The following is a 107,329-nucleotide window of genomic DNA, read 5'->3' as shown; positions in this document are numbered from 1 at the left end:
CGCGGCTTCGACCTGAACGACCTGCGCGACCAGCTGGGCCAGATGCAGAAGATGGGCGGCATGAGTTCCATGCTCGAGAAGCTCCCCGGCGGCGGCAAGCTGCCGGATGCGGTGAAGAATCAGGCCAACGACAAGGAGATCGGTCGCATGATGGCGGTGATCTCGTCGATGACCGAGCGCGAGCGCCGTCACCCGGAGGTGATCAAGGGCTCGCGCAAGCGCCGTATTGCCGCCGGTTCCGGCACCCAGATTCAGGATGTGAATCGTCTGCTCAAGCAACACACCCAAATGAGCAAGGCGATGAAGAAATTCTCCAAGGGCGGCGCATCGAAGATGATGCGGGCCCTGGGGAGCAAAATGGGCGGCATGGGGGGTATGGGTGGCCCCGGCGGCGGGATGCCGTTTCGCTAGCAGAAACTACCTAAAGCACGCGCGAGCGGCGGCCTGGCGCACAAGGGAGACCTGAGCTCTCCCTTGTGTTGTCGGTCGAATTCGTTATAATCGCGCGTTTTCTCGAGAAAACGGACTCACGGGGTTCAACACTACATGGTTACGATTCGCCTGCTACGCCGCGGCGCCAAGAAGCGCCCGTTTTATTCGATCGTGGTTACCGATTCCCGCGCTCGTCGCGATAGCGGCTACAAGGAGCAGATCGGTTTCTTCAACCCGGTGGCCCGCGGTCAGGAAGAACCGCTGCGCATCGATCTGGAGCGCGTGGACCACTGGCTGGGTCACGGCGCCGGCATGTCCGAGCGTGTGAATCACCTGGTCAAGGGTTACCGCAAGCAGCAGCAGTCCGCGGCGGCCTGAGGGCGCCCGGCCGTTGTACTGACGCTTGGCTGCGGTCATGAATGAGGCGGATGAGCGTATCCGCGTCGGGCGTGTGTCCGGGGTCTATGGCGTCAAGGGTTGGGTGCGGGTCTTTTCCGAGACCGCGCCGCGCGCCGCGATCACCGAATTCCCGCAGCTGTGGATGCAGCACGGGAGTGATTGGCGCCTGGTTGACGTCGAGGGCGGCCGCGGCCATGGCCAGGGCGTCGTGATGAAGTTTCGCGAAGCCGCGGATCGCGATGGGGCGCACCGGTTGATTGGTGCCGAACTCGCGATCGAGCGGGCCTGGTTGCCACCGGCCGAGGATGGCGCCTACTACTGGGCCGATCTTCTGGGCATGGCGGTCGAGAACAACGACGGCGCGGTGTTGGGAACCATCTCGGGTTTTATCGAGACCGGTGCCAACGACGTGCTGGTAGTCCAGGGGGATCGGGAACGCCTGATCCCCTGGGTTCGCGACCAGTACGTGCTGGACGTGGATCTGGAGGCCCGCCGCGTGCGGGTCGACTGGGACCCGGAATTCTGAAGCGGCGCGGATGCGTTTCGACGTCATCTCGCTGTTTCCGGAGCTGGTCGCAGCGGTTGGCGAATCCGGAGTGACCGGGCGGGCCGTGGAGCGCGGTCAGCTGGAACTGAGATACTGGAATCCGCGTGCCTGGGGCGCCGGTGTTCACCAGGCAGTGGACGACCGGCCATATGGCGGGGGGCCGGGCATGGTGATGCAGTACGCGCCGCTGGCGTCCGCGCTGAATGCGGCGCGGGCGGATGCCGAAGCCACGCCGCACGTGATCGCACTGACCCCGCAGGGGCAACCGATCCGGCAGGCGATGCTGCGTGAACTGGCCGGGCGGCCGCGGGTCGCCCTGGTCTGCGGGCGCTACGAGGGTATCGACGAGCGCTTTATCGAGGCGCAGGTCGACGCGGAGTGGTCTCTAGGCGACTTCGTGCTCTCGGGCGGCGAACTTGCGGCGATGGCGGTGATCGATGGCTGTGCCCGCCTGCTACCGGGGGTTCTGGGGCATGCGGACTCGGCCGAGCAGGACTCGTTCAGTGCGGGGCTTCTGGATTGCCCGCACTACACGCGCCCGGAGACGGTCGCCGGGCGTACCGTGCCGCCGGTCCTGAAGGGGGGCGATCATGGCGCGATCCGGCGCTGGCGCCGCCGCGAGGCACTGGGCAGGACCTGGACCCGGCGGCCGGACCTGCTGGCCCGGCTGGAACTCGGGGCCGAAGATGCGGCCCTGTTGGACGAATACCGTGCGAGTGGCCATACCGGCGGCTCGCGCACCGAAAGCGATGATTGAGGTCGAGCAATGAATAACGTCATTCAGGAACTGGAAGCCGAGCAGATGAAGTCGGATGTGCCCGCCTTCGGGCCCGGCGATACCTTGGTGGTGCAGGTCAAGGTTCGCGAAGGCGACCGCGAGCGTCTGCAGGCCTTCGAGGGCGCGGTGATCGCCGTGCGCAACCGCGGCCTCAACTCCGCCTTCACCCTGCGCAAGGTCTCCTACGGCAACGGCGTGGAGCGTACCTTCCAGACCCACAGCCCGCAGATCGCCGAGATCAAGGTGAAGCGCCGCGGCAAGGTGCGTCGTTCCAAGCTGTACTACCTGCGCGACCGGACCGGCAAGGCCGCCCGCATCAAGGAAGACGTCAAGGCCGCGAAGTAACGCGACCGGACGGGGTTCGGCGTATGGCCGAATCCCTGCCACCCCTGGCGTTTAACCATTCGATGTCGGCAGGTCCGATGACCCGCAGCCAGCGCTGCCTCCTCCCCGGAGTCGCGCTGGCTTTTGTGTGGCTGGAATCCGCCGATGGCGAAGTCCTGGCCTGCGACTGGCAGGATCCGGGCGATCCCGAGGACCTGGTGCCGTTGGTGGATATCCCGAGCGCGGATCTCCAGGCGCCGCGCTTTGACCCGGAACGCTACGGTCGTGACGCCACGGCCTGGCGCCCGACGTCGGCTGTACCCCCCGGCAGCGCCCATGCGCGCCGGGTGTGGGCCGCCTTGTCGGAGATCCCGGTGGGCGAGGTGCGCACGTACTCCGAGATCGCGACCCGCGTGGGTTCTGCGCCCCGTGCGGTGGGGCAGGCCTGTCGTGCCAACCCCTGGCCCTTGTTCATCCCCTGCCACCGCGTGGTGTCCTCGCGTTTTCGTACCTCCAGCGATGTCGGCGGTTACGCCGGCGATCAGGTTGGCGAGCTGGCCCAGGTGAAACGCCTGCTGCTGGTCCATGAGGGTGTTTTGGGTCGCGATTGACCCCGCGGCCGCTAGTTCGCAGCTCGCCGATCCCTCCCCATACTCGTACCTGCGTCGGGTGCTTTTCTCATTCTGGCCCGCTATTCCGTGGAGGCCGCGTTAGCCCGCCGTTCTCGGGCTGGTGATGGCCCCCGGGTATTCGCCCGCGGCATCAGGTGTTTGTCGCTCGGGGCGCGCCTGAACGGCGCCTGAAAAAAACTCTGGAAAGGCGGGAATAATAAAGGGGTAATCATCGTCTGCCCCTTGGTGTTGATCCCCAAGAATCGTTGCAAAACAGACTTTTAGGAAACGCTAATATAGTCTTTTGTGTTGACAGCGCGGACTCGGGTTCAGCACTCTGCTACACAGGTCCGGGCCAGATCAGTCCCGGGCTCAATCGAAAAAAACCCGTGTGATGGAGGTTTCCATGTTCAAGAAAGCATTGCTTGCGTTGCCCGTAGCAATGGCTGTTGGGGCTGCGGCTCAGGCCGGCGAATGGCAAGACCCCAATGATGTCCTGCAGAACCTGCTGCAGAACAACCCCGATTCCGCCTACCTGCATCAGAGTGAAATGAACATCATGATGATGCCGGACAACCCGGCCCTGTGGCTGGTCGAGGAAGGCGAGGACCTGTTTTACGCCCAGCGCGGCCCGAACAATGTCTCCCTGGAAGGCTGCGACTTCGGCAAGGGGCCGGGCGAGCTGGACGGCGCCTATGTCGAGCTGCCGCGCTACTTCGAAGACACCGGCAAGGTGATGGACTTCGAAATGCGCCTGGTGCACTGCATGAAGGAACTGCAGGGCTTCACCAGCGATGACGCCGCCGTCGGCCAGCGTCACGGCAACGGCTCCGACATCATGAAGCTGACCACCTACATTGCCCACCAGTCCTCCGGTATGGCGTGGAATCCGCCGCTGGATCACCCGGAAGAGCAGGCCATGCGCGATGCGGGCGAGAAGCTGTTCTTCCGCCGCGGTGGCGCGATGGACTTCAACTGCGCCAGCTGCCATGGCGATTCCGGCAAGCAGATCCGTGCCTCCGTGCTGCCCGAGATGCGCAATGGGCAGGAATGGACCAAGGCTGTTTCCTGGCCCGCTCACCGCGCCGGCCACGACAACGTGCGTAGCCAGAACCACCGTATCCGTGGTTGCGTGTGGCAGATGCGTCACGCAGGTATCAAGCACGATACCCCGGTCAACACCGCCCTGATCTCGTTCTGGAACGACGCGGCCCGTGGCGAACCGGCCATCCTGCCTGACCTGAAGCGGTAATCTACGGACGCAATAGGAGACACCAAGTATGTTTAAAAAGAATGCTGTTGCGGCCGGCATGGCCGCGTTCGCATCCGTCGCCCTCGCCGCTGGTTGCGCCGTTGCCGATGGAAGCAAGGGTTCGGATGTCGACATCACCGCGATGAGCGCTGACGAGCTGGCCGAGCATCTCATCTTCGAAACGGACAGCTTCCGTGACCAGGAGATGCAGGAAGGCGGTTCCTGGCGTGATCGCATGACCCAGGACGAGCTGCAGAAGGCCTGCTCCATGGAAGGCGATCCGGATGGCGAAACCGCCGGCCGCGTCGTGGCCATGGCGCGTGCCGGCTACGAACGTCCGGAAGGCGGCGTGGAGCTGGGTGACTGGCGCAAGGGTGCCGAACTGGCGAACTCCGGTTATGGCTACCGCCAGGGTCACAACACGGACAACCACGGTCAGCGCGAGGCGGGTGGCAACTGCTACAACTGCCACGTGTTCGACCCGCGGGTTTCCGAGCAGGGGACCATCGGCCCGAGCCTGCAGAACTACGGTGCCAACCGTGGTACCAGCGAAGCGGTGCTGAATTACGTGCACGAGGTGATTTCCAATCCTCACCAGTACTTCCCGTGCACCCAGATGCCGCGGTTCAACTCCGACCGTCACCAGCTCCTGAGCGACGAGCAGATCAGCCATATCATGGCTTACCTGCTGGATCCGGAGTCGCCGGTCAACAACCAGTAAGCCACACGCTGGTTCTAGGCAGCCTTCCGGGGCTGCCCTTTTTTGGAACCACCGCGGGAGGGCTCGCGGTGGTTTTTCCTGACGGACCCGCGCATGGGTCTATCTACTTTGCGGCCATGGGCCGTTGATCCGGGACCTGTTCTCCATCGGGCCTGGAGGCAGCCGGGCCTACGCCTGGAAGACGCCGGCACGATGATCGGCAAGAAGCGGCAATAGCCGACGCAAGAGGAGACATCAGGGATGCTTAGGAACAAGACAGTTGGGGCGGGCTTGGCCGTTCTGGCGTCCACGGTGCTGATCGCGGGTTGCGATGGCTGGATGGGCGAGACCAGTGGCGAGGTCGACATTACGGCGATGAGCGCCGACGAATTGGCAGATTACCTCGTGCTGGAAACGGACAGTTATCGTTTCGAGCAGGAGGCACAGGAAGGTGGGTCGGCCCGTGATCGCATGGTGCAGGATGGCATTCAGGCCGCCTGTTCGATCGAGGGCGATCCGGATTCCGGGACCGCAGGCGAGGTGATCGCCATGGCCCGCGAAAGCTACGAGGAGCCGCCGGGTGGTCCGCGCCTGGGCAACTGGCGCCGTGGCGCCGAGTTGGCGCGCTCCGGGTATGGCTACCGTATCGGTCATCGAAACGATGACCATGGTACCCGCGAGGCAGGCGGTAACTGTTACGCCTGCCATCAGATGGATCCGGCCGAGGAGCTTTACGGCACCCTGGGTCCGAGCCTGGCCGGTTACGGGGCCACCCGTGGTAATGACAGTTCGGTGGTGAATTACGTGCACCAGGTGGTGTCCAACCCCCACCAGTACTTCCCGTGCACCAAGATGCCGCGGTTCGGACGCAACAACTTCCTCAGCGAGGAACAGATTGCGCACGTCATGGCGTATCTTCTGGATCCGGACTCGCCGGTCAACCAGTAAGCCGTTCACACGGTCGAGGGTGGTCCTTCCGGGCTGCCCTTCTTGAGCCACCGCGGGTACCCTCGCGGTGGCTTTTTGTTTGAGGGACGCATGCTCAGCTACCAACATGACTACCACGCCGGCAATTTTGCCGACGTCCACAAGCATCTGGTCCTGTGGCAGGTGCTGGAAGCGCTGCGTGGGCGCGAGAAACCCTTCGTGGCCGTGGACCTGCACGCTGGCGCCGGGGGCTACGACCTGACCAGCGCGCGGGCACGCAAGACCGACGAGGCCACCTCCGGTATCGCACGCCTGTGGTCTGCGGATCCGGTCTGGCCATCCGCGGGCCGCACGTTCCTGCAGACGCTGCGGGGGATGCAGCCGAAGCCCCCGCGCCTTACCGAATATCCGGGGTCCCCGTTGCTGATTCAGGCGCGGTTGCGAGAACGCGATCGCCTGATCGCGTGCGAACTCCATCCGGAGGCCTATGATCGGCTGCAGACGCGCCTCGCCGGCGATTCACGCTGCCATGTGCACAAGCGTGACGCGCGCGAGGCCGCGCGAGCGCTGTTTCCGCCGGAGCCACGCCGCGGTCTGGTCCTGCTGGACCCGTCCTACGAGCGCAAGTCGGAGTATCGCGAGCTGGCGGAGATGGTGGCGACCATCCGTCGGCGCTGGAACACCGGGATCATCCTGGTCTGGTACCCCATTCTCGCAGGCCGGCCGGATCACCCGATGCGCGAACAGTTACGCGCCGAGCTGGACGATCCCTGGCTGGTCAGCGAGTTGCGTATCGCCGCCGACCCGGAGCGCCACCTCGGGCTGGCGGGCTCCGGGATGCTGGTGCTGCGTCCGCCGTGGCAGCTGGAGGAGCAGCTTCCGGAGCTGCTCGCGCCGGTCTGGGCACTGCTGGATCCGGAAGGAGCGGGCGGACTTTACCAGGCCGCGGTCCTTGAAAACGGGACAGGCGACCCTACCTTACGACGTGTCGAGAACAATCAAGGGACACGCACGCCATGACCGAAACCCAGACCGAACCCAGCACCGAAACTCGCCGCTTCGAGACCGAGGTCAGCCAGCTTCTGCAGCTGATGATCCACTCGCTTTATTCCAATCGCGAGATCTTCCTGCGTGAGTTGATCTCCAACGGCGCCGATGCCTGTGACAAGCTGCGTTTCGAGGCCCTGGCCCAGCCGGACGCGATCCCGCAGCCGGCGGAGCTGGTGATTGACGTCGAGGTGGACGCGGAGGCGCGGACCGTTACGGTGCGCGACAACGGCATCGGCATGTCACGTGACGAGGTGGTCGAACATATCGGCACCATCGCACGCTCGGGTACCAAGGCGTTTCTCGAGAAGCTGACTGGCGACCAGAAAAAGGATTCCCAGCTGATTGGTCAGTTCGGGGTGGGTTTCTACTCGTCGTTCATCGTCGCCGACCACGTGCGCCTGGAGACGCGCCGCGCCGGCAGCGAACAGGATGCGGGTACCCGCTGGGAGTCGCGTGGCGACGGTGAATACACCATTACCCCATGCGAGCGCACCGAGGCCGGGACCGAGATCACCCTGACGCTGAAGGAAGACGCCGGCGAGTTTCTCGAGCCCGTGCGTCTGCGCCACATCATCGGGCGCTACTCGGACCATGTGGCGTTCCCGATCCGCATGCGCAAGCAGGACGAGGAGGACAACCCTGCCGACGACTGGGAGACCGTGAACCGTGCCAGCGCGCTGTGGACTCGCTCGAAGAGCGAGATCAGCGACGAGGAATACCGGGAGTTCTACAAGCACGTCGCGCACGACTTCGAGGATCCGGCCGCCTGGACCCACAACCACGTGGAGGGCCGGCAGGAATACACCACGCTGTTCTACATACCGAAGCGCGCGCCGTTCGACCTTTGGGATCGCGATGCCCGCCACGGGGTGAAGCTCTACGTGAAGCGGGTGTTCATCATGGACGACGCGGACAAGCTGCTGCCCAACTACCTGCGCTTCGTGCGCGGGGTGGTGGACTCGGCGGACCTGCCGCTGAACGTCTCGCGCGAGATCCTGCAGGACAACCGCCTGGTGGACTCGATCCGCTCCGGTTCGGTGAAGAAGATCCTGGGGCTGCTGGAAAGCATCGCCAAGAACGAGCCCGAGACGTACGCCGAGATCTGGCAGAACTTCGGGCGGGTGCTGAAGGAGGGCCCGGGCGAGGATTTCGCCAACCAGGAAGCCATTGCGAAGCTGCTGCGCTTTGCCAGCACCCATAACAGCGACGACACCCAGAATGTCGCGCTGGCGGATTACCTCGAGCGCATGAAGGAGGGCCAGGAGGCGATCTACCTGATCACTGCCGACAATGCCTCCGCCGCGCGCAACAGCCCGCACCTGGAGATCTTCCGCAAGCACGGGATCGAGGTCCTGTTGCTGTCGGACCGGGTCGACGAGTGGCTGCTGTCCCACCTGCGCGAGTTCGACGGCAAGCCCATCAAGAATGTCGCCAAGGGTGACCTGGACCTCGACAAGATCATCGGCGAGGACGTCGAGCAGAAGGACGAGACCGGCGAACAAGCCGCGGAGGGCGACCTGGGCGATCTGCCGGAACGTCTGCAGCAGGCCCTGGGCGACCGCGTGGAGAGCGTGCGGCCCTCGCGGCGGTTGGTGGAGTCCCCGGCCTGTATCGTGCTTGGCGAGCACGAGATGGCGCTCTATCTGCAGGAACTGCTGAAACAGGCGGGCCAGGAGACCTTCTCCGGCAAGCCGGTGCTGGAGGTCAACCCGGGCCATCCGCTGGTCGCACGCCTCAAGGCCGCGGAAGGCGACGACTTCAACGACCTGGCCTCCTTGCTGTTCGAGCAGTCCCTGCTGGCCGAGGGCGGGCAGCTGGAGGACCCGAGCGGCTTCGTCGCCCGGTTGAACCGACTGCTATTGCAGAAGGCCGCCTGACCTGGCGGACACCCACCCGCCGGAAACCGCGTGTCCGGCGGGTGGACCTGACGTGGAGCGATATTCCGCGTTACCCTTAAAAGTTCATGTATTAAGAGGGCAAAGCCCATGCAAGTCGCGCAGAACGCCGTGGTGGCCATCCACTACACCCTGACCAACGATGCTGGCGAGAAGATCGACAGCTCCGAAGGCCGCGAGCCGCTGGCCTACCTGCACGGACAAGGCCAGATTGTCCCGGGCCTGGAAAAGGAGCTGGAAGGCAAGGCCGCCGGTGACAAGGTCCAGGCGAAGGTCTCCCCGGAAGAAGGCTATGGCGAGAAGATCGACGCCATGGTTCAGGAGATCCCGATGGAGGCCTTCCAGGGCGTCGAATCCGTCGAGCCGGGGATGCAGTTCCAGGCGCAGACCGAAAACGGCCCGCTGACGGTCACCGTGACCAAGGTCGAGGGCGACACCGCCACGGTCGATGGCAACCATCCGCTGGCCGGCGAGACCCTGAACTTCGACGTCGAGATCGTCGAAGTCCGCGAGGCCTCGGCCGAAGAGCTGGAGCACGGCCACGCCCACGGCGAGGGCGGTCACCAGCACTGATCGCGCCTGGCCGGCGATACCGCCGGCCTAGCCGCCTTTTTCGACCCGCCCCGGTGCCGCCGGGGCGGGTTTTATCGTTTTGGACCCGAAGAAAGTTGACCCGGGCTGCCGCGTATCGATCCGGAGCGAATGGCGCCATATGCGACTGGTATTGCAAACCATTCGCATTAAGGGTAGGGTGCGCTCTGTTCGTGGGCAGTGACTTGGCAATCCGCCGGCCAGCCGCGATAGTCGGATTCTGGGAGATGCGTGACCCATACGCGCCGATGTGCGAGCGGGTTAGCTTCTCTTCGGTCAAGGCGTCTATACATTCGTGTCCTGCGGCGAGCTAGCTCATCCATGACCCACCGTTTTTCCATATCCCCTTCCGGCAGTCGTCGTGCGTTGGCGCTGGGCGTGGCCGTGAGCTTCGCGCTGCACGGCGGGATACTGGGCTCGCTATGGGTGATGCGTGATGCCGCACCGGAGTTGGCTGGCACCCGGGGCGGGGGCATGGAGGCACACTGGGTCGAACTGGATGCGGTGTTGCCTGACCCGACCGGGCAAGAAACGGCGGTCGTTGAACCCGACGCCGTGACCGAGACACTTGATGAACCGGAACCGGAACCGGAACCGGAACCGGAACCGGAACCGGAACCGGAACCGGAACCGGAACCGGAACCAGAACCAGAACCAGAACCAGAACCAGAACCAGAACCAGAACCAGAACCAGAACCAGAACCAGAGCCGGAACCAGAGCCGGAACCAGAGCCGGAACCAGAGCCGGAACCAGAGCCAGAGCCAGAGCCAGAGCCAGAACCGGAGCCAGAACCGGAGCCAGAACCGGAGCCAGAACCGGAGCCAGAACCGAGTCGTTTGGGCGCGTCCGGGCCGGCCGAAGACCAGGAGCCGGCGACGGAGGCGGCCCCCGGTGGTCCGGTGGGCCAAGAGGACGAGCCCTTCGAGGAGCCGGGGTTCGGGGCGGAGTACCTGAATAACCCGCCGCCGGACTATCCGCGAATCTCGTTGCGCCGAGGGGAGGAGGGTACCGTCCTGCTGCGAGTCCGGGTCTCCGCGCAGGGGCAGCCGCTGGACTGGTCGGTGGAGGAGAGCAGCGGCCACCGGCGCCTGGACGATGCCGCCGAAGCGGCGATCGAGCATTGGGAGTTCGAGCCTGCCCGCCGTGGGGGACGTGCGGTGGAGGGCGTGGTGCTCGTACCGATGGACTTTTCGATTCGATGACAAGGCCGGCGCATGAAGCGCTGCGCAGCCGGGGATGATTGCATGAACGAGTTCGATGTCTTCTACGTGTTTCGCCATGGTGACCCGGTGCTGGTCGCGGTCTTCGCGATCCTGCTGCTGATGTCCGTCGCGACCTGGGCGATTGCCGCGAGCAAGCTGCTGACGCTGATTGGCGTGCGTCGCGACAACCGCGCCGCGTTGGCGGCCTTCGATGCCAGCCAGACGGCGCCGGCCTTCCACGATGCGATCCACGACCAGCGCGGCCCGCTGGCGGTGATCGGTCAGGAGGCGTTTGCCGCGTTCGACGACTACCGCGGGGTGCGTGATGGGTCGGACAAGGCCGAGCAGCGCCTGGATGACCACGTGGTGCGCCGGATTCGCCAGGCGATGGACCGCCAGCTGCTGCGCATGCAGGCCGGCAATATCGTGTTCGCCTCGGTCGGGGCGCTGGCGCCCTTTGTCGGACTCCTCGGTACCGTCTGGGGTATCCATGGCGCCCTGATCGACATCTCACAGGAGTCGTCGGTGTCCATGGATCTGGTGGCGGGTCCGCTCGGCGAGGCCCTGGTGGCGACGGCCGCCGGCCTGGCCGCGGCGATCCCGGCGGTGGCCTTCTTCAACATCTTCAATCGCTCCCAGCGCCTGTTGCATCAGGACTTCGAGGCCTTTGCACACGATGTGCATGCGCTGCTGATGCACTCTGACCTGAAGCCCGGCAATGCTCGCGAGGCGCGTGACCGCCGCACCGATCCGCATGCACTGCCGGACGACGGCCTGCACCAGGAGGGCTAAGCCATGGCCTTCGGACGCATGGGCGACACCAGCGAACCAATGTCGGACATGAACGTGATCCCGCTGGTGGATGTGATGCTGGTGCTGCTGGTGATCTTCATCATCACTGCACCGGTGATTACCCACTCGGTGGACCTGGATCTTCCTCAGGCCACCAGCGAGCCGGTGGACGAGCTGCCGGACAGCGTGACGCTGTCCCTGGACGGAAGCGGCGACCTGTACTGGAACAACGAGTCGGTCTCGCTGGGGCGTCTCCCGGCGCGCCTGCGCGAGGCGCTGGAGACACAACCGGACATCGTGATCTATCTGCGCGCGGATCGTGACACGCGTTACGAACGCCTGGCCCGGGTGATGGCCGAGGTGCGCCAGTCCGGGGTGAGCCGCATGGCCTTCGTCTCCGAACCGGAGGGGGAACAATGAATTCCGGAACGCATCCATCCGGCAAGCCGGCTGTCCGCGAGGATCCGGGCCCGCGCGAGATCGCCAGCGAGCAGCTGCTGGGCCCCGCGCGGCAGATCCGCATCTGCCACCGCGGCGAGTGGTACACCCTGCGCCGGACCGCCAACGACAAGCTGATCCTGACCAAGTAAACCCCGTGAAACACCAGCCGCGGTCCACACCGCGGCTCCTGCCAGCCAGGGGAGTCTCTCCCTCAGCCAGCCTCCAATCCGTCACCGATCCGCGGCGCCCCGGCGTCCGTGGCGGTGTTGATGCTGGCCAACTCAAGGGAGACAACCATGGCTCGAAACCATCTGGCAAGCCGCCGAATCGCACGACCCGCCGACCACTCGCGCAACTCCGGGGTATGGAGGCGACGTGCCGTCGTACTCGCAATTGCCGGGGCCGTGGGGATTCCCGCGCTGCATGCCGACGAGGCCGCCCCGACAGCCGAATCCGGAACCGAGGCCCGGCTGGCGCCGGTGCAAATCCTCGGAGACGTGACCGCGACGCAGCGGCTGCCCGGCTCGGCGGCCGTGGTGGGTCGCGAACAGCTGGAAACCGAAGGGACCACGGACATCCACCAGGCGCTCAAGACCGTGCCTGGCGTGTATGTGCAGGAGGAAGACGGGGCGGGTCTGCGTCCCAATATCGGGATCCGTGCAGCGCCTCCGGGCCGCAGCAGCAAGGTGACCCTGATGGAGGACAACGTGCTGATCGCCCCGGCACCGTATTCCAACCCGGCGGCCTACTATTTCCCGACCATGATGCGGATCAACGAGATCGAAGTGCTCAAGGGGGCCCCGCTGTTGCGCCACGGGCCGCAGACCACCGGGGGTGTGATCAATCTGGTGTCCACGCCCATCCCCCGGGAACGCGGAGGTTCCATCGAAACGGTGGTGAACGATCGGGGCGGCACCGACGTGCACGCGATGTTCGGGGATCGTTCCGGTGACTGGAGCTACATGGTCGAGACCGTCCAGCGCAGAGGGGCCGGCTTCAAGGATATCGATCGCAGCAACCGCGATACCGGCTACGACATTCAGGACTATGTCGGCAAGCTGCGCTGGGACGGCGAGCGCCAGAGCATCGAGGCCAAGGTCCAGTACTCGGAGGAAACGTCCAACGAGACCTATCTTGGCCTGACCGATGCGGATTTCGCGCGTGATCCCAATCGGCGCTATGGCCTGTCCGGGATCGATCAGATGGAGAACGACCACCTCGGTCTGAGCGTCACGCACGACATCGACTGGTCCGAGCGCGTGCGCATGGCCACCACGTTGTACCGCAACGAATTCGCCCGAAACTGGTTCAAGCTAGGCGGGGGTGGCGCGTTCATTGACGACGCCAATCGGGGCGATGCGACCGCGCACCGAATCCTCCGGGGCGAAGACGATGTGGCGGGGCTGACCTACCGCAACAACAACCGCGAATATGTCTCCGAGGGTATCCAGACCGAACTGGGCATGGACTTCGGGGACCACTGGCTGCGTGCGGGTGTCCGTTATCACCAGGACGAGATGGACCGCTTCCAGCCGGACGACATCTACGATCAGGTGAACGGTTCCCTCGTCTACCAGGAGACCATCCAGCCGACGGGCAGCAACAACCGGTTCGAGGATGCGCAGGCCTGGAGCTTCTGGCTCGCCGACGAGTGGTACGTCAATGACCGGCTGACCGCGAACCTGCTGCTGCGCTACGAGGATGTCGAGACCTCGCGGACCCAGTATGCCGATACGCAGCGAAACGTCGTGGATTCGCGGCGCTCCAATTCGAGCAGCGTCTGGCTGCCGGGGGCCTCGCTGACCTACGATTTCACGGATCGCTGGCAACTGCTGGCGGGGGTTCACCGTGGGTTTGCTCCCCTGGGGGGCGGTGCGACCGAAGACCAGGCCCCGGAAACCAGCACGAACTGGGAACTGGGCGCCCGGTATCAGGGCGACAATGCGTTTGTCGAGGCGATTGGTTTCTACAGCGATTTCTCCGACTTCGTGCAGAACTGCTCGGTGGCGACGCCCTGCTCGGACGGTTCCACCTCCGGGACCTTCACGACCGGGGAGGCGGTCATCTCCGGACTGGAGTTGCGGGCCTCCACGGGGGTGGACCTGGGATCCTTCCACGCGCCCCTGGAGGCCAGCTACACCTACACCAGCGCCAAGGCCAGCGCGGACAACCCGGCCTCGGGGCAGCAAGAGGGCGATCGCTTGCAGGGGATCCCGCGCCACCAGTTCAGCCTTCGAGGGGGCCTCGAGCACGCGAGTGGCTGGAACCACTACGCGGTCGTGAAGTACATCGACGCGACCTGCAATAGCGATGGCTGTAACCGGAGCGCGGGCGCATTCGACCGCACCGAGTCGCTGACGACGATCGACCTGGTGAGCCAGTATCCCCTGGGCAGGAACACCGACCTCTATGCCCGGGTGAGCAATGTGCTGGATGAGCAACAAATCATCGCCCGCTCCCCGGACGGTGCCCGGCCCAACGAACCGCGTACGTTCTCGGTCGGGTTGACGCACCGGTTCTGAGTCGGTGTCTCTTGCACCGCAGACCGCACCTTCCTCGGGTGCGGTCTTCTTGTATGGGAAACCGGAATCGGCAGCCCGTCACATTCTGGACGGCGGGTTTCCGGCAAGACGGATCGTATGTTGGGCTTCCGGGTCCAACGCCCCGAGTGTCCCCGGTTCGACGGGTAACTGTCGGATACTGGGGGCGAAGCGAGAAAGGACCCTTACGGTAAAGGAGAACACCATGTGGAAATCGCGACTGACGATCCTGATGCTTGCCCTGATGATGGCGCTGGGCAGTGCCACCCTCGCGGGGTGTGACAATCAGGGCCCGGCGGAAGAGGCCGGCGAGAACATCGATGACGCCATGGACGATGCGGGCGATTCGATGGAGGATGCCGGCGACGAGATGGAAGACACCTTCAGCAACTGATTTCCTGCCCTGCAGTACGTGAAAGCCCCGGCACGCGCAGCGTGTCGGGGCTTTTTTGTGGCGGACCAGCGCCAGCTGGTCGCCTGGGTGATGGATCCGGGGCAGGATCAGAGGCGGTCGTCACCCTCGGGTTCCAGGGAGCCGCCCTGCTCGTCCATGCCGTCATCCGTCGGGGGCTGCTGCATCTCGCCTTCCGGCGGCTGCTGTTGCTGCATGCCGTCTTGGGGTGGTGGGGCGCTCTGCATGCCGCCTTCACCGGTCTCGGGCTGTTCCTGCATCTGTTGCTCTTCGAACTCGTCCATGCCCATGTCGCCGTCGGAGCAGCCCATCAGGAAGACGAGGGGCGCGATGGCCATGGCGGCCAGGATCTTGGTGGAATGTTTCATGGAAACTCCTGTGTATCCGGGGTGAATGTGAACGGAAAAATGACGTTCAATCCAGTTGACCGGAATACCCCCTCATATGTTGCGAGAAGTTCATCACACTCCACCGTTTCGGTGAGGCGATCGTGGCGCTCATCACGTATCCCCGTGCGGTTTGTCGACGCATCACGAACCCACCGCTACAGTGATGCCCAAGCAATTCACGGACCGTAGTGATGGCGCAATTCTCCCAACCCGACCCCCTCCTCGATCAGGCTCGCTCGGCCTGGGCCCGGGGCGAACATGACGCTGCGATGACCCTTTGGCGCCAGGGTGCCGAGGCGGGTGATCCGCAGTGCGCGTTTAATCTTGGCGTGCTGCTGGACGAGGGGCAGTACCTGCCCCGGGATCCGCTCGAGGCCGCGCAGTGGTACCAGCGCTCAGCCGAAGCCGGCTTTCCGGATGCGGCCTTCAACCTGGCGGTGCTGTTCGAGCAGGGTGATGGGCCGGAGGCGAATCCCAACGAGGCCGCGCGCTGGTTCCATATTGCCGCCGAACGCGGGAACGCCCAGGCCATGTTCAATCTGGGGCTCAAGTTCGACGAGGGTCGGGGCCTGCCGCAGGACCCGGAACAGGCGGCACAGTGGTACCTGCTGGCGGCCGAGGCCGGTGAAGGGCGTGGTGCGGCCAATCTCGCGCGTCTGTTCGCGATGGGCGAGGGCGTGGAGCGTTCCGACGTGTCGGCGTTCAAGTGGTATGCGATCGCGGCGGAGATGGGGGTTGCGAGCGCCGCGCGGCACCGCGAGCGGGTCGCTCGCGAGCTGAGCCCGGAGCAGCGCCTGCATGCCGGTGAGCGTGCGCAGGAGTGGTTGCAGGGCCATTCCTCGCCCCGTCTGCAATAGCGGGTCGGTCGGGCGCTCGCGCTGGGGTGTCCCTGAGACTGAGAAAGGGGCAAGGCGTTGCGGTTGGCGTTGGGCTAGATCACTACGTTCAGTTCGCGGCGCGGCTCTTCGGCCGGGCCGGCCAGGCTGACCGCGAGTTCCACGCGACGGCGCAGGGCCTCGACACCACCACCGCTCAGCGGGCCGCCGTCCGCCGGCATGGCCTCGGCGGAATCATTGCCGCTGCGGAACGCCTCGATCTGGGCCGCCACGCGGGCGCGGGAGGCCATCTCCTGGTCCGATCGCGGGAAGGCCAGTCCCTGATCCTGTTCGGTATCACCGCGCCGGTTGTCGTCCTGTTCCGGGCGGTCTTCGAGCGGCCGGCGGGCCGCGCCGGCCTCCGGATCGTTCAGCGGGCGTTCGAAATCCGCCGGGGTGGAGAGTTGGCCCAGGCCCAGCCGGTCGCTTCCGGTCGGGCGTGTGCCGATCGGTATTGCAGCTGAGGGGTTGGAGACTGGGACTTCCATCGTGTGACTCGTCGAGCCCCCTGATCGTTACGTGGTCTTGTCGCCTGGATTCAGGCGCGCACATCCAGCAGTGAGCCGATCATTCGATCTTCGGCCTGCAGGGTCTTCACCGAGGCCTCGATCTGATTCTGGCTGGCGATCATGCCGACCTGGGCGCCCATGCCCTCGCGACTGCCCGCATTCTCGGTGGCCACCGTATGTGCCTGCTGGCGCATGCTGGTCATGCCCTTCTGAATGCCCGCGAGGGAGGTGCTGCCGTCGATCATCGTTTCGAACTCGTTATGTTATTGGTTGCAACCCTACGACCGAATTATAGATCAATTAGTTGCACTTCACCGGAAGCCTATCCGGGAAGGCGTCAGGAGGTGCCGAGCAAGCCTTGCAGGCGGGCTTGAACAGCCTCGCGGGCGCCGGCCTGCCGTGCCTGCCATGCAGCCAGACGCTCGCGGCGAGCCTGCCGATCAATCCCTTCCGCCAGGCGGGCAAGCACCTCTTCGGCCACCTGTTCGGGGTCCTCGCCGCGGGCGACCAGGCCGGTGTGTTCGGCCGCGATGCGCAGCCGGGTGGCGGCGTCCGGATGGCGCTCGTGCTGCGCGGGGCCGCAGATCACCGCGCTGCCACAGGCCAGTGGCAGCCCCAGGTCCGGAGGGGTCTCGCTGGCGGCCAGGGTGCCACCCGGCAGGGTCACGTCGGCGCAGGTGTAGGCGGCGTGCAGGGTCTCCGGGTCCTCGATGTAGTAGACCCGGTTCTTGCGCGGCACGAAGGACGTCATGAAGCGGTTGTGGCGGATGATCGGCAGGGAGTACTTGATCGCGTCGCGATAGACCGGCTCGTGGCGTGCCGGGTCGGCCGGGGCCAGCAGCAGGATGGCGGCGCTCTTGCGCAGGATCGCGAACAACACGGCGAAGGCGAAGGCCTCCTCGCCCGGGCCAGTATTGGGTGCCAGCAGGATCGGGTGACCCTTCTCGTGGTACTCGCGAAAACGCTCGCAGAACCCGGCATCTCCGGATGGCGCGGGCGGCAGTTCCACCGCCCCGGCGATCGGATCGCCGATCACCTCGACCGGGCCGGAGGGGGTAGCGGCCTCGCGTGCAGCGAAGACCGCATTCCATTCGACGCCTGCCGCGCCGTCACCCTCGGCATTGATCCAGATGCGTGGCACGTGGACCGCGCCGAGGGCGGGTCCCAGGTCCAGATCGCCAGCGTGCAGGGGGCCGATGACCAGGATGGCGCGCGGTTGCAGGCGCGCCAGACGTGTGGCGGCCAGTTCGGGGCGCATCGCCAGGGCCGGGAGGCCGTCGATCAGGTCCTCGGCCTCGCGGTCCTGGCCACAGTCGGTGACGCCGAGGGCGATGGGGCCGACGGACCCGGCCAGCTTCTGCAGCCAGTCGGCGGCGGTCTCCAGAGTGGCCCGCGGGGCCAGGACCAGGATGCGCCCGCTGCTTTCGCCGGGGACGGAGCGGGCGGTGATCCAGGCAGACAAACGTGCGAACATGGTGGGCTGTTATCCGGTCGTCGGGCGAGCGCCGCATTATACGAGGCGCCGCACAGCGCCCGCCACGGGCGGGCTACACGTTGTCTCGAGGGGAATCGCGGAATGGGCATACGCTGGATCATCGGGCTGGTGGTGATGGGGGGCATCCTGGCCCTGGCCATGTGGGTCTATTCCAACCCCGGCGGGATGCGCAGCCAGCAGTTCTCCGATCTGCCCTGGCAGATCGAGGTGGGGGACCGCCAGCGCACCCGGGTGCTGGGGGTCGTGCTGGGCGAGACCACCATGGCGGATCTGATGCACCGCCTGCCGGTGCCGGATATCCGACTGTTCGTGGACGCGGACGGCTCGCGTTCGCTTGAGGCCTATTACGTGAACGCGCGCATCCCGCCGTTCGAGGCCAACCTGATCCTGCGCCCGGATCTGGACGAGGCCGCGCTGGACCGGATTCAGTCCGAAGTCACCTCCGAGCGCCCGATGCCCAGTGGCGCCCGGCGCTACGGGCTGAGCGACAATGCCCTGACCTCGCTGGGCAATGTGCCGATCGTCGAGATGAGCTATATCCCCCGCGCGCAATGGACCGAGGACCTGATCACCAAGCGCTTCGGCGAGCCGCGCGAGCGGCTGCGTATCGACTCCGATCACAGTTACTGGCTCTACCCCGAGGAGGGGTTGGCCATCCTGGTCCCGCGGCGCGGCCGCGTGCTGATGCATTACGTTACCCAGGACCGCTGGGGGCAGACGGTGGAGCGCCTGCGCGACGAGGGGCGGCGCCGTCTGGGCGAGGATCACGGGGATCATGAGTGAGTCGAACCCGACGGATGACCGCCCGTTCTGGGAGCGCCCGCTCGAGAGCCTGACCCATGCCGAGTGGGAGGCCCTGTGCGATGGCTGCGGGCGCTGCTGTCTGCACAAGCTGGAAGACGAGGACTCGGGCGAGCTGGCCTTCACCTGGCTGGCCTGCGATCTGCTCGACTGCGAGACCGGCTACTGCTCCGACTACGCGAACCGCCGCGACTTCGTGCCGGACTGCATCCAGCTGACCCGGAAGGACCTGCCGCACTATCACTGGCTGCCACCGACCTGCGCCTACCGGCTGCGCTTCGAGGGTCACCCTCTGCCAGCCTGGCATCCGCTGCTGAGCGGCGATCCGGAGACGGTCCGCCGCGCCCGCGTGTCAGTGGCCGGGCGCGTGATCCGCGAGCAGGACGCCCCGGACCTGCCACTGATCGACTACGTCGTGGACTGGCCCGGCGAGGTGCCCGAGTCCGCGCGCCTGTGGCGCCCGGTGGTCCGTCTGCCGCGGGAGTAGCCATGCCGGCGGTGGTGGACCTGTTCGTCTACGGGACGCTCAAGCGGGGTTTTGCCAACCACCGTGCATGCTGCGAGCGCGCGATCAAGATACGCACCGCATCGATCGCCGGAGCGATCTTTGATCTGCCCGTGGGCTATCCGGCGGTGCAGATCCCAGGCGCAAGCATCCTTCTGGAGGCGGGTGCCGACCCCGTGCGCGATGCGGGCCGCCAGAGGCTCGTCCGCACGCCCGCGTCAGCTAGACCGGCCGGGGCCGTCCGCGAACAAGTCCATGGGGAATGGATCCGCCTCCCGGACCCCGCGCGGACCCTGCCGCTGATCGATGCCCTCGAAGGTGTGCGCGCGGACGGCCGCGGAGAGTATCGCCGCGCGCTGGTTCCCGCCCGAACGCAGGAGGGTCCACGGGCCCTGTGGGTGTACTGGATGCCGCAATTGCCGCCCGATGCGCGCTACCTGCCGGATGGGGCCTGGCCGGCGCGGTCCTGATCCGGGCGGCGCGTTCATTGTGGTCCCGGGACGCCGGCGGCCCGGTCCGAAAGCGGTAGGATGCCGATGAGCGCAGCGAATCGCATCAGGTGGCCCATGGGGTGAGTGCCACGTCTTGAACGATGCGATTCGCTGCGCTCATTTCATCCTACGGTTTCCCTGGTATTCGTGGTTCCGGGGAGGCGCTAGCCGGCGGAGGCGAGGAGTTCGCGGGCGTGGGTGCGGGTGGTCTCGGTGAGCTGGGTGCCGCCGATCAGGCGGGCCAGGGCCTCCACGCGGCGTTCGTCGTCCAGCGGCTGGATCGCGGTGCGGGTGCCGTCCTTGGCGTGGCTCTTTTGTACCTCCAGCTGGTGGTGCGCCTGGGCGGCGACCTGGGCCAGGTGGGTCACGCACAGGACCTGATGGCGTTCGCCCAGGCTGCGCAGCTTGCGCCCGACCACCTCGGCGACGGCGCCACTGATGCCGCTGTCGACCTCGTCGAAGATCAGCGTGGGCACCGTCTGCTGCTCGCTGGCCAGTACCTGTAGCGCCAGCCCGATGCGCGAGAGCTCGCCGCCGGAGGCGACCTTGGCCATCGGCTGCGGCGCAGCACCGGGGTTCGCGGCCACGCGGAATTCAATGTGGTCCACGCCGTGGGCCTGCGGCTTGTCGGCGGGCTCGACCCCGATCTCGAAGTGGCCGCCAGCCATGCCCAGTTCCTGCATGGTCTCGGTGACCGACTGTCCGATGCGGCTGGCGGCCTTCCGGCGGGCCTGAGTGAGTTTCGTGGCAGCGGTATCGAAGGCCGCGCGGGTCTGCTGTTCGCGGGCCTCCAGGGCCTCAACGGTCTGATCGCCGTTTTCCAGGGCATCCAGTTCCGTTTGCAGTTCATCGAACAGGCCTGGCAGGGCCTCGGGGTCGATCCGGTGCTTGCGCGCCAGGCGCAGGTATTCGCTGACGCGAGTATCCAGCTCGGCGAGGCGTTCCGGGTCCAGCTCGATGCCGTCGGCCAGGCGGCGCAGGTGGTCGCCGGCCTCATCGATCTGGATGCGGGCGGATTCCAGCAGCTCGACCGCCGGACTGACCCGTTCGTCGTGTTGCGCGGCGTCCTGCAGGGCGTGCAGGACCTGGCCCAGCTGCGTGTCCAGCCCGCTGTCCTCCTCGATCTGCTGGCTGGCGGTCTGGAGGGCGGTGAGTACCTCGGTGCCGTGGGCGAGCTGGTTTTGTTCGGTCAGCAGTCGGGGGTATTCGTCCTGTGCCGGGGCCAGCTCGGCTAGTTCTCCGCTCTGGAAGCGCAGCAGGTCGAGGCGGTCGGAGGTGTCGGCCTGGGCCTCGCGTGCCTGGTCCAGGGCGCTCGCCGCAGCGCGCCAGGCGCGGTAGGCCTCGCGGACATCGCGCGTCGGGTTGCCGTCGAGGAAGCCGTCCAGCCAGTGGCGCTGGGTATCGCGCTGCAAGAGCTGCTGATGCGCGTGCTGGCCGTGGATGTCCACCAGCCATTCGCCCAGGGTGCGCAGCTGACCCACCGCGACCGGGCGCCCGTTGATCCAGGCGCGGCTCTTCCCCTGGCGGGTCAGCACGCGGCGCAGCAGGACGTTTTCGTCGTCCGCCGCGGCCAGGTCCTGTTCGACCAGCCAGGCGCTGGCCGGGCCCTTGGCGGGCAGGGCGAACTCGGCCGACAGATCGGCCTGTTCGGCACCCTCGCGCACCATGCCGGCGTCCGCGCGGTCGCCCAGTAGCTGGCCGATCACGTCGATCAGGATGGACTTGCCGGCCCCGGTCTCGCCGGTCAGGGCGCTCAGGCCGGTGTCCAGCTCCAGTTCCAGCCGGTCGATGATCGCGAAGTCGCGGATGCTGATCAGATGCAACATGGGATCAGGGCTGCTCGCCCCAGCGCAGCTTGGTGCGGAGCACGCGCAGGAAGTGGTGTTCGCGGGGGTGGATCAGGGTCAGGGCCTGTTCGCGGCGATGGATGCGCAGCAGGTCGCCGGGGGCGAAGTCCACGTTCTCCTGGCCATCCAGTGCGACCTGGGCTGGCGAGCGGCTGCCGCTGGACAGGCGGATCTCGATGGTGGAGCGGCCGCTGACGACCAGCGGGCGGTGATTCAGGCTGTGCGGGCAGACCGGCACCAGCACCATCGCGTCCAGCTGCGGGGTCAGGATCGGCCCGCCGGCGGACAGCGCGTAGGCGGTGGACCCGGTGGGGGTCGCGATCACCAGGCCGTCGGCCCGCAGGCGTCCGACATCCATGCCGTCGATTGCGGTGTCGAATTCGATAATGCGCACCACGCTCAGCACGTGGAGGACGACGTCATTCAGGGCGATCCCGCGGTGGATGGTGACGCCGTCGCGGATCAGCTCGGCCTCGAGCATGGCCCGGGGTTCGCGCTCGAAGGCGCCATCCAGGACCTCGCCCAGTTCCTCCGGGGCGGTGTCGGGGGAGACATCCACCAGGAAGCCGAGGCGGCCGAGGTTGATCCCCAGCAGCGGGGTGTCGGCATCCGCGGTGACACGGGCCGTGGCCAGCAGTGTCCCGTCGCCGCCGATCACGATGAGAAGGTCTACCGCGTGGGCCAGCTCGTCCAGTGGCAGTAGCCCGACGCTGTCCGGCCGCTCGAAGCCGTCGATCTCCTGTTCCATGAAGACCTGGCGGCCGCGCTCCTGCAGCAGACCCACCAGGGTCGCGACCAGGGGCGCGGTACGCGAGTCGCTGGACTTGCCGACCAGTCCGACCTTGTTGAAGTCTGGCATCATGCCGGCATTATCCGGAAAAGGGACCGCGACTGCACCCGGGGTTTCTTGACCTGATTCCTGCACGATCCAAGACTGAACCCTTTAAGCACTCGACCGAGTGGAGCGCTGACGATCCATGGAAAACGCAACGATCAATCTGGACGCCAGGGCCCGCACCCTGTTGCGGACCCTGATCGAGAGCTATATCCGGGATGGCCAGCCCGTCGGTTCGCGCACCCTGGCCCGGACCTCTGGCCTCAGTGTGAGCGCCGCCACCGTGCGCAACGTGATGGCGGATCTCGAGGATATGGGGCTGATCCATTCGCCGCATACCTCGGCCGGGCGCATACCGACCCCGGCCGGCTACCGGCTGTTCGTCGACAGCCTGCTGGAGGTGCGCAATCCCTCGCCGGAGGATATCCGTGCGATCCAGTCGGGGTTCGATCCGAGTGCGAGCACCCAGGACCTGATGGACGCCACCAGCAACCTGCTGTCGCGGGTCACGCGCATGGCCGGGATGGTGCGCCTGCCGCGGCATCGCAACGTGGCGCTCAGTCAGATCGAGTTCCTGCGCCTGGGCGAGGGCCGCATCCTTGCGATCCTGGTGATCGACGGCAAGGAGGTGCAGAACCGGGTGCTGGAACTGGATCGTGACTTCAGCCAGGACGAACTGCAGCGCATGGCGAACTACCTGAATGCCCATCTGGCCGGCAAGAGCCTGCATGCGGTGCGCGCCGAGCTGTTACGCGAGATGCGTGACGTGCGCGACGACCTGGACGCAATGATGCTGGCGGCGATCGACCTGGGCGAGAAGGCGGTGGGCGACGAGGACCCGGACGACGTGGTCGTGGCTGGCCAGACCCACCTGCTCGGCTACGAGGAGCTGGCGGACATGGCCCGCCTGCGCCAGTTGCTGGAGGCCTTCAACGAGAAGCAGGAGATCCTCGGCATCCTCGACCAGTGCATCCGCGGCGACCGGGTGCAGATCTTCATCGGCCGCGAATCGGGGCTCGACTGGTTCGAGAACTGTTCGGTGGTGACTGCGCCCTACAGTGTCGACGGCGAGGTGGTGGGCGTGCTCGGGGTCATTGGTCCCACGCGGATGTCCTACGACCGGGTAATCCCGATTGTGGACGTGACGGCCCGCCTGCTGGGCTCGGCGCTGGGCGATCACCCGGTGGATGATTCGAAGTAGCGGCCCCTTGAAACCGGGGGGAATGCCCCCAGCATCCAGATAGACAACCCAATCCACCCTGTCCGCCGGTGATCGGCGCGGCGGGCGATTTTGTTTTTCATTGATTTGCGAGGCCAGCATGTCCGAACAGCGGGAATCCCAGGAACAGCCGGAAGAACTCGAGACCCGGAACGACGAGACCCCCGAGGCCGAGGGTGGCACGGATGATCGGCTGCAGGAGCTCGAGGCCCTGGCCGAAGAGCGCCGCGACCAGGCCCTGCGGGCCCAGGCCGAGCTGGAGAACCAGCGCCGCCGCTTCGAGCGCGAGCTGGAGAACGCGCACAAGTACGCAATGGAGAAGTTCGCTGCCGAAATGCTGGAGGTGGGCGATTCGCTGGAACTGGGGCTGCAGGCGGCGCGCGAGTCCAAGGATGTCGAGCGCATCATCGAGGGCGCCGAGCTGACCCTGAAGAACCTGACCCGGGTGTTCGAGAAGTTCGGCATCCAGTCCGAGGACCCGACCGGTCAGCGCTTCGATCCGGAGCGTCACCAGGCGATGTCCATGCAGGAAGACCCGGAGAACCCGCCGAACACCGTGGTGGCCACCATGCAGAAGGGGTACCGGTTGCAGGACCGCGTGCTGCGCCCGGCGATGGTGGTGGTCTCCAAGGCGCCGACCTCGCCGAACATCGACGAAAGCGCCTGACGCCGTCTTTTCGGGCCGGTTTTCGGGGTATCGGACACGCTGCCCCTTGAAAACCCGGCCCGGGGCCCCAGATTCCCGTACAAGTTGGCAGAGAAACACGCTCTGCAGCGCCAAATTTTTCGCATCAGGAGATTTCAGTCATGGGCAAGATCATTGGTATTGACCTCGGGACCACCAACTCCTGCGTCGCCGTAATGGAAGGCGACCAGGCCAAGGTCATCGAGAACGCGGAAGGCACCCGCACCACCCCGTCCATCGTCGCGTTCAGTGACGACGGCGAGGTGCTGGTTGGCCAGTCCGCGAAGCGCCAGGCGGTCACCAACCCCCAGAACACCGTGTTCGCTTCCAAGCGCCTGATCGGTCGCAAGTTCCAGGAAGACGAGGTCCAGAAGGACATCAAGCTCGTCTCCTACAACATCGTGAAGGCCGACAACGGTGACGCCTGGATCGAGGTGCAGGGCAAGAAGATGGCCCCGCCGGAGATCTCCGCCCGCGTGCTGCAGAAGATGAAGAAGACCGCCGAGGACTATCTCGGCGAAGAGGTTACCGAGGCAGTCATCACCGTCCCGGCGTACTTCAACGACTCCCAGCGTCAGGCGACCAAGGACGCCGGCAAGATCGCCGGGCTCGAGGTCAAGCGCATCATCAACGAGCCGACCGCGGCCGCGCTCGCCTATGGCATGGACAAGCAGCGCGGGGATCGCAAGATCGCCGTGTACGACCTGGGTGGCGGTACCTTCGACGTCTCGATCATCGAGATCGCCGAGGTGGATGGCGAGCACCAGTTCGAGGTGCTGGCGACCAACGGGGACACCTTCCTCGGTGGCGAGGACTTTGACAATCGCCTGATCGACTACCTGGTCGACGAGTTCAAGAAGGACCAGGGCATCGACATCAAGGGCGATCCGCTGGCGATGCAGCGCGTGAAGGAGGCCGCCGAGAAGGCCAAGATCGAGCTGTCCTCCAGCCAGCAGACCGAGGTGAACCTGCCGTACATCACCGCCGACAACACCGGGCCCAAGCACCTGGCGCTGAAGATCACCCGCGCCAAGCTGGAAAGCCTGGTCGATGACCTGGTCAAGCGCTCCATCGAGCCGTGCAAGGTCGCGCTGAAGGATGCCGGTCTGTCCGCCTCCGAGGTGGACGACGTGATCCTGGTCGGTGGCCAGACCCGCATGCCCAAGGTGCAGGAAGCGGTGCAGGCGTTCTTCGGCAAGGAGCCGCGCAAGGACGTGAACCCGGACGAGGCCGTTGCGGTCGGTGCCGCGGTGCAGGCCGGCGTGCTGGGTGGCGACGTCAAGGACGTGCTGCTGCTGGACGTGACCCCGCTGTCGCTCGGGATCGAGACGATGGGCGGCGTGATGACCAAGCTGATCGAGAAGAACACCACCATCCCGACCCGGGCCAATCAGGTGTTCTCCACCGCCGAGGACAATCAGACCGCGGTGACCGTGCACGTGCTGCAGGGCGAGCGCGACATGGCTAGCGCCAACAAGTCGCTGGGTCGCTTCGACCTGCAGGACATCCCGGCCGCGCCGCGTGGTGTGCCGCAGATCGAGGTCACCTTCGACATCGACTCCAACGGCATCCTGAACGTCTCGGCCAAGGACAAGGCGACCGGCAAGGAGAACAAGATCGTCATCAAGGCCTCCTCCGGCCTGTCCGACGAGGAAGTCGAACAGATGGTCAAGGACGCCGAGGCCCACGCCGAGGACGACAAGAAGTTCCAGCAGCTGGTCCAGGCGCGCAACCAGGCCGATGGCCTGGTGCATTCGGCCGAGAAGTCCCTGAAGGATCTGGCAGATCAGGTCTCCGACGACGAGCGCACCGCGATCGAGTCGGCGGTGGCCGAGACCAAGACCGCGATGGAAGGCGACGACCCCGAGGTGATCGAGCAGGCCGCGCAGAAGCTGGCCGAGGTCTCCGGCAAGCTGGCCGAGAAGGCCTATGCCCAGGGCGCGGACGCCGCGGGCGAGGCCGGGGCCGAGCAGGCCGAGGGTGGCCCGCAGGGCGACGATGTCGTGGACGCCGAGTTCGAGGAAGTCGACGACGACCAGAAAAAGCAGGGCTGATGCCGCAGCCGGCGGGACGCTATGGCGTCCCGCCGGAACTGTTTGAACGCCGCGCCCGGGGTACTCGTGACTCCGGGCGTTTGCGTGAAGGCATTCCGCGTTCGCGCGCACGAATCAGCAGGGAATGACCATGTCACAACGCGACTATTACGAGGTGCTGGGCGTCTCCAAGGACGCCTCGGCCGCCGATATCAAGAAGGCCTTTCGCCGCCTGGCGATGAAGCACCACCCCGACCGCAACCCCGGGGATGCGGAGGCTGAGGCCAAGTTCAAGGAGGCGCGCGCCGCCTATGACGTCCTCAGCGACGACCAGAAGCGCGCCGCCTACGACCGTTACGGCCATGCCGGCGTGGACGGCTCGGCCGGGGGTTTTGGCGGGGGCGCCGGGGCCTCCAACTTCAGTGACATCTTCGAGGACATCTTTGGCGATATCTTCGGAGGTGGCGGGGGCGGCCGCGGGCAGCGGGCCTATCGTGGCTCCGACCTGCAGTACAACCTGGACCTGACCCTGGAAGAGGCCGTGTTCGGCACCGAGGTGAAGGTCCGTATCCCGACCACCGTCAGCTGCGAGGCCTGTGATGGCTCGGGCGCCGAGCCGGGGACCTCGCCGGAGACCTGCCCGACCTGTAATGGGGTCGGCCAGGTGCGCATCCAGCAGGGTTTCTTCTCGGTGCAGCAGACCTGCCCGCGTTGCGAGGGTGCGGGCAAGGTCGTCTCGAGCCCCTGCAAGTCCTGCCACGGCAAGGGTCGAGTGCAGGAGCAGAACACCCTGGACGTGAAGATCCCGGCCGGGGTGGACAGCGGTGACCGCATCCGCCTGGGAGGCCAGGGCGAGGCCGGCATGAACGGCGGCCCGCCGGGTGATCTCTACGTGCAGGTGCGGGTCAAGCCGCACAAGTTGTTCCGGCGCGAGGGCTCGGATCTGCACTGCGAGGTGCCGGTGTCGTTCGCCACGGCCGCTCTGGGCGGCGATTTGGAAGTGCCGTCGCTGGATGGCCGGGTCAAGCTGAAGGTCCCCGCGGAGACCCAGACCGGCAAGCAGTTCCGGGTCGGTGGCAAGGGCGTGAAGTCCGTGCATGGCGGCGGGGTCGGTGACCTGATCTGCCGCGTGGTGGTAGAGACGCCGATCAACCTGACCAAGGAGCAGAAGCAGCTCCTGCGCCAGTTCGAGGAGTCCACCCAGGCTGGCGGTACCAAGCACAGCCCGCAGGCTCACTCCTGGCTGGACGGCGTTAAGGGGTTTTTCGAGGACCTTAACTTCTGGTCCAGGTAGTCCCGCAGGGCAAGGACCATGGTTCGCACAGGCCCCGGTATTCACCGGGGCCTGTTGCGTTGGGGGCGTGCTCAGCCCTCCATAAAGTCCCTCGCTCTGCGGACTCGACTTTCGTGCCAGCCAACACGGAGTTCACGGAGGAAAACGCTGTGCAGGAAGACGGGATGGGCGGCCGCATACTCGCCGCCGCAGCCGGGCTTCCCTGCGCGGTCGCGAGCCCGGTTCCTCACACCCCAGGGTCTAGCTGTGAATCGCCCTTGACCTGCCCGGCGCCGTGTTCTCTGCGCGTTCTGTGGGAGAAGCCGGAGTCCGCGAGGTGGGGGGCTCAGGTCGAGGCGAAATCGAAGGTGGGGGCGGGCATCGGTGCCTGCAGGAAGTAGCCCTGAACGAGGTTCACGTTCAGGCTGTAGAGCACGGCGAGCACGCTGGCGTCCTCGACATAGGGCACGATGACCTGCTTGCCCTTGGCATGCGCGGCATCGGTATGTTCGCGGATCAACTGCTGGTTCTCCTCGCTCTCGGCCAGGTTCTTCACGTAGGACGGGTCCAGCTTGATGTGATCCGCCTCCAGGTGCTGCAGGAGCTGGAACGGGTTCAGCCCGCTGCCGAAGTCGTCGATGCACAGATGGCCGTGCATTTCCTGCAGCCCGCGGGCGACGTGGATCGCCGGCTTCAGGTGGGTAACCACGGTGGGTTCCTTCAGTTCGACGACCACGTTGTCGGCGGGGATGCGCATGCCGTGCAGGTCGTTGTGCAGCCAGCTGACCACGGAGGGGTCGCCTAGTGAGCCGTTGGTCAGTTTGAGGAAGAACTGGGTGGTCGGGTCTTTCTTTAGCTGTTCCGTCAGCATCTGCAGCGCAGTCTTCAGGACCCAGCGGTCGATGGGTGCCGCCATCTCGGTGCGCTCGGCACTGGGCAGGAAGGCATCGGGCTCGTGGATATGCCCCTCGGCGTCACGCAGGCGCACGAAGACCGAGTAGCGCGGGCGATCGGCACCGTGCAGGTTCACGATCGGCTGATACAGCAGTTCCAGGCGATCGTGTTCCAGGGCGTCCTGAATGCGCAGCTTCCACTGCTGGTCGTTCTGCGCCTGGGTCATCTCGCCCTCTGCGGGGCGGAAGAAGCGGTGGTTTCCGCCCCCAGCCTCCACGGCCTCTTGCAGGGCGCGGTCGGCGTGGGTCAGCAGTTCTTCGGTATCCACCGCCGTCTCGTCGGCGATCACGATGCCGGCCGACAGGCTACAGTTGGTCGAGGCGTTGCCGAGCTCGAAGACACGTCCGGTGACCGCTTCCATCAGACCGTGGATGCGGGCCTCCACCTCGTTGCGCCGGGTGTCGGGGACCACGATCCCGAAGTGCTCGGCCTCCAGGCGTGCGGCGATGGCCGGGTCGGGAAAGTGATCCTCGATCAGCTTGCCGATATCGGCAAGCAGCAGATCGCTGGCGGACATGCCGACGTTGGCCCGGATCTCGGGGAAACGGTCGACCGCAAGGGTGACCAGGGCGAAGGGCTTTTCCGACTGCGCGGCCTGGCTCTGCGCGGTCTCGATCATCCCGGAGAAGTGCTGGCGGTTGTAGAGCCCGGTGACCAGGTCACGCTGCGAGAGGTAGTCGATCTTCTCGGCCAGCTCCGGATCCTCCTGGGCCGAGTCCAGCAGCACCTGGGTGCAGGCCTCCCCCTCGACGCTGGCGGTGGACAGACGCAGGTTGGCCTCGAACGGCGTGCCGTCAAACGCCTGCAGCTGGAAGGCCTGATGGGTCTGGTCACCTTCCTCGCCACTCTGGAAGCGGCGCAGCAGGCCCTTCAGTTCGTCGCGGCTCTCCGGGGCGATCAGGTCCATCAGCGGCAGGCCTTCCACTTCCTCCGGATCGGCAATCCCGAAGCGTTCACGCCAGGACGCGTTGGCATAGATGTGCATGCCCTCGTGGACGTAGGCGATGGCGTCGCGCGAGTTGTCCAGCAACAGTTGGCAGCGGCGTTCGGACTCCTGCAGCGATGCGTCCATGCGCCCCATCCGCTGGCGCAGCTGGAACTGCTCGGCAGCGCGCACCGCAAGGATGCCGGCCAGTTCGTGCAGTTCGTGATCGACGACGGCATAGGCGCCGGCCTCGTAGTCGTCTATGCGTGCGGGTTCGGGGCGCTCGGTCATGATGACCAGCGGGGTACGTCGACCGGATGCGTGCAGCGCCGCGTCGACGTGTTCCCGGGTCAGGGCCAGGCCGGGTTCGATCAGGACGATCACGTCGAAGCGCCGGCCCTCCAGCGCCTCGGCCAGGGCGTCGCTGCCGGATACCTGCTCCGGCCGGATCGCGCTGCCGCGGGTCCGGATACTGCTGATGACCTCTTCAGCCCGGTTCGGGTTGCTGGTCACGAAGAGCGTGCGAATCGTTTCGTTCATGGGGCTAGTCGTCGCGGTTGCGGGTAGTGAATGGCGGTCCGTCGTCATCCGCGATGGCCGGTCCGTCGGCGATGTCGGGCGTCTCGCCGGCCGGTTGGTGGACCTCCAGGCCGGTCATGCGGCACCCGACCTCGGTAAACAGAGTAGTGCCCGTGCGCTCGCTGTCCAGTTCCAGAACACGGGCGCGCCTGTTCAGCCAGCAGACGACGCGTTGTTCATGATCGAATACCTGCGCCGGCAGGAACAGTACTGCCCCGTCGGCATCGGTGCGCTGCGGGGCGAACAGTCCTGATTGCGGGACGCCCGCCGCCATGCCATTGCGGAAATCCTGAATCTGCATGGGCAGGCAGCGATCGGCGAGAAATTCCACGCCGATGCTGATCAGACTGCCGGCCTGGTCGTCGAAGCGAATCCAGCGCAGAACCCCGATGGTCCAGCGATGGCCATCCACGGCACGCAAGCCGACGAGGTCCCCGATCAGCAAGGGCTGCTGGGGGTTGTCCAGGCGCAGACGCACGCCGCCGGCGCCGATGTCGTCCACCTGCCAGTGTTCCGGGGGGTGACGCTTGGTGATCGGTCCCGTGGATTCATCGCGGGCGGCGATCTCGAGTCCGCGCCCGACATCCTCCCAGGCGGTCGCGGCGGTATTCGGCGTGTCGTCCGCCAGTGGTTGCAGGTCGCGCTCGCGGTCGGAACGGTGCGGGCTGTCTACCAGGGCGAGATCCGAGCCGCGCAGCGCGGCCTTCGACATTTCGAACACGCTGACGCCGCGGTCGTGTTCTTGCAGGGATTTCAGGCTGGTCTCCGGCGCTTCCGCTGCCCCGGTGGTCTCGGTCTCGGGCGCGCGCCGGCTGTCCATTTCCATCAGCAGGAAATCATGGATACGTTCCAGGCCCATCACGCAGATCCGCTGCAGGTCGCTGGCGCTCTCGCGACTGTGACGGCGGGTCGGCAGGTTCGACCACAGGCGCAACAAGTGTTCGGCCAGCGGCTGTCCCTCGCCGCGGCGGCGCGGTTCCAGGTCGTCGGGGCGTTCACGAAGGGCGTCCAGCGCCGGCGTCAGCTCAATGAAGCAGGCGGGTTCGGTGGCCGGTGTCCCGCGCAGGACCAGGCCCGGGGCGTGGTCGCGGTCGAGATTGCAGCGCAGTACGGGAAGATCGGGGTGTTGTTCCGGGTCGGGGGCGGCGGTGCAGGCGAGGGGCAACGTGTTGGCCCAGCGAGCCAGCAAGTCCATTTCGCCCATCTTCAGCGCATTGGGATCGGTGCTGCCCAGTATCATCAGCCGTGCGCTCATGGCTTCGATGCGGTCCACCTCCAGCGGGCCGAAGCGCTTGTCGGTGGCGGGCCGCTCGTCGGCGATTCCCTGCTCACGCGCCAGGCGCAGCACATCGAACAGCCGCTGCCAGTGGCCAGGCGGCACGGACTGGTACAGCCGCCAGTGGTGCATGCTCAAGGCCCCCAGCAGGGCGACTGCGGCCTGCAGGGGTGCTGTCAGGCGTTTCGCGTGGCGGTTGTCGTGCGCGTCCGCGCGTTCGCGGACCACCAGCAGCTCCGCGGTGAGGAGGGCGCGCACGGCGGCGCTGTAAACATCGGCGCGCTTGCGGCTGCGGTTGCCCAGCGGCAGGGGCCGCTGGCGCAGCAGTCGCTCCATGGCCGGGAGTAGCGGCAGGAGATGATCTTCCAGTATTGCGACCAGCGTGGCTCGGGTTCCGGGGCGAAGTACGATCGCGTTCAGCCCGTCGAGGGCCTCGCGGATGCGCTGGATGCCGAGCTCCGGCTCGCTGCCGGGCAGCTCCGCACACCAGGCGTCCAGTGTTTGCGGGGTCTGGTGGGGGAAGCTGTCGGGACCGGCCGGTTGGGTGGGCAGCTCGGGCAGGGCTTGCAGCATGGGCGTGTCCAGTGGTTGCTGGGCCGGTTGCAGGATTCTGGCGCTACTTTAGCAGCAAACCGCGCAATCGGTGTGGGTGCCGGTGCGGCTCATTCATGCGCGGGAAACGGTGTCTGCAGGGTCTTGCCGGGTTCTCCGGCGATCTCGCGCGCCAGTCGCGGGACCAGGTAGCCCGGCAGGCGGGCGTGCAGGGCGCGGTAGAGTTCGCGCGCGCGGGCGTCCGGTACCTCGAAGTGGGCTGTGCCGCGGGTGCGGTCGAGCTGGTGCAGGTAGTAGGGCAGCACGCCCAGGCGGAAGCCGGCCTCCTGGAGTTCAATCAGGGTCTCGGTGTCGTCGTTGATGCCGGCCAGCAGTACCGCCTGGTTGAGGAGCGTGACCCCGGCGGCGCGCAGGCGATCGATCGCTGCATCGGCCGGTGCGGCGAACTCGCGCGGGTGATTCGCGTGCAGCACCAGGATGTGCTGCAGACGGCCCTTGCCGAGCCAGGCCAGCAGGCGGTCGTCGACCCGTTCCGGCAGCACCACCGGCAGGCGTGTATGGATGCGCAGGCGCTCGAGGTGCGGGATGTTTCCGAGCCGGTCCGTCAGCCGTTCCAGGCGGGTATCCGACAGGCTCAGCGGGTCGCCGCCGCTGAGGACGACCTCGCGGATGTCCGGATGCGCCGCAATGTAGTTCAGCGCGGGTTCCCAGTCGTCCCGGGCCGGATTGTGGTCGGCATAGTCGAATTCGCGGCGAAAGCAGTAACGGCAGTGGATGGCGCAGGCCCCGGTGGTCAGCAGCAGGGCACGGCCGTGGTACTTGTGCACCACGCCGGGGGCGGCCAGCGCGTCGTGGTCGCCGACCGGGTCACTGACGAACCCCGGGGACTCGATGGCCTCGCGCGCGTCCGGCAGGGCCTGCAACAGCAGGGGATCCCGTGGGTCGCCGGGGCGGATGCGGGCCAGGTAGCTCTCCGGGATGCGGGTGCGAAACAGCCGGTGCCCGGCCTGCATGCCCGGCAGGGACTCGGGCGGCAGTCCCAGGCGTGCGGCCAGGGTCTCGGGATCGGCGATCGCGCGCGCCAGCGCCTGCTGCCAGGCCGGTGTGGATGCCGGTTCGGCTGGCTGGGTTCCGCGCGCCTCGCGCGTTATCATGACGGGCTTTGTGGGCATGAATCGTTTCCGGACGGGGCGGCATGTCCGCGCCACGCATCATCGAGGGACAGCGCGCAATGGCAACCTACAGTACCAACGAATTCAAGGCCGGTCTCAAGCTCCTGCTGGATGGTGACCCGCAGGCCATCGTGGAGAACGAGTTCGTCAAGCCGGGCAAGGGCCAGGCCTTCAGCCGGGTCAAGCTGCGCAATCTGCGTACCGGCCGGGTGCTGGAGAAGACCTTCAAGTCCGGCGAGTCGGTGGAGGCCGCCGACGTGATGGATACCGAGATGCAGTATCTCTACAACGATGGCGAGTTCTGGCACTTCATGGTGCCGGACACCTTCGAGCAGTATGCCGTCGGCGAGGCCGCACTGGGTGATTCCGGGCAGTGGCTGAAGGAGCAGGATATTTGCACCGTGACCCTGTGGAACGGCGAGCCGCTGTCGGTGGTGCCGCCGTCCTTCACCGAGCTGAAGATCACCCAGTGCGATCCGGGCCTGCGCGGTGACACCGCGCAGGGCGGCACCAAGCCGGCCACGCTGGAGAGCGGCGCGGTGGTCAAGGTCCCGTTGTTCGTCGAAGAGGGCGAGACGGTGAAGGTGGATACCCGCAACGGCGAGTACGTCTCGCGCGTGTGAGCCGGACCCCGGCAGGCCCTGCGACATGACCGACTGGCGTCCGGGTGCGGCGCCGGCCCGCGCGGCGCGCGCCCGCCTCCTGGCCGGGTTGCGGGCGTTCTTCGCGGCCCGCGGGGTGCTCGAGGTCGAGACCCCGATCCTGAGCCGGGGCGCGCCGCAAGATCCAATGCTGGAGAGCTGGGAGGCGCAGGCGCCCGGCGGCGAGCGCGGCTACCTGCAGACCTCGCCGGAATACCCGATGAAGCGCCTGCTGGCGGACGGCGCCCCGGATATCTACCAGATCGCACGGGTGTTCCGCGGCGGTGAATCCGGCCCGCGGCACAACCCCGAATTCACTCTGCTGGAGTGGTATCGCCTGGGCCTGGACCACCACGCACTGGCGCGCGAGGTGGTGGCCCTGATCGCGGATCAGGCCGCGCAGTCTCCCGACTGGCACGCGCCCCGGGGGTGCGAGGCGATCGCCTATGCCGATCTGTTTCGCTCGACTTTGGGGGTAGACCCGGCGGAGACGAATGCCGCGGAGCTGGAACGGGTCGCGGGGGACCACGGGCTGGTCATCCGCGGCGGGCTGGATCGGGATGGCTGGCTGGATGCCCTGATCAGCCTGGTGATCGCGCCGGGCTTCCCGCCGGACCGGCTGACAATCCTGTTCGACTACCCCGAGAGCCAGGCCGTCCTCGCGCGCCCCTGCGCGGACCGGCCGGGCTATGCCGCCCGTTTCGAGCTCTACTGGGGCGACCTGGAGCTGGCCAACGGCTATCACGAGCTGACCGATCCGGTGGTGTTCCGCAGCCGTCGCAAAAGGGATATCGCGATCCGCCGTGCGCGTGGTCAGCCACTCCCGCCCGCGGATCGGCACCTGGAGGCGGCACTGGAGGCCGGGCTGCCGGACTGCGCGGGCGTGGCCCTGGGCGTGGACCGGCTGCTGATGCGTCTGTTGGGGGTGTCGCGTATCGATCAGGTGATCGATTTCCCCTGGGCGTGACGAAGCCCACCCGGAGGGCTTGTCGCGGCCGAGATGGCGGCACACTATAGGGGCCGTTGCCGAAGGCTCTCATGCAGGATGGCTGGTCTCAATGTCCCCTTGTCGTTTTTCGCGTCGCCCCGGGCCCCGGTCCGGACCTTCCTGGTGTTTCGTATCCGTCGCTTTGATCCTCTTGTTGTGGCTGGCACCGCTGGCCGCACAGGCCCAGTTCGAGCATCTCCCGGGACCGCTGCAGCGGGCGATCGAGAGCCAGCGTCTGCCGCCGGCAAATGTGGGCTTGTGGGTACAGCGGATGTCCGATGGCGCGGTCCTCGCGCGCCTGAATGCCGATCAGCCGTACAACCCTGCCTCCACCATCAAGTTGGCTACCTCGCTGGCGGCGTTGCACGAGTTGGGGCCGGAATACACCTGGACCACCGAGGTGTGGGCTACGCGACCGGTGCGCGACGGTGTATTGCGCGGCGATCTGGTGATCCGTGGGACCGGCGACCCCGGCATGGTCAGCGAGGAGCACTGGCGCATGCTGGGGCAGTTGCGTCAGACCGGGCTGCGGCGCATCGAGGGCAACGTCATCCTCGACGCCTCGCATTTCGAACTGCCTCCGGGCCATCCGGCCGCATTCAATGACCAGCCGCTGCGGGCCTACAACCAGCTGCCCTATGCCCTGCACGTAAACGCCAACGCCCAGCGCTTTCGCGTGCGGCCGGAGCGGCATGGGAACGGGATCGACGTGACCGTGGATCCGCCGCTGCCGGGGCTGACGATCGAGAATCGCCTGCAGCCGTCGCGTGGTAGCTGCGGGGCCTGGCAGCGGGGAATTCGCTTTGACGCCGACCCCGAGGCACAACGCGTGACCCTGGCCGGCGAGTACCCGGTTAACTGCGGGGACTACGAACTGCTGCGTACGGTCCTGACGCCGGAGGCCAATCACGCCGAGATGTTCCGTCTGCACTGGTCGCAGTGGGGTGGTGAGCTGACCGGCGACATTCGCCCCGGCGTGCTGCCGGTGCTGTACGACGAACCGATCCTGCGTCATACCTCGCGGCCGCTGGCGGATCTGATCCGGGTCTCCAACAAGTGGAGCTCCAACGTGATGACCCGCCACCTGCTGCTGACCCTGGGGGCGCGTCACTTCACCCCGCCGGCCACGCTGGAGAAGGGGCAGCAGGCCCTGCTGGAGTCGCTGCGCGGGTTGGGGGTCGAGGTGGGTGGCATGGTGGTCGACAACGGGTCGGGGCTCAGCCGCGACACCCGCATGACCGCGCGCCAGCTGGGCCAGATCCTCGAGGGCGGATGGCAGCACTCTCACCGTCCGGAATTCCAGTCCTCCCTGGCCCTGGCCGGGCTGGACGGGACCCTGCGCAATCGCTTCCGCAACGGCAGCCAGCGCGACCTGCGCGGGCAGATGCACCTGAAGACGGGGCACCTCAACGAGGTCTCTGCGGTCGCCGGCTACGTGCGCACGCAAGGTGGGGACGACCTGGCCGTGGTGGTGCTGGTCAACGACCCCCGCGCGCATCAGGGCCTCGGCCGGAACCTGCAGGATGCCGTCCTGGAGTGGGCCCACCGCCTTTGACGCCCGGCGTTTATCCACCACGAAGCGCGCACGAAGGGTTAGGTTCGCGCGCTTCGTGGTCAGAGGGCCTTGATTGACCTCAGGGTGAGTCGAGCTTCCAGTTGGACATGATCGGGAGGCGCGAGACATCGACCTCCAGGGCCGTCAGCCAGTGCGCGACCATGCGGTTGGAGTTGTTGCGCAGGGTGTAGGCCTCGGGGTGTTCGACAAAGGCCATGTCCCATTCTGTCGATACCTCGCGGTCATCGTGGCCCGCCTGCCAGATTCCCTCCAGCGCCTCGCGCAGTGCCGTGACCCTGGCCCCGGGGACCGTCAGCAGATGCAGTTCTTCCAGCGGCACGCGCAACTGGGTCGCCGTCGCGTCTTCCAGGTTGGAGCCGGTCAGGGATTGCCGGCCGAGGCCCGCCCGTGTGGGCAGGAACAGCCCGGCCAGCCCCTGCAGGGGGTTGATTCGCCGCTCGACGTAAAACGACCAGTCGCCGTAGGAATAGCGCAGCCAGGCGTCCGGGGTCGCGGTCGGCAGGACCAGACTGGAGTGATGGCCGTGGTCCAGGAGTGCCACAGTGACCGGGTCTTCCGGTTCGGCCGGCGGCTGCAGGGTGACTGCGGCGCAGCCTTGCAGGAGCCACAGGGCAATTACGGCCAGCATCAGATGCTCGAGGCGGAGCGTGCCTCGGCGGCGTGGCCTGCAAATGCTGGAATGGCGCACGGGTTGGTCAGTGGTGCTCGAGCTTGCCCAGCTCCGAGAGGATCGAGAGCACCAGCGACTCGCCCTGGGCGTCCATGCCGCGGCACAGCACATCCGGGTCACGCTCGCCGTCCACCAGGCGCTTGGTGATGCCACCGAGGCGCGCCATGTCGCCCCCGGCCCGGCTCATCTGTTCGGCCATCTGCGACAGCCAGTGCAGCGACTGGGCGTCTCCGTGGGCCGCGCCGTGGATCATCTGGGCCAGTCCCGGTGCGGCCTGCGCCGGATCGCCGCTTTGCTCGGGGTCCGGCAGGGTGGAGGGATCCTGCAGGCCGGCCAGGATCGCCGTCAGGATCACCGTGTCCTCGTCGTCCAGCCCCTGCAGCAGGGACGTGTCGCGTTCGCCTTCGAGCACGCGGCGGATGCGCAGGATCAGCTCGCCCCAGCCGGCCTCGTGGGCCTGGTTCAGCACTGGCTCCAGTTCGCGGCGGGTCTCCGGGTTCTGGGTGGCCTGCACCACCAGGTTGATCAGGCCGGCCTGGGCCTGGCGGATCTGCTGGGCATGTTGCGGTTCGATCATGGTGGGTCTAACTCTTGGTTGTACGGCGGATTGAAACGGCTTCCGGGGGCCTTCCTGCGTGGTTCCGGTGTCCCTGTTGTGGCGAGGTTAGCATGCCCGGCAGTGCGTTCGGCGAGGGCCTGCGGCACAATGGCGGCTCCATTTGCAGAGGATGTCGTGGTGGAAGAACAGACAGCAGTGGGGCTGTGGGTGGCCCTCGGGATCCTGGCCATCGTGGTTGCCGCCCTCGTGGGTTTCTGGGTGGGCCGCGTCACCAGTGACGAGCGCAAGCTGATCCGCGAGCTGGAAGAGGAACTCGACCGGCGCATGCAGGAACTGACCCGCTACCGCAGCCAGGTCAACGACCATTTCGATCGCACGGCCACGCTGTTCGCGACCATGGCGGGTTCCTACCGCGACCTCTACCACCACCTGGCGCAGAGCGCGGAGGAACTGGCGGACAAGCCGACCCGTGATCGCCTCGAGGACCGGGCCGGGCAGCTTCTGTCGCACATGACGCGCCGTGACTACGGCGCCGGTCCCGGCGAGGCGGCCGGCGGCGCCAACGAATCGGACGCCCAGGACGACGAGCCGACCCCCAAGAGTTCCGAGGGCGAGGCACGCAAGCCGGACGAACGCCCGCGCCCCGACTGACCCGTGACCGCGGAGTCGGTTTGGGATCACCACGAAGCACAGGAAGGCACGAAGAAAACCTGAAAAGCATCCACCAGGTAGGTGCGAAGACTGAATGATGGGCAAGACCGCAACGGAGGAGCAAGACTCTTCCGTCACCGCATTCCTTCCGATCTCCCCGCCTTCCTGAAAATGCTCTTTTACGGGTTTTCTTCGTGCCTTCGTGCGCTTAGTGGTGAAAGGCCCTTTGCCCTGGACGCACGGCGCCGGGGCGTGCCCGACACGGTGCGGGGTGGGCTCAGAGGGCGGAGATCTGCGCCCGGATCTGGTTGTCCAGGTTCTGGATCCAGTTGTTGTAGTTCGGGTGGATATTGCCGTCCGCGTAGTTCAGGTTGGTGCTGTCCTTGTAGCGAATGCTGTATTCACCCGCCGCATAGGGGATCTCCACTTCGGCGACGTGGTCGCGCAGCGCAAGTCGCCCTTCGAGCAGCCCCGGTTCCACTTCTTCCATGCGCCAGCCCAGCGCCGTTCCGGCGGTGCGGATGGCGCGTTCCATCTGTTCGGCGCTGGGGCGTTCACCCGCAACATCGGTGACCGTGGTATCGCTGACGTTGTGCACGGGGACCGTGCCGCGGCAGCCGGCCAGCGCGATCAGGCTGGCAAACAAGATGACCAGCAACGTCCTGGTATTCATGGCGTTTTCCTTCTGGGATGGGTGCGTCGAGAGTGTAGACATGCGTGCCGGTGGTTTCCAAGGGCGCGGCCCGGAGCGCACGCCGGGGCCTTCAGCGCAACAGGCCCCGCGAGCGCAACAGCCCCAGCGGGCGCATTCCGCGGCGCAGCAGGTGGCCGGCGACCATGGCGATGATGCGCAGGGTGTCCGCGGTCGCGCGGTAATGGCTGGGGCGGTGGTTCTCCGGGTAGATACAGCGTACCGGGACCACCCGCACCGGGAATCCCAGCCGCTCGGCGACGATTAGGGCCTCGCTTTCGAACACGAAGCCGCGCGCCCGGTGATGACGCAGCTCGAGGCGTCGCAATAGCGCCGCGGGATACAGGCGGAACCCCGACTGCGAATCCTGCAGCGGTTGCCCCGAGGCCCAGGCAATCCAGAAGTCCGCCATGCGGTTGCCGAACAGACGTAGCGGCGGGGTATGTTCGCGGCCCTTGAGTCGGGCCCCCAGGATCAGCCGCTCGGGGGTCTCGCGCCAGGCGGCGATGAGGGCCGGGATCTCCGTGGTGTCGTGCTGGCCGTCGGCGTCCAGGGTCACCACGGCATCGGCCCCGGTGGCCAGGGCATGCTGCATCCCGGCCCACAACGCGGCCGCCTTGCCGCCATTCTCGGGCTGCCGAAGGACCTCCGCCTGGCCCTCGATCAGGCTTGCGGTCGCATCCTCGGAGCCGTCGTCCACCACGATCACCCGGTCCACGTGGGCGCGGGCGCCAGTGACGACCTCTTCGATGGTGGCCGCCTCGTTGTGGGCCGGGATCAGGGCAACGACGTGGCTCATGACGGGATCAGGCGAGGGCACCATTGACGCCGATGACCTGACCGGACACGTAGCTGGCGCCCTCGCTGGCGAGGAAGCCGACCACACTCGCGACCTCCGCGGGCTGGCCGGCACGGCGCATGGGTACGACGGTGCGGATGCGGTCGGCATCGAAGCTCGAATCGCTCATCGGGCTTTCGATGATCCCGGGGGCGACCGCGTTGGCGGTAATCCCGCGCGAGGCGACCTCCTGGGCCAGCGAGCGAATGGCACCATGGAGCCCGGCCTTGGCCGCTGCGTAGTTGGCCTGGCCGCGATTGCCGATCTGCCCGGCGACGGAGGAGATCGCCACGACCCGGCCCCAGCGGGTGGTGATCATCGGCAGCAGTAGTGGCTGGGTGACGTTGTAGAACCCGTTCAGTCCGACGTCGATCGGTCGGTCCCACTGCTCGCGGCGCATTCCGGCCAGCGGCGCATCGTCGTGGATGCCTGCGTTATGCACCAGGATCTGCACCGGTTGTTCGGCCGCCAGGGGCTCCAGGGCCTCGCGGCAGGCCCCCTCGTCGGTGATGTCGAACACCAGCACGCGGGCCTGGCCGCCGTCGGCGCGGATGGCCGCGGCTGTTGCTTCGGCCGCGTCGGCATTGCGATGGGCGTGCAGGACCACCTCATGGCCAGCCGCGGCCAGGGCTTGGGCAATGGCGGCGCCGATGGCACCGCTGGCTCCGGTAATCAGGGCGCGTGCAGTCACGGGGTCTTTTCCTCGTCGGCGGGTTGCAGGATCACCGTCGCGCGGGCGCTCAGCACCGGCCGGTCACCGGCGGTGACCCGCAGGTCGTAGATCGAGCTGTGGGTATCCGACAGGATGCGTTCGGCGTGGATCTCGAGCGGGTCGTCGAGGCCGTCGAGACGTTGGACCCGCAGTTGCAGGTTGCGCACGGCCGCCAGGTAGCCGGCCCGGGGCGGGCCGCCATCCGCCAGCAGCGCCCCGTGCACGGCCATGCCCTGGGCGCCGTATTCCAGTGCCGCCAGGGCATGCAGGCCGCCTTCCCCGCGCAGCGGGTTGGCCGGATCCCGGTGGCTGTCGGCACGACAGTGGATGGCGTCGTCGGACCAGGCCTCTACCGAATCCAGCAGGCACATCGCCCCGGCGTGCGGCAGCAGCCGGCAGATGGCGTCGTGATCCAGGGTTTCGGGTCGGGATGGCATGCGCGGGATCTTCCTGATCCAAGCGATTGTTCAGGGCTCGATGCGGATGCTCAGCGACCGGCCCAACGGGGCGTCAAGCGTAACATGGCCGGCCGTGCCCCGGGCCAGTTGCTCCAGCAGGGGCAGGGCGCGTGCCGCCGGGTTGCTCTCGCGCAGGGCCTCCAGCTCGTCAGCCACGCAGCGATCGGCGGTGGCGGGTCCCTTGAGGTCCATCTGCAGCCGCCAGGTGGCGCCCTCCACCGGCCCCAGGCGCAGGGCGACCGCGAACGCATGGTGGATCGGGCGCACGCGGATGAATGTCTCCATCGACGGTACGTCGTAGCAGGTGAGCAGCACCTCGCCACCCTCGCACTGTTGCAGCGTCGCGGCCTCCAGCAAGCCGGCGGCCACCGTGGCGTTGTAGCCGGATACGGCGGTCGCCGGGGCGGGGTTGCGGGTGGCGATCGACCAGTTACCGGCCGGGGCGTTGTGCACCGAATTGTGGAACTGGACCGGCGAGACCACCGGCTCCGGCTGGGTGAGCGCGTCGCAGATGCGATCGATGATGTCCATGTCGCCGGAGGACGAGGCGAACACGCTGCGCAGTTGGCTGCGATCGCTGTCGGTTGTGGCCTCTTCCGCCACCTTCAGGGCCAGGCGAATCGTGGTCGTGGTGCGTCGACGCTCGTTGGCGGGGAGCAGCCGCACGGGTGGGATATTGATCGCGTCACCCGCCAGAGGCGCCGTGCCGGCGAGGATGGCGCGGGCGGTCTCGAAGTCGTCCAGTCCCGGGCCCAGCAGTCCGACCGCATGCAGACCGATGGTGTTCATTGCGGTGCCTCCAGCAGCAGGCTGCAGTTGTTTCCGCCGAACCCGAAGGCGTTGACCAGGACCCGCCGAACCGGGCGTTCCTCGGTCTCTGCCCGTGCATCCAGGCCCAGTTCCGGGTCCGGGTGCCCCAGCCCGGCGGTCGCCGGCACGAAGCCGCCGGCCAGGCTGGCCAGTGCCTGCGCGACCCCCACCGCGCCGGCAGCCCCGAGGGTATGCCCGGTCAGGCCCTTGCTGCCCACCGCGCGCGGGGTCGGGCCCAGGCGGTGGATCAGGGCGTGGGCCTCGGAACGGTCGTTGGCCGGGGTCGCGGTGGCATGCATCAGCACATAGTCGATCTCGTCGCCTTGCCGCCCTGCACGGTCCAGGGCTTGCTGTAGTGCCGTCGCGGCCCCCAGGCCTTCCGGGTGCGGGGCGGACATGTGGTGGGCATCGCTGGATTCGCCGTAACCGGTCAGCCGCGCGCCGTGGGCATTCGCGGAGGGGCGCTCCAGCAGGAAGAAGCCGGCGGCCTCGCCGATGGAGATCCCGGCCCGGTCGCGATCCAGCGGGGTGCAGGGCTGCGCGGCGACCAGCTGCAGGGCGTCGAAGCCGTACAGCGTCATGCCGCACAGGCTGTCGACGCCGCCGACCACGGCGGCGTCGCACAGTCCCGCCGCGATGTAGCGCCGGGCATCGGCAAAGACCTTGGCGCTGGACGAGCAGGCCGTGGAGACCACCATGGCGGGGCCGGACAGGCCGAGGCGGGTGGCAACAAAGTCGGCCAGCGAGAACATGTTCTGGGTGTGCTGGTAGTCATAGTCCGGTGGCAGGGCCCCGGTCTGCGGGTCACGCCGGTGGTACGCGGCCTCGGTGGCGGCGATCCCGGAAGTGCTGGTGCCCAGCAGTACGGCCACCCGGTCGGCCCCGTGGCGCTCCACTGCAGCCGCCACCGCCTCGGCGAAGCCGTCCTGGCGCAACCCCAGCTCGGCCAGCTGGTTGTTGCGACACAGGAACGGGGCCAGGGCGCCCTCGAGGGCGATGGCTTCCACACCCGGTACGCGGCCGACGTAGGTGTCCAGGTTGACGCGCTCCAGGTCGCAGGCACGCAGTCCGCTGGTGCCGCTGCGCAGGGCCTCGGCGTTGGCGGCGATCCCGGTGCCGGCGGCACTCGTCAGGGTGTGGGCAGTGATGACCAGGGGGTCCATGGACGGGCGTATCTGCGGGTTGTGGCCGGAGGGGGTTCCGGGTGGATTGGGCCAGTTCGGCGTTGCTTCAGGCAGTTTGCCGGCGGCTGGCCTCGGGGGCCAGCAGGGCCGCTGCGAGGAAGGAAAATACCACGCCCAGCACTACCGTGAGGCCCATGGCCTGCAAGACCGGAAGACTGGAAAGGGCCAACAGACCGAACACCACCAGCGTGGACAGTGCGCACACGCTGACCGAGCGCAGGTTGCGCAGGCGCGCCGCGGCATCCCGCAGCGGGCGGCTGAAGAACACGGCGTAATCCAGGCACAGCCCGGTGATCAGCAGCATCGCGATCAGGTGGAACAGCGACAGCTGGATGCCCAGCAGGATCAGTGTGGCCAGGGTCAGCAGCAACCCGGTGCCCACCGCGGTGAGGATGCGCAGGCTGCGTCCCGGCGCCCGGGTGACGGCCAGCAGCAGGAGGGCCACCGCGACCATTCCCAGCGCGAGCCGGTGCAGGGCCTCGACGCGAAAGCCGATCACCAGTTCTTCGGAGGCGCGGAAGAAGTCGATGTGGCGGATACCCACCCCGTCCAGTTCCGGCACGCTGGCCAGAGGTGCGTCTTCGGCCCAGCGGGTCAGGGCATCGGGGTCATGGACGCCCTGCAAGCGCACCCAGGCGATCCAGCCAGTGCCGTCATCGCGGGGCTGGAGCAGGGGTTCCAGGGCATTGCGCAGCGGCCCGTCGGGAAGGCCCTCGGGTTCCAGCAGGTCTTGCTGACGGGCCGTCTGGATGTCGTTCACGAAGGGCTCGAAGGCCCCGTCGCGGAACCCCAACCCTGCGCCCGCCACCTCCAGGCGTTCGCGCAGGGTATCGGGTTCCGGCAACGCGGCTTGACGCTCGCGCTGCAGTGCCCGGCTGGGCAGGACGTTCGCGGCATGGCCGAAGCCGTCCAGGGCCCCGGTCTCGCGCAGGGCCTCCAGGCCCGGTGTCAGGGCCTCGCTGGCGCGCAGGGCCTGTTCCGGCGTGTCGGCGCTGACCAGCAGGGCATGGCGGACGTCCGGCAGCCCCAGGGCGCTGCGCAGGTCCTGGTCGAGCGCAATCTGGTCCTCCGGTACCGGGTGCAGGGCGGACAGGCGATCCTCCCAGGGGAAGGGGTCGGCAGTCGCGACCACGGCGATCGCGGCCAGGGCCAGCAGGGCGAGGCCCCAGCGCGCGATGGCGGGGGGCTGGGCGAGACCCGTGGGCAGGGGCAGGCGCAGCGGCGGCAGGCCCTCGCGCTGCAAGCGGGTGGGGACCAGCGTTGGCAGGATCCAGCGGGTGACCACGGCGGCCACGGCCACGCCAGTCAATACGAACAGCCCGAGCTGGGCCATGCCGGAGAACCCGGTCATTGCCATCAGGGCATACACCAGTACCGTGCTGCCGGCTCCCAGGGCAATGGCGGGCCACAGCTCGCGCGCGACCTGCGGGAGGCGCCCGCCGTCGGCCCGTCCGTCGCCGGACGGTTCACCATCGCCTCGTTGCGCATGGGCGAACAGGTGCAGCGGGTAGTCGAGGGCGATGCCCAGCACGGTGATGCCGAAGGCCAGCGCGATCCCGTGCAGATGTCCGAAGACCAGCGTAACCACGGCCGCGGCGATCAGGATGCCGCTGGCCAGTGGCACGGCCGCCAGCCAGACCGGGTGCGGATGGCGGAACACCGCCAGCAGCAGGAGCGCCAGCGCGACGCTGGCCCCCGCGGTGATCCAGGTGACCTCGCCGCGGATGGTGGCGCGGGAGTCCACCGCGATCACCGCCGGGCCGGCAATCTGCAGCTGAAGATCCGGTTCGGCGAGGTCGCTGAAGGCCGCGTGCGTGCGTTCGATCAGGGCGGCCTGGGCATCCAGGTCCATGCCGTCGGCCGTGCTCCGCAGCACCAGCAGGGCCCGTCCCCGGTCGGGGGTGACCCAGACGCCTTCGGCGCCGGTCGTCGCCTGGCCACCGGTGGCGGCGAGCTGCTCCAGGACGACCCGGACCTCCGCGGTGGGGTCACGCGGGATCAGTTCCCGTGGCAGTTCCGGGACGGCGCTGGCGAGGTCGTCGCGGCGGGCCTCCAGGTGTTCGCTCAGGCGGTCCTGGCTGAAGTGTTCGGCATCGACCCGGGGGCTTAGCAGGTAGCGATGCTCGATCAGGAAATCCAGCGCCGGGTCGTCGGGGTCGAGGCGGCCGTTGTGGATGCCGGCAACATCGGGGGCATCGTCCAGGGCCGCGACCAGTGCATCACTGGCTGCCGCCCGCTCGCGGGCCTCGCCACCGGCGATGGCCAGCAGCAGCATGCGTCCGGCGGGGCCGGCCCCGGGGTCCAGGGCGATCCCGTCCGTGCTGACCGGGTCCGGGGCAAAGCCCTGCAGGTCGGTGACCAGTTCGCCGCGCAGGGTCAGCGTCAGCGTGGCCAGGAGCAGGGCGGCCAGCCAGAGCGTCAGGGCAACGCGGGAGGGGTGGCGGCGCAGCAAGGACTAGTCCGCGTACTGTGGCGGTTCGAAGCGCATGCGACTGTGGTGGCCGCCAGCCTCGATGGTGACCAGTTCGTGCAGTTCGCCGCCGGCGCCTCTCAGGGTCAGTTCGGGGACCATGCGGCGCAGGGCACGATCCCGCGGGACGAGCGCGAGGGTCCAGGCGTCGATGTCCCCCGATACGCCGATCTCGAAGTCGGCCTCCAGGGTCTCGCGGTCGCCGGTCAGCAGGGCGCGGAACAACCCGGCCAGGGTGGCCAGGGCGGGCTGTTCGTTGAGGTCGATCTCGCGGCTGGAGCCGCGACGTTCCAGGGTGAGGGTGTCACCCTCGATGTGCACGGTCTCGCCACGCGGGCCGTCGACCTGGCGGGTAAGGGTATCGGGGGGCTCGAAGGCCAGGGAGCCCGAGCGGGTCTCCGGGAATTCCAGCATCGGGTCGTCGCGGCGCTCTTCGAACGCGAGGGTCGCCGCGCGCTCGGTGGTCAGGGCTTTGAGCAAGGCGCCGAGGGTGTCGTTGGCCAGGGCCGAAACAGGGACGAGAAGACCCAAGGCCAGGATCAGCGTGATGCCGGACTGGCGGATACGCGGGCCAAAGCCGTGGCCTCGCCTATTTGGATGCATCGTCCCAGAAGTCATAGAAATTGAACCAGTTGTAAGGGGCCTCGCGCACCCGCGCCTCGAGGCGATCGGCGTAGCGCTGTACCCAGTGTGCCAGGGCTGCATCGCGCTGCCCGCGTGGGGCCTCGATGGTCTCGGCGAAGGGTTCAAAGACGATATCGTAGCGGTTGCCCCCGCGATAGAGCCCGAAGCACAGGATCACCGGGACCTTGAGCACCGCGGCCAGCAGCAGCGGCCCTTGCGGGAACAGCGCGGTGTCGCCGAGGAAGTTGCAGGCGACCATCTTGTCACTCTCGGCGACGCGGTCGCCCAGCGTTGCGATCAGCTCGCCGCGATCCAGGCACTCGCGGGCCTGGATCAGGGTCTCGGTACGCCCCAGCGGGATCACCGACGCGGCGACCTCGGGGTTCAGGGCCTCCAGGACCTGGGTGATGCTCTGGTTGTGGTCGTTGTACATCAGGACCTTGACCGGAAAGTCGTACTTGCCTACCGCCAGCGCCCGCAAGGCCTCGAAGCTGCCCAGGTGCGCGCCCAGCAGGATCGCGCCGCGGCCACTGTCCACGTGTTCCAGGAAGGTCTCGCGGTTGTGTACCTGGATGTCCAGACAGGCGTCCTTGCCGGCGAGCAGGAAGACGCGGTCGAGGATGACCGCCGCAAAGCAGTGCAGGTGCCGGGCCAAATCGCCCAGGCGCGGTTCGCGCCCCAGGACCCGGCGCAGGTAGTTGCGACTGTGGCGGCGCGACTGCGGTGCGAACAGCAGGAAGTAGGCCGTGATCGGGTAGAGCAGGGTGCGGCTGGCGCGGCGCCCGAGATTCAGGGCCACCCAGAGGATGATGCGCAGGGCCAGGGGCGAGCCCCGTTCCGCCTGCTGAAACCAGCCGCGGCTCATGCGTCCGCGGTGTCGTGAGTCGTGATCAGTTGGCCGGCACAGAAGGTGACGGGGGCCTCGCCATCCGCCGCGAGTACGCGGAAGGCCTGACGGCCGCCGTGTCCGGGCGGATCGATCTCGACCCGGAATGCCGTCTCGGGTCCCAGGGGTGCAAGGAACTTGACCTGGGGGAGGGCCTCGACCGGCCCGAGACCGTGGGCGTGGGCCACCGCCGCGACCTGGTCGAGGATGACCACGCCGGGCACCACCGGGTGACCGGGGAAGTGCCCGGGCAGGGATGGGTGACCGGCCCCGATGCGGCGAATGGTGGACTGGATGAGGGTCTGCATCAGGGCGGGCGGCTCAGGCGCACTGGCCGTGATGGGCGAGCAGGTCCAGCAGGATCTGGCGTGGCAGCTTGCCGGTGGCCGAACGCGGCAGATGATCGACGCGGACCAGCGGGCGCGGCAGGAACAGCGGGTCCATGCACTCGGCCAGTGCAGCCTGGATTTCGGCCGCGCTGCGATCCGGTGCCACCACCAGGGCGGCCAGCCGGGTCACGCCGTGCGTGTCCTGATCGGTGCCCGGCGGAATGAACACCCCGTCGAGCACCCCGGGGATTGCGTTGAGTCGGCGGTTGAGATCGGCCAGGGAGGCGCGTTTGCCGGCGATGTTCAGTTGATCGGCCAGGCGCCCCTCCATGCGGAAGTGGCTGACGTCCCGGACCTCGATGTGGTCCGGAAGCGGGACCGCTTCGGGGTGCTGGGGTCCCTGGACGCGCGCGAGGCCGTCGTCATTGCGATGCAGTTGCACCCCGGGGTAGGCCGTCCAGTCGGATTCGCGGGTGGTGCGGCGGGTTGCAATGGCGCCGGCCTCGGTGCAACCGTAGATCTCGTCCAGGCGGCAGCCGAACACCCGTTCGGCCTGGCCGGCCGTTTCCGGGTCCAGGGGCGCGGTCGCGCAGAGGATGCGTTCCGGGGTCGGCCACTCCAGCCCCGCACGCAGGCAGGCGCTCAGATGAAAAGGTGTGGTTACCAGAACGGCCGGGGTGCAGTCCGCCAGTGCGGCACGGATGTCCTCGGGGTAGAACGGGCGTCCGGCGAGCAGGGTGGCGTGCCCCAGCAGGGCGTACAGGAGCGTGGACTCCAGGCCGTACATGTGCTGCGGCGGGACCGTGCCGATCAGGGTCGGTCCGGAGCCATCCACCAGATCGAAGCATTCCAGCGCCTGCCAGGTGACAGCATGCAGGGCCTCCCAGGTCCGCGCATGGGCCGTGGGGGTGCCGGTGCTGCCGGAGGAGAAGGCCAGAACGGCGGTCTGGTCGGCGGGGATCTCGGGGATCGCCCCGGTGGCCTCGCCGGCTGCGCCGCAGGCGGACACCCGCAGGATCGGGATTGCGATCTCGGCATCCGGGCCGTCGACCAGGGCAGGCGCGTCCGGGTATTGGCTGGCGATCTCGGCCAGGGTGGTGCTCCCGCGGTTCGGGGGCAGCAGATTGACCTGGCCGCGCAGCAGAATGGCGGCAAAGGCGACCGCGAAGTGGTAGCGGTCCTGGCACAGGTTGAAGGCCGCCCGCGCCTGCGGCAGGCGTGCGGCCAGCGCCTGTGCGTCGGCGAGGAAGGCGGCACGCGAGATCGCCCGGTCGCCGATGCGCGCCAGCGGGGCAGGCGTGTCGGCGATCAGTGGTCGAGTGACCTGCGGGGTATCTGTCACGGGTGCCTCAGCATCCGGTGGTGATCGACCCGCGCCAGCTCCATCAGATAGGCCAGGAAGCCGTTGTGCGGCTCGTCGCGCAGGAGCCAGCGGCGCAGCGGATACTCCAGCAGGAACAGGCCGGCCAGAAAAAGGTAGTTGATCCCGTTGGCAAACAGGGCCCAGGTGGTGGCGGTGGCGAACAGCGCCAGCCAGGCGGACACGATCGCCAGTCCGGCACACAGCAGGGCCCAGGTAATGGTGAGGTTGCGGGTGTAGCGGTGCACCGCGGCGGTGTCGGAGGCCCCCATGGCCAGGGCGTAGCGCGTGATCAGCGGGGTAGAGTCGCTGCGTAGCGAACGCGCGAACAGAAGCGACAAGAGCCCCATGATGAGCACCGGCAAAGCATACAGCAGCCAGGTGGCCATCCCGCCGAGGAGCAACAGGCTTATGCCCACGGCCAGGCTCGCGGCCAGCACGCCACGTCCGGTGGTGGCCAGCGAGGCCCATGCAGCCACCAGGATCAGGCTGGCCAGGATCGCCAGCGGCACCAGCGGGATCTCGAAGGTCACGCCGAGGACGACCGCGACCGGATAACTCAGGGCCACGCAGGCGGCGAGTGGGGTGTTCACGACGTGGCTCGGTTGGCCTCGATATGGGCGCTCAGCGCCCGCAAGGACGCGAAGATCTCGCGGTTGTTTTCGTCGTCCGACCGGATCTGGACGCCGTAGGCGCGGGAGATGGCCAGGGCCAGCTCCAGGGCATCGATGGAATCCAGCCCCAGTCCTTCACGGAACAGCGCATCTTCCGGCTCGATCTCCTCCGGCGCGACCTCCTCCAGATTAAGGCTGTCCACGATCAGTTGAGCGACTTCCTGTTCGAACGCTGTTTGTGATGGCACGTGTTCCCCCGGTGCAGTGATGTGCGCATTTTGTGATCGCCTCCGAACTTGCCGTTCGCGCGAGGGTCACCCTGCTGTGGGCGCCGATGATACCCACACCCGAGGGGCCGTGGTACCCTCGCGACCAGACCGGGTCGCCTTTCTGGGGTTGCGGGCGGGCAAGCGGAGACGTGATTTGATACAACCGGGACAGGAAGCCGTAACCGACGGGCGCTGCCAGGTGGTGGTGATCGGAGGAGGCCCCGCCGGCTCCACGGTGGCCTCCCGACTGGCGCAGAAGGGGCGCGACGTGGTGCTGCTGGAAAAGGCCCGGCATCCGCGCTTCCACATCGGCGAATCCCTGCTGCCGATGAATATGCCGTTGTTCGAGGAACTGGGCGTGGCCGAGGCCATCGCGGCAATCGGCATCCCCAAGCACGGGGCCGAGTTCACCATCCCCGAGGCGCCCGACGCGCCGCGAACCTATTACTTCGAGCGTGCCCTGAACGACGACACACCCGCGTCGGCATGCGAGGTGCGGCGTTCGGAGTTCGACCACCTGTTGCTGGAAAACAGCGCCCGCCTGGGTGTGCGGGTGCTGGAAGAGGTCACCGTCTTCGATGTCGCCCTGGCCGATCCCGCCAAGGGCGGGACCCAGCAGGTCACCGCGCGCGATGCATCCGGCAACACGCTGGAGTTCGAGGCCGATTTCGTGGTCGACGCCTCCGGTCGCGATACCTTCCTGGCGCGCCGTCTGGGCCTGAAGGCGCGCAACCCGGAACACAACAGCGCCGCGATCTTCGGGCACTTCAACAACGTGCCGCGGCGTGCCGGGCGCGATGCCGGCAACATCAGTATCTACTGGTTCCAGCACGGCTGGATCTGGATGATCCCGTTGCGCGACGGGGCGATGAGCGTGGGCGCGGTCTGTTTTCCCGAATACCTGAAGACGCGCAAGACCAAGCCCGAGACGTTCCTGTGGGACACGCTGAAGCTCTGCCCGCCGGCCTTCGAGCGCATGCAGGGCGCGGAGCTGGCCGGCCCGGTCAACGCCACCGGCAATTTCTCCTACCGCTCCAGTCAGGCCCACGGCCCGGGTTATCTGCTGGTCGGCGATGCGTTCACCTTTGTCGACCCGGTGTTCTCCAGCGGGGTCTATATCGCGATGTCGGGGGGCTTCCGCGCCGCCGATGCGGTGGATCGCTGCCTGGAGCATCCGGCGCGCTCCGCACGCTATCTGCGTGCTTTTGAGCGCGACGTGCGCCGTGGCGTCCGCCGTTTCTCCTGGTTGATCTACCGCTTCAACAGCCCGGTGATGCGCAAGCTGTTCATGGGTCCGCGCAATACCTTCGGGATGGAGCAGGCGGTGATCTCGCTGCTGGCCGGGGATGTCTACCGCAATACCCGTGTGCAGTGGTCCCTGCGCGCCTTCAAGACGGTGTACTACGTGCAGATGGCGCTGAACCTGCCGCGGGCCCTGGCCTTCTGGGCGCGGCGCCGGCGCAACGCGCGGCTGCACTTCACCGGCGGCACCACGCCCGAAGACGAGGCCTGAGAAGGCTCCCGTGGACGAGGTGCGCGTCGGACTGGGTCGCATCGGGCCGGACGGCCTGGCGACCTTTGCGCTGTCGAATCTGATCATCCTGGCCACCGGCGGCTTGTCCTGGCTGGCGCTGTGGCTCTACACCGTGCACTGGTCGCGGCGGCGGCGCTGCCCCGGGCGCGGGGACTGCATCCTGGTGCTGGGGCAGCAGCTGGAGTCGGGCGCGCCCGGTCCGGGCTACCGCCTGCGCCTGCTGCGTGCCGTGCGTCTGGCGCGCCGGAACCCCGATGCCCGGATCTTGGTGCTGGGCGGGCAGACCTCCGTCGGGGCTCCCAGCGAGGCCGCCGCGGGCGCGGCCTTTCTGCAACACCACGGGATCGCGGCGACGCGCATCCGTACCGAAGACGCCTCGCGGCATACGCTGGAGAATCTGCGCAATGCGCGCGATCTGCTGACGGCGACGGCGGAGGCCGGTGATGCGCCCCTGGTGCTGGTGACCAGTCGCTTTCATCTCGCCCGGGCGGTTGCCATCGCGCGCGGCATGGGATTGCGCGTCTGCCCCTGTCCGGCGGAGCCGGGCTCCACCGTATCGGCGGCGCGACTGGCGCGCGAATGCTGGATGCTGCACTGGTACCACACCGGCCGCACGCTGGCGCGCCTGATCCGCCACCGGGGCATGCTCGAACGGATCAGTTGATGTTCTTCAAGCGCGAAGCGCACGAAGACACGAAGGCGGGCAAGAGCGATCAGCGTCTTGTTAGACCCACGAGCCAAGACCCTTCCCGTCTCCCGTAAATGCTTTTCCGGTCTTTTGCGTGTGCCTCGTGGTGAACAGCGCCCTCACATCGCGCGGATGCGTTCGCGCTGGGCGGCCAGCTGGTCGCGGGTGGCGTGCATCTCGGCGACGCGGTCGCGTTCCTTCTGCACCACCTCGGCCGGGGCGCGGTCGACGAAGCTCGCGTTGGAAAGCCGCTGCTCGCTCTGTTCGAGGTTCTTGTCGAGCTTGCCGATTTCCTTGTCCAGGCGTGCGAGCTCGGCGTCCTTGTCGATCAGCCCGGCCAGCGGAATCAGCAGCTGCATGTCGTCGACCAGGGCCATCGCCGATTCCGGGGCCTCGTCGGCCGTGTCCAGCCAGGTGACGCTCTCGGGCTTGGCGAGGAACTCCAGCAGGCCGCGGTGGCGGGTGTAGCGCTCCTGGTCGGCGTCGGTCCAGTTCTTTACCAGCACCGGCAGCGGTTTGGCGGGGGCGATGTCCATCTCCGCGCGGATGCGGCGCAGCCCGGTGATGAAGTCCTTGACCCAGTCGAGCTCGGCCGTGGCGGTCGCGTCACGCGGGAAGCCGTCGCGGCCGGGCCAGGGGCGCTGCACCAGGAATTCGATGTCATCCGTGATGCCGGCATGCGGTTTCACACTGGTCCAGATGGCCTCGGTGATGAACGGGGTCACCGGGTGCAGCAGGCGCAGCAGGGCTTCGAGCACGGTGACCAGGGTATTGCGCGTGGCGCGCTTGACCGCCTCCGGCGTGGCGTCGTCGTTCAGCACCGGCTTGGTCAGCTCCAGGTACCAGTCGCAGTAGTCGTGCCAGGTGAACTCGTAGAGCGTCTGCGCGGCGAGGTCGAAGCGGTAGGCATCGAGCTGCGCCGTGGCGGTCGCGGCGGTGGCGGCCAGGCGGTCAAGGATCCAGCGATCGGCCAGCGTGCGGTGCTCCGCGGTATCGGCCGCGGCGGAGCAGTCGTGGCCCTCGACGTTCATCAGCACGAAGCGCGAGGCGTTCCACAGCTTGTTGCAGAAGTTGCGGTAGCCCTCGATGCGGCCGAGGTCGAACTTGATATCGCGCCCGGTGGTGGCGAGTGCCGCCAGGGTGAAGCGCAGGGCATCGGTGCCAAAGGCGGGGAAGCCGTCGGGGAAGGCCTTGCGCGTGGCCTTTTCGATCTTCTGCGCCATCTGCGGCTGCATCAGGCCGCGGGTGCGTTTGGCCACCAGGTCGTCGGCGCTGATGCCGTCAATGAGATCGATCGGGTCGATCACGTTGCCCTTGGACTTGGACATCTTCTGGCCTTCCGAGTCGCGGATCAGGCCGGTGACGTAGACCTCGCGGAAGGGGACATCGCCCATGAAGTGCTCGCCCATCATGATCATGCGGGCGACCCAGAAGAAGATGATGTCGAAGCCGGTGACCAGCACGCTGGTCGGGTAGAAATCCTTCAGTTCCTGCGTCTGCTCCGGCCAGCCGAGGGTGGAGAACGGCCACAGCGCCGAGCTGAACCAGGTGTCCAGCACGTCTTCGTCCTGTTCGAGCACCACGTCCGCGCTCAGGCCGTGCTTTGCGCGCACCTCGTCCTCGGAGCGCCCGACGTACACGTTGCCGTCGGTGTCGTACCAGGCCGGGATGCGGTGGCCCCACCAGATCTGGCGCGAGATGCACCAGTCCTCGATGTTGCGCATCCACTCGAAGTAGGTCTTCGACCAGTTTTCCGGCACGAAGCGGATGCGGCCGTCCTCCACTGCCTTGATCGCCGGTTCGGCCAGCGGGCCGGCCTTCACGTACCACTGGTCGGTCAGATAAGGCTCGACCACGGTGCCGGAGCGGTCGCCGCGCGGGACCATCAGCTTGTGGTCGTCGATCTTTTCGAGCAGTCCTTCTGTATCCAGGTCGCCGACAACCTTCTGCCGGGCCTGGTAGCGGTCCAGCCCGCGATAGGCGGCCGGCACGTTGTCGTTCATGCAGGCGTCGATGGTCAGGATGTTGATCACCGGCAGGTCGTGGCGCTGCCCCATCGCGTAGTCGTTGAAGTCGTGCGCCGGGGTGATTTTCACGCAGCCGGAGCCGAACTCGGCCTCGACGTAGTCGTCGGCGATGATCGGGATCTCGCGCCCGACCAGCGGCAGCCGGATGGTCTTGCCGATCAGGTGCTGGTAGCGCTCGTCCTCCGGATGCACCGCGACGGCGGTGTCGCCCAGCATGGTCTCCGGGCGGGTGGTCGCGACGGTCAGGTGCCCGGAGCCGTCCGCCAGCGGGTAGCGGAAGTGCCACAGGTGGCCGACCTCTTCCTCGGACAGGACCTCGAGATCGGAGAGCGCGGTGTGCAGCACCGGGTCCCAGTTGACCAGGCGCTTCCCGCGGTAGATCAGGCCCTCCTCGTGCAGGCGCACGAAGACCTCGCGCACCGCGTCGGACAGCCCTTCGTCCATGGTGAAGCGCTCGCGCGACCAGTCCATGGAATCGCCCAGGCGGCGCATCTGGCGGGTGATGGTGCCGCCGGATTCGGCCTTCCAGTCCCAGACTGCCTCGAGGAATTTCTCGCGCCCGAGGTCGTGGCGGCCCTTGCCGTAGGCGGCCAGCTGGCGTTCGACGACCATCTGGGTGGCGATCCCGGCGTGGTCGGTGCCGCCCTGCCACAGGGTGCGGTCGCCGTGCATCCGCCGGTAGCGGATCAGGGTGTCCATCAGGGTGTGCTGGAAGGCATGCCCCATGTGCAGGGTGCCGGTCACGTTCGGTGGCGGCAGCAGGATGCAGTAGTTGGCCTCGCCCGTCGCCGGCGGCGCGAAGACGTTCGCGCCCTCCCAGCGGTCGTACTGGGTCTGTTCGATGCTTTTCGGGTCGAAGCTCTTGTCCATGATCGCGGGCGCGCTCGGGTCGGAGTGTGGGGAAAGCCGCGCATTATAACGGCGCGGCGCGCTGGCCGCCCGGGGGATATGCCGTTGGCCGGCTGTCTGCCGTGCAGGCTGGCCCTGGTTCGTCATCCGGTGTTTACGGTGGCTTCGGTCCGCATACTGCCAGGCGCTGACTCGCCAGCGCGCCGCGAGGTACTTTCTTGCTTGCCCAAGAAAGTACCCAAAGAAGGGCCCCCGGATTCCGCCCGGGAACCTCGCTCCGGACGCGCTGGGCCGGCGGCGCTGAACTCGCTGCGCCTGCGGCTTCGCTCAGACATCCAGCGCCTTCTCCCGGCCCATCACGCCCTCCGCGAGGGGCTTCATACGGGAGGAGAAGGTCAAAACAGACGGTATCCCGTAGGGTGCGGTTGAGCGCAGCGAAACGCACCGTTCCCCACGCCGTGCGACACCCTGATGCGATTCGCTACGCTCATCGGCATCCTACGCCCCCCGGCGCCCGCTTCGCGGGCGCGGCACGCAACGGCCAGGGGCCGAGCGTGCCCAGGATGTTCGAAGACCTAGTCTTTATCCATGAGCACAATTGTCAGGCCAGCCGTTGTTTGACCTACCTCCCCGTTGTCGTCGCGCCGAGTGGAGAGGCTTTTCGCGGGACGATTCTAAATAGACACGGGGCGCTGGATGTCTGAGCGGAGCCGCAGGCGCAGCGAGTTCAGCGCCGCCCGCGAAAAGCCTCGGAGCGAGGGAAACCTGTGCCCCGACAGACGGTTTGAGACGTGGGACTTTGTGGGAAGTGGTTGGATGAAATGGGCTGGAATGGCTCTGTGATGCGGCTTTGAGGGGCGGTTATGGGGTCGATTCGGGACGGGGTGCGCGACAGGTGGTTTGATACCGGTTTCGGCATAAAGGGCCGAAAACGCGTCACGGGAGTGATATAGGTTCTGGGTTCCAGTTCTGGTCATCAGCGGCGTGGGATCGCCACAAAGCATCGGAAGTGCGCCCACCGAACGCGTCAACCTTCCCGGCCTGAAGTTTGACCTTCTGACTTTCTGAAGATGGACGCGTCAAAGTTACGCCCAAGTGATTGATGAGACGAAGTATTCGTTCGGCTTGTCAGCATCTTTTCGCCTCACCGAACATTGACCGCCATGAACTTCTTCAGGTGTTGCCGTTCCTGGTTGATTCGTGGTCTCGGAGGATTTCGAGGATGCGAGGTAGCGCCTCGGGCTTGATGTCCTGGTCGAGCAGCATCCCCATTAAACGCGTCATGGCGCGGCTGCCCGGGTCGTAGCCCACCACGCCCATTGCCTCTTCTACGACTTCGAGCGCCTGCTGGGTAGTCTCGATGGGTGCGGGTGTGGGGAGCGCCGGTGGCTCGGAGACCGCGTGGGCGCTGGGCTTCAGGTTTGCCCCGGCCACGCGCCGAGCGAACTCCTGTATGTCTTCCTCATTTGCGTCCGGGCCCATCTCGCGTTCGGCGTAGGCGCGCAAGCCGCTGCTGATTCCGCGCTCCTCTCCAGGGCGCTCCATTGGGCCCTCGCCTGTGGCCAGCCACTCAAGGCGCACATTGGCTGCCTGAGCGAGGCCGGCCATGGCACTGAATGATGGTGCTGCCTTCTCCCGCATGTAGCGATACAGCATATCCTCCGACACGCCAGCCGCGAATGCCGCAGATCGTCTAGACCCCACCCGCTCCGAAGCGGCCTTTATTCGAGTTCCGATTCCCGCCCGGAGAATCGGAACTCGATCTTCCCGTTCATTTCTCTGTTCCGATTCTCTGTTTTTATCTGTCATATCAGGAACCTAGAGTATTTCTGATGCGAGGTTGCAGATTATCTGAATCGGAACTGGCAAAAAGTCTTGCCGGACCTAGAACATCTGCGTTAGCATGGCTCCATGAATGCACGAGACGAAGCCAAAAAAACGGCGGATCCAGTGGACTGGCATCCCGCCGATATCGTCGCCGCCCTGCGCAAGGCCGGGTGGTCCCTACGCCGCCTTTCGCAGCACCACGGCTATGCGCCGACGGTGCTGCGCTCTGCGCTGGCCCGGCCGTGGCCGAAGGCGGAGCGCCTGATCGCCGAAGCGATCGGGGTGGACCCCGCGAGCATCTGGCCATCGCGCCAAAAACGGCGCAGGACTCGCACATGCTCCAGTCAGGATAGCACTTTCCCGCTAAATCCCGACCGCAAAAGTGCGGCTTCCGACACGAACGTGAACGTGGATGCGGCATGAACGAAGCGCTTTTGAACTGGGCTTACATCGACTTTAGGCGCCCGGCGGTGGACCGCCTAGGTGCTGGGCCGGGATTTGATTGGAGGCCTGCGGGCCGGGAGGGGTGCAAGTGAAGCGCCGGAACTGGAAGCGGGTGTACCCGCACACGATGCAGGAGGCCATCCGGCTGTGCCTGGACTGGGCCGCGCACCGGCACAACCGCGGTGTGGCGCGGGTGGCGGAGCTGATGGGGATCAGCGAGTGGACGATCTACAAGTGGATGAGCGAGGGCTCGATGCCCAGCTCGCGCATCCGCCCGTTCGAGTTCGCCTGCGACGCCACGTATGTGACCGAGTACATCGGCCATAGCGCGCGGAAGCTGGTGGTGGACATCCCGAGCGGGAGTGCCGCCGGGGGCGATGACCTGCTCGCGCTGAACGCGAAGCTCCAGGACGCGGTGCAACTACTGACGCAGTTCTATCACGGCGACCTGGACGATGACGCCGTGATCGGTGGGGTGACCGCCGCCATGACGGAGCTGGCGAAGCACCGGGTGAACGTGAGCAAGAGTGAGGCGCCGGAGCTGGAGTTGTTCGGGGGCGGGGCATGACTGCCGCCGGGCTCGAGCGCGACCAGGTGCGGGCATTCACTGCAGCCGAAACGACGGATCCAGACCTGATTCAGGCAATTCGAGCCGAGATCGATCACGGACTGGAAACGGGAGCTGCATTCCGTGAAGCCAAAGCAGCGTTAGAGCAGGCAATCGAGCGCCATCGGGGAGCGCATCCGGGAGGTGCGTCATGACGCGTTCGCCCCGAGCCTCAAGCGCAGAAGCCATTACCAATATCTGCTGGTGCCGCTCGAGCAAAACGCGCCACGTGGATCCGTTGATCTCGGCCCACGTCGTGGATTCGGGAGCCCATGCAAAGTGCTCTAGGGCTCGATCGGCCGCTTTTTCCGCCCGGCTGCGGTACGGAATTGTCCGGATTTTATGGATATGCGGCCGGAAGATTTCGTTCATGGGCCAGAGCTCCGACAGCACTTCCCATGGAGACAGAGGGGTTGGCGAGCAACTGTCCATGGGGCGACCCATGCGCTCTTCCATGAGCTGCATGGCGAGTTCGATTCCAGCTTTCTGCCTGTTCATTGGGGGCGTTCCTTCGTCGGTTGGTTCGGGTGGTACCGCCAACGGTAGCGAAGGGGTGCGCCCCCGCCAATCGAACGGGGTGGACCGTGGCTGAAGCGTGGTCCATCGCCATGCCCCAGGTATTACCCCGCAATGACCAAGCGCCCGAGCGGGCGCCCTTTGGAGGTGAGTGATGAGTACAGAACAGATCGAGCGCCCCACGCTGGGCGGGTTGCCTTTCCCCGTCCCGGTGGTGAACGAGGCCTGCCGCGCGGAGATCGCCGAGCAGATCCGCCGCAGCGCCGAGGCCAGGGAGCCCTACGACGAAATGAACGCCAAGGTGCGCGCGATCAAGGCGCGCCATGGCTACGGCGTCAGTGAGGAGGCGCCTTCTCCGTGAAGGTGAACCAGACCCATTGGCGCGCTGTTTCCAGGGCCTCTTTGGACTCGGCCGAAAGGTCGCCTTCCGGGATGGTCGAGAGGGCTTCGCTGATGCCCCAGGGGAGAGAAGGATGATGTTTGCTCAGTGCGGAAATCAGGCCGTGAAGGACCCACATTGCCGTCTTCGATTCGTCGGGGGTGTTGTCCATGGTGCGTGCTCCTGGGTGGTTGGCCCGGACAGCGTAGCCATGACCGGGCCTGCGCGCCACGGGGTGGAGCATGGCTGATCAGTGGTTCACCGCTAAGGAGCTGGCCGGGCAGCCGGGTATGCCGAGCACCGAGCGAGGGGTGCACAAGTGGGCAGAGAATGCCGGCATCGATCGCCGCAAGCGACGCCACGGTAAGGGGTGGGAATACCCCATCGATAGCCTACCCGCAGAAACCCGCACGGCGCTGGCGCTGCGTTCGGACCCGGATGCTCGAAGCGGGGCGGATGCCGCGCGCAAGCTGCGCGCCACCGAGCAGGTGAGCGCCGAGCAGGCCTGGGCCGGGCGGCAAGCGGGCCTGGCCGCGATGGTGGGTCTGGGCGCCAAGGAGCAGGCCCGCATGGATGCGCGGCTGGAGGTGCTGGACGCGGTGGCGCGGCTGCGCCGCAACGCGGCCCTGTCGCACAAGCGGGCGATCAGCCTGGTGGTGGAGCGCTACAACGCGGGCGAGCTGGATGTGACGCCCGCCACCCGCGAGGTGCTGGGGCCGGATATCTCGTCGGCGAGCCTCTACCGCTGGGCGCGCAAGCTGGAGAACGAGGGGCCGGCTGCGCTGGCTGGTCAGTACAAGGCGATCCAGCAGTCCGCGATCGAGGATCAGCCGGAGCTGTTCCGGTTCGCCGAGGCGTTCATCTCCGAGTACACGGAGTGCCGGGCGACGCAACTGGAGCGCGCGATCCATGTTCGGTTCCGGGGGCGTGAGGACCTGCGCATGCCGTCCAGGCGCGCGGTACAGCGCTGGCTGAAGGCCTACCGCGAGCGCCAGCACGAAGTGCTCACGCGGATCCGCAACCCGGACGAATGGAAGGGCCGCTACATGACGGCCACCGGCTCGGCGAGCGAGGGCACCGAACGGGTCAACCAGGTCTGGGAGCTGGACTCCACGCCCGGCGACATCATGCTCGAGGACGGGCGCCATGCCCTGATTGGGGTGATCGACGTGGCCACCCGCCGGGTCAAGCTGCTGGTGAGCAAGACCAGCCATGCCGTGGCCGTGGCCAGCCTGACCCGGCGCACGCTGCTGGACTGGGGCGCCCCGGAGATCGCCAAGACGGACAACGGCTCCGACTACACCAGCCACCACATGCGCCGCGTGTTCCAGGGGCTGGGGATCGAGCAGCACTGCTGCCAACCCTTCCAGCCCTGGCAGAAGCCGCACATCGAGAAGTTCTTTCGCACGTTCCAGCACGACCTGGTCGAGCTGCTGCCCGGATACATCGGGCACTCGGTCGGCGAGCGCCAGGCGCTGGAGGAGCGCCGCGCCTTCTCCGAGCGGCTGTTCCGCAAGGGCGAGGCGATGGAGCTGCGCATGACGGCCGCCGCGTTCCAGGAATTTGCCGATGACTGGGTCCAGAACATCTATCACCACCGCCCGCACAAGGGGCTGGACGGCACGACGCCGTTCGAGGCTGCCCAGGCCGCGCCGGGCGTGATCCGCCGGGTGCAGGACGAGCGTGCCCTGGACGTGTTGCTGGCCGAGGCCCCGGGCGAAGGCCAGCGGCGCGTGCGCAAGAAAGGCATCCACCTGGATCACGGCATCTACGACGCGCCCGAGCTGGCGGACATCCGCGGCGAGACCGTGCACGTGCGCTACGACGAGACCGACTACGGCCGGATCTACGTGTACCACCACGGCGAGTTCCTGTGCATTGCCGAGGACCCGAGCGTGTCCGGCGTCTCGCGCAAGGAAGTGGCCCAGGAGCAGCGCCGGCGCCAGGCCAAGCGCGTCGAGGCAGAGCGCCGCCGCCTGCGCGAGGTGGCCAAGCAGGAGCGGGTGCGCGACGTGGCGCAGGAGATCGTGGCGGCCAGCCGCGAGGACCGCGACAAGATCGCCGCGTTCCCCCGGCCCGAGACCGAGCACACCAGCGACGGCATCGACGCCGCGCGCGAAGCCGCCGACGCGCGCGAGCGGATCGACCAGCCGCCGGAGCTGGCGCCGGTCGATGAACAGGCCCTGGCCGAGGTGACCGAGCTGCTGCGCGAAGACCAGATCCAGGACGAGACGGCCGAGGACCGGTTCCGCCGCTGGATCCGCCTGCACGAGCAGGAGCTGGACGGCGCCGAACTGCCGGAGACCGACCGCTACTGGAAGCAACGCTACGAGGACACCAGCGAATTTCGCGGCCGGTATCTGGTGTACGAGGACTATGGCGCCCGCCCGTTCATGGGCGGGGGCCAAAAGGAAGGGGCGGAATGACCCGCCCCCCACACAAGGCCGCTGGCACGGCCTGCAACTACCTAGTGAGGCAATTATGAGACACCGCATTGTGCCCGTCAAAAACGTGGTTCGCCTGTCCGAGGCGAGCGACGCCCTGATCTACCGCAGCATGGGCATGCCCGGCATGGGGCTGATCTGGGGCCCCACCGGCTACGGCAAGACCACCGCCGCCACCTGGTTGATCAACCGCGTGCACGGCGTGTATGTGCGGCCGATGGCCACCAGCACGCCCACCAGCTTCCTCGGCAGCATCCTGCGCGAGCTCGACCAGGAAGCGCGTGGCAACTGCGCGCAGATGGTGGAGCGCATCGTCGAGGGGCTGGCCACCAGCAACCGCCCGCTGTTCGTCGACGAGGCGGACTACATCGCCGAGCGCGCCCGGCTGACCGAGACCCTGCGCGACATTCACGACCTCTCCACCGTGCCGGTCGTGCTGATCGGCATGGCCGGAATTCAAAGGAAGCTCGGGCAGCGCCAGCAGCTCTCCGGCCGCATCGCCCAATGGGTCGAGTTCGGCCCGGCGGACCTGGAGGACGCCCGCGCCCTGGCCGATGGCCTGTGCGAAATCCCGGTGGCGGACGACCTGCTGGAACGGCTGCACCGCGCCGCCGGTGGCGAGGTCCGCCGCATCACCGTCGGGCTGGGCCGCATCGAGCAGCACGGCCGCGCCCGCAGCCTGGACAGCATGACCCTGGGGGATTGGACGCTGGGGGATGAAGGGTTCTTCCTGCCGCGTGCCGAGCCGCGCCAGCGGGCGGGGGCCGGTGCCCGTCGCCCCGGCAAGATCGCGGCATTCGGGGGTCGGTAATGGTGCGTCGTATGAGCCCACCGCGCGTACCGCCACACCCCGCGCGCAGCGCCCGCGCCCGCATCTGGCAGTCCATTCGCGTGCTGCGCCAGTTCGACCTGGCCACGCTCGCCGCCACCGCCGAGGCGCAGTACCACAACGTCTCGTGCTACGTGCGGGCCCTGCGCCGGGTCGGTGTCGTGCGCCGCCATTGCGGGCATCGGCCGGGTGTGCCGGGGGCGGGAGGCCGCTATGCGCTGATCCGCGACCTGGGGCCCTACGCCCCGCGCACGCAAATGCACGGCGGCGTGTACGACGCCAACGCCCACCAGACCCTGTACCCCGAATCGAAAGAGGCCACCGATGACTGAAGTGACCGCAGCACCCAACGAATGGCTCGACGCCCTGCGCGCCGAGTGCCAGCGCACCGGCAGTCAGGCCACCGTCGCCCGCGCCCTGGGCTACAGCCCGGCCGTGATCAACCAGGTCCTGCGCGGAACCTACGGCGGCAATGTCGAGCGCGTGCGCGAAGTCGTGGAGGGCGCCCTGCTGGGCATCACCGTGGACTGCCCGATCCTCGGCGACATCCCGCGCGATGCCTGCCTGCGCCACCAGGACCGCGAGTTCGCGGCCACCAACCCCTCGCGCGTGCAGCTCTATTACGCCTGCCGCAGCGGCTGCCTCAACAGCCATCTGCCCAAGGAGTACTGACCATGCAGACCCATGACACCGCCGTGGCCTACGTGCCCGGCCCGCTGCATCCCGACCTGTTCGGCGGCGAGACGCCGATCACCATCCCGGTGAAGGCCGACGACCTGAAGGTATTTCAGGTGCGCGTGAGCTGGCTGGAGTGCCACCGCGATTATTGCCGCATCACCGTGGCGGCGCCCAACGAGAACGCGGCCCAGCAGGCCGCCCTGCAACACGCCGAAGACCAGGACCTGGGCGAGGACGGCGACGACTACGAGGTGGAGACCTGCGACCGGCTCGACCGCCTGCCCACCGAAGAGGAAGTGCTCGCGTGGAACGAGCGCCGGGGAGGTGAGCCGTGCTGACTGCTGCCCCCATGGATCCCCGCGTGGCGGAGGACCGCGCCCGTCTCGCGCGGGTGCAGGCCAGCGGCCAGGCGACCGTCGAGTACGCCTGCCCGGCGTGCACGTCCGCGCTCTGGGAGCTGGTGCCCAGCGCCACGCTCGAGCCGTACACCACCTTTGCCGTGTGCCCGACCTGCGAGGCGATGCACCACCGCATTACCTGGGCGGACGCCACCGTCGAGACCAACGACCTGGCCGGCGGTCTCCACCGCCCGGCCACCACCCTGACAGGAGCCGCGACATGATGCCGCACACCTCGACTCTGCCGAGCGCCCTGGGCGCGGGCAACCAGCACCTGCTCGAAGCGCTGAACAAGGCGCAGACCGTGGCCACCCTGCTGGCCGAATGGGGCTGCGCCGTCACCCGCGTGGAGGCCGCCGAGCGCAACCCCGTGATCTGGATCACCCGCCCGCCGGCCCACCTGGACCTGCCGCGGGTATGCAAGGTCACCCGCGTGCGCGGGGCTGGCCTGCCGCCCGAGCGCCTCTATGCCACCCACTACATGGGCTGTCAGGTCCAGTGGCTGGCCCATTAACCCGGTCGTGAGGAGCGCGTAATGCACCCGGAAAACCCCTTTATGCAGGTCCGCGAAGGCCTCGGAAAGACCGAGGACCCGACCGTGGAGGGCCGCCTGGCCCGTGTGCCCGAGCTGGGCCTGGACGAATGCCAGGCCGCGCTGGACATGCCCCACCTGCAAGCCACCGTGCGCGCCGCCGTCAAGCGGCGCATGAACCAACTGATCCGCGAGGAGCGCGCCCGGATCGACCGGGCCGCCCACGCGGCTCGCAGCTAAGGAGACCCCAAGCCATGACCGAGACCGCCGCCCCCTACGACACCGAGGCCGTCCCCGACGGCTACATGAAGAACAGCGCCGGACACCTGGTGCCGGAAAGCCAGGTGCGCGAGCACGACAAGCTGCGCGACCAGACGGCGCGTGACCTGACCGCCGAGGCGCTGGAACTCAACCGCCGCCTGACGGCGTTCAAAAAGCGCGCCCTGGCGGATATCGCCGACCTGGTCAGCGTCGCGGCCAGCCGCTACGAGGTCCACCTCGGCGGCAAGAAAGGCAACGTCACCGTGACCACCTACGACGGCCGCTACCGCGTGGTGCGCTCCTATGCCGAACGGCTCTCGTTTACCGAAGAGCTGGAGGCCGCCAAGGAACTCATCAACCAGTGCATCGAGCGCTGGAGCGAAGGCGCCAACGTCAACATCAAGGCGCTGGTGGATCGCGCATTCCGGACCGACAGCCAGGGCCAGATCAAGACCACGGCCGTGCTGGAGCTCCTGCGCCTGGAGATCGAGGACGGGGACTGGGAGCGCGCCATGGAAGCCCTGCGCGACTCGATCCAGACCACCGGCACCGCCGTGTACATCCGCGTGTACGAGCGCCGCGACGGGACCGACCAGTACCGGCCCATCCCGCTCGACCTCGCGGCCGTTTAGGAGGGGACCCTGATGAGCACACCTGCACCGCAGAGCGCGGACCTCGCCTGGCAGGCGGGGCATCGCGCCTTCGAGGAACGCCCGGAACAGACCGTCGCGCAGGCCGAGGCACGCGTGGGCGTGCGCGAGGACGAGACCGTCCTGCGCACCGCCTTCCTGCTGGGCTGGCGCGCCGCTCGCGAGGGCGTCCCGTTCCGCGTGATTCATCGCGCCTGCGCACCGTACTGACCCTGGAGGCCCGCCATGCACGCCGCCCGACTGTCCCACTCGCCCCGCCTGCAGCGCGTCCTGAACCTGCTGGAGGACGGAGAACCGCACAGCACCATGGAGATCATCCTCGGCGCGCAGGTGTGCGCGGTGAACAGCATCGTCTCCGAGCTGCGCGCCAACGGCGAGCACATCGAGGCCCGCGTGATCGACGGGCTGTGGCACTACCGCCTGATCCGGAGTGCATCGTGACCGCGCGGCGCGCACGCCCGGCCCTGCGCGATGGCCATTGCTGCCCCGTGTTCACCCCCGCGCAGATCCGGCGCGGGCTCGACTCCGGGCGCTTTCGCATCACCGCCATCGGCATGGAGCGGCTGTGCAGCCGTTGCGCCCAGTACTGGCCGCTGGATACCGAGTTCTGGCAGTGGACGCCGCGCAAGTCCGGCGGCGTGCACAACTACTGCAAGGCCTGTGACCGCGAGCGCCGCGACGGCCGCAAGCCCTACAAGGACCGCCGCGCGGAGGTGTGCCATGCCGGATGACCGCCGCCGCAAGGACCTCGCCAAGATCCACATGGCCGCCAAGGCGCTGGGTCTGGACCGTGCCACCTACGAAGGCCTGCTCACCCAGGTGGCCGGCGTGACCAGCGCCGCGCACCTGACGGCGGACGGCCGGCGCAAGGTACTGACCCGGATGCGCCAGCTTGGCTGGGGCGAGCGCTACGGCCGCAAGCGCCCCGCTGCCCCCTCCGGGCGCAGCCCGCAGATCGCCAAGATCGAGGCCCTGTTGGCCGATATCGGCAACCTCCAGCAACGCGCCGTGCCCTGGCAGTACGCCGACACCATCGCCCGCCGCGTGTGCGGGGTGGACCGCGTCGAGTGGGTCCCGACCGACCAGCTCCACAAGGTGATCACCGCCCTGACGGTGCGCCGTAATCGCCTGATGCCCAAGCAAACCGAGGAATCCGCCTGATGCGCCTGCGCTGCCCCACCTGCTACACGGAGTCCAGCGTCGAGGCGGTACTGGAGGACGAGGCCGCGCGCGACCTGATGGCGCTGCTGGCCGATCAGCCGCGCGACGTCAGCCGCCCGCTGGCGCGCTACCTGGGGCTGTTCCGCCCCAAGACCCGGGCGCTCGCCTGGGAACGCGCCCTGCGCCTGGCGCGCGAGACGCTGGCCCTGGATGCGGATCCGGCGCGGCTGGGGCAGGCGCTGTCCGATACGGTGGAAGCGATGCGCGTCAAGCAGGAAGCCGGCGGCTGGCGCCCGCTCACCAACCATCAGTACCTCTCGCGTGTACTGGAGAGCGTGACCGTGCGGGGCGTATCCTCCGGCCCCAGTGCCGAGACGGCCCCGGCCCCGGCCGCGCCGCGCTCCAAGGGCGGGCAGATCCTCCAGATGCTGGAGGCCTACCCGACCGAGGCGGGCGACGACCGGCCCGAGTGGTTCGTGCGCGCCGTGTGCACCGGCCTGCGCGAGCTGGTGTTGCGCTCGCTGGAGGGCCAGCCGGCGGCCGATCTGTGGGGCGAGGTCATTCCGCACTGGATCAACGCCCTGTACCCGCGCCGGGAGTGGCGCGAGGACTGCCGCTTTCGCGGGGCCGAGCGTCTGGCGCTGGCGTTTCGCATGACCGGCGAGCGCACCAGCCGCTGGCCGCAGCCAGCGGACATCCTGGAACACGTCCCGAGGGCCTGATGCCGTGACCGACTGGAACGCCGTCTACGACTGTCTGCCGCCGCAAGCGGCCGAGCTGGCCGACATCATCGGCCTGCCGGCGCTTCAGGCGCTGGTGGACACCGCCGGCGGCACCACGGTGCACGTGCCCCAGCCGCAGTACCTGCGCGACGATCACCGCCTGGTGCAGGCCCTGGGCTGGAGCGCCGCGCGGCAACTGGCCCAGCACTACCAGCGCGAGCGCGTCGTGGTGCCCCGCTGCGTGGACGCCCTGCGGGCCGCGCGTGACGAGGAAGTCCGTGCCCTGACCGAGGCCGGGTGGAGCGCCCGCCATCTGGCGCTGCGCTATCATTTGACCGAACGCCAGATCAAGAACATCCGGGCGCGCTCGCGCCACGCCGACCCGAGTGCGCAGCAAAGCCTCTTCAACGCCGCCCCATAGGCCCCTCTGGCGCGCCGCCATCACGGCGTCTATGATGCGCCGATCCGCACCCCGAAACCGCCCCGCACCCTCCCCGTGAAGCCGTTCACCGCCGCCTGACCCCGGGCGCATTTCTACCCTGCCGGTACATCGTAACCGCAGGGACACCCCGTGAGCCGAGCCCGCCCGATCGACGCGATCGATCACCTCATCATCCACTGTTCCGCGAGCCCCAACGGCCGCGCGGACACGGCCGCCGACATCGACCAGTGGCACGCCCGCAACGGTTGGCGTCGCGGTGCCCCGCATGGCGGCGCCAACGATCTGCATCACATCGGCTACCACTGGGTGATTGAGCTGGACGGTCATGTGGCCGCCGGCCGGGGTCTGCTGGAAACCGGCGCGCATGCCGGCCCCGCCATGAACGGCCGCTCCGTTGGCATCTGCCTGATCGGCACCGACCGCTTTACCCAGGCGCAGTGGGATCAGCTCGCCTGCCAGGTGCGCCGCCTGCGCGACAAGCTGCCGGGCGAGGTGACCATCATCGGCCACCGCGACGTGCCCGCCAACAAGCGGTGCCCCGGGTTCGACGTGGCCGGCTGGCTGGAACGCGGCATGGAGCCCGAGCCCGATCAGATCCTGGAGGTGGCCTCGTGATCTCGTTACTCGATACCCGCGGCAAGCCCAGCCGCACGCTCCCCTTCGTGGCCGTGTCGTGGCTGGTGGTCACGGTGCGGTTTGCCCTGGGCGGGTTGGAGCTCGGGCCGCTCGGCACCATGCCGGCCATGACCGCCGCCGAATACGGCCCGGCCGTCTCCCTGATCCTGGCGATCTGGATCGGGCGCGAGTGGAAAGCCAAGGACCTGGAAAAGGGGGTCTCCCATGGGAATGGTTGAGGGGGTGCTCGGCCTGATCGGGCTGCTGTTTGCGGCGATCGCCTATGGCCTGAAGGCTCGCGGGGATCGCGAGCGGGAGCGCGCCGATCGCGAATCCGAGCGGGCCAATCGCAATGAGCAAGCCAGCCAGACCCAGGCCCGTGCCAGCGAGCGCTTGCGCAAGACCGAGCAGCGCCAGGAGTCCGAGCGGCGCGAGCCGGACACGAAGGATCGCCGCGACCTGGAGAACGACTGGTGAGGGCCGCACTCGTTCTAGTGCTGGCCGCCGGCGTGCTCGCCGGGTGCGCCACCCCGCGGGTGGAGTACGTGACCGCACCGCTGCCGATGCCACCCCGCCCCGAACTGCCCGCGATCCAGGGCGAGGCCCTGCAATGCCTCGCGGAGGACGACTACCGCGCGCTGGTCCAGCGCGATCGTCTGCGCCGCGAGTATGCCGAGCAGCTCGAAGCGGTGATCGAGAGTACGCACGGAGAGCCGCGCTGATGCCTTTTGACGAACGCTATGTGGTCAGCTCCGAAAAGCAGGTCGCGGCCGAGCTCGAGCACGCGCTGGACCGGATGCGGAATCGCGATCGCGGCACGGCGCCCGTGATGATCGACGGACAGCCCTGCTGTGCCGAATGCGAGGAACCCATGCCCAAGCGGGCACGGCTCGGCTACGGCCGCTGCATCGACTGCCAGAGCCGGCATGAAAGGACCCAGGGGGAATGATGGAGTTTGTGATCGACTGGCGCGGCATCGGGGTGCTGGCCAGCTTGTTCGTGACCTGGAGCGGCGTGCTGTTCTGGATCATCAAATGGCTGCTGGACCGTTACCAGCACCACCTGGATGGGCGGCTGAACGACCTCGATGCCAGCCACAAAGAGAAAAGCCAGGAAGTGGCTCGGGTGGAGCGGGACCTGCTCAACCTGAAAGCCGAGATCCCGGTGCAGTACGTGCGCCGGGACGACTACGTACGCGGCCAGAGCGTGATCGAGGCCAAGCTCGACGCGCTGGCCGGCAAGCTGGAGCAGACCCGAGTGGAGGCGAATCGTGACCATTGATCCGGAACGCGTGCGCCGCGAGAACATCCGCTGGCACGGCATCCTGACCCTGAACCACGCGCGCCCCGAGGGCGCCTGGGAGGAGCAGGTACTGGCCGTGACCCAGGCCGTCTACCCCGATGCCACCGCCCTGGAGGTGCGGCGCGCGCTGGACTATCTGCATGCGCGCGGGCTGGCCACCGTGGAGCGACTGCCCGAAGGGCGCTGGTACGCCACGCTCACCCGCCACGGCATCGACATGGCCGAGTACACGATCGACGCCGATCCCGGCCTCGGCCGTCCGGCCAAGTACTGGTGATCCCATGCCCCAGCGTAGCGCAGTGAGCCAACTGCCCGAAGAGGTTCGCTCGGCCCTGGACCGCCGTCTCGCGGAGCAGGGGTTCGCGAACTATGACCGCCTGGTCGAGTGGCTGACGGAGCAAGGGTTCCAGATCAGCCGGTCGGCCGTGCACCGCTACGGCCAGGCGCTGGAAGAGCGCCTGGCGGATATCCGGGCCTCCACCGAAGCGGCGCGGCTGATCACGGCCGAGGTCGAGGACGCGGAGGACAACCAGTCTTCGGCCCTGTTGCGGATGATCCAGTCCGAGATGTTTCAGGTGCTGATGAACCTGCGGCAGGCGAACGACGCGGAGCTGGACGCCGACCAGCGCGTGGCGCTGCTGGCCCGCGCCGGCAAGGCGGCGGCCGAAGTGGCACGCGCCAGCATGACGCAGAAGAAACTCGCGGCGGACGTGCGGCGTCAGGCGCAGGCCGAGGCCGCCGAGCGGGCGGAGACCGTGGCGCGCAAGGCGGGGGTCTCGGCCGAAGGTGTGGCGGCCCTGCGCGCGGCCATCCTCGAGGAGATGGCGTGAGCGCGCCCGGATCCGTGTTGCTCGGCTACCAGCGCCGCTGGGTGCTGGATGACGCGGCGGTCAAGGTGATCGAGAAATCGCGCCGCATTGGCCTGTCCTATGCCGAGGCCTCGGACGCCGTGCTGCACGCGGCGGCCGAAGACGGCGCCAACGTCTATTACATCTCCTACGACAAGGAGATGACGCAGGGCTTTATCCAGGACTGTGCCCACTGGGCGCGGGCGTTCCAGGCGGCCGCCAGTCAGATCGAAGAATCCGTGATCGAGGCGGACGATCGGCAGATCCTGACCTACGTCATCAAGTTCGACAGCGGTCACCAGATCCAGACCTTCAGCTCCAACCCGCGCAACCTGCGGTCCAAGGGCCGCCCGGGCGAGCGGCTGGTGATCGACGAGGCGGCGTTCGTCGACGACATCGAGGAGCTGCTGAAGGCCGCCATGGCGATGACCATGTGGGGCGGCAAGGTGCGGATCATCAGCACCCACAACAGCGAAGAAAACCCCTTTAACCAGCTCGTAAACGACATTCGGGCCGGGCGTTATCCCTACTCGCTGCACCGTGTCACGCTCGATGATGCCCTGGCCGATGGCCTGTACCGGCGCATCTGCGAGGTGACGGGGCAGCCCTGGTCGATCGAGGCCGAGCGCGAATGGCGCCAGGCGATGGTCGATCGCTACAAGCCCAACCAGGATGAAGAGCTTTTTTGCATCCCGGCCCGCGGCGGCGGCGCCTACATGACCCGCGCCCTGGTCGAACCGCGCATGGCGCCCGCCCCCGTGCTGCGCTTTGCCGGCGATGACGCCTTCAACGCCGCACCCGAGCATGCACGCCGGGTGCAGATGGACGACTGGATCCGCGACGAGCTGATCCCCCACCTGCGCGACCTGGACCGCGACCGGCGCCACACCCTGGGCATGGACTTCGCGCGCAAGGGGCACCTCTCCGTGCTGGCCCCGATGGAGATCGGCGCGACCCGGCATCGCACGGTGCCGCTGCTGGTGGAGATGCGCAACGTGCCGCACCGGCAACAGGAGCAGGTGCTGTTCGCGCTGGGGGACCGCCTGCCGCGCCTGGCCGGCGTGGCGGTGGATGCCGGCGGGCCGGGCAGCTTTATCGCCGAGGCCGCGCACGACCACTGGGGCTCGCTGGTCGATCAGATCGCGTTCAGCGAGGGCTGGTACCGCGACAACATGCCGCGCCACAAGGCCCGCTTCGAAGACGGCACGATCACCATCCCCCTGGATGACGACGTGCTGGAGGACTACCGCGCCTGGCGCCTGGTGCGCGGGGTGCCGCGCCTGCCGGATGCCACCACCGACCGCAGCGGCCAGCGGCACGGGGACGCCTCCGTGGCCATTGCGCTCGCGGACTACGCCAGCGAGCACGAAGCCGGCCTGATCGACTACGCATCCACCGGCGAGACCCGCGCCGGTATCGACATTGACGACGCCCCGCGCTTCGAAGCCCGCGATGCCGGCTGGGGCACGGTGGGCGGCGGGACCGATCTGGGAGGCTACTGATGGCAGACAAAGTCGAGACCGGCGAAGTCGCCGGCACGCAGGACGGGCGCGACATCACGCGCGGTTGGGTGGGCCCGCTGGAGCTGATGCAGCCCCAGGACACCGTGCTGCTGACGCGCGGCGGGGGTGACCTGACCCTCTATAAGGAGCTGTACCGCGACGACCAGGTGAAGACCGCGTGGGGGCAGCGCCAGCGCGCCGTGGTCTCGGCCGAGTGGGAGGTGGAGGCGGGCGGCAACCGACGCCAGGACAAGGCCGCTGCGGACATGCTGCGCGACCAGCTCCACCATATCGGCTGGGACCGGATCACCGAGCAAATGCTGTTCGGCATCTTTTACGGGTACGCCGTGGCCGAGCCCATGTGGACGCGGGACGGCGGCCACGTGGCACTGGACAGCATCCAGGTACGCGACCGGCGGCGCTTTGGGTTCGACGGCGAGGGCCGCCTGCGCCTGCGCACGATGAGCCAGCCGCGCGGCGAGCTGTTGCCCGAGCGCAAGTTCTGGACCTTCCGTACCGGGGCCGATCACGATGACGAGCCCTACGGCCTGGGGCTCGGGCACTGGCTGTACTGGCCGGTGTTCTTCAAGCGCTCGGGTGTGCGCCTGTGGCTGAAGTTCCTGGACAAGTTCGGGCAGCCGACCGGCAAGGGCACGTTCCCGCCCTCCGCCACGGCGGCGGAGAAGCAAAAGCTCCTGGACGCCCTGCGCGCCCTGCACACCGACAGTGGCGTGATCGTGCCCGAGGGCATGGACATCGAGTTGCTCGAAGCGGCGCGCTCCGGCACGGCGGACTACACCGCCCTGTACGACCGGATGAATGGCGCGATCGCCAAGGTGATCCTGGGGCAAGTGGCCACGGTGGAGGGTACGCCCGGGCGCCTCGGCAGCGACGATGCCCAGCAGGACGTGCGCCTGGACATCATCAAGGCGGATGGTGACGTGGTGTGCGAGTCGTTCAACCGCTCGATCGCCCGCTGGCTGACGGAGTGGAACTACCCCAACGCCACGCCGCCGCGCGTGTGGCGCAAGACCGAGCAGCCCGAAGACCTGAACACCCTGGCCGAGCGTGACGAGCGCGTCTCGCGACTGGGCTACAAGCCGACGCTCGACTACATCCGCGAGCACTACGGCGACGGGTGGGAAGAGAAGCCGCAGCCCGATCCGATGGCCGGGGGCATGGGCGGCCCCGCCTTCGCCGAGGACGACCCGCCGCCCACGGAGGACGGCGAAGAGCAGGCCGCGCAACTGGAACGCCTGGCGACCGAGGCGGAGGCCGGCGAGAACGCCCTGGTCGACGCGATCCGCGAAACGGTGGATGCGGCCGAGAGCCTGGAGGACCTGCGCGACCGCCTGGTCGAGCGCCTTGAGGACCTGCCGGTCGAGGATCTGGCGCAGGCCATGGGAGATGCCCTCGCGGCGGCCCAGCTCGCCGGGCGGGTGGACCTCCTCGAGGAGGCGAGCTGATGGCCGAGTACGGATCACTGCCCTTTAACGAGCAGATCGACTACCTGCGCGAGAAGGCGGCCATGCCCTCGCGCGCCTGGACGGACGTCTACGGCCGCGAGCACGACCACGCCTTTACGGTGGCCGGCGCCAGTCGCATGGCGATCGTCGAGGACTTCCAGCGCTCGATTCAGGACATGATCGACAACGGCCAGACGATTGCCGATTTCCGCCGCGACTTCGACGACATCGTGCAGCGCCATGGCTGGTCCTACCGGGGGGCGCGCGGCTGGCGCACCCGCGTGATCTACGAGACCAACCTGTTACAGAGTTACCACGCCGGGCGCGAGGCGCAGATGGCGGACCCCGAGCTGCGCGCGCAGCGGCCCTATGGGCTGTACCGCCACGGCGGCAGCGAGGACCCGCGCGAGGAACACCTGGCACACGATGGCCGCGTGGTCCCCCTCGATGACCCCTGGTGGGATGTGTGGAGCCCGCGCAACGGCTGGGGCTGCAAGTGCAAGAAGTACGCGATCTCGGCCGAGGAAGCCGAGCGCCGGGGCCTGACCGTCTCCGAGCAGGGCCCCGCGATCGAGACGGAGACCCGTACGGTGGGCGTGAACGGGCCCAACCCGCGCACCGTCGAGGTGCCCAAGGGGATCGACCCCGGGTTCGAGCATCGCCCCGGTGGTGATCGCGTGCGCGGCGTCAGCCCGCCGCGCATGGCCCGGCCCATGGAGCAGTCCCCCACGCAGGTCGTGCCCGACCGCCGCGCGGCCGACCCCCTGCCCGAGGCGCGCGATGTGGATCTCGACTGGCTGGGTGACGAGGCCACGGCCGAGGACGCCGTGGATGCGTTCCTGGACGAGTTCGGCACCGGCCGCGGGCGGGACCCCGCGTACTACACCGATGCCTTGGGCGAGCGCCTGGCGATCTCCGATGCGCTGTTCGACAACGGGCGCGGGGGTCTGGACGTGGGCGACCTGCAACAGGCCCGCAGCCTGCGCGCGGCCGCACGGGCGGTGCGCGAGCCGGACGAGATCTGGGCGGCGCTGGAGCGCGACGGCGAAGGCGCGGCCGTATTGCGCCGGCGCTATCTGACCCGCTACCAGGGTCCGCAAGGCCCGGCGGTCGCGGTGATGGAGTGGGCCCGCAACGGCTGGCGTGCGCGCGGCGACCTGGACGACGCCGGCGGGGATGCCCTGCGCCGGGGTGTGCGGCTGTATCGCCGGGGCGAGGGCTCGTAATGGCCGGCGTAAACGTGCGTTACGAGATCCGCGACGACCGGGTGCGCCGGGCGCTGGAGGCGCTGGGCCGTCGCGCCGCACGCATGGACGCCCCGCTGCGGGCGATCGGGGAGGACCTGCAGCTCTCGCACCGCGACCGCTTCGATCAGCAGATCTCGCCCGAGGGGCACCCGTGGGCGCCGCTGTCGCCGGAGTACCAGGAGCGCAAGGCGCGGCGGGCGGACGAGGTCCTGGTGCTCAACACCTACCTGCGGGACACGCTGCGCTACGACGTGGCGGCCGGGCGTCTCGAGTTCGGGACCGATCGGGTGTACGGGGCCACGCATCAGTTCGGCGATGACGCCCGGGGCATTCCGGCGCGCCCCTGGCTGGGCCTGTCCGACGCGGACGAGCAATCCGCCGTGCGCACCCTGCTCGACTACCTGGAACGACCGCTCCGGGGCGGTCGCGGCCCGAGCCAATGAGAGGCGATTTGAGCGGCGATCACTCCCGCCCCGCCATACCCGGACCACTCCGAACCCGTTAAACGCGTGACGCGTGATTTAACAGCCCTTCACGAATGCGCAGGGCGGTCATCGAAAGCGAAGGAGAATGTGTGAGCTGGATACGGCACGAATGGTTGGTTGCGCCCCAGATGGCGCCGGCCGCCCTGGTCTGGGTGACGGGCGCCGGCCAGCGCGAGCTCGCGCGCGTGGATTCGCTATTCTGGGAGCCGGGCCTGACGTACCGACCCTGGTGCGACCACGCCGGCTTCCAATATATCAGCCGGGACGGCCTCGAGACCTGGGCCCAGTGGGTGGGGACCGCGGTGTGCGGGTGCTGTGCTCAACAGTTTGAGGCCCGGCCCGTACCGGGGGCGACCCTGATGTGGGTGAACCCGGAGGGACTCGCCGGGCGATCCCGGTTGGCGCCGCAATCCCACGCCCATCCCGGGCCCTGGCGGGGGTCGCTGTACAAGGTGTGGGGGCCGTAAGAGCCGCACCGCCCGGAGCCGGGCTTTACATCCGCCGATTAAATGACGTTTAAATCCCACCGGCGGGACTTCTCGTTAAGGATGAGAATCACCCCGGCGGGGTTTTTTGGCGCCTTAGGCGGGCTCTCCGTGGCTTGCCAGGTTCGCCGAGCGCGGACGAAGGACGAGATGGAGCGTGCTTGGTTTCCCCAGCCGAGTTGGGGCACGATAGAAGTCCTGCGACACCCTGCCCCCAAGCGGTGAAACCCTTCACCTACTGACGCTCTCCCCGGGCGTTTCAAGATGGCCTCCAAGCAATCGGAGGCCGCCATGCAATCGATCCAGATCTTCAAGCCCGGACGGCACAAGGCCATGGACGGGCGCGCCCTGGAGTTTTCCGAATCCGACCTGCAAGCCTCGGCGGACGCCTACGACCCGGCGCTGCACGAGGCGCCGCTGGTGGTGGGCCATCCCCGTAGCGACCACCCGGCCTACGGCTGGGTGCGCGGGCTGTCCTACGGCGAGGGCCTGGAGGCCACGCCCGACCAGGTGGACCCGGCGTTTGCCGAGATGGTCAGTGCCGGTCGCTTCAAGAAGGTCTCGGCGTCGTTCTACCCCCCCAACGCGAAATCCAACCCCGTGCCGGGCGTGTACTACCTGCGCCACGTGGGGTTCCTCGGTGCGCAGCCGCCGGCCGTGAAGGGCCTGAAGGCGGTGGAGTTTGCCGATGCGGATGACGACGTGGTCACGCTGGAGTTTGGCGAGGTCGAGGGCGGCCTGCTGAAAGACATCCTGCGTCGGCTGCGCGAGTACCTGATCGCCGAGCGTGGCACCGACACCGCCGACCAGGTGGTGCCCTCGTATGCGGTGGAGGAGATCCAGCGGGATGACCCGACCTCCCCCGACCCCATGTATTCCGAGCCCGAACCCCAGGAGGTATCCGCCGTGGACAAGGCCGAACTGGAGCGCCGCGAGCGCGCCCTCGCCGATCGCGAGGCCAAGATCAATGAACAGGAAGCACAGTTCTCCGAGCGCGAACAGCAGCTCCAGGAGGACGCGGCGAAGCGTCGGCGCGAAGCCCACGCCGCGCGGGTCGACCAGGCGGTCGAGGCCGGCCGCCTGCTCCCGCGTGAGCGGGATGGCGTGCTGGCGTTCCTGGAGGCGCAGGACGCCGAGGCGGTCGTGGAGTTTGGCGAAGGCGACGACGCCACCCAGGCGGATCCGCGCGAATGGTTCCTGGAGTTCCTGGATCGCCAGCCGGTGGCGGTGGACTACGCCGAGCGCGGCGGGCGCCGGGACGGCGAGAACGCCCCGGCCGCGTCGGTGGACGTGCCCGACGGTTATGAGGTGGACCCCCAGTCCGCAGCGCTGCATCGCAAGGCGCTGGAGTACATGGAGGCCCACCAGGTGGACATTGTCACGGCGGTGAACGCCGTGCAGCGAGAGGAGGCGTAAGCCATGCAGAACACGGCCCTGTTGACCCATACCGTCTCCGCCAGTGGCGGAGTGACCAAGCACCGCTGCGTCGGCTTCGACGGCGCGCAGGTGGATACCAACGGCGCGCTGGCGCTGGGGGTGGCCCGTAACGATGCCGAGGACGGCGACGATCTGGCGGTGGTCGCCAAGGGTACGGCGATTGCCGAGGCCGGCGGCGTGGTGGCCGTTGGCGACGAGCTGGTCGCCGGCACCGACGGCCGCGTGATCGTGAACCCGGACGCCGGGGGCGAGCACGTCGTGGGGCACGCCCTGGAGGGCGGCGACTCCGGCCACTTCATCGAGATCCTGCTCCGCTAAAGCGGGCGAAACGCAACGGTTAAGGAGCGTTTGACATGACCATGAATACCAGCCAGGTCCGGGTGATCAACCCGATTCTGACCGAAGTCGCCCAGGGCTATGCCCATCCGGAGCGCGTCGGCAAGGTGCTGTTCCCCGAGGTGCCGGTGCGCGCCCGCGGCGGGCAGATTATCGAGTTCGGCAAGGAGTCGTTCAAGCGGTACAAGACCCGCCGGGCGCCGGGGTCCAACACCAAGCGCGTGACCTTCGGGTACGAGGGCAAGCCGTTTGGGCTGGTCCAGGACGCGCTGGAGGGCCAGGTGCCGTGGGAGCACATGGAGGATGCCAACCAGGTGCCGGGGATCGACATGGGCCGCGAGGCCGTGAACGAGACCATGGAGATCCTGTCGCTGGGCCTGGAGGTCGAGCACGCCGAGCTGGCCACCAACCCGGACCACTACTCCACCAACCACAAGGTGGCGCTCTCCGGCACCGACCAGTGGTCGGATAGCGGCAGCGACCCCTCCAAGCAGGTGCGCGAGTACCGCGAGCAGGTGCGCCGCGCGGTGGGCATGCGCCCGAACGTGGGCGTGCTCTCGGCCAACGGCTTCGCCGCCCTGGCCGAGCACCCGAAGATCGTCGACCGCGTGAAGTACACCAGCTCCGACTCGGTGACGGTGGAGCTGCTGGCGCGGCTGTTCGGTCTGCGCCGCCTGGCGATCGGCGAGGCGGTGTACCTGGGCGATGGCGAGGAGGAAATGACCGACGCCTGGGGCAAGCACATGGTGCTGGGCTACGTGCCGGAGCAGATCACCAGCCGGCGCATGCCGAGCTTCGGCTACACCTACACCCTGCGTGGCCACCCGCTGGTGGAAGAGCCCTACCAGGACCGCAACGCCAAGAGCTGGATGTATCCGGTGACCTACGAGCGCAGCCCCGTGCTGTCGGGCATCGAGTCCGGGTTCCTGGTCCAGAACGTGGTCGAGTAAGGAGGCCGTGATGGGATACCAGGTACTTCAGCCGCTGCGGCATAACGGCCGCCGGTACGCCCCGGGTGACACCCTGCCGGACGACGCCATCAGCGCCGTTCAGGTGGAGAACCTGCGTCACCGCCGGCCGCCAGTGCTCGCCGGGGAGGCCGCGCCGGCGCAACCCAAGGGCCCCGCCGACGACGACACGCCTGATCCGATGACGAAGGCCCTGACCGGGCTGGATCGCGGGAACGAGGCGCTGTGGACCAATGGCGGCAAGCCGACCGTGGAGGCCCTGGGCGAAGCCCTGGGCCGCGAGGTGACCGCCAAGGAGCGCGACGCGGCGTGGGCGGCGTTCACCGAGGGTGACGCGGCGTGAGCTACGCCACCCAGGCGGACCTGATCGACCGCTTTGGCGAGGGCGAGATCCTCGACCTGGCGGATCGGGATGGCGACGGCACCCCCGACACCGATGTGGTGGAGGGGGCGCTTTCGGACGCGGCCTCGCTGATCGACAGCTATGTGGGTCGGCGCATGCGCCTGCCGCTGGATCCGGTGCCCGAGGTGCTGACCCGCGTGGCCTGCGATCTGGCCCGCTACTACCTCTACGAGCACCGCGCCACGGATGAAGTGACGCGCCGCCACGAGGCGGCGATGCGCTACCTGCGCGACATCGCCGAGGGCAAGGCCTCGCTGGGGGCGGATGCCCCGGCCAAGACCACCAGCGGCTCGCCGATGGTGCGTCCGGGCCACGCCGCGTTCGACGACGACGCGCTGCGGGGGTACTGACATGCTGGCGCGCGTCGAGGACGCCATGATGGAGCGCACCCAGACCGTGGTGGGTGAGCACGTCCAGGTCATCGAGGACCTGCCCGGGCGCTGGGACGAGCGCACGCTGCGCGCGGCCCTGCGGCGGGTGCCGGGCATCTATATCGCGTGGTCGGGTGCTCGCCAGGCGGCGCGCGAGAGCCAGCAGCCCGAGGCGGTGGCGCGCTATGTGGCCTACGTGGTGACCGGGCATGCCTCCGGCGAGCGCGAACGGCGCCGGGGCAACCAGCGCCAGGTGGGCGCCTACGAGCTGATCCAGCGCCTGGTGCCGGGCCTGCACGGGCTGACGGTACAGGGCATCGGCACGCTGGCGTTTCGCTCCATCGAGAACCTCTACTCCGACCGCTTCGACAAGGAAGGGGTCGTGGTGTACGGCATCGAGTACCACATGGGGATGACGTTCCCGCCGGCGTTCGACGCGGCGGATCTGGCCCCGTTCGAGACCTATCACGCCACCCACCGGGTGGGTGACGACCAGACACCGGACGCCTACGACCAGGTGTCCCTGCCCCAGGAGGACTGAGCCGTGTCGCAGACCGTGTTTATCAAGCCGCGCAACCGCAACCCGAACAAGCCCGGCGACGGCGCGCTGAAGGTGCGCCAGGAAGACGGGCGCCACCTGCCCGAGGCGGGGCGCGAAGTGTCGCTGACCTCGTACTGGCGCCGGCGCCTGCGCGACGGCGACGTGGTCGTGGCCAAGCCGCCGCAGAAGACCGCCACCAAGACGAAGACCGAGGAGTAACCGACCATGGCTGTGACCGCTGGCGTATTCAACGAGATCCCGACGGCCCTGCGCACGCCCGGGGTCTATGTCGAGTTCGATAATCGACTGGCCAACTCGGGCGTGTGGCAGTCGCGCCTGCTGGTGCTGGGGCTGCGCGACCCCGACACGGCCGAGAAGGACGAGTTCTCGGTCGATCGCGTGACCAGTGCCGAGCAGGCCGAGCGCTACTACGGGCGCGGCTCCATGCTGGCCGAGATGGTGCGCGCGGCGCTGGAGGTGGACCCGTACCTGGAGCTCTACGCCCAGCCGCTGGATGCCCCCGTCGCCGCGGCCGAGGCCACGGGCTCGATCACCGCCGCCGGGCCCGCCCTGGTCGCGGGGACGATCTCGCTGTACATCGCGGGGTACCGGATCCGCGTGGGGGTGGATGCCGGAGACAATTCCGAGGCGCTGGCCCTGGCCATCGAGGCGGCGATCAACGCCGACGATCGCGTGCCGGTGACCGCCGCGCTGGATGACACCGACCCCACCCAGGTCAACCTGACGGCGCGCTGGGCCGGCGAGACCGGCAACGATATTCACCTGGCCGAGAGCGTGCGCGGCGAACCCACCGTGCGCGGCGTGAGCCTGACCCTGACCCAGTTGGCCGATGGCAGCGCCAACCCCGAGCTGGGCGACGCGATCGCCGAGTGGGGGGACGAGTGGTTCCACTACATCGCCTGCCCGTTTACCGACGTGGCCAACCTGGACGAGCTGGGCGACGAGCTCGACCGGCGCTGGGGCCCGATGGTGCAGATGGGCGGGCGTGCGTTCTGCGCCTATCGCGGCAGCCACAGCGAGACTGGCGACTTCGGCAGCGGGCGCAACAACCCGCACGTGACCGTGATGGGGACCGGACAGGCCGTGAGCCCGACGTGGTTGTGGGCCGCCACCAACGCGATGGTGGGCGCCGGCGCCCTGACCAACGACCCGGCCCGGCCGCTGCAACGCCTGGAGCTGCCGCGCCTGATCGGCCCGCGCCAGGAAGACCTGTGGACCCAGGCCGAACGCAACCTGCTCCTGTTCGACGGCATTGCCACCTACACCGTGGCCATGGACGGGACAGTGCAGATCGAGCGCCAGGTGACCACCTACCAGGAGAACGCCTCCGGCGTGGCCGATGACAGCTACCTGGACATCAACACGCCCGAGACCCTGGAGCGGATCCGCTACGAGCAGCGCTCCCGGTTCTTGAGCAAGTACCCGCGCCACAAGCTGGCCTCGGACGACGACGCCGGGCTGTACGGCGCCGGGCAGCCGATCATGACCCCGCGCCTGGCCAAGGCCGAGCTGCTGGATCTGTATCGCGACTTCCTCCAGTCCGGGTGGGTGCAGGGCTACGAGTCCTACGCCGAGAGCCTGAACGTCAACATCGATCCGGACGACCCGACGCGGCTGAACATCATCGACAGCCCGCAACTGATCGGTCAGTACCGGGTGCATGCACAGCAGGTGCAGTTCCGCCGTTAACCCCTGTTTGAGGAGTCCATAACCATGACGCAAATCACCGGCAAAGCCACCGTCAAGGTCGACGGCGACGAGCTGCTTGCAGATGCGAATGCCACGCTGAACCCGGGCGGCAATAACCGAGAGGCCGTTCTCGGTCCTCGCGGGGTACAGGGCTTTCGTGAAGAGTCCGTCGCTCCCGAGCTTGAAGTGACGGTGCGCCACACGGAGAACACCGACCTGATCGCTCTCGCGAGGATTACAAATGCGACGGTGACGTTCGAGACCGACACCGGCGATGCCTATCTGTTGCGGCGCGCCTTCACGACCGAGCCGCCCCCCCTCTCCTCGGGTGAAGGCAACGTAACCATGCGCATGAGCGCTTATGCCGTGGAGCGCATCTGATGGCGGCGACAGTCACGGTGACCTTGGTCGATGGCATCGATATCGGGGGCGAAACGCACCGTGAAGTGGTGCTGCGCGAAGCAACTGCAGGCGATGTCCTGGATGCCCAGGAGGAGGCGGAGCGGCTGGTTTACACCCCGGGGTCGAGTGGCGGGATGGAGCCTGCACTGGTTACTAGCCCTTCTCGGGTGGGCGTCGAGGTGTTGCGTCGCCAAGTGGTCTCGGTTGGAGATGTGAGCGGCCCCGTGGATCTGAAGATGATGCGGCGCCTCTCTCCGCAGGATCTCAATACGCTATTGGAGCGAGCCGAAGCCCTGGACGGTGCCGCTGTTTCCGCCGTGGAAGGGGGCACCAACAAGCGGGGGCGAGGTGATGGCGATCGCAGCACAAATGCCGAAGGCGATGTGGGCGATCGCAACGTGGACCGGATGGAGTGAGCTTGATCAGCGCCGGCTGACGATCCGTCGCGTGCTGGGTTACCTGAAACAGAGCCGTCGAGACTGATATGAGCGAACTGCGAGCCAGCGTGGTGATGGACTTGCAGGGCAACCTGCAACGCCAGGCACGACGGTATGAACAATCCATGGCGCAGCTCTCGCAGCGCGGCAGCCGGCACATGAGCCGGCTCTCGCGTGTTACGGGGGCACTGGGGCGAGGTTTGGACCGGATCGGCAACCGGTGGACCGCCCTGGCTACGGGAGCCGCTGGCATTGGAACCTTGCGGTCGCTCGGACGGATGGAGGAGCGATTTGCCCGCCTCGGTATTCAGTCGCAGCGCTCGGCGGAGGACATGGAGCGCCTTCGCCGGCAGATCTTCGACACGGCGCGTGCACCCGACATTCGTGTGGACCCCAGCGAGATCACTTCCGCGATCGAAAGCATCATCGAGAAAACAGGTGACCTCCAGTTCGCGGAAGATAACCTGCGCAATATCGCTGCTGCGATCTCGGCTACAGGCGCCGAAGGTACGAACATCGGCGAGATCATGGCCGAGTTTCAGAAGATGGATGTGCGCGCACCCGAGCAGGTGCTGCGCGCAATCGACACCCTGAATGAGCAAGGCAAGGAGGGTGCCTTTACGCTCCAAAACCTGGCCGCCCTCGGGCCGCGTGTCGTTACGGCCTACAGCGCATTGGGGCGTCAAGGCCCTGAGGCGCTGCGCGAAATGGGCGCTGCCCTTCAGGTGATTCGCCAGGGCACGGGCAGCTCCGAACAAGCCGCCACCGCATTTGAGGCATTACTTCGTACGTTCCAGGACGCCGACCGTGCTAGCGAATTGCAACGCCGCAGCGGAGTCCAGATTTTCGACCCTGACGAGTTGGAGCGGGGGCGCGAAGTTCTGCGGCCCATCAACGAGCTCATGTCCGAGATTGTCGAAGCGGCCGGAGGCCGTACCTCTCGGCTCTCGGAGGTTTTCGACGCTCAAGCGATGCGCGCATTCAACTCCGCCTTGGCCGAGTACAACCGTACCGGGGCAGTCGAGAGCTTGGATCGATTTCTTCAGGTCCAGGGTGACGGCACTGCGACCTTTCGCGATTCTGAGCGCGCAGCCCAGACATCGGCCGCCGCCATGCGCAATCTTGCCAGCGCCTGGAACGACTTCGCCGACCAGAACCTGAGCGGGCCTATCCAGGCCGCGGCGGATGCGCTGAACAGCCTGGACAAAGAAACCGTCGATCGGTGGTTCCGAATTGGCGGAGCCATTGCCGGCATCGTGGCCTCCGCCTATGCAATCCGTTCGGTGGGGCGTCTGGGCCGTGACCTCACGATGGGAGCGCGGTCTGTCCTGGGGGGCGGGATGACAACGGGCGGTGTTGCCGGAGGGCTTGGCGGCGCGGCAAGTCGCGCTGCACCCACGCCTGTTTATGTCGTGAACTGGGGCGGGATGCCGGGCGGCGGTGCTGGGCGCGGTGGTGGCGCCGGCGGCACGCGTAGGTCGCCTCATCAAACCCGTCGCCCGGGCCGTTTCCGGATGCTGAGGGCGGCCCCGAACCTGCGGGCGATTGGTGCCCTGGGCGCGGGCGCCTTGGGGACTGCGGGCCTTGCGGTTGGCGCGGCGGGTGCCGGCGGCTATGGGGCCGGCACCATGATCAACCGGCACCTGATCGAAGGCACCGAGACCGGGCAACGTATCGGTGACCGAATCGGCTGGGCGGTCGCGCGGGTACTGTCCCCGTTCAGCGAGAACGCACGCAATGCCGTTCGGGTGAATGAAGGCGGCGAGAGCCGACTCACGGTACGGATCGATCAGGATGGACGGGTTCGTTCTGCCCGCCCAGAGCGTGGCGATGGCGGGCCGGAGATCGACGTGGACGTGGGTGGTGCGGGGATGATCCCGTGACCGCGCTAGAGCTCCACAAAAGTGTCGCGGTCTGTGTCGCCGGGAAGGCCGCACAGATGCGCACCTTCGGCCTTCTGTGTCAGCCAGCCATTCTGGCCAATGTAGTAGTCGACCACGTGGCCGCTAGCGGCACGCCCATCGTCCGCGATTTTCACTCGAAGGCGAAGCTCGGACTCCCATCCGTAGGTATTAGCCCGATACGGCATGGCGGGGCGGTGCTGTGCCTCTGCGTGCTGGATGCGGTCTTGATGGGTGCTGAGCAGGTCCGGGCAGGACTCCGTGAAGCGCGCGAGGTCTTGTTCGACGGCTCCTCGGTCGGCGCTCTCGCCATCGGTAAGAGCGATTTCAAAGTCGGTCGCTGGCGCAGAACCCAAAGTCAGAAACACCAAGGCGGCACTGCCCGCAACTACTGCGCCGAACGCGATGGGGCGAAGTCCTTTCATTGCGCTGTCTCCCATTCCATGTCCTGGAGCGTAGCCCAATGAGCTGGCGAGATCGAGTCGACGACGCGCGCGGGTCGTTCCGTGGGGCGGGGTTTTGGGTCGAGCGGGCCTCGGCCCAGCAGGGCCGGCGGGTGCAGGTGCACGAGTACCCGCTGCGCGATCAGCCGTATGCGGAGGATCTGGGGCGGCGCACGCGCGAGTGGACGATCGAGTGCTACCTGCTGGGCGAGGACTACGACCAGGAGCGCGATGCGCTGATCGCGGCGATCGAGCAGCCGGGCCAGGGCGAGCTGGTGCATCCCTACTACGGCCGGCATCCGGTGGTGGTGACGGATTTCCGCGTGCGCGAGACGACGCGCGAGGGCGGGATGGCGCGGGTGTCGCTGTCGGTGATGGTGGCGGACGATGCGCCGCGCCTGCCGCGCGCCACGCGCGATACACAGGCGCAGGTGCGCGAGGCGGCGGATGCGGTGGAGCGCTCGGCGCTGGAGGACTTCCTGGTGCGCTTCGAGACGGTGGACCTGGCGGCGGATCGGGTGGCGCAGATTCAGGCGCATGTGGACCGCACGCTGGAACGCCTGGATGCGGTGATCGGGGATGTGACCGGGCCGCTGGCCGCTGTGATTCGGGCGCCGGCGAACTTTGCCGGGGCGCTGCTGGGGGCGATCGGGCGCATTGGTGACACGGTGGGCGAGCCGGGCCGTGCGCTGGGGCTGTATGACGATCTGTTCACGGCCGGGGACGAGCCGCGCGCGGTGTCGGTGAACGCGCCGGCGGAGCTGCGTGCGCAGACCGAGGCCGTCCGTGCGACGAACGATCTGGTCCGTCGCGGGGCGGTGACGCAGGCGGCGCGCGAGGCGGCGGACGAGGATTGGGCGGTGGCGGACGATGCCACGGCCGCGCGCGACACGATCATCCAGGGCATCGACACGCTGGTGGTGCGCGAGCGGATCCCGGATGACGCGCTGTATGCGGATCTGTCGGCGCTGCGGGCCGCCGTGGTGCGCGACCTGGACGAGCGCGGGGCGGAGCTGCCGCGCCTGACGACGTATACCCCGGCGGGGCCCCTGCCCGCGCTGGTGATCGCGCAGCGGCTGTATGGCGATGCGCGGCGCGCGGACGCGATCTGCGAGCGCAACCGGATCCGTCACCCCGGCCGGGTGCCCGGCGGTGAGCCGCTGGAGGTGAGCGATGAGTGAGCTGACGCTGGTGGTGGACGGTACCCAGTACCGGGGCTGGACGAACGTCGAGGTGCGCCGGGGGCTGGAGCAGATCGCGGATCGCTTTGAGCTTGAGCTGGCGGAGCGCTGGAACGGGCAGGACGCGCGGCTGCCGCTGCGCCCGGGTGAGCCGGCGCACCTGGAGATCGACGGCGAGCGCGTGCTGACGGGGTATCTGGATGACGTGCTGCCGAACTACGACGGTCGTGCGCACACGCTGGTGGTGGCCGGGCGTTCGAAGACGGCCGATCTGGTGGATTGCTCCGGCGAGGACATGAACTTTCGGGTGGCGCAGACGGTGGAACAGGTCGCCCAGGCGGTGGCCACGCCGTTTGGGATCGAGGTGGTGACCGAGGTGGATGTGGGCGCGCCGCTGCGGGCGCCTTCGATCGAGGCGGGCCAGCCCTATGCGGAGGCGCTTTCGCAACTGGCGCGGCATCGGGCGCTGTTGCTGGTGAGCGATGTGGAGGGGCGGCTGGTGATTACGCGGCCGCCCCGTGAGCGCCTGCGCACGGAGCTGGCGCTGGGCGAGAACATCCGCGAGGCGCGGGGGCGGTTTTCGTTCCGGGATCGCTTCTCGGAGGTGACGGTGGAGGGCCAGGGCACGGCGGACGATTCGTGGTTTGGCCCGCCGGCGGCTGGGGCCATGGGGCGGTCGCGGGACGAGGGTGTCGGGCGCTACCGCCCCACCCTGGTGCTGTCGGATACGGCGGTGGATAGCGGCGCCTGCCGCGAGCGCGCGGACTGGGAGGTGCGCCAGCGCTTTGGGCGCTCTCGCGGGGTGACGTACACGGTCGCGGGGTGGCGCCATCAGGACGGTCTGTGGCGCCCGGGGGATACGGTGCCCATCCGCGACCCCTGGGTGGGGCTCGACGGGGTGGCGTGGCTGATCGAGGAGGTGCAACTGGTGCTGGACGATCGCGGCGAGCGCGCGGAGCTGCGGGTGGTGCCGCCGAGTGCCTATGACCTGCGCGCGACCCCCGAGGAACCGGAAGAGGATACGACCTGGTGAATCAGCGTACGGCTTATCGACTGCTCTCCCCGCTGTGGCGCCGGCTGCGGCTGTTGATCTCGCGCGGGGTGGTGCGCCGGAGCGCGGCCGGACGGGGCATGCAGCGGCTGCAACTGGATCTGCTGCGCGGCGAGGCGCGCGAGGTGGAGCACATGGAGCCGTACGGCTATACCTCGCGGCCGCTGAACGGCGCGGAGGTGGTGGGCGCGGCCGTGGGGGGTGCGCGCGGGCACTTTCTGGCCCTGGTGGCGAGCGACCGTCGGCACCGCCGGCGCGGTCTCGAGCAGGGCGAGGTGTGCCTGTATACCGACGAGGGCGACGAGATCCATATGCGCCGCGGTCGCGTGATCGCGGTGACGGCGGGCAGCCGGGTGCACGTGACCGCGCCCGAGGTGCGGGCGGACTGCAACACCGCCGAGGTGAATGCGTCGACCAGCGTAACGCTGGATACGCCGCAGACGCTGATCACGGGTGACCTGACGGTGCAGGGCCTGATTACCGGCCAGGGCGGGCTGGCGATCAGCGGCGGCCACGGCGCCTCGGTGGATGGCGATCTGGATACGACGGGCGATGTGACCGCCGGCGGGATCTCGCTGCAGGACCATGTGCATGGAGGCGTGCAGTCGGGCGGTAGCACGACGGGGGCGGCGCAATGACGGATATCGCGATGGGTATGGACCGGCACGGGGCGATTGATATCGCGCTGGAGCACGGCGATCTGGCGACCGAGGGCGGGCTGCGCACGGCGATCGTGTTGAGCCTGCTGACGGACCGGCGCGCGCTGGCGGACGATCCCCTGCCCGATGGGTCGGACGACCGCCGGGGTTGGTGGGCGGATGCCTATACGGATCCGGCCGGCGATCAGCACGGGTCGCGGTTGTGGCTGCTGGGCCGCGCGCAGGAGACGGCGGAGAACCGCCGCCGCGCCGAGGCCTACGCCCGCGAGTCCCTGGCATGGATGGTCGAGGACGGGCTGGCGCGGGCGGTCGATGTGCAGGCGCGGGCGAACGAGCCGGGGCGGCTGATCCTGGATGTAACCGTGCGCCGGCCGGATGGGCGGCGGGAGCGATTTGAATACCTGTGGGAGGGCCTGTAAATGCCGTTTAACCGAGCTTCACTGCCGGAGCTGCGCGAGCGCATCCGGGCCGATATCCGCAGCCGGCTGCCGGAGTCGCGGCCGGAGCAGCGCCGGTCGCTGCTGGGCGTGCTGGCGGATGTGGAGGCCGGCGGCATGCACGCCCTGTACGGGTTTCTGGAGCGCCTTTCGCGGGAGGCCACGCCTTACACGGCACAGGAGCTCCTGGAGGACTGGGCCCGCACCTGGGGCGTGACCCGTCGCCGGGCCGAGGCGGCCACGGGCGTGGTACGGGCCGAAGGGGAGAACGATGTGACGATCCCCGAGGGGGCGCGTCTGGAGAGTAACGAGGGGGAAACCTACGAGGTGACCGAATCCGCGACCATCGAGGATGGCGCGGTGGAGCTGCAGGTGGCGGCCGTGGATGCGGGCGCCGCGGGCAACCTGGGTGGCGGGGAGGCGCTGCGGTTTGTGTCGGCGGTATCTGGAGTCGAGGGCGAGGCCACTGTGGGTGACGACGGGCTGACGGGCGGCGCCGAGCAGGAGCCGGTCAGTCGGTTGCGCGAGCGGCTCCTGGAGCGCATCCAGCAGCCGCCGCATGGCGGCGCGCTCGCGGACTATGAGCGCTGGGCGCGCGACGCGCACCCGGACGTGACGCGGGTCTGGCCGGTGGCCAACGAGGTCGAGACGGGCACCGTGACGGTGCGACTGATGACCGACGGCGCGACGAGTGACGGTGTCCCCGAGCCGTCCGTGGTGGAGTCGGTGCAGAGCTACATCGATGGCGAGTGCCCCGTGCACTTGAGCCAGGGCGCGGTGTTCGTCGTGCCGCCCGATCCCGTTCCGCTGGACCTCCAGGTGGAGCTGACACCGGACACCGAGGGCGCGCGTGCACGCGTCCAGCAGGCGGTCGAGGACTTCATCGAGCGCGAGAGCGAACCCGGTGGCACGATCCGCCGCGAGCAGCTTAGCGGGGTGATCTATGTGGCGGCGGGCGAGAGCCGGCACACGCTGGTTGTGCCCGCGTCCGATGTGGAGCACGGCACCAATGAGATCGCGGTGCCGGGGAGCATCACATGGGGCGCCTGACGCAGTCCGACTACCGCCACATGTTGGCCGCCCTCGCGCCGCCGGGGGCGGCGTTGCCGCGTGATCCCGATAGCCGCTGGCAGGCGCTCCTCGATGCGCTGGCCGCGGAGTTCGCGCGCGTGGATGGCCGGGGGCACGACCTGCTGCGAGAGATGCTGCCGGAGGAAGCGGACGAGCTGTTGCCCGACTGGGAAGCCACGGCCGGCCTACCGGATGACTGTGTCGAGGGCGATCAGACGACGTCCGCGCGCCGCCGCTCGCTGCTCCGGCTGCTGACCGGTACGGGTGGCCAGAGTCGCCGGTACTTCGAGTCGCTCGCGGCGAGCCTGGGGTACGACGTGGCCGTATCCAGCTTTCACCCCCACACCGTGGAAGACGATGTGGGAGCGTCTATTCATGGCGCCGCGTGGCGCTGGGCCTGGGAGGTTCGATCGGAGGAGCAGACGGTCGAGTACCACGACGTGAACGGCACCGTTCGCGACGCCCTGGCCAACTGGGGCAACGACCGCCTCGAGTGCGTGATCCGCCGCTATCAGCCGGCGGAGAGCGTCGTTCTGTTTGCCTACGGAGAGTAAGACATGGTTGATCGAGCATGGGAACGAGACGCCGCTGACAGCGCCCCGAGCGCACCGGCGGAACCGTCTTTCGGCTACCCCACTGGGGGCAACCCCGCACAGGGCATCCCGGCCACCCGGCCGGGTGACTACTGGTACCACATGGTCACCGAAGAGCTGCGTGCCGTCGCGGAGATCGCGGGCATTGAGCCGGATCACGCGGATCTGACGCAGGTGCGCGAGGCGATTCGTCGCCTGACCGGGACGCAGGTCCAGGAGCTGACCAGCAGTACCGAGCTGGGGCGAGAGCACGCCGGCGTGGTGCTGGTCGATGCCAGCGCGGGCAGCCTCACGCTGACCCTCCCAGGCGCCGGGGTGCTCGCGGGGCTGCGCTACAAGATCATGCGCACGGATACGGACGGCTCCCGCAGCGTCACGATCGAGCCCGCGGCGGGCGACACGATCGCCGGTGATGCCACGTTCGATCTGGTGCCGGGCGCGCAGATCGAGCTGACATCCGACGGCGTTGAAGAGTGGCTGCGCGAGACCGGCAACGTCATCCCTGACGAGAACACCGGAACCCCCTACCGCATCGTCATCGTCGACGGCTACCTGGCAACCGAGGAGTTAACTGCATGAAGGGCATCCCGCACAACGCGCTGAAGACGGCGCAGGACTACGAGGGGCTGCACGCCCAGGCGCTGGCCGGTGAGCTGCGCCCGCGCGAGGTGGACACGCTGCGCGGCTACTGGCAGGCGCTGCTGGACGGCCGCTGGCGCTACGACCGCGACCGCAAGCTGGCCGAGGGTGAAGAGCCGGACGGCCCGGAGCCGGAGTACCGCGTGCTGGCCGAGGAGACCGAGGACGGCACGGCCGAGCGCTGGCAATTCCAGCGCGTGCGCGATGAGCACGCCCGGATCGACGCGCTCGGCTACACGCCCGCGCAGGTCGAGGCCAAGATCACCGAACTGGAAGGAGCACAGGAATGATCTCGATCGAAGCAGCCAAGATGCCCGGCTTTGCCAGCCTGCTGGGCCGCGTGAAGGCGGCCGGGGACTTTACCCTGGACATCCCCGACATGGCCCTGAACATCGGTGGCCACGGCCAGGGCTTTATCGTGCACGAGGCCCTGGACTGGGACCCGACCGCGAACGAGGACGGCACCCTGGGCGGGTCGCTGTCCCTCGGCGATGACGTGTACCTCTACGCCGTGGCGGACCCCAGCGGCGTGGCCACCCTGGTGGCCAGCAAGAACATCACCGTGCCCGATGGCCATACCGCCGAAACCACCCGCCGCATCGGCGGCTTTCACGTGGGCCGCCACCGCCCGCTCGCCGAGCGCTACAGCACCACGTTCAACCCGCCCACCGTGATCGTGCCCAACAGCGTGTGGGACCATCACCACCGCCCGACCTGCGACCCGACCGGCATGGTCGAGGTGATCCCGGACCAACTGTGGGCGGACATCTATCTGTCCAGCGAGGACGGTGGCCTGTGGCCGTCGACCATCCCGCTCTCGCGCCACGGTGCCACGCCGCTGTCCGGCTCCGAGGGCTACAGCCGCTACCTGGACCTGCCGTACCTGGCCGCCAACGCCGGCAAGCGCCTGCCCACCCTGGCCGAGTTCTTCCGCTACGCGGACGGCGCCCCCCAGGGCGGCGAGAACGACAACGACACCGCCTGGTCCAGCTCGAGCAACTCCGGGCGCACGGCCACCGGCACCGTGGCCAAGGCCGTGAGCTGCCTGGGCGTGGTCGACGCCGCCGGCAATCTGTGGGAGCCGACGCTGGATCACAATGATGTGGGGTCCATGTCCAGTGTCGATTACGAATGGGACCGTCTGATCCTGGAGAACGGCCGGGATAGCACCGAGAACCGGGGCGAGATGTACCATCGGCGGTGGCGCTTCTGGATGGCCGGGGGCAGATTCGACAACGGTGCCCGTTGTGGCTCCCGCTGCGCGGACTCGCACAACGGCCCCGGGGCTGTGCCTTCGCTTACGGGGTTGCGGTGCGTCGCGCCGGCCCGCCGCCAGTGACGCCCTGTGGCCTCGCTTCCTGAAGAGGCCCCGCGGCAGCGGGGCCTGGCCGTGGTCAACAAGGCCGAGCGCCTGATCGTGGATCTCGGCCCGGCCCTGGACCGCGTGCCCCGCACCCAGCGTTACCGCTACGCCACCCGCGTGGAGGACGCGCTCTGGGAGCTGGTGCAGCGGCTCATCGAGGCCGCGATGAGCGGGCAGAAGAGCAAGATCTACCGCGCGGACGAACAGGTCCGCTTCATCCATGCGTTGCTCCGCGTCGGCGCGGAGCGCAAGTGGCTCAGCCCCAAGCGGGTCGGCGATGCCGCCGGCATGCTGGGCGAGATCGGCTCCATGATTGGCGCCTGGCGCCAGCGCATCGGAGCCGCATAGGGGCAAGACGGATTTCGGCGGTGGCGCTTCTGGATGGCCGGGGGCGATTTCGACAACGGTGCCCGTTGTGGCTCCCGCTGCGCGAACTCGAACAACAACCCCGAGAATGTGAATTCGAATACGGGGTTGCGGTGCGTCGCGCCGGCCCGCCGCCAGTGCCCCCAGGCACGGAGAGGGCCGCAAGGCATTTGCGGCTCCCGAGCACCCACTGATATAGGGGTCAGCCGTTTTGTCCCGGTCCCGGCCGCAAGCCGGGCCGAACACGCCAGGCCGGTTCGCGCGAGTAGGGAAACCGAAAGCCCGCACCGGCCGTTTTTTATTCCAGGAGGGAACGTGGGCAAGCGCTACAAGGGACTGATCGAACCGATCATCGACTGGGACAACCTGATCCAGGCGCACCGCCTGGCCCGCCGGGGCAAACGCGACCGCGCCGAGGTGACCGCTTTCGAGGCCAACCTGTGGCAGGAACTGGCCGCGCTACAGATGGAGATGCTCTGGGGCACCTACCAGCCCGGGCGTTACCGCGAGTTCCTCGTCTACGAGCCCAAGCGCCGGCGCATCCTCGCCGCGCCCTACCGCGACCGCGTCGCCCAGCACGCCATCTGCGCCATCACCGGCCCCATCTGGGACCACAGCATGTTCCCCCACAACTACGCCTGCCGCCCCGGCAAGGGCACCCACGCCGGCGCCGACCAGGCGCAGGCCTGGCTGCGCGGCATGGCCGCCACCGGCCCCTGCTGGGTGCTCAAGATGGACATCCAGCAATACTTCGCCTCCATCCCGCACGCCCTCGCGTGCAGCGTCATCCGCGACAAGATCGCCTGCCCCGCTACCCTGCGCCTGCTGGACCGCATCATCGCCAGCACCGCCGGGCACGACGAGCGCGAACCGGTGGGCATCCCCGTGGGCAACCTCGTCAGCCAGTGGATCGCCAACCTGGTCGGCAACCGCATCGACCAGTGGGCCAAGCGCGAGCTGCGCCTGCGCCGCTACGCGCGCTACATGGACGACATGATCGTCCTGGTGCGCACCCGCGAAGAGGCCCTGGCCATCCGCGAGGCCTTCCGCGAACAGCTCGCCAGCCTCGGCTTCGCGTTCAGCAAGACCTCCATCCTCCCGGCCAGCCGTGGCCTCAACTTCCTCGGCTACCGCATCTGGCCGCACAAGCGCCTGCTCCGGCGCGACTCCATCCGCCGCATGCGCCGCCGCCTCGCCCACCTGGAATACCGCCACGCCCAGGGCACCATCACCCCGTTCGAGATCCAGCAACGCATCAACTCTTGGGAAGCCCACGCCCGCCACGCCGACAGCGCCACCCTGCGCCGCCGCATCCTCGGCCGCTGGGGCTCTTTAACCGTCAATTAATGGGGCGTGAAACTCTCTCATTCCCGGTGTCGCCCCGGCGCACAAGTCGCGGCGCGTTACAGCTGCGCCTGCGGCTCCGCTCAGACATCCAGCGCCTTCTCCCGGCCCATCACGCCCTCCGCGAGGGGCTTCATACGGGAGGAGAAGGTCAAAACAGACGGTATCCCGTAGGGTGCGGTTGAGCGCAGCGAAACGCACCGTTCCCCACGCCGCGCGAAACCCTGATGCGATTCGCTGCGCTCATCCGCATCCTACGCCCCCCCCCGGCACCCGCTCCGCGGGTGCGGCACGCAACGGCCAAAGGCCGAGCGTGCCGAAGATGTCCGAAAGCCTAGCCATCATCCACTGGCAGTAACGTTGGGATAGCCGTTGTTTGGACCTGCCTCCCCGTTGTCGTCGCGCCGAGTGGAGAGGCTTTTTCGCGGGACGATTCTAAATAGACACGGGGCGCTGGATGTCTGAGCGAAGCGCAGCGTAGCGAGTTCAGCGCCGCCCGCGAAAAGCCTCGGAGCGAGGGAACCCCCGGCCCGCTTCGCGGGCCGGGGTCGCGGCAGTCGGGCGTGTTTCTTGGGTACTTCTTTGCACGAGCAAAGAAGCCCGTTGTTGATCAAAAACGGGCGCGGCGCGCTGGCGAGTCAGCGCGTGGCAGGCGGCCGGACGAAGGCACGTAAACACCGGATGACGAACCAGGGCCAGCCTCAGGACGGCCGGCAAAGCTCAGGCACAAAAAAAGGCGCCCGGGGGGGCGCCTTTCGATACGCGGAAGAACGCGGCGTTAGTTGATGGCGTCGAGATCGGCGGCCAGCGACTCGCGGGTGCCTTCGGCGACCGCGTCCAGCCGGTGGTTGTAGTTCTCGTGCTCCACACCCATGGCAATGGCCGCACCCGACTTCGCCGCCGCGACCATCTCCGGCGTCAACTCGAAGCGCAGGAAGTGCACCGACGAGGTCTTGTCGTCCGTCTCGCGCTCGAGGTCCTCGTTCGCGATCGGGTAGACCTTGTCATGCCCTTCGACCTGCACATAAGTCTTGCGCTCGATCCCGATCAGTTTGGACAGCTGCACCTTGCGCTCGTCCACGTCCGGATACTCGACCATCATGGTCGCCTTCCAGTTGGAGCCGTCCGGGATCAAGGGGTTGTAGGAATCCAGCTCTTCCTGGATGCCCTCGGCGTCGAAGATCTTCTCGACCCGCAGCATCTCCTGGATCTGGTACTGCATCGTCTTGCGATCCTCGAAGTGCAGGCTCACGGCCGGGCCCACCTGCACGACGCGATTGCGTTTGTGCTGCATCACCTCGGCGCGGAACTGGGGCCGCATCTCGTGGTACTTCTCCAGCGAATACAGGTCTTCACGACTCAGCTTGTCCACACTTGCCTCCATCTTCATCTCGATACCTCCTTCGCGCCGGACGGGTCCGTCAGGATCAGCACATCTCAGTGATCGTGATGCCCCGTCTTCGTGTAGTCCTTGTCGGACCAGAGGTTGTCTTTCAGTTCGTGATCGAACACCGGGTTATGCCGACGGATCCACTCCAGCACCATCGCGGCGTGCTCGATCTCCTCGTCGCGGTTGTGCGCGAGGATCGCCTTGAGCTCTTCGTCCTTGCAGCCGTCGATGCGCTGCTGGTACCAGTCCACCGCCTCGAGTTCTTCCATCAACGAGACGATCGCGCGATGCATCTCGCGCGACTCGTCGCTCAGTTCCTCCACCGGTTCGTGGTAGCTGTCACTCGCCATGGGTTCTCTCCGTTCGCGGGCGTTCGTTCACGCCCTTGCTGATCCTGATATACCGCCCGGCAGCCTTACAGGCCATACGCCTGGCGCAGAAGGGTTAGCGGATGCTCGGGCGCCTTGTCCTCGCCCTTGCCCTGCAGCCCGTTCTCGATCATGTGGCCGGCCATCGGGCAATCGCTCGAGTAGTGGTCGGACTCGGCCTTCTGCACGCGGCTGACTACCGGACGGCAGATCTTGGATGCCGTCTCGTAGAATTCGCTTTTCACCCCGTAGGTGCCGTCGTGTCCGGAGCAGCGCTCGATCACGTCGATCTCGGTCTCCGGCACCAGTTTGAGCAGATCACGGGTCTTCAGACCCATGTTCTGCACCCGCAGGTGGCAGGCGGCGTGGTAAGCGATCTTGCCGAGCTTCTCGGGGAAATCGGTATTCAGCTTGCCGTCCTTGTGCCGCTCCATCAGGTACTCGAACGGGTCGAAGATGCGGTCGCGCACTGCGATCACGTCGGCGTCGTCCGGGAACATCAGCGGCAGTTCCTGCTTGAACATCAGCACGCAGGACGGCACCGGGGCCACGATGTCATAGCCCTGGTCGATCATGCGCTTCATTGCCGGGATGTTGGCGTCCTTGGAGGCCTCTACCGACTTCAGGTCGCCCAGCTCCAGCTTGGGCATGCCGCAGCACTGTTCCTTCTCGACCAGGGTGACCTCGATACCGTTGTGCTCGAAGACCTTGACCAGGTCCTCGACCAGATGCGGCTCGTTGTAGTTGCCGTAGCAGGTCGCGTAGAGGGCGACCTTGCCCTGGGTGGCACCGGCCGGCTCGGGGTTGCTGACACCCTTCGCGGTCTTGGCAACGCGCGAGCGGCCCTTGCTGGAGTGGTACTCGGGGACCGGGGCGTCCGGGTGCACGCCCATGGTCTTGTCCAGCATCTTGCGCACCGCGCCGTTCTTGTTCGCGGCATTGACCGCGCCGGCGACCACCGGGATGCCCGCCAGCTTGCCGACCATGTCCGTGCTGGACATCAGCTTGTGCGAGGTCTTGGCGCCCTCGTTCTGGAAACGGAAGGCCTTGGCCCGCAACATCAGGTGCGGGAAGTCCACGTTCCACTCGTGCGGCGGCACATAGGGACACTTGGTCAGGTAGCACAGATCACACAGGTAGCAGTGATCGACGACCTGCCAGTAATCCTTCTTGTCGACCCCGTCGACTTCCAGGGTCTCGGATTCGTCGACCAAGTCGAACAGGGTGGGGAAGGAGTTGCACAGGCTTACGCAACGACGGCAGCCGTGGCAGATATCAAAGACCCGTTCCAGTTCGCTGAACAGCGATTCCTCGTTGTAGAACTCCGGGTTCTTCCAGTCCAGCGGATGACGGGTCGGGGCTTCGAGACTTCCTTCACGTTGGTGCGTCGGCGCAGACATGCATCCCTCCGGTGTCCGTATCAGTACGATGCTTCGAGGGAAACACGGAACAGCATGCGAGGTGAACTGCATTCAGCCACGCCACAGGCTGTTCCGTATCTCCCGGAAAACGGGGCCGGCGGACCGGCCCCGTGTACTTCCAGCACTGCGAGACGATCAGTCGTCCAGCTGGTCCAGCGCCTTCTGGAAGCGGTTGGCGTGGGAACGCTCCGCCTTGGCGAGGGTTTCGAACCAGTCGGCGACTTCGTCGAAGCCCTCGTCGCGGGCGGTCTTGGCCATGCCCGGGTACATGTCGGTGTACTCGTGGGTCTCGCCGGCGACGGCGGTCTTCAGGTTGGCGGAGGTGGGGCCGAACTCCAGGCCGGTGGCCGGATCGCCGCAGCTCTCGAGGTACTCGAGATGACCGTGGGCGTGGCCGGTTTCACCTTCCGCGGTGGAACGGAACACGGTGGCGACGTCGTTGTAGCCTTCCACGTCGGCCTTGGAAGCGAAGTACAGGTAACGGCGGTTGGCCATCGATTCGCCGGCAAAGGCCTCTTTCAGGGCTTCTTCGGTCTTGCTGCCTTTCAGGTCCATGGTGCTCTCCTTCTCTCTGGATAAGTTCTACACAACCACAGGAATGCCTGTGCAGACGGGCGTTTAGACTCGGTCTAAACCGTACGAAAACTCTAGTCGGCACCCGGTTCAGTGTCAACCGGAAGCCCTCCGGATTATGGGGGCGGTGGCGCCATAAACAAGGACTGCCGTGCGCCACGCCTTTCCTCGCCGCAGCGGATCGGATACTTTCTCACCTTTTCGACCCGGTAATCCATCATGACCGATTCGCCCAGCGCCGACAGCCCGGCGGAATTCGAAGCCAGCCTGGAGGCCCTGGAGGCCCTGGTCGCCCGGATGGAGTCCGGCGAGCTCGGCCTGGAGCAGTCGCTGGGCGAATTCCAGCGTGGCATGGAACTGGTCAACCGCTGCCAGCTGGCGCTCGACGATGCCCAGCGCCGGATCGAGGCACTGGCCCAGGAAGCACCTTCCGGCACCGCTGCCCAGAATGACCATCACGCAAGCACCCATGTTCCCCGGACACCGGAGCCGCACGATACGACGGACCCCGATGTCCCGTTCTAGCGAGCCGCCATTGACCGCCACCGCCCCCGAGCAGGCCCTGAACGAATACCAGCATCGCATCGAGGCCGTCCTCGACCGCCACCTGGGCACGGGCGGCGCCCCCGACGCCCGCCTGATCGAGGCGATGCGCTACGCCACGCTGTCCGGCGGCAAGCGCCTGCGCCCGGTCCTGGTCTACGCGGCCGGGCGCACGACCGGCGCCCCGGAACCGGCGCTGGATGCGATGGCCGCAGCGGTGGAGATGATCCACGTCTATTCCCTGATCCACGATGACCTTCCGGCGATGGACGATGACGACCTGCGTCGCGGCCGCCCGACCTGCCACAAGGCCTTCGACGAGGCGACCGCCATCCTCGCCGGGGATGCCTTGCAGGCCCTGGCCTTCGACATCCTGACCGATGGCGTCGCGGAACTGCCCGCGCCGACCGGGCTGAACGCGGTGCGCGAGCTCGCGCGCGCCGCCGGCCTGCACGGCATGGCGGGTGGCCAGGCGATCGACCTCGGGGCCTGCGGCCAGCCCATCGACCTGCCGGAACTGGAACGCATGCACCGGCTGAAGACCGGCGCCCTGATCCGCGCCTCGGTGCGGCTGGGGGCGCTGGCCGGCACGCCCGACCCCGACGCCCTGGAGCGCCTGACACGCTACGCCGAATGCATCGGCCTGGCCTTCCAGATCCGTGACGACGTCCTCGACGTGGAAGGCGACCCCGAGATCCTGGGCAAGGCCTGTGGCGCGGATGCCCGTCTGCACAAGCCCACCTTCCCCTCGCTGCAGGGCCTGGAGGCCTCGCGCGAGCGGGCGGTGGCCCTGGTCGACGAGGCACTGACCGAGCTGCAACCCTTCGGTCAGGAGGCGGACTTGCTTCGCTTCCTGGCGCGGTACATCGTCGATCGCATGAATTGAACCGGCCCGCCTAGATGACCCCCACACCCCTGCTGGATGCAATCGAATGGCCCGCCGACCTGCGGGAACGCCCGGCCTCGGACCTCACCGGGGTGGCCGACGAACTGCGTCAATTCCTGATCGAGAGCGTCTCGCGCACCGGCGGCCATCTCGCTGCCAACCTCGGCACGGTGGAACTCGCGATCGCGCTGCACTACGCGTTCAACACCCCCGACGACCGCATCGTCTGGGACGTCGGCCATCAGGCCTACGCCCACAAGATCCTGACCGGACGCCGGGCCGACATGGCCCGTCTGCGCCAGTACGGGGGCCTGGCCGGCTTCCCCAAACGCGCGGAGAGCGAATACGACGCCTTCGGGGCGGGGCACTCCAGCACCTCCATCAGCGCTGCCGCCGGCATGGCCCTGGCGGCGAAGCACGCCGGGCTGGACCGGCGCCACGTGGCCGTAATCGGCGACGGCGCGATGACCGCGGGCATGGCCTTCGAGGCGCTGAACCACATCGGCGATCTCGACTGCAACCTGCTGGTGATCCTGAACGACAACGATATGTCGATCTCGCCCAATGTCGGCGCGCTCAATCAGTACTTCACCCGACTGCTGTCCGGCCCCCTGTACAGCTCGATGCGCGAAGGCTCCAAGCGCATGCTGGAGTTCGTCCCGCCGATGAAGGCCTTTGCCCAGCGCGCCGAGGAACACATGAAGGGCATGTTCGTGCCCGGTACGCTGTTCGAGGAACTGGGCTTTCGCTACTTCGGCCCGGTGGACGGCCACGACGTGAACGGGCTGGTCTCGATCCTGAAGAACCTGCGCGGCACCCACGGGCCGCAACTGCTGCACGTGGTTACCCGCAAGGGCCAGGGCTATGCACCCGCGGAGGAAGACCCCTGCCGCTACCATGGCGTGTCCAAGTTCGAGCCGGAAAATGGCCTCGCCCCGTCCGCCCCGAAGCCCCCAACCTACACCGACATCTTCAGCCAGTGGCTGTGCGACCAGGCCACGGCCGACAATCGCCTGCTGGGTATCACCCCGGCCATGCGCGAGGGTTCCGGCCTGGTCGCGTTCTCCGAACAATTCCCACAGCGCTATTTCGACGTCGGGATCGCCGAGCAGCATGCCGTCACCCTGGCCGCGGGCATGGCCTGCGAGGGCCAGAAGCCCGTGGTGGCGATCTACTCGACCTTCCTGCAGCGCGCCATGGATCAGGTGATCCACGACGTCGCACTGCAGAATCTGCCGGTGCTGTTCGCCGTGGATCGTGCCGGGATCGTCGGCGCCGATGGCCCGACCCATGCCGGCACCTTCGACACGGCCCTGCTGCGCACGGTCCCCAACCTGCTGCTGATGGCACCCGCCAACGAGCGCGAGTGTCGCCAGATGCTGTCCACCGGCTTCGCCCACGACGGCCCGGCGGCGGTGCGCTATCCGCGCGGTGGCGGGCCCGGCGAACTGCCGGAGGGCGGCAGCGAGGATCTGGAAACATTGCCGGTCGGGCGCGCCGAGGTCGTGCGCGAGGGCCGGGGTCTGGCCATCCTCAGCTTCGGCGCTCTGCTGGAGACCGCCCTGGCGGCCGGCGAGGCGCTGGATGCCACCGTGGTCAACATGCGCTTCATCAAGCCCCTGGATACGGCGCTGCTGGCGCAACTGGCCGCCAGCCACCAGGGCTTCGTGACGCTCGAGGATCATGCGCGCGCCGGTGGTGCCGGCAGCGCAGTACTGGAGTGGCTCTCGGCCGAAGGGCTGACCCGGCCCTGCCAGGTACTGGGCATCCCGGATGCCTTCACCGAGCATGGCTCGCGCGAGCAGATCCTCGCCGATTGCGGCCTCGACACGGCCGGCGTACTGGCCGCGATTCGCCACGCCTTCGGGCTGGAGAATTGCGCGGACGACGGCAGCCGGATAGGCTTCGCGGGCTAATCAAAACCCGGCCGCCATGGCCGCTCGCCCGGAAAACGATCATGAGTGCCCGTTACACCCTTCGCGTCCTGACCGACTTTGCCTCCGCGCATACCCTGCGCGACTACCCGGGGCAGTGCGCGAACATGCACGGGCACAACTGGAAGGTGGAGGCCGAGGTCCAGGCCGAGACCCTGGACGATTCCGGCATGGCGGTGGACTTCAAGGTGGTCAAGACCGCCGCGCGCGAGATCGCCGGGCAGCTGGATCACCGCTACCTGAACGACGTCCCGCCGTTCGACACGGTCAACCCCACGGCCGAGAACATTGCCCAGTGGTTCTACCGGGAAATGGCCGGACGCCTGAACCGCCCGGGCCTGCGCATGCACGCGCTGACCCTGTGGGAGACCGACCGCGCCTGCGTGCGCTACAGCGAGGACGGCTGAGCCCATTCCTCGCAACTGGCACCGTCATTGCGAGGCCCCGCAGGGGCCGCGGCAACCGCCCGAAGCTGGCGCTGAGCTAGATGCGGAATCAGATGATCCCGGACGGAGGTCGCCACGTCGCTTCGCTCCTCGCAATGACGGTGCCCGTTTCCCGCTCCGTTGCCGCCCCCGCGTTTGTCTTCCCGACACCTACAAGTGATTCGAGGCGTAGTCCGCCAGCCGTGAGCGCTCCCCGCGTGTCAGCGTGATGTGGCCGCTGTGGGTCCAGTTGCGGAACCGGTCCACTACATAGGTCAGTCCGCTGGAAGTCTCGGTCAGGTACGGGGTGTCGATCTGCGCGATATTGCCCAGCGCGACCACCTTGGTCCCGGGCCCGGCCCGGGTGATCAGGGTCTTCATCTGCTTGGAGGTCAGGTTCTGCGCCTCGTCAAGGATGATGTAGCGGTTGAGGAAGGTACGCCCGCGCATGAAGTTCAGCGAGCGGATCTTGATGCGGCTGGTCAGGACGTCGTTGGTGGCCATGCGCCCCCAGTCCCCGGCGCCCTCGGACTTGGCCAGCACCTCGAGGTTGTCCATCAGCGCTCCCATCCACGGGGTCATCTTTTCCTCTTCGGTCCCGGGCAGGAAGCCGATATCCTCGCCCACTGGGACCGTGACCCGGGTCATGATGATCTCCTTGTAGGTGTTGTCCTCCAGTGTCTGCGCAAGCCCGGCGGCCAGGGTCAGCAGGGTCTTGCCGGTGCCGGCGGCCCCCAGCAGGGAGACGAAGTCCACCTCCGGGTCCATCAGCAGGTTCAGGGCGTAGTTCTGCTCGCGATTGCGGGCGTTGATGCCCCAGACGCTGTGGCGCGGGGTCATGTAGTCGTCGACCAGCTCGATTACCGCGGATTCGTTCGGCTGGTCGATCTCCAGCACGATCGCGGACAGCGGGTTCTCGCCCTCGCGGTAGACGAACTGGTTGGGCTGCCACTCGGCCACCAGCGGGCCGGTCACGCGATAGTAGGTGCGGCCGGACTCCTGCCAGGAGTCCATCTTGGCACCGTGGGTCTCCCAGAAGTCCGCTGGCAGTTCGGTCATGCCGGAGAACAGCAGGCTGACGTCGTCCAGCACCTGATCGTTGTAGTAGTCCTCCGCGTGCAGGCCGATCACCGTGGCCTTGATGCGCAGGTTGATGTCCTTGGATACCAGCGTCACCGGGGTGTCGGGATACTCGGTCTTCAGCGCCTGGGCAGTGGCGAGGATGTCATTGTCGGCCGAGGTGCCCGGCAGCGAGGCCGGCAGGCTGGAGGACAGGTTGCGGGTCTGAAAGAACAGGCGCCCGGTGGGCGCGAACGTCGACTCGCTGAGCGAATCCGCCTGCAGCGGCAACCCGGCGGCGATCTGCTCGTGCTGGGCGCCGGTGGTGAGCTCGTCAATGAAGCGCGAGACCTGGCGTACGTTGCGCGCGACTTCGGAAACCCCCTTCTTGCCACGGTCAAGCTCCTCGAGCACGACCATGGGCAGGAAGATGTCGTGTTCCTTGAAGCGGAACAGCGCCGTGGGGTCGTGCATCAGGACATTGGTGTCCAGGACGAGCAGGCGTTTCGGATCCTGGGCGATCGCGTTCATGACACCTCCGGGGCGCAGTGGGGGAAGAGGGGCTCAGCTCCCTGCGAGTTCGCGCACCGCGGCGAGGACCTCGTCCACATGGCCCGGCACCTTCACCTTGCGCCACTCCTTGCGCAACACGCCATCGGCATCGATCACGAACGTGGAGCGCTCGATACCACGCACCTGCTTGCCGTACATGTTCTTCATCTTGATGACATCGAAGGCGTCGCACAGGGTCTCGTCGCCATCGCTCAACAGATCGAAGGGCAACTCCTGCTTGGCGCGGAAGTTCTCGTGGCTCTTCACGCTGTCGCGCGAGACACCGAGGATCACTGCACCGGCGGCGTCAAAGGCGGCCTGGTTGGCAGCAAAGTCGCGGCTCTCGTTGGTGCAGCCGGGGGTACTGTCCTTGGGGTAAAAATACAGGACCACGATGCGGCCCTTGAAGTCGGCCGGTCCCAGCGTCTGGTCGCCGGTCGCCGGCACACGCAGGTCCTCGGGTACCCGCTGGTCGATTGCGATGCTCATCAGGCGTTGCTCCTTGAGTAGAGGGTCTCAAAGCAGAAGACTGCGGACGCCACGCGAGCCCGGCCGGTTCAGGCCTTGATCGGGTCCAGCACGCCGTCCACGTTCAGTTCGTCACAGAAATCCATGAACTCGCCACGCAGGGTGGCCAGGTGCTGCCCTGCGGGGATATCCACGACCATGTTGGCCGCAAACATGCGCGCCCCGGTCTGCTGGGCAATGTATACCCGGGTCTGGACGTCGCGCAGGTTCACTCCACGGCTGGTAAAGAAATCGGCCAGGGCATTCAGCAGGCCCGGGGTGTCCAGGGCTACTGCGTCCACGGCATAGGGCATCGCCGCCTCGGGGCGCTCCTCCAGCGGGCCGCGACGGGCCACCACGACCAGCCCCATCTCCGCCTCCAGGCGCTGCAGACGGGACTCCAGGGTACCCAGGGTCTTCCAGTTGCCACTGGCGCTAAGCGCCATGCAGCAGTAGCCACCCACGACCGTGATGCGACTGGATTCGAGATTGCAGCCGGTATCGGCGATCACGCGGGTCACGCTGGACACCAGACCGGGCTGATCGGGCCCGATCAGGTTGAGGATCAAGTGGGTGTGGGTGCCCGCGCCAACCACCTCAGCCATGCGGCACCCGCCGGCTGCGCGCGAGGCAAGGGACGGGCAAGCACCCGGGGGGGCTCTGCGTGAAAGCGGCAACAGGCATGATGGCTCGCAACATACCACCTTGCCCCGGCGGCGCCAACGCAGCCGGGCGACTTGATCCGCGTGTCTCCCCGCCAGGGGAGGCGACCGGGTGCACGAAAGACGAGGTGCGGCGAACACCCGGCCGAAGGAATCTTGAATGCCCTGTCACCCGCCCGTTAGACTGCACCATTACCGTTGTTGGAGGAGTCGATGTTTCAAGGCAGCATGGTCGCACTGGCGACCCCGATGCACGCGGACGGCAGCCTGGACTGGCCGGCCCTGGATCGGCTCCTGGAATTCCACATCGAGGCCGGCACCGATGCCATTGTTGCCGTCGGCACCACCGGTGAATCCGCGACCCTCGATTTCGACGAGCACTGCGAGGCCATCGCCCACACGGTGAAGACCGTCGCGGGGCGCCTGCCGGTGATCGCGGGTACCGGCGCGAACTCCACGCGCGAGGCCATCGCCCTGACCCGCTGCGCCAAGGAAGGCGGCGCGGATGCCTGCCTGCTGGTCTCCCCCTACTACAACAAGCCGACCCAGGAAGGCCTTTACCTGCACCACAAGGCCATTGCGGAAGCGGTGGACATCCCGCAGATCCTGTACAACGTGCCTGGCCGCACCGCAGTCGATCTGTTGCCGGAGACGGTGGAGCGTCTGGCCGACATCCCGAACATCATCGGGATCAAGGAAGCCTCGGCCAGTAACGAACGAACCGCCGAGCTGGTCGCCCGTGTCGGCAACCGCTTGGACCTCTACAGTGGGGATGACGGCAACGGGCTGGCCTTTCTGCTCGCGGGCGGCCACGGGGTTATCTCGGTCACCGCCAACGTCGCACCGCAACTGATGGCCGCGATGTGCCGCGCCGTGCGCGAAGGCCGCCCCGACGAGGCGCGTGAGATCAATCGCCAGTTGGACGGGCTGCATTCGGCCCTGTTCCTCGAGGCCAACCCGATTCCGGTCAAATGGGCGCTGCAACGCATGGGGCTCATGGAGGAAGGCATCCGCCTGCCTCTGACTCCGTTGTCCGAACCCTTCCATGCGCCGGTCCTGGACGCGATGCGCCAGGCCGGCATAGAGGTCTGATCCCCGACATGAAACAGTCTGCCAAGCTCCACCGTCACGCGACCCGCACCGCCCTGGCCCTGGCTACGGGCCTGGCCATCGCCGGGTGCTCGACCTCCGGCGACCGCCAGTCCGGCCCCGAGTACGAAATGAGTCGGCAGATGGACAACCTCGAGGTCCCGCCGGACCTGATCGCGCCCGACAGCGAACGCGCCTACCGTATTCCGGACGCCCCGGGCGAACGGATCAGCGCCCGCGAGATGCAGCAAGACTCCGCGGCCCGCCAGCAGCAGCGCCAGCCCACCGGGGCAACCGCGCCGGTCCGCAGCGATGCCCGGGTGCTTCCGGAATCGACCGAGATCCAGCTGATGCGCGAAGGCAGCGTCCGCTGGCTGAGTGTCGAGGTGGCCCCGGAGGATCTCTGGGATCGCCTGACCGCATTCTGGGACAGTCAGAACCTGCGCCTGGAGCGCAACGAACCCCAGGTCGGCGTCATGGAGACCGAATGGGCCGAAGACCGCGCCGGGATTCCGCTGCGGGGCACACAGAACATCTTCGCCCGTGCGCTGGGTAACGTGTACGACGCCAACACGCGCGACCAATACCGCCTGCGCGTCGAACGCGACAATGGCCGCTCAGCCATCTACATCTCGCACCGAAGGGCCACCGAAGAACCCGAGGGCGAGACCTGGCGCTGGGCAATGCGCCCGTCCGATCCCGAACTCGAGGCCGAAATGCTTAATCGCCTGCGTGTCTACCTCGCCACGGGCGAGACCCCCGAGGGCGGCACCCGGGTAGCCGAGACCATTGGCGACCGTCCGACCGAGCTGCACCAGACGGAACACGAAGGCCACCCGGTACTGGTGACGGGCAGCGACTTCGACCGCATGTGGTCGCAGATGGGCACCTACCTGGACCGCGCCGGCCTCCTGGTGGACGAGCAAGACCGCAATACGGGGACCTTCGAGGTGACCTATCGCCCCGACATGGTCGGCGAGAGCGAACGCGGCGGCTTCTTCAGTCGGATCTTCGGGCGCGGCGGTGATCGTCGCGAGAACGAGCGTTATCAGATTCGCCTGACCGACATCGGCGACGGCGATCTGCGAATCGAGGCGCGCGACATCGATGGCGAGCCCCTTGGCCGCCGTGACGCCGAGTTCGTACTGGAGCAGATCGAGCAGCAGATCCTTCGCTAGAACGCGGCGAGCCCAGCCACCATGATCCGCTTCTGCTCCCTGGGCAGCGGGAGTTCCGGCAACGCCCTGGTGGTCGAGATCGGTGCCACCCGCCTGCTGGTGGATTGCGGATTCTCGATGCAGGAGCTGGAACGCCGCCTGTCCCGGGTCGACCTGACCCCACAGGACCTGACGGCCGTCCTGGTGACCCATGAGCACGCCGACCACATCGGCGCCACCGCGCCGCTATCCCGGCGTTACGGCCTCACCGTATTTACCAGCCCCGGCACCCGATTGGCCGCCCGCGACACCGGTTTTGCTCACATCCAGGAGATCCAGGCGGATGCACCGCTGGAGATCGACGACGCCTGGGTGCAACCGTACACGGTGCCGCACGACTCCCGCGAACCCCTCCAATTCGCGTTTTCCGACGGCGATCACCGGCTGGTCCTGATGACGGATGCCGGCCACATCTCCCCGCACATGGTCGACGTGGCCAATGCAGCCGAAGCCCTGTTACTGGAGTGCAACCACGACCCTGCCATGCTCGCCGCCGGGCGGTACCCGGCATCGCTCAAGCGACGTATTGCGGGCGGTTACGGCCACCTACCGAATCACGCGGCCACCGACCTTCTCCATCGCATCGATCGATCCAGGCTACGCCACGTGATCGGTATGCACCTGTCGAGTGACAACAACCACGAGGGGCTTGCACGCCAGGCGCTCGCCGACGGCCTTGGCTCCTCCCCATCCGACCCCGAGATCGCAACCCAGGACTACGGCTTCACGTGGCGAACCACGGCTCAAGCCTGACTCCAACTACCCGTCCAACGCCGTGCCCCCGGTCACATCAGCCCGGCCGCGGCCGCATGTCGAAGGGCTGCGCCAATCAACCCACATGGCGCAGCCCCCTCCGGCCACCTGACGCTGGGGTCGGAAACCAAGGCCGGCTCTCCAACGTGGTCCCAAGCCCAGTGTGATCAGCGGCGCGACTCCCGAAGGAAATACAGGCCCCCGATCACGAAGGCCACGCCAATGACTGTTGCCACCGGCCCGCCAAACCCGGAACCCTCCCGCGGCGCAATGGGCGTGAAAGCCAACTGTCCGCCGAAAATCGCATAGAGTCCAATTCCGAGCAGCACCAGCCCTACCAGGACTAACCCGCCGTCCGTCCGCTTCTGTCTCATCCCAGCCTCCGTCTCGGCACCTGCGTCCCTTGCAAACCGGCCAAGGGCCGCAGCAGCAGCCTTCACCGTCCGCACACGGTGCCTGACTAACACGCATAAAAAAAGCCCGGCCCCCAAAAAGGGGACCGGGCTTCGGATTAATGCCTGGCGGTGACCTACTCTCACATGGGGAGACCCCACACTACCATCGGCGCAGAGCAGTTTCACTTCCGAGTTCGGGATGGGATCGGGTGGTTCCTACTCGCTATTGCCGCCAGACAAACTGGCTAGACCACGCGGACTGTTCCACGTCATCTAAATTCGGAATGCATTCTAGGCTTGTGTACGTAGCGATGTGTCAAACGAGACCACCAACACTTTGGGTGTTATATGGTCAAGCCTCACGGGCAATTAGTACTGGTTAGCTACACGCGTTACCGCGCTTCAACACCCAGCCTATCAACGTTGTAGTCTTCAACGGCCCTACAGGGACCTCGAGGGTCCAGGGAGATATCATCTTCAGGTGGGTTTCCCGCTTAGATGCTTTCAGCGGTTATCCCTTCCGCACTTAGCTACCCGGCAATGCCACTGGCGTGACAACCGGAACACCAGAGGTGCGTCCATCCCGGTCCTCTCGTACTAAGGACAGATCCTGTCAAATCTCCGACGCCCACGGCAGATAGGGACCGAACTGTCTCACGACGTTCTAAACCCAGCTCGCGTACCACTTTAAATGGCGAACAGCCATACCCTTGGGACCTGCTTCAGCCCCAGGATGTGATGAGCCGACATCGAGGTGCCAAACACTGCCGTCGATATGGACTCTTGGGCAGTATCAGCCTGTTATCCCCGGAGTACCTTTTATCCGTTGAGCGATGGCCCTTCCATACAGAACCACCGGATCACTAAGACCTGCTTTCGCACCTGCTCGACGTGTCTGTCTCGCAGTTAAGCACCCTTATGCCTTTGCACTCGTCGCGCGATTTCCGACCGCGCTGAGGGTACCTTCGCACTCCTCCGTTACTCTTTGGGAGGAGACCGCCCCAGTCAAACTACCCACCACACACGGTCCCCGACCTGGATAACAGGCCTGGGTTAGAACTCCAAAATTGCCAGGGTGGTATTTCAAGGTTGGCTCCGCCGAGACTGGCGTCCCGGTTTCAAAGCCTCCCACCTATCCTACACAAACAAGTTCAAAGTTCAGTGTGAAGCTGTAGTAAAGGTTCACGGGGTCTTTCCGTCTAGCCGCGGGTACACAGCATCTTCACTGCGATTTCAATTTCACTGAGTCTCGGGTGGAGACAGCGCCGCCATCGTTACGCCATTCGTGCAGGTCGGAACTTACCCGACAAGGAATTTCGCTACCT

129 protein-coding genes, 2 rRNA genes and 2 pseudogenes (2 of these 133 only partly in view) are annotated in these 107,329 nt (G+C 67.5%); 92 read left to right on the top strand and 41 right to left on the bottom strand.

Going from position 1 to position 107,329, the window contains the following annotated elements:
• From ffh to F792_RS0108220, 18 genes are all read left to right on the top strand, one after another.
• A protein-coding gene (ffh, locus tag F792_RS0108310) for a signal recognition particle protein (protein WP_018169175.1) crosses the window boundary here: on the top strand, positions 1 to 411 show its 3' portion. It extends 978 nt beyond the left edge of the window; the window shows 411 of its 1,389 coding nt (coding positions 979-1,389); its start codon lies off the left edge, out of view; its stop codon occupies positions 409 to 411.
• Between the two features lie 135 nt (positions 412 to 546).
• Positions 547 to 810 carry a 30S ribosomal protein S16 gene (gene rpsP / locus F792_RS0108305; protein ID WP_018145315.1) on the top strand — a complete coding sequence of 88 codons (264 nt, stop codon included), beginning with the start codon at positions 547 to 549 and terminating at the stop codon, positions 808 to 810.
• Positions 811 to 847: 37 nt separating this feature from the next.
• Positions 848 to 1,357 carry a ribosome maturation factor RimM gene (gene rimM, locus F792_RS0108300; protein ID WP_018169174.1) on the top strand — a complete coding sequence of 170 codons (510 nt, stop codon included), beginning with the start codon at positions 848 to 850 and terminating at the stop codon, positions 1,355 to 1,357.
• 10 nt (positions 1,358 to 1,367) lie between these two features.
• Entirely contained in the window at positions 1,368 to 2,135 is a 768-nt protein-coding gene (gene trmD, locus F792_RS0108295; RefSeq protein WP_018169173.1) for a tRNA (guanosine(37)-N1)-methyltransferase TrmD, read from the top strand.
• A gap of 9 nt (positions 2,136 to 2,144) precedes the next feature.
• Positions 2,145 to 2,501 carry a 50S ribosomal protein L19 gene (rplS, locus tag F792_RS0108290; RefSeq protein ID WP_018145318.1) on the top strand — a complete coding sequence of 119 codons (357 nt, stop codon included), beginning with the start codon at positions 2,145 to 2,147 and terminating at the stop codon, positions 2,499 to 2,501.
• A gap of 23 nt (positions 2,502 to 2,524) precedes the next feature.
• Positions 2,525 to 3,091 (top strand): methylated-DNA--[protein]-cysteine S-methyltransferase, encoded by a 567-nt coding sequence (locus F792_RS0108285; protein WP_018169172.1) that lies wholly within the window; start codon positions 2,525 to 2,527, stop codon positions 3,089 to 3,091.
• A gap of 442 nt (positions 3,092 to 3,533) precedes the next feature.
• Positions 3,534 to 4,343, top strand: a complete 810-nt coding sequence (soxA, locus tag F792_RS0108280) for a sulfur oxidation c-type cytochrome SoxA (protein ID WP_018169171.1) — start codon at positions 3,534 to 3,536, stop codon at positions 4,341 to 4,343.
• Between the two features lie 28 nt (positions 4,344 to 4,371).
• A complete protein-coding gene (gene soxX / locus F792_RS0108275) occupies positions 4,372 to 5,064 on the top strand; it encodes a sulfur oxidation c-type cytochrome SoxX (protein ID WP_018169170.1) in 693 nt (230 codons plus the stop codon).
• Between the two features lie 240 nt (positions 5,065 to 5,304).
• Complete coding sequence (gene soxX, locus F792_RS0108270) at positions 5,305 to 5,991, top strand: sulfur oxidation c-type cytochrome SoxX (RefSeq protein ID WP_026182086.1); 687 nt, start codon at positions 5,305 to 5,307, stop codon at positions 5,989 to 5,991.
• Positions 5,992 to 6,081: 90 nt separating this feature from the next.
• Positions 6,082 to 6,990, top strand: a complete 909-nt coding sequence (locus F792_RS0108265) for a 23S rRNA (adenine(2030)-N(6))-methyltransferase RlmJ (RefSeq protein ID WP_018169169.1) — start codon at positions 6,082 to 6,084, stop codon at positions 6,988 to 6,990.
• Positions 6,987 to 8,897: a molecular chaperone HtpG gene (gene htpG, locus F792_RS0108260; RefSeq protein WP_018169168.1), complete on the top strand. Its 1,911-nt coding sequence runs from the start codon at positions 6,987 to 6,989 to the stop codon at positions 8,895 to 8,897. The genes F792_RS0108265 and htpG overlap by 4 nt, the downstream gene beginning before the upstream one ends.
• A 108-nt stretch (positions 8,898 to 9,005) precedes the next feature.
• On the top strand, positions 9,006 to 9,488 hold the full coding sequence (locus F792_RS0108255; protein WP_018169167.1) for a peptidylprolyl isomerase: 483 nt from the start codon (positions 9,006 to 9,008) through the stop codon (positions 9,486 to 9,488).
• A 492-nt stretch (positions 9,489 to 9,980) separates the two neighbouring features.
• Complete coding sequence (locus F792_RS14590; RefSeq protein ID WP_369772411.1) at positions 9,981 to 10,709, top strand: energy transducer TonB; 729 nt, start codon at positions 9,981 to 9,983, stop codon at positions 10,707 to 10,709.
• A 42-nt stretch (positions 10,710 to 10,751) separates the two neighbouring features.
• Entirely contained in the window at positions 10,752 to 11,501 is a 750-nt protein-coding gene (locus tag F792_RS0108240) for a MotA/TolQ/ExbB proton channel family protein (RefSeq protein ID WP_018169164.1), read from the top strand.
• 3 nt (positions 11,502 to 11,504) lie between these two features.
• On the top strand, positions 11,505 to 11,921 hold the full coding sequence (locus F792_RS0108235) for a biopolymer transporter ExbD (protein ID WP_018169163.1): 417 nt from the start codon (positions 11,505 to 11,507) through the stop codon (positions 11,919 to 11,921).
• A complete protein-coding gene (hemP, locus tag F792_RS14585) occupies positions 11,918 to 12,091 on the top strand; it encodes a hemin uptake protein HemP (RefSeq protein ID WP_018169162.1) in 174 nt (57 codons plus the stop codon). Before F792_RS0108235 ends, hemP begins: the two co-directional genes overlap by 4 nt.
• A 255-nt stretch (positions 12,092 to 12,346) precedes the next feature.
• Positions 12,347 to 14,464, top strand: a complete 2,118-nt coding sequence (locus F792_RS0108225; protein ID WP_018169161.1) for a TonB-dependent receptor domain-containing protein — start codon at positions 12,347 to 12,349, stop codon at positions 14,462 to 14,464.
• Positions 14,465 to 14,687: 223 nt separating this feature from the next.
• Positions 14,688 to 14,876, top strand: coding sequence for a hypothetical protein (locus tag F792_RS0108220; RefSeq protein WP_018145331.1), 189 nt, complete (start codon positions 14,688 to 14,690; stop codon positions 14,874 to 14,876).
• 107 nt (positions 14,877 to 14,983) lie between these two features.
• Here F792_RS0108220 and F792_RS0108215 read toward each other — a convergent pair whose 3' ends face one another.
• Positions 14,984 to 15,262, bottom strand: a complete 279-nt coding sequence (locus F792_RS0108215; protein WP_018169160.1) for a hypothetical protein — start codon at positions 15,260 to 15,262, stop codon at positions 14,984 to 14,986.
• 212 nt (positions 15,263 to 15,474) lie between these two features.
• Between F792_RS0108215 and F792_RS0108210 the strand changes: the two genes are divergently transcribed.
• The gene (locus F792_RS0108210; RefSeq protein ID WP_018145333.1) at positions 15,475 to 16,140 is read left to right on the top strand and encodes a tetratricopeptide repeat protein; all 666 of its coding nucleotides are present in this window, start codon (positions 15,475 to 15,477) and stop codon (positions 16,138 to 16,140) included.
• A 74-nt stretch (positions 16,141 to 16,214) separates the two neighbouring features.
• Here F792_RS0108210 and F792_RS0108205 read toward each other — a convergent pair whose 3' ends face one another.
• The 3 genes from F792_RS0108205 to F792_RS0108195 all read right to left on the bottom strand — a co-directional run bounded on the left by F792_RS0108205 (position 16,215) and on the right by F792_RS0108195 (position 18,141).
• On the bottom strand, positions 16,215 to 16,646 hold the full coding sequence (locus F792_RS0108205; protein WP_018169159.1) for a hypothetical protein: 432 nt from the start codon (positions 16,644 to 16,646) through the stop codon (positions 16,215 to 16,217).
• Positions 16,647 to 16,696: 50 nt separating this feature from the next.
• Positions 16,697 to 16,912, bottom strand: a complete 216-nt coding sequence (locus F792_RS0108200) for a hypothetical protein (RefSeq protein ID WP_018145335.1) — start codon at positions 16,910 to 16,912, stop codon at positions 16,697 to 16,699.
• Positions 16,913 to 17,004: 92 nt separating this feature from the next.
• Positions 17,005 to 18,141 carry a hypothetical protein gene (locus F792_RS0108195; protein WP_018169158.1) on the bottom strand — a complete coding sequence of 379 codons (1,137 nt, stop codon included), beginning with the start codon at positions 18,139 to 18,141 and terminating at the stop codon, positions 17,005 to 17,007.
• Between the two features lie 102 nt (positions 18,142 to 18,243).
• Between F792_RS0108195 and F792_RS0108190 the strand changes: the two genes are divergently transcribed.
• The 3 genes from F792_RS0108190 to F792_RS0108180 are packed head-to-tail and all read left to right on the top strand — an operon-like array spanning position 18,244 to position 19,938.
• Entirely contained in the window at positions 18,244 to 18,945 is a 702-nt protein-coding gene (locus F792_RS0108190) for a hypothetical protein (RefSeq protein ID WP_018169157.1), read from the top strand.
• Positions 18,938 to 19,450: a YcgN family cysteine cluster protein gene (locus F792_RS0108185; protein WP_018145338.1), complete on the top strand. Its 513-nt coding sequence runs from the start codon at positions 18,938 to 18,940 to the stop codon at positions 19,448 to 19,450. The genes F792_RS0108190 and F792_RS0108185 overlap by 8 nt, the downstream gene beginning before the upstream one ends.
• Positions 19,451 to 19,452: 2 nt before the next feature.
• The gene (locus F792_RS0108180) at positions 19,453 to 19,938 is read left to right on the top strand and encodes a gamma-glutamylcyclotransferase (RefSeq protein WP_018169156.1); all 486 of its coding nucleotides are present in this window, start codon (positions 19,453 to 19,455) and stop codon (positions 19,936 to 19,938) included.
• 185 nt (positions 19,939 to 20,123) lie between these two features.
• Here the strand turns inward: F792_RS0108180 and recN are convergent, their stop codons facing one another.
• Positions 20,124 to 21,785, bottom strand: a complete 1,662-nt coding sequence (gene recN / locus F792_RS0108175; protein WP_018169155.1) for a DNA repair protein RecN — start codon at positions 21,783 to 21,785, stop codon at positions 20,124 to 20,126.
• Positions 21,786 to 21,789: 4 nt separating this feature from the next.
• The gene (locus tag F792_RS0108170; protein WP_018169154.1) at positions 21,790 to 22,668 is read right to left on the bottom strand and encodes an NAD(+) kinase; all 879 of its coding nucleotides are present in this window, start codon (positions 22,666 to 22,668) and stop codon (positions 21,790 to 21,792) included.
• Between the two features lie 115 nt (positions 22,669 to 22,783).
• Here F792_RS0108170 and hrcA point away from each other — a divergent pair, with 115 nt between their 5' ends.
• The 4 genes from hrcA (at position 22,784) to dnaJ (ending at position 27,872) form a co-directional block, all read left to right on the top strand.
• Positions 22,784 to 23,842, top strand: a complete 1,059-nt coding sequence (gene hrcA / locus F792_RS0108165; RefSeq protein ID WP_018145342.1) for a heat-inducible transcriptional repressor HrcA — start codon at positions 22,784 to 22,786, stop codon at positions 23,840 to 23,842.
• Positions 23,843 to 23,960: 118 nt separating this feature from the next.
• Positions 23,961 to 24,527, top strand: coding sequence for a nucleotide exchange factor GrpE (grpE, locus tag F792_RS0108160; RefSeq protein ID WP_018169153.1), 567 nt, complete (start codon positions 23,961 to 23,963; stop codon positions 24,525 to 24,527).
• 140 nt (positions 24,528 to 24,667) lie between these two features.
• A complete protein-coding gene (gene dnaK, locus F792_RS0108155; protein WP_018145344.1) occupies positions 24,668 to 26,599 on the top strand; it encodes a molecular chaperone DnaK in 1,932 nt (643 codons plus the stop codon).
• Positions 26,600 to 26,723: 124 nt separating this feature from the next.
• Positions 26,724 to 27,872, top strand: coding sequence for a molecular chaperone DnaJ (dnaJ, locus tag F792_RS0108150; protein WP_018169152.1), 1,149 nt, complete (start codon positions 26,724 to 26,726; stop codon positions 27,870 to 27,872).
• A 325-nt stretch (positions 27,873 to 28,197) separates the two neighbouring features.
• Here the strand turns inward: dnaJ and F792_RS0108145 are convergent, their stop codons facing one another.
• From F792_RS0108145 to epmB, 3 genes are all read right to left on the bottom strand, one after another.
• Entirely contained in the window at positions 28,198 to 30,270 is a 2,073-nt protein-coding gene (locus F792_RS0108145; RefSeq protein WP_018169151.1) for an EAL domain-containing protein, read from the bottom strand.
• 4 nt (positions 30,271 to 30,274) lie between these two features.
• A complete protein-coding gene (locus F792_RS0108140; RefSeq protein ID WP_018169150.1) occupies positions 30,275 to 32,158 on the bottom strand; it encodes a hypothetical protein in 1,884 nt (627 codons plus the stop codon).
• An 89-nt stretch (positions 32,159 to 32,247) separates the two neighbouring features.
• A complete protein-coding gene (gene epmB / locus F792_RS0108135; protein ID WP_018169149.1) occupies positions 32,248 to 33,291 on the bottom strand; it encodes an EF-P beta-lysylation protein EpmB in 1,044 nt (347 codons plus the stop codon).
• A 77-nt stretch (positions 33,292 to 33,368) separates the two neighbouring features.
• On the opposite strand from epmB, the gene efp reads away from it, so the two are divergent.
• The 3 genes from efp (at position 33,369) to dacB (ending at position 36,493) form a co-directional block, all read left to right on the top strand.
• Positions 33,369 to 33,932: an elongation factor P gene (gene efp / locus F792_RS0108130; protein WP_026182087.1), complete on the top strand. Its 564-nt coding sequence runs from the start codon at positions 33,369 to 33,371 to the stop codon at positions 33,930 to 33,932.
• 25 nt (positions 33,933 to 33,957) lie between these two features.
• Positions 33,958 to 34,917 carry an EF-P lysine aminoacylase EpmA gene (gene epmA, locus F792_RS0108125; protein ID WP_018169147.1) on the top strand — a complete coding sequence of 320 codons (960 nt, stop codon included), beginning with the start codon at positions 33,958 to 33,960 and terminating at the stop codon, positions 34,915 to 34,917.
• A 175-nt stretch (positions 34,918 to 35,092) separates the two neighbouring features.
• A complete protein-coding gene (gene dacB, locus F792_RS0108120) occupies positions 35,093 to 36,493 on the top strand; it encodes a D-alanyl-D-alanine carboxypeptidase/D-alanyl-D-alanine-endopeptidase (RefSeq protein WP_026305933.1) in 1,401 nt (466 codons plus the stop codon).
• 79 nt (positions 36,494 to 36,572) lie between these two features.
• Here dacB and F792_RS0108115 read toward each other — a convergent pair whose 3' ends face one another.
• Both F792_RS0108115 and F792_RS0108110 read right to left on the bottom strand, forming a co-directional pair.
• A complete protein-coding gene (locus tag F792_RS0108115; protein ID WP_018169145.1) occupies positions 36,573 to 37,142 on the bottom strand; it encodes a hypothetical protein in 570 nt (189 codons plus the stop codon).
• A 67-nt stretch (positions 37,143 to 37,209) separates the two neighbouring features.
• A complete protein-coding gene (locus F792_RS0108110) occupies positions 37,210 to 37,761 on the bottom strand; it encodes a hypothetical protein (protein ID WP_018145353.1) in 552 nt (183 codons plus the stop codon).
• Positions 37,762 to 37,920: 159 nt separating this feature from the next.
• On the opposite strand from F792_RS0108110, the gene F792_RS0108105 reads away from it, so the two are divergent.
• A complete protein-coding gene (locus tag F792_RS0108105; protein WP_018145354.1) occupies positions 37,921 to 38,394 on the top strand; it encodes a YhcB family protein in 474 nt (157 codons plus the stop codon).
• Between the two features lie 277 nt (positions 38,395 to 38,671).
• On the opposite strand, the gene F792_RS0108100 is transcribed toward F792_RS0108105, so the two are convergent.
• The 13 genes from F792_RS0108100 to F792_RS0108040 all read right to left on the bottom strand — a co-directional run bounded on the left by F792_RS0108100 (position 38,672) and on the right by F792_RS0108040 (position 49,618).
• Positions 38,672 to 39,067, bottom strand: a complete 396-nt coding sequence (locus F792_RS0108100) for a hypothetical protein (RefSeq protein ID WP_018145355.1) — start codon at positions 39,065 to 39,067, stop codon at positions 38,672 to 38,674.
• Between the two features lie 91 nt (positions 39,068 to 39,158).
• Positions 39,159 to 39,884 carry a glycosyltransferase family 2 protein gene (locus tag F792_RS0108095; RefSeq protein WP_018169144.1) on the bottom strand — a complete coding sequence of 242 codons (726 nt, stop codon included), beginning with the start codon at positions 39,882 to 39,884 and terminating at the stop codon, positions 39,159 to 39,161.
• 7 nt (positions 39,885 to 39,891) lie between these two features.
• Positions 39,892 to 40,614, bottom strand: a complete 723-nt coding sequence (gene fabG / locus F792_RS0108090; RefSeq protein ID WP_018169143.1) for a 3-oxoacyl-ACP reductase FabG — start codon at positions 40,612 to 40,614, stop codon at positions 39,892 to 39,894.
• Positions 40,611 to 41,072: a hypothetical protein gene (locus F792_RS0108085; RefSeq protein ID WP_018169142.1), complete on the bottom strand. Its 462-nt coding sequence runs from the start codon at positions 41,070 to 41,072 to the stop codon at positions 40,611 to 40,613. The genes fabG and F792_RS0108085 overlap by 4 nt, the downstream gene beginning before the upstream one ends.
• A 30-nt stretch (positions 41,073 to 41,102) precedes the next feature.
• Entirely contained in the window at positions 41,103 to 41,882 is a 780-nt protein-coding gene (locus tag F792_RS0108080; RefSeq protein WP_018169141.1) for a beta-ketoacyl synthase chain length factor, read from the bottom strand.
• Entirely contained in the window at positions 41,879 to 43,066 is a 1,188-nt protein-coding gene (locus tag F792_RS0108075) for a beta-ketoacyl-ACP synthase (RefSeq protein ID WP_018169140.1), read from the bottom strand. The genes F792_RS0108080 and F792_RS0108075 overlap by 4 nt, the downstream gene beginning before the upstream one ends.
• Positions 43,067 to 43,133: 67 nt before the next feature.
• Positions 43,134 to 45,539 carry an MMPL family transporter gene (locus F792_RS0108070; protein ID WP_018169139.1) on the bottom strand — a complete coding sequence of 802 codons (2,406 nt, stop codon included), beginning with the start codon at positions 45,537 to 45,539 and terminating at the stop codon, positions 43,134 to 43,136.
• Positions 45,540 to 45,542: 3 nt separating this feature from the next.
• Positions 45,543 to 46,088: a LolA-related protein gene (locus F792_RS0108065; protein ID WP_026305932.1), complete on the bottom strand. Its 546-nt coding sequence runs from the start codon at positions 46,086 to 46,088 to the stop codon at positions 45,543 to 45,545.
• A gap of 58 nt (positions 46,089 to 46,146) precedes the next feature.
• The gene (locus tag F792_RS0108060; protein ID WP_018169137.1) at positions 46,147 to 47,046 is read right to left on the bottom strand and encodes a lipid A biosynthesis acyltransferase; all 900 of its coding nucleotides are present in this window, start codon (positions 47,044 to 47,046) and stop codon (positions 46,147 to 46,149) included.
• Positions 47,043 to 47,375, bottom strand: coding sequence for a hypothetical protein (locus F792_RS0108055; protein ID WP_018145364.1), 333 nt, complete (start codon positions 47,373 to 47,375; stop codon positions 47,043 to 47,045). Before F792_RS0108055 ends, F792_RS0108060 begins: the two co-directional genes overlap by 4 nt.
• Before the next feature lie 13 nt (positions 47,376 to 47,388).
• On the bottom strand, positions 47,389 to 48,738 hold the full coding sequence (locus F792_RS0108050) for an AMP-binding protein (RefSeq protein WP_018169136.1): 1,350 nt from the start codon (positions 48,736 to 48,738) through the stop codon (positions 47,389 to 47,391).
• Positions 48,735 to 49,349: a hypothetical protein gene (locus F792_RS0108045; RefSeq protein WP_018169135.1), complete on the bottom strand. Its 615-nt coding sequence runs from the start codon at positions 49,347 to 49,349 to the stop codon at positions 48,735 to 48,737. The genes F792_RS0108050 and F792_RS0108045 overlap by 4 nt, the downstream gene beginning before the upstream one ends.
• Positions 49,346 to 49,618: a phosphopantetheine-binding protein gene (locus tag F792_RS0108040; protein WP_026182088.1), complete on the bottom strand. Its 273-nt coding sequence runs from the start codon at positions 49,616 to 49,618 to the stop codon at positions 49,346 to 49,348. The genes F792_RS0108045 and F792_RS0108040 overlap by 4 nt, the downstream gene beginning before the upstream one ends.
• A gap of 220 nt (positions 49,619 to 49,838) precedes the next feature.
• On the opposite strand from F792_RS0108040, the gene F792_RS0108035 reads away from it, so the two are divergent.
• Both F792_RS0108035 and F792_RS0108030 read left to right on the top strand, forming a co-directional pair.
• Positions 49,839 to 51,152, top strand: a complete 1,314-nt coding sequence (locus tag F792_RS0108035) for an NAD(P)/FAD-dependent oxidoreductase (RefSeq protein ID WP_018169134.1) — start codon at positions 49,839 to 49,841, stop codon at positions 51,150 to 51,152.
• Between the two features lie 10 nt (positions 51,153 to 51,162).
• The gene (locus F792_RS0108030) at positions 51,163 to 51,837 is read left to right on the top strand and encodes a YdcF family protein (RefSeq protein WP_026305931.1); all 675 of its coding nucleotides are present in this window, start codon (positions 51,163 to 51,165) and stop codon (positions 51,835 to 51,837) included.
• A gap of 143 nt (positions 51,838 to 51,980) precedes the next feature.
• Here F792_RS0108030 and F792_RS0108020 read toward each other — a convergent pair whose 3' ends face one another.
• The 3 genes and pseudogenes from F792_RS0108020 to F792_RS0108015 form a co-directional block, all read right to left on the bottom strand.
• Positions 51,981 to 54,758 (bottom strand): valine--tRNA ligase, encoded by a 2,778-nt coding sequence (locus tag F792_RS0108020; protein ID WP_018169132.1) that lies wholly within the window; start codon positions 54,756 to 54,758, stop codon positions 51,981 to 51,983.
• Positions 54,759 to 55,064: 306 nt separating this feature from the next.
• A pseudogene (locus tag F792_RS15000) lies at positions 55,065 to 55,323 on the bottom strand (hypothetical protein).
• 587 nt (positions 55,324 to 55,910) lie between these two features.
• Entirely contained in the window at positions 55,911 to 56,393 is a 483-nt protein-coding gene (locus F792_RS0108015) for a hypothetical protein (RefSeq protein WP_156000309.1), read from the bottom strand.
• Between the two features lie 255 nt (positions 56,394 to 56,648).
• Between F792_RS0108015 and F792_RS14195 the strand changes: the two genes are divergently transcribed.
• A complete protein-coding gene (locus F792_RS14195; RefSeq protein WP_081620130.1) occupies positions 56,649 to 56,987 on the top strand; it encodes a helix-turn-helix transcriptional regulator in 339 nt (112 codons plus the stop codon).
• Between the two features lie 109 nt (positions 56,988 to 57,096).
• On the top strand, positions 57,097 to 57,576 hold the full coding sequence (locus tag F792_RS0108005) for a hypothetical protein (protein ID WP_018169129.1): 480 nt from the start codon (positions 57,097 to 57,099) through the stop codon (positions 57,574 to 57,576).
• Positions 57,577 to 57,612: 36 nt separating this feature from the next.
• On the opposite strand, the gene F792_RS0108000 is transcribed toward F792_RS0108005, so the two are convergent.
• Positions 57,613 to 57,987 (bottom strand): hypothetical protein, encoded by a 375-nt coding sequence (locus tag F792_RS0108000; RefSeq protein WP_156000307.1) that lies wholly within the window; start codon positions 57,985 to 57,987, stop codon positions 57,613 to 57,615.
• A 298-nt stretch (positions 57,988 to 58,285) separates the two neighbouring features.
• On the opposite strand from F792_RS0108000, the gene F792_RS0107995 reads away from it, so the two are divergent.
• Positions 58,286 to 58,492 (top strand): hypothetical protein, encoded by a 207-nt coding sequence (locus F792_RS0107995; protein ID WP_018169127.1) that lies wholly within the window; start codon positions 58,286 to 58,288, stop codon positions 58,490 to 58,492.
• On the opposite strand, the gene F792_RS0107990 is transcribed toward F792_RS0107995, so the two are convergent.
• A complete protein-coding gene (locus F792_RS0107990) occupies positions 58,467 to 58,682 on the bottom strand; it encodes a hypothetical protein (RefSeq protein ID WP_018169126.1) in 216 nt (71 codons plus the stop codon). The genes F792_RS0107995 and F792_RS0107990 overlap by 26 nt on opposite strands.
• A gap of 70 nt (positions 58,683 to 58,752) precedes the next feature.
• On the opposite strand from F792_RS0107990, the gene F792_RS14190 reads away from it, so the two are divergent.
• From F792_RS14190 to F792_RS0107795, 39 genes are all read left to right on the top strand, one after another.
• A complete protein-coding gene (locus F792_RS14190) occupies positions 58,753 to 60,936 on the top strand; it encodes a Mu transposase C-terminal domain-containing protein (RefSeq protein ID WP_081620129.1) in 2,184 nt (727 codons plus the stop codon).
• 70 nt (positions 60,937 to 61,006) lie between these two features.
• Positions 61,007 to 61,765 (top strand): AAA family ATPase, encoded by a 759-nt coding sequence (locus tag F792_RS0107980; RefSeq protein WP_196799405.1) that lies wholly within the window; start codon positions 61,007 to 61,009, stop codon positions 61,763 to 61,765.
• Positions 61,766 to 61,776: 11 nt separating this feature from the next.
• Positions 61,777 to 62,115, top strand: a complete 339-nt coding sequence (locus tag F792_RS0107975) for a hypothetical protein (protein ID WP_018169123.1) — start codon at positions 61,777 to 61,779, stop codon at positions 62,113 to 62,115.
• A complete protein-coding gene (locus F792_RS0107970) occupies positions 62,108 to 62,455 on the top strand; it encodes a helix-turn-helix transcriptional regulator (protein ID WP_018169122.1) in 348 nt (115 codons plus the stop codon). The genes F792_RS0107975 and F792_RS0107970 overlap by 8 nt, the downstream gene beginning before the upstream one ends.
• 2 nt (positions 62,456 to 62,457) lie before the next feature.
• Positions 62,458 to 62,799 carry a hypothetical protein gene (locus F792_RS0107965; RefSeq protein WP_018169121.1) on the top strand — a complete coding sequence of 114 codons (342 nt, stop codon included), beginning with the start codon at positions 62,458 to 62,460 and terminating at the stop codon, positions 62,797 to 62,799.
• Positions 62,793 to 63,083, top strand: a complete 291-nt coding sequence (locus F792_RS0107960; RefSeq protein ID WP_156000305.1) for a hypothetical protein — start codon at positions 62,793 to 62,795, stop codon at positions 63,081 to 63,083. Before F792_RS0107965 ends, F792_RS0107960 begins: the two co-directional genes overlap by 7 nt.
• Positions 63,080 to 63,373: a hypothetical protein gene (locus tag F792_RS0107955; protein WP_018169119.1), complete on the top strand. Its 294-nt coding sequence runs from the start codon at positions 63,080 to 63,082 to the stop codon at positions 63,371 to 63,373. The genes F792_RS0107960 and F792_RS0107955 overlap by 4 nt, the downstream gene beginning before the upstream one ends.
• A 21-nt stretch (positions 63,374 to 63,394) precedes the next feature.
• Positions 63,395 to 63,631, top strand: coding sequence for a hypothetical protein (locus F792_RS0107950; protein ID WP_018169118.1), 237 nt, complete (start codon positions 63,395 to 63,397; stop codon positions 63,629 to 63,631).
• 14 nt (positions 63,632 to 63,645) lie between these two features.
• A complete protein-coding gene (locus F792_RS0107945) occupies positions 63,646 to 64,284 on the top strand; it encodes a DUF3164 family protein (protein WP_018169117.1) in 639 nt (212 codons plus the stop codon).
• Between the two features lie 12 nt (positions 64,285 to 64,296).
• A complete protein-coding gene (locus F792_RS0107940; RefSeq protein WP_018169116.1) occupies positions 64,297 to 64,512 on the top strand; it encodes a hypothetical protein in 216 nt (71 codons plus the stop codon).
• 15 nt (positions 64,513 to 64,527) lie between these two features.
• Positions 64,528 to 64,743, top strand: coding sequence for a hypothetical protein (locus F792_RS14185; protein ID WP_018169115.1), 216 nt, complete (start codon positions 64,528 to 64,530; stop codon positions 64,741 to 64,743).
• Entirely contained in the window at positions 64,740 to 65,033 is a 294-nt protein-coding gene (locus tag F792_RS14905) for a hypothetical protein (RefSeq protein ID WP_018169114.1), read from the top strand. The genes F792_RS14185 and F792_RS14905 overlap by 4 nt, the downstream gene beginning before the upstream one ends.
• The gene (locus tag F792_RS14900) at positions 65,023 to 65,463 is read left to right on the top strand and encodes a gp16 family protein (protein WP_018169113.1); all 441 of its coding nucleotides are present in this window, start codon (positions 65,023 to 65,025) and stop codon (positions 65,461 to 65,463) included. Before F792_RS14905 ends, F792_RS14900 begins: the two co-directional genes overlap by 11 nt.
• A complete protein-coding gene (locus tag F792_RS14815) occupies positions 65,463 to 66,185 on the top strand; it encodes a hypothetical protein (protein ID WP_018169112.1) in 723 nt (240 codons plus the stop codon). Before F792_RS14900 ends, F792_RS14815 begins: the two co-directional genes overlap by 1 nt.
• A gap of 4 nt (positions 66,186 to 66,189) precedes the next feature.
• Positions 66,190 to 66,606, top strand: coding sequence for a Mor transcription activator family protein (locus F792_RS14175; RefSeq protein WP_018169111.1), 417 nt, complete (start codon positions 66,190 to 66,192; stop codon positions 66,604 to 66,606).
• A 150-nt stretch (positions 66,607 to 66,756) separates the two neighbouring features.
• The gene (locus tag F792_RS0107910) at positions 66,757 to 67,242 is read left to right on the top strand and encodes an N-acetylmuramoyl-L-alanine amidase (RefSeq protein WP_018169110.1); all 486 of its coding nucleotides are present in this window, start codon (positions 66,757 to 66,759) and stop codon (positions 67,240 to 67,242) included.
• The gene (locus F792_RS0107905; protein ID WP_018169109.1) at positions 67,239 to 67,481 is read left to right on the top strand and encodes a hypothetical protein; all 243 of its coding nucleotides are present in this window, start codon (positions 67,239 to 67,241) and stop codon (positions 67,479 to 67,481) included. The genes F792_RS0107910 and F792_RS0107905 overlap by 4 nt, the downstream gene beginning before the upstream one ends.
• Complete coding sequence (locus tag F792_RS0107900; protein ID WP_156000303.1) at positions 67,468 to 67,719, top strand: hypothetical protein; 252 nt, start codon at positions 67,468 to 67,470, stop codon at positions 67,717 to 67,719. The genes F792_RS0107905 and F792_RS0107900 overlap by 14 nt, the downstream gene beginning before the upstream one ends.
• Positions 67,716 to 67,964 (top strand): hypothetical protein, encoded by a 249-nt coding sequence (locus F792_RS0107895; RefSeq protein ID WP_196799412.1) that lies wholly within the window; start codon positions 67,716 to 67,718, stop codon positions 67,962 to 67,964. Before F792_RS0107900 ends, F792_RS0107895 begins: the two co-directional genes overlap by 4 nt.
• Complete coding sequence (locus F792_RS14170) at positions 67,964 to 68,191, top strand: hypothetical protein (protein ID WP_018169106.1); 228 nt, start codon at positions 67,964 to 67,966, stop codon at positions 68,189 to 68,191. The genes F792_RS0107895 and F792_RS14170 overlap by 1 nt, the downstream gene beginning before the upstream one ends.
• Positions 68,188 to 68,523, top strand: a complete 336-nt coding sequence (locus F792_RS0107885; RefSeq protein ID WP_018169105.1) for a hypothetical protein — start codon at positions 68,188 to 68,190, stop codon at positions 68,521 to 68,523. Before F792_RS14170 ends, F792_RS0107885 begins: the two co-directional genes overlap by 4 nt.
• Complete coding sequence (locus F792_RS0107880) at positions 68,513 to 68,821, top strand: hypothetical protein (protein ID WP_018169104.1); 309 nt, start codon at positions 68,513 to 68,515, stop codon at positions 68,819 to 68,821. Before F792_RS0107885 ends, F792_RS0107880 begins: the two co-directional genes overlap by 11 nt.
• A gap of 4 nt (positions 68,822 to 68,825) precedes the next feature.
• Positions 68,826 to 69,374: a DUF3486 family protein gene (locus F792_RS0107875; RefSeq protein ID WP_018169103.1), complete on the top strand. Its 549-nt coding sequence runs from the start codon at positions 68,826 to 68,828 to the stop codon at positions 69,372 to 69,374.
• Positions 69,371 to 70,894: a terminase large subunit domain-containing protein gene (locus tag F792_RS0107870; protein ID WP_026305926.1), complete on the top strand. Its 1,524-nt coding sequence runs from the start codon at positions 69,371 to 69,373 to the stop codon at positions 70,892 to 70,894. Before F792_RS0107875 ends, F792_RS0107870 begins: the two co-directional genes overlap by 4 nt.
• Complete coding sequence (locus tag F792_RS0107865) at positions 70,894 to 72,360, top strand: DUF935 domain-containing protein (RefSeq protein ID WP_018169101.1); 1,467 nt, start codon at positions 70,894 to 70,896, stop codon at positions 72,358 to 72,360. The genes F792_RS0107870 and F792_RS0107865 overlap by 1 nt, the downstream gene beginning before the upstream one ends.
• A complete protein-coding gene (locus F792_RS0107860; RefSeq protein WP_018169100.1) occupies positions 72,360 to 73,586 on the top strand; it encodes a PBECR2 nuclease fold domain-containing protein in 1,227 nt (408 codons plus the stop codon). Before F792_RS0107865 ends, F792_RS0107860 begins: the two co-directional genes overlap by 1 nt.
• On the top strand, positions 73,586 to 74,050 hold the full coding sequence (locus F792_RS0107855; protein ID WP_018169099.1) for a phage virion morphogenesis protein: 465 nt from the start codon (positions 73,586 to 73,588) through the stop codon (positions 74,048 to 74,050). Before F792_RS0107860 ends, F792_RS0107855 begins: the two co-directional genes overlap by 1 nt.
• A gap of 131 nt (positions 74,051 to 74,181) precedes the next feature.
• Positions 74,182 to 74,559, top strand: a complete 378-nt coding sequence (locus F792_RS0107850; RefSeq protein WP_018169098.1) for a hypothetical protein — start codon at positions 74,182 to 74,184, stop codon at positions 74,557 to 74,559.
• A 309-nt stretch (positions 74,560 to 74,868) separates the two neighbouring features.
• Positions 74,869 to 75,993 (top strand): peptidase, encoded by a 1,125-nt coding sequence (locus F792_RS0107845; protein WP_038084586.1) that lies wholly within the window; start codon positions 74,869 to 74,871, stop codon positions 75,991 to 75,993.
• Positions 75,994 to 75,996: 3 nt separating this feature from the next.
• Positions 75,997 to 76,332 (top strand): capsid cement protein, encoded by a 336-nt coding sequence (locus tag F792_RS0107840; protein WP_018169096.1) that lies wholly within the window; start codon positions 75,997 to 75,999, stop codon positions 76,330 to 76,332.
• A 35-nt stretch (positions 76,333 to 76,367) separates the two neighbouring features.
• A complete protein-coding gene (locus F792_RS0107835) occupies positions 76,368 to 77,300 on the top strand; it encodes a major capsid protein (protein WP_018169095.1) in 933 nt (310 codons plus the stop codon).
• Positions 77,301 to 77,310: 10 nt separating this feature from the next.
• Positions 77,311 to 77,661 (top strand): hypothetical protein, encoded by a 351-nt coding sequence (locus F792_RS0107830; protein WP_018169094.1) that lies wholly within the window; start codon positions 77,311 to 77,313, stop codon positions 77,659 to 77,661.
• Complete coding sequence (locus F792_RS0107825; RefSeq protein ID WP_018169093.1) at positions 77,658 to 78,071, top strand: gp436 family protein; 414 nt, start codon at positions 77,658 to 77,660, stop codon at positions 78,069 to 78,071. The genes F792_RS0107830 and F792_RS0107825 overlap by 4 nt, the downstream gene beginning before the upstream one ends.
• Position 78,072: 1 nt before the next feature.
• Positions 78,073 to 78,633 carry a phage protein Gp37 gene (locus tag F792_RS0107820; protein ID WP_018169092.1) on the top strand — a complete coding sequence of 187 codons (561 nt, stop codon included), beginning with the start codon at positions 78,073 to 78,075 and terminating at the stop codon, positions 78,631 to 78,633.
• 3 nt (positions 78,634 to 78,636) lie between these two features.
• Positions 78,637 to 78,852 (top strand): DUF2635 domain-containing protein, encoded by a 216-nt coding sequence (locus tag F792_RS14165; protein ID WP_018169091.1) that lies wholly within the window; start codon positions 78,637 to 78,639, stop codon positions 78,850 to 78,852.
• A 6-nt stretch (positions 78,853 to 78,858) separates the two neighbouring features.
• Positions 78,859 to 80,343: a phage tail sheath subtilisin-like domain-containing protein gene (locus F792_RS0107810; RefSeq protein ID WP_018169090.1), complete on the top strand. Its 1,485-nt coding sequence runs from the start codon at positions 78,859 to 78,861 to the stop codon at positions 80,341 to 80,343.
• Between the two features lie 24 nt (positions 80,344 to 80,367).
• The gene (locus F792_RS0107805) at positions 80,368 to 80,724 is read left to right on the top strand and encodes a phage tail tube protein (protein WP_018169089.1); all 357 of its coding nucleotides are present in this window, start codon (positions 80,368 to 80,370) and stop codon (positions 80,722 to 80,724) included.
• On the top strand, positions 80,724 to 81,161 hold the full coding sequence (locus F792_RS14320) for a phage tail assembly protein (RefSeq protein WP_018169088.1): 438 nt from the start codon (positions 80,724 to 80,726) through the stop codon (positions 81,159 to 81,161). Before F792_RS0107805 ends, F792_RS14320 begins: the two co-directional genes overlap by 1 nt.
• Before the next feature lie 68 nt (positions 81,162 to 81,229).
• A complete protein-coding gene (locus F792_RS0107795; RefSeq protein WP_018169087.1) occupies positions 81,230 to 83,065 on the top strand; it encodes a phage tail tape measure protein in 1,836 nt (611 codons plus the stop codon).
• 5 nt (positions 83,066 to 83,070) lie between these two features.
• On the opposite strand, the gene F792_RS0107790 is transcribed toward F792_RS0107795, so the two are convergent.
• The gene (locus F792_RS0107790; protein ID WP_156000297.1) at positions 83,071 to 83,508 is read right to left on the bottom strand and encodes a hypothetical protein; all 438 of its coding nucleotides are present in this window, start codon (positions 83,506 to 83,508) and stop codon (positions 83,071 to 83,073) included.
• 38 nt (positions 83,509 to 83,546) lie between these two features.
• Here F792_RS0107790 and F792_RS0107785 point away from each other — a divergent pair, with 38 nt between their 5' ends.
• The 11 genes from F792_RS0107785 (at position 83,547) to F792_RS0107735 (ending at position 92,233) form a co-directional block, all read left to right on the top strand.
• Positions 83,547 to 84,707, top strand: coding sequence for a DNA circularization protein (locus tag F792_RS0107785; protein ID WP_018169085.1), 1,161 nt, complete (start codon positions 83,547 to 83,549; stop codon positions 84,705 to 84,707).
• Positions 84,700 to 85,740 (top strand): phage baseplate assembly protein, encoded by a 1,041-nt coding sequence (locus F792_RS0107780; RefSeq protein ID WP_018169084.1) that lies wholly within the window; start codon positions 84,700 to 84,702, stop codon positions 85,738 to 85,740. Before F792_RS0107785 ends, F792_RS0107780 begins: the two co-directional genes overlap by 8 nt.
• Positions 85,737 to 86,396 carry a phage baseplate assembly protein V gene (locus tag F792_RS0107775; RefSeq protein WP_018169083.1) on the top strand — a complete coding sequence of 220 codons (660 nt, stop codon included), beginning with the start codon at positions 85,737 to 85,739 and terminating at the stop codon, positions 86,394 to 86,396. Before F792_RS0107780 ends, F792_RS0107775 begins: the two co-directional genes overlap by 4 nt.
• Positions 86,393 to 86,836, top strand: a complete 444-nt coding sequence (locus tag F792_RS0107770) for a phage GP46 family protein (RefSeq protein WP_018169082.1) — start codon at positions 86,393 to 86,395, stop codon at positions 86,834 to 86,836. The genes F792_RS0107775 and F792_RS0107770 overlap by 4 nt, the downstream gene beginning before the upstream one ends.
• Positions 86,837 to 87,904 carry a baseplate J/gp47 family protein gene (locus tag F792_RS0107765; RefSeq protein WP_018169081.1) on the top strand — a complete coding sequence of 356 codons (1,068 nt, stop codon included), beginning with the start codon at positions 86,837 to 86,839 and terminating at the stop codon, positions 87,902 to 87,904.
• Positions 87,892 to 88,479 (top strand): YmfQ family protein, encoded by a 588-nt coding sequence (locus F792_RS0107760; protein WP_018169080.1) that lies wholly within the window; start codon positions 87,892 to 87,894, stop codon positions 88,477 to 88,479. Before F792_RS0107765 ends, F792_RS0107760 begins: the two co-directional genes overlap by 13 nt.
• Before the next feature lie 3 nt (positions 88,480 to 88,482).
• Positions 88,483 to 89,097 carry a hypothetical protein gene (locus tag F792_RS14155; protein ID WP_018169079.1) on the top strand — a complete coding sequence of 205 codons (615 nt, stop codon included), beginning with the start codon at positions 88,483 to 88,485 and terminating at the stop codon, positions 89,095 to 89,097.
• On the top strand, positions 89,094 to 89,447 hold the full coding sequence (locus tag F792_RS0107750; RefSeq protein WP_018169078.1) for a hypothetical protein: 354 nt from the start codon (positions 89,094 to 89,096) through the stop codon (positions 89,445 to 89,447). The genes F792_RS14155 and F792_RS0107750 overlap by 4 nt, the downstream gene beginning before the upstream one ends.
• Positions 89,444 to 90,496 (top strand): hypothetical protein, encoded by a 1,053-nt coding sequence (locus tag F792_RS0107745; RefSeq protein WP_018169077.1) that lies wholly within the window; start codon positions 89,444 to 89,446, stop codon positions 90,494 to 90,496. Before F792_RS0107750 ends, F792_RS0107745 begins: the two co-directional genes overlap by 4 nt.
• A 6-nt stretch (positions 90,497 to 90,502) precedes the next feature.
• Positions 90,503 to 90,868 (top strand): diversity-generating retroelement protein Avd, encoded by a 366-nt coding sequence (avd, locus tag F792_RS0107740; RefSeq protein ID WP_018169076.1) that lies wholly within the window; start codon positions 90,503 to 90,505, stop codon positions 90,866 to 90,868.
• A gap of 333 nt (positions 90,869 to 91,201) precedes the next feature.
• A complete protein-coding gene (locus F792_RS0107735; protein WP_018169075.1) occupies positions 91,202 to 92,233 on the top strand; it encodes a reverse transcriptase/maturase family protein in 1,032 nt (343 codons plus the stop codon).
• 80 nt (positions 92,234 to 92,313) lie between these two features.
• Here F792_RS0107735 and F792_RS15095 read toward each other — a convergent pair.
• The 5 genes and pseudogenes from F792_RS15095 to F792_RS0107715 all read right to left on the bottom strand — a co-directional run bounded on the left by F792_RS15095 (position 92,314) and on the right by F792_RS0107715 (position 95,964).
• Positions 92,314 to 92,575, bottom strand: a pseudogene (locus F792_RS15095) (hypothetical protein).
• 433 nt (positions 92,576 to 93,008) lie between these two features.
• The gene (locus F792_RS0107730; RefSeq protein WP_018169074.1) at positions 93,009 to 93,620 is read right to left on the bottom strand and encodes a DUF3501 family protein; all 612 of its coding nucleotides are present in this window, start codon (positions 93,618 to 93,620) and stop codon (positions 93,009 to 93,011) included.
• 47 nt (positions 93,621 to 93,667) lie between these two features.
• A complete protein-coding gene (locus F792_RS0107725; protein WP_017940767.1) occupies positions 93,668 to 93,970 on the bottom strand; it encodes an encapsulin-associated ferritin-like protein in 303 nt (100 codons plus the stop codon).
• 65 nt (positions 93,971 to 94,035) lie between these two features.
• Positions 94,036 to 95,388 (bottom strand): heterodisulfide reductase-related iron-sulfur binding cluster, encoded by a 1,353-nt coding sequence (locus F792_RS0107720; protein WP_018145309.1) that lies wholly within the window; start codon positions 95,386 to 95,388, stop codon positions 94,036 to 94,038.
• A 156-nt stretch (positions 95,389 to 95,544) separates the two neighbouring features.
• Positions 95,545 to 95,964 carry a rubrerythrin family protein gene (locus F792_RS0107715; protein WP_018145308.1) on the bottom strand — a complete coding sequence of 140 codons (420 nt, stop codon included), beginning with the start codon at positions 95,962 to 95,964 and terminating at the stop codon, positions 95,545 to 95,547.
• A 237-nt stretch (positions 95,965 to 96,201) separates the two neighbouring features.
• Between F792_RS0107715 and F792_RS0107710 the strand changes: the two genes are divergently transcribed.
• The 4 genes from F792_RS0107710 to queD are packed head-to-tail and all read left to right on the top strand — an operon-like array spanning position 96,202 to position 99,752.
• Positions 96,202 to 96,507: an exodeoxyribonuclease VII small subunit gene (locus F792_RS0107710; protein WP_018169073.1), complete on the top strand. Its 306-nt coding sequence runs from the start codon at positions 96,202 to 96,204 to the stop codon at positions 96,505 to 96,507.
• A gap of 10 nt (positions 96,508 to 96,517) precedes the next feature.
• Complete coding sequence (gene ispA / locus F792_RS0107705) at positions 96,518 to 97,411, top strand: (2E,6E)-farnesyl diphosphate synthase (RefSeq protein WP_018169072.1); 894 nt, start codon at positions 96,518 to 96,520, stop codon at positions 97,409 to 97,411.
• 14 nt (positions 97,412 to 97,425) lie between these two features.
• Entirely contained in the window at positions 97,426 to 99,327 is a 1,902-nt protein-coding gene (gene dxs, locus F792_RS0107700) for a 1-deoxy-D-xylulose-5-phosphate synthase (protein WP_018169071.1), read from the top strand.
• A 41-nt stretch (positions 99,328 to 99,368) separates the two neighbouring features.
• Positions 99,369 to 99,752 carry a 6-carboxytetrahydropterin synthase QueD gene (queD, locus tag F792_RS0107695; RefSeq protein ID WP_018145304.1) on the top strand — a complete coding sequence of 128 codons (384 nt, stop codon included), beginning with the start codon at positions 99,369 to 99,371 and terminating at the stop codon, positions 99,750 to 99,752.
• 189 nt (positions 99,753 to 99,941) lie between these two features.
• Here queD and F792_RS0107690 read toward each other — a convergent pair whose 3' ends face one another.
• The 3 genes from F792_RS0107690 to F792_RS0107680 form a co-directional block, all read right to left on the bottom strand.
• The gene (locus F792_RS0107690; RefSeq protein ID WP_018169070.1) at positions 99,942 to 101,360 is read right to left on the bottom strand and encodes a PhoH family protein; all 1,419 of its coding nucleotides are present in this window, start codon (positions 101,358 to 101,360) and stop codon (positions 99,942 to 99,944) included.
• A gap of 33 nt (positions 101,361 to 101,393) precedes the next feature.
• A complete protein-coding gene (locus F792_RS0107685) occupies positions 101,394 to 101,870 on the bottom strand; it encodes a peroxiredoxin (protein ID WP_018169069.1) in 477 nt (158 codons plus the stop codon).
• Between the two features lie 68 nt (positions 101,871 to 101,938).
• A complete protein-coding gene (locus F792_RS0107680) occupies positions 101,939 to 102,493 on the bottom strand; it encodes a glycine cleavage system protein R (RefSeq protein WP_018145301.1) in 555 nt (184 codons plus the stop codon).
• A gap of 270 nt (positions 102,494 to 102,763) precedes the next feature.
• On the opposite strand from F792_RS0107680, the gene dapA reads away from it, so the two are divergent.
• From dapA to F792_RS0107665, 3 genes are read left to right on the top strand one after another with little or no spacing between them, the layout of a single operon-like run.
• Positions 102,764 to 103,642 (top strand): 4-hydroxy-tetrahydrodipicolinate synthase, encoded by an 879-nt coding sequence (dapA, locus tag F792_RS0107675; protein ID WP_018145300.1) that lies wholly within the window; start codon positions 102,764 to 102,766, stop codon positions 103,640 to 103,642.
• 8 nt (positions 103,643 to 103,650) lie between these two features.
• Positions 103,651 to 104,817 carry an outer membrane protein assembly factor BamC gene (gene bamC / locus F792_RS0107670; protein ID WP_018169068.1) on the top strand — a complete coding sequence of 389 codons (1,167 nt, stop codon included), beginning with the start codon at positions 103,651 to 103,653 and terminating at the stop codon, positions 104,815 to 104,817.
• 21 nt (positions 104,818 to 104,838) lie between these two features.
• Positions 104,839 to 105,609, top strand: a complete 771-nt coding sequence (locus F792_RS0107665) for an MBL fold metallo-hydrolase (RefSeq protein ID WP_018169067.1) — start codon at positions 104,839 to 104,841, stop codon at positions 105,607 to 105,609.
• A 167-nt stretch (positions 105,610 to 105,776) separates the two neighbouring features.
• Here the strand turns inward: F792_RS0107665 and F792_RS0107660 are convergent, their stop codons facing one another.
• From F792_RS0107660 to F792_RS0107650, 3 genes are all read right to left on the bottom strand, one after another.
• Positions 105,777 to 105,983 (bottom strand): hypothetical protein, encoded by a 207-nt coding sequence (locus F792_RS0107660; RefSeq protein ID WP_018145297.1) that lies wholly within the window; start codon positions 105,981 to 105,983, stop codon positions 105,777 to 105,779.
• A 142-nt stretch (positions 105,984 to 106,125) separates the two neighbouring features.
• A 5S ribosomal RNA gene (gene rrf, locus F792_RS0107655) occupies positions 106,126 to 106,241 on the bottom strand.
• 111 nt (positions 106,242 to 106,352) lie between these two features.
• Positions 106,353 to 107,329: ribosomal RNA gene (locus F792_RS0107650) — 23S ribosomal RNA — on the bottom strand (it continues 1,902 nt past the right edge of the window).

It is taken from the genome of Thioalkalivibrio sp. ALMg9, assembly GCF_000380625.1.
GTDB classification, from domain to species: domain Bacteria; phylum Pseudomonadota; class Gammaproteobacteria; order Ectothiorhodospirales; family Ectothiorhodospiraceae; genus Thioalkalivibrio; species Thioalkalivibrio versutus.
The sequence above is the reverse complement of the archived record's forward strand: the minus strand, read 5'-3'. Positions and strand labels throughout refer to the sequence as shown.

What these genes read in the sequence shown, in the direction of transcription:
- F792_RS0107710 (WP_018169073.1), top strand. Translation starts at nt 96,202, where the DNA reads ATGACCGATTCGCCCAGCGCCGACAGCCCGGCGGAATTCGAAGCCAGC.
- F792_RS0107760 (WP_018169080.1), top strand. Translation starts at nt 87,892, where the DNA reads ATGGGGCGCCTGACGCAGTCCGACTACCGCCACATGTTGGCCGCCCTC.
- rimM (WP_018169174.1), top strand. Translation starts at nt 848, where the DNA reads ATGAATGAGGCGGATGAGCGTATCCGCGTCGGGCGTGTGTCCGGGGTC.
- dnaJ (WP_018169152.1), top strand. Translation starts at nt 26,724, where the DNA reads ATGACCATGTCACAACGCGACTATTACGAGGTGCTGGGCGTCTCCAAG.
- F792_RS0107845 (WP_038084586.1), top strand. Translation starts at nt 74,869, where the DNA reads ATGCAATCGATCCAGATCTTCAAGCCCGGACGGCACAAGGCCATGGAC.
- F792_RS0108205 (WP_018169159.1), bottom strand. Translation starts at nt 16,646, where the DNA reads ATGGAAGTCCCAGTCTCCAACCCCTCAGCTGCAATACCGATCGGCACA.
- bamC (WP_018169068.1), top strand. Translation starts at nt 103,651, where the DNA reads ATGAAACAGTCTGCCAAGCTCCACCGTCACGCGACCCGCACCGCCCTG.
- soxX (WP_026182086.1), top strand. Translation starts at nt 5,305, where the DNA reads ATGCTTAGGAACAAGACAGTTGGGGCGGGCTTGGCCGTTCTGGCGTCC.
- F792_RS14170 (WP_018169106.1), top strand. Translation starts at nt 67,964, where the DNA reads ATGCCTTTTGACGAACGCTATGTGGTCAGCTCCGAAAAGCAGGTCGCG.
- F792_RS0108215 (WP_018169160.1), bottom strand. Translation starts at nt 15,262, where the DNA reads ATGAAACATTCCACCAAGATCCTGGCCGCCATGGCCATCGCGCCCCTC.
- F792_RS0108110 (WP_018145353.1), bottom strand. Translation starts at nt 37,761, where the DNA reads ATGATCGAACCGCAACATGCCCAGCAGATCCGCCAGGCCCAGGCCGGC.
- F792_RS0107900 (WP_156000303.1), top strand. Translation starts at nt 67,468, where the DNA reads ATGGGAATGGTTGAGGGGGTGCTCGGCCTGATCGGGCTGCTGTTTGCG.
- F792_RS0107940 (WP_018169116.1), top strand. Translation starts at nt 64,297, where the DNA reads ATGAGCACACCTGCACCGCAGAGCGCGGACCTCGCCTGGCAGGCGGGG.
- F792_RS14815 (WP_018169112.1), top strand. Translation starts at nt 65,463, where the DNA reads ATGCGCCTGCGCTGCCCCACCTGCTACACGGAGTCCAGCGTCGAGGCG.
- F792_RS0108000 (WP_156000307.1), bottom strand. Translation starts at nt 57,987, where the DNA reads ATGAACGAAATCTTCCGGCCGCATATCCATAAAATCCGGACAATTCCG.
- F792_RS0108285 (WP_018169172.1), top strand. Translation starts at nt 2,525, where the DNA reads ATGGCCGAATCCCTGCCACCCCTGGCGTTTAACCATTCGATGTCGGCA.
- F792_RS0107795 (WP_018169087.1), top strand. Translation starts at nt 81,230, where the DNA reads ATGAGCGAACTGCGAGCCAGCGTGGTGATGGACTTGCAGGGCAACCTG.
- F792_RS0107730 (WP_018169074.1), bottom strand. Translation starts at nt 93,620, where the DNA reads ATGAAGATGGAGGCAAGTGTGGACAAGCTGAGTCGTGAAGACCTGTAT.
- F792_RS0107810 (WP_018169090.1), top strand. Translation starts at nt 78,859, where the DNA reads ATGGCTGTGACCGCTGGCGTATTCAACGAGATCCCGACGGCCCTGCGC.
- F792_RS0108015 (WP_156000309.1), bottom strand. Translation starts at nt 56,393, where the DNA reads ATGCTGTATCGCTACATGCGGGAGAAGGCAGCACCATCATTCAGTGCC.
- F792_RS0107995 (WP_018169127.1), top strand. Translation starts at nt 58,286, where the DNA reads ATGAGTACAGAACAGATCGAGCGCCCCACGCTGGGCGGGTTGCCTTTC.
- F792_RS0107720 (WP_018145309.1), bottom strand. Translation starts at nt 95,388, where the DNA reads ATGTCTGCGCCGACGCACCAACGTGAAGGAAGTCTCGAAGCCCCGACC.
- F792_RS14155 (WP_018169079.1), top strand. Translation starts at nt 88,483, where the DNA reads ATGGTTGATCGAGCATGGGAACGAGACGCCGCTGACAGCGCCCCGAGC.
- F792_RS0107785 (WP_018169085.1), top strand. Translation starts at nt 83,547, where the DNA reads ATGAGCTGGCGAGATCGAGTCGACGACGCGCGCGGGTCGTTCCGTGGG.
- F792_RS0107945 (WP_018169117.1), top strand. Translation starts at nt 63,646, where the DNA reads ATGACCGAGACCGCCGCCCCCTACGACACCGAGGCCGTCCCCGACGGC.
- F792_RS0108220 (WP_018145331.1), top strand. Translation starts at nt 14,688, where the DNA reads ATGTGGAAATCGCGACTGACGATCCTGATGCTTGCCCTGATGATGGCG.
- F792_RS0108180 (WP_018169156.1), top strand. Translation starts at nt 19,453, where the DNA reads ATGCCGGCGGTGGTGGACCTGTTCGTCTACGGGACGCTCAAGCGGGGT.
- F792_RS0107745 (WP_018169077.1), top strand. Translation starts at nt 89,444, where the DNA reads ATGATCTCGATCGAAGCAGCCAAGATGCCCGGCTTTGCCAGCCTGCTG.
- F792_RS0108200 (WP_018145335.1), bottom strand. Translation starts at nt 16,912, where the DNA reads ATGATCGACGGCAGCACCTCCCTCGCGGGCATTCAGAAGGGCATGACC.
- F792_RS0107860 (WP_018169100.1), top strand. Translation starts at nt 72,360, where the DNA reads ATGGCCGAGTACGGATCACTGCCCTTTAACGAGCAGATCGACTACCTG.
- F792_RS0108095 (WP_018169144.1), bottom strand. Translation starts at nt 39,884, where the DNA reads ATGAGCCACGTCGTTGCCCTGATCCCGGCCCACAACGAGGCGGCCACC.
- F792_RS0107820 (WP_018169092.1), top strand. Translation starts at nt 78,073, where the DNA reads ATGCTGGCGCGCGTCGAGGACGCCATGATGGAGCGCACCCAGACCGTG.
- F792_RS0107715 (WP_018145308.1), bottom strand. Translation starts at nt 95,964, where the DNA reads ATGGACCTGAAAGGCAGCAAGACCGAAGAAGCCCTGAAAGAGGCCTTT.
- F792_RS0107830 (WP_018169094.1), top strand. Translation starts at nt 77,311, where the DNA reads ATGGGATACCAGGTACTTCAGCCGCTGCGGCATAACGGCCGCCGGTAC.
- F792_RS0107955 (WP_018169119.1), top strand. Translation starts at nt 63,080, where the DNA reads ATGATGCCGCACACCTCGACTCTGCCGAGCGCCCTGGGCGCGGGCAAC.
- F792_RS0107680 (WP_018145301.1), bottom strand. Translation starts at nt 102,493, where the DNA reads ATGGCTGAGGTGGTTGGCGCGGGCACCCACACCCACTTGATCCTCAAC.
- grpE (WP_018169153.1), top strand. Translation starts at nt 23,961, where the DNA reads ATGTCCGAACAGCGGGAATCCCAGGAACAGCCGGAAGAACTCGAGACC.
- F792_RS0107660 (WP_018145297.1), bottom strand. Translation starts at nt 105,983, where the DNA reads ATGAGACAGAAGCGGACGGACGGCGGGTTAGTCCTGGTAGGGCTGGTG.
- F792_RS0108185 (WP_018145338.1), top strand. Translation starts at nt 18,938, where the DNA reads ATGAGTGAGTCGAACCCGACGGATGACCGCCCGTTCTGGGAGCGCCCG.
- F792_RS0107765 (WP_018169081.1), top strand. Translation starts at nt 86,837, where the DNA reads ATGCCGTTTAACCGAGCTTCACTGCCGGAGCTGCGCGAGCGCATCCGG.
- F792_RS0108115 (WP_018169145.1), bottom strand. Translation starts at nt 37,142, where the DNA reads ATGCTGGCCGTAATTGCCCTGTGGCTCCTGCAAGGCTGCGCCGCAGTC.
- F792_RS0107770 (WP_018169082.1), top strand. Translation starts at nt 86,393, where the DNA reads ATGACGGATATCGCGATGGGTATGGACCGGCACGGGGCGATTGATATC.
- F792_RS14320 (WP_018169088.1), top strand. Translation starts at nt 80,724, where the DNA reads ATGGCGGCGACAGTCACGGTGACCTTGGTCGATGGCATCGATATCGGG.
- F792_RS0107780 (WP_018169084.1), top strand. Translation starts at nt 84,700, where the DNA reads ATGAGTGAGCTGACGCTGGTGGTGGACGGTACCCAGTACCGGGGCTGG.
- hemP (WP_018169162.1), top strand. Translation starts at nt 11,918, where the DNA reads ATGAATTCCGGAACGCATCCATCCGGCAAGCCGGCTGTCCGCGAGGAT.
- F792_RS0107865 (WP_018169101.1), top strand. Translation starts at nt 70,894, where the DNA reads ATGGCAGACAAAGTCGAGACCGGCGAAGTCGCCGGCACGCAGGACGGG.
- recN (WP_018169155.1), bottom strand. Translation starts at nt 21,785, where the DNA reads ATGTTGCATCTGATCAGCATCCGCGACTTCGCGATCATCGACCGGCTG.
- dxs (WP_018169071.1), top strand. Translation starts at nt 97,426, where the DNA reads ATGACCCCCACACCCCTGCTGGATGCAATCGAATGGCCCGCCGACCTG.
- F792_RS0107970 (WP_018169122.1), top strand. Translation starts at nt 62,108, where the DNA reads ATGACTGAAGTGACCGCAGCACCCAACGAATGGCTCGACGCCCTGCGC.
- F792_RS0107875 (WP_018169103.1), top strand. Translation starts at nt 68,826, where the DNA reads ATGCCCCAGCGTAGCGCAGTGAGCCAACTGCCCGAAGAGGTTCGCTCG.
- F792_RS0108210 (WP_018145333.1), top strand. Translation starts at nt 15,475, where the DNA reads ATGGCGCAATTCTCCCAACCCGACCCCCTCCTCGATCAGGCTCGCTCG.
- F792_RS14185 (WP_018169115.1), top strand. Translation starts at nt 64,528, where the DNA reads ATGCACGCCGCCCGACTGTCCCACTCGCCCCGCCTGCAGCGCGTCCTG.
- F792_RS0107665 (WP_018169067.1), top strand. Translation starts at nt 104,839, where the DNA reads ATGATCCGCTTCTGCTCCCTGGGCAGCGGGAGTTCCGGCAACGCCCTG.
- F792_RS0108080 (WP_018169141.1), bottom strand. Translation starts at nt 41,882, where the DNA reads ATGAACACCATCGGTCTGCATGCGGTCGGACTGCTGGGCCCGGGACTG.
- F792_RS0107805 (WP_018169089.1), top strand. Translation starts at nt 80,368, where the DNA reads ATGACGCAAATCACCGGCAAAGCCACCGTCAAGGTCGACGGCGACGAG.
- F792_RS0108085 (WP_018169142.1), bottom strand. Translation starts at nt 41,072, where the DNA reads ATGCCATCCCGACCCGAAACCCTGGATCACGACGCCATCTGCCGGCTG.
- queD (WP_018145304.1), top strand. Translation starts at nt 99,369, where the DNA reads ATGAGTGCCCGTTACACCCTTCGCGTCCTGACCGACTTTGCCTCCGCG.
- F792_RS14190 (WP_081620129.1), top strand. Translation starts at nt 58,753, where the DNA reads ATGGCTGATCAGTGGTTCACCGCTAAGGAGCTGGCCGGGCAGCCGGGT.
- F792_RS0108145 (WP_018169151.1), bottom strand. Translation starts at nt 30,270, where the DNA reads ATGAACGAAACGATTCGCACGCTCTTCGTGACCAGCAACCCGAACCGG.
- F792_RS0107990 (WP_018169126.1), bottom strand. Translation starts at nt 58,682, where the DNA reads ATGGACAACACCCCCGACGAATCGAAGACGGCAATGTGGGTCCTTCAC.
- trmD (WP_018169173.1), top strand. Translation starts at nt 1,368, where the DNA reads ATGCGTTTCGACGTCATCTCGCTGTTTCCGGAGCTGGTCGCAGCGGTT.
- dnaK (WP_018145344.1), top strand. Translation starts at nt 24,668, where the DNA reads ATGGGCAAGATCATTGGTATTGACCTCGGGACCACCAACTCCTGCGTC.
- F792_RS0107965 (WP_018169121.1), top strand. Translation starts at nt 62,458, where the DNA reads ATGCAGACCCATGACACCGCCGTGGCCTACGTGCCCGGCCCGCTGCAT.
- htpG (WP_018169168.1), top strand. Translation starts at nt 6,987, where the DNA reads ATGACCGAAACCCAGACCGAACCCAGCACCGAAACTCGCCGCTTCGAG.
- F792_RS0107685 (WP_018169069.1), bottom strand. Translation starts at nt 101,870, where the DNA reads ATGAGCATCGCAATCGACCAGCGGGTACCCGAGGACCTGCGTGTGCCG.
- F792_RS14900 (WP_018169113.1), top strand. Translation starts at nt 65,023, where the DNA reads ATGCCGGATGACCGCCGCCGCAAGGACCTCGCCAAGATCCACATGGCC.
- F792_RS0108055 (WP_018145364.1), bottom strand. Translation starts at nt 47,375, where the DNA reads ATGCAGACCCTCATCCAGTCCACCATTCGCCGCATCGGGGCCGGTCAC.
- F792_RS0107835 (WP_018169095.1), top strand. Translation starts at nt 76,368, where the DNA reads ATGACCATGAATACCAGCCAGGTCCGGGTGATCAACCCGATTCTGACC.
- F792_RS0107690 (WP_018169070.1), bottom strand. Translation starts at nt 101,360, where the DNA reads ATGAACGCGATCGCCCAGGATCCGAAACGCCTGCTCGTCCTGGACACC.
- soxX (WP_018169170.1), top strand. Translation starts at nt 4,372, where the DNA reads ATGTTTAAAAAGAATGCTGTTGCGGCCGGCATGGCCGCGTTCGCATCC.
- F792_RS0108100 (WP_018145355.1), bottom strand. Translation starts at nt 39,067, where the DNA reads ATGAATACCAGGACGTTGCTGGTCATCTTGTTTGCCAGCCTGATCGCG.
- F792_RS0108235 (WP_018169163.1), top strand. Translation starts at nt 11,505, where the DNA reads ATGGCCTTCGGACGCATGGGCGACACCAGCGAACCAATGTCGGACATG.
- F792_RS0108255 (WP_018169167.1), top strand. Translation starts at nt 9,006, where the DNA reads ATGCAAGTCGCGCAGAACGCCGTGGTGGCCATCCACTACACCCTGACC.
- F792_RS0108240 (WP_018169164.1), top strand. Translation starts at nt 10,752, where the DNA reads ATGAACGAGTTCGATGTCTTCTACGTGTTTCGCCATGGTGACCCGGTG.
- epmB (WP_018169149.1), bottom strand. Translation starts at nt 33,291, where the DNA reads ATGATAACGCGCGAGGCGCGCGGAACCCAGCCAGCCGAACCGGCATCC.
- F792_RS0108060 (WP_018169137.1), bottom strand. Translation starts at nt 47,046, where the DNA reads ATGAGCCGCGGCTGGTTTCAGCAGGCGGAACGGGGCTCGCCCCTGGCC.
- F792_RS0107790 (WP_156000297.1), bottom strand. Translation starts at nt 83,508, where the DNA reads ATGAAAGGACTTCGCCCCATCGCGTTCGGCGCAGTAGTTGCGGGCAGT.
- F792_RS0108265 (WP_018169169.1), top strand. Translation starts at nt 6,082, where the DNA reads ATGCTCAGCTACCAACATGACTACCACGCCGGCAATTTTGCCGACGTC.
- dapA (WP_018145300.1), top strand. Translation starts at nt 102,764, where the DNA reads ATGTTTCAAGGCAGCATGGTCGCACTGGCGACCCCGATGCACGCGGAC.
- soxA (WP_018169171.1), top strand. Translation starts at nt 3,534, where the DNA reads ATGGCTGTTGGGGCTGCGGCTCAGGCCGGCGAATGGCAAGACCCCAAT.
- F792_RS14590 (WP_369772411.1), top strand. Translation starts at nt 9,981, where the DNA reads ATGGAGGCACACTGGGTCGAACTGGATGCGGTGTTGCCTGACCCGACC.
- F792_RS0108140 (WP_018169150.1), bottom strand. Translation starts at nt 32,158, where the DNA reads ATGCTGCAAGCCCTGCCCGAGCTGCCCACCCAACCGGCCGGTCCCGAC.
- rplS (WP_018145318.1), top strand. Translation starts at nt 2,145, where the DNA reads ATGAATAACGTCATTCAGGAACTGGAAGCCGAGCAGATGAAGTCGGAT.
- hrcA (WP_018145342.1), top strand. Translation starts at nt 22,784, where the DNA reads ATGGAAAACGCAACGATCAATCTGGACGCCAGGGCCCGCACCCTGTTG.
- epmA (WP_018169147.1), top strand. Translation starts at nt 33,958, where the DNA reads ATGACCGACTGGCGTCCGGGTGCGGCGCCGGCCCGCGCGGCGCGCGCC.
- F792_RS0108170 (WP_018169154.1), bottom strand. Translation starts at nt 22,668, where the DNA reads ATGATGCCAGACTTCAACAAGGTCGGACTGGTCGGCAAGTCCAGCGAC.
- F792_RS0107750 (WP_018169078.1), top strand. Translation starts at nt 89,094, where the DNA reads ATGAAGGGCATCCCGCACAACGCGCTGAAGACGGCGCAGGACTACGAG.
- F792_RS0108075 (WP_018169140.1), bottom strand. Translation starts at nt 43,066, where the DNA reads ATGGACCCCCTGGTCATCACTGCCCACACCCTGACGAGTGCCGCCGGC.
- F792_RS0107950 (WP_018169118.1), top strand. Translation starts at nt 63,395, where the DNA reads ATGCACCCGGAAAACCCCTTTATGCAGGTCCGCGAAGGCCTCGGAAAG.
- F792_RS0108020 (WP_018169132.1), bottom strand. Translation starts at nt 54,758, where the DNA reads ATGGACAAGAGCTTCGACCCGAAAAGCATCGAACAGACCCAGTACGAC.
- F792_RS0107725 (WP_017940767.1), bottom strand. Translation starts at nt 93,970, where the DNA reads ATGGCGAGTGACAGCTACCACGAACCGGTGGAGGAACTGAGCGACGAG.
- F792_RS0108190 (WP_018169157.1), top strand. Translation starts at nt 18,244, where the DNA reads ATGGGCATACGCTGGATCATCGGGCTGGTGGTGATGGGGGGCATCCTG.
- F792_RS0107885 (WP_018169105.1), top strand. Translation starts at nt 68,188, where the DNA reads ATGATGGAGTTTGTGATCGACTGGCGCGGCATCGGGGTGCTGGCCAGC.
- F792_RS0107975 (WP_018169123.1), top strand. Translation starts at nt 61,777, where the DNA reads ATGAGCCCACCGCGCGTACCGCCACACCCCGCGCGCAGCGCCCGCGCC.
- F792_RS14195 (WP_081620130.1), top strand. Translation starts at nt 56,649, where the DNA reads ATGAATGCACGAGACGAAGCCAAAAAAACGGCGGATCCAGTGGACTGG.
- F792_RS0107855 (WP_018169099.1), top strand. Translation starts at nt 73,586, where the DNA reads ATGGCCGGCGTAAACGTGCGTTACGAGATCCGCGACGACCGGGTGCGC.
- efp (WP_026182087.1), top strand. Translation starts at nt 33,369, where the DNA reads ATGGCAACCTACAGTACCAACGAATTCAAGGCCGGTCTCAAGCTCCTG.
- rpsP (WP_018145315.1), top strand. Translation starts at nt 547, where the DNA reads ATGGTTACGATTCGCCTGCTACGCCGCGGCGCCAAGAAGCGCCCGTTT.
- F792_RS0108195 (WP_018169158.1), bottom strand. Translation starts at nt 18,141, where the DNA reads ATGTTCGCACGTTTGTCTGCCTGGATCACCGCCCGCTCCGTCCCCGGC.
- F792_RS0107840 (WP_018169096.1), top strand. Translation starts at nt 75,997, where the DNA reads ATGCAGAACACGGCCCTGTTGACCCATACCGTCTCCGCCAGTGGCGGA.